Origin of the sequence: Paenibacillus favisporus (assembly GCF_040545415.1) — a bacterium.
Lineage (GTDB): Bacteria > Bacillota > Bacilli > Paenibacillales > Paenibacillaceae > Paenibacillus_AQ > Paenibacillus_AQ favisporus.
The window spans coordinates 54,789-167,738 of record NZ_JBEPLV010000008.1 but is presented as its reverse complement, the minus strand read 5'-3'; the positions used below and the strand labels follow the sequence as shown (position 1 = coordinate 167,738).

Here is a 112,950-nt window from a genome sequence, read left to right as displayed (position 1 = left end):
AGCGGGTCAGCGCATCATAAGCTTCCATCACCGTGTACTGCAGCTCCACATGCAGCCCCGACACGGGATCCTGCATATTCACAAACAGCGTTTCGGCTTCGGACTCGCTCTCCACATATGTCGAAGGAAGTCCCTCCATCCGCGGCTTGCCCTGCTCTACCCGATGCGACACATACTTGAATTCGGTGACGGTTGAGCCGTCTGGCAGCCGGAACTGTACCAGCGGGTGACGGAAATCGCTCGTTCCGTACACCGGAAGCTCCTGCGGCAGCGTGTCCAGGGAGATCGTACGATCCTCCGGCACCGGATTCGGGCTGAAGGAAGCTCGCTCGGTCGTCACGAGCAGCCAGCTCAGGTCAGCGTCGCGCAGCCTTTTCCCGTAATAGAGATGGGCGGCATAGCCGGACGGAAGAATCTGAAATACGTAGCTTGAACTGCGGGTCTGAAGATGAAATAATTGCTGCTTGGTATCGATATGAATCGCCATAATTCCCTCCCTGATATCACAAGCGGATAGACGCAGATGCAGTACTCACCTGCCCGCTCATACGTTGGATACCATTCATTATAGCGGATGCGTAACCCCTTACAATGGACTTATGTGACTTAAAAACAAGTTCAAAAACGAGAAAAAGGCGCCCCTTTAGGGTACGCCTTATCCTTCATAACCATATCATCAACCTTATGGTTCAACGCTTAAAAATCGATCAGGCTGAGACTGATTTGCAGCGAATCATCCACCTTTTTCATCGTTTCTTCATCCAGGTGGGTAATTTTGTCCGTCAGTCTCTGCTTATCAATGGTCCGGATTTGCTCCAGCAAAATGACCGAATCCCTGTCAAAACCATGCGAAACCGCATCGATTTCCACATGGGTCGGCAGCTTTGCCTTTTGAATCTGGGCGGTAATAGCCGCCACGATGACCGTAGGACTAAAACGGTTGCCGATATCGTTCTGAATGATCAGAACCGGCCTGACTCCACCTTGCTCCGAACCGACTACGGGTGAAAGATCCGCAAAAAAAACGTCGCCGCGTTTTACGATCAATGTCTACACCCCGCTCACTAAGCGGCCTAGAGTGCTGTCTGCATCTTCTTCCGCGTGAAAGGCCTCCGATGCCATCGTCAAATTGATCTTGGCCATTTCCATATAGCCGCGCTGCATTGACTCCCGTATATAACGTTTCTTCCGCTCCGTTAAATACAGTTTCATGGCTTGCCTGATGAGTTCACTGCGGTTCGAATTCTCCATCGCAACGATGCCATCCACTTCCTGCAAAAGATGATCCGGCAAGCTGATCATAATTCGTTTGGTATTCTGCATATTAGCCACCTTCTGTTCCACCCCCACAATACCTTCTCACCCTTGTGCCCAGTATAACTTGAATCAAGGAAATTTATACAAAGGAATATATATGCCGAAGATATACCAGGTATGCTGCATACATTATAAACTAGACTCGGCATTTACGTACAGTCATTCCGTCATTACCTTTATTCGGGATGCTTGGTCCGTATTCCTTCATTTCCAGCAAAAAGGCTGAAATTCCGCCTTTCTTCGCACTAGGTGAGCAGTGGGTTGACCCGGTTGTACAGCGCCCCGTGCTTCGTGTAAACACGAGGAACCCGGTGGGAAATCATACAGATGACCTCATAGTGGATGGTACCCAGCTGAGAAGCCAGCTCATCTGCCGTAACACACTGGCCAGACTGCTGACCGATGAGTACAACCTCCTCGCCCGCATGAATTTCTTCTGCCTCTTCGGCAAAAGATTGAAGTGTTACCATACACTGGTCCATACAGATCGTTCCGACAACGGGAACGCGGCGGCCGCGGATCAGGACTTCCGCTTTACCGCTCAGCATCCGCGAGTACCCGTCGGCATAGCCGATCGGCAGCGTTCCAATGACTTCATTTTGATCCGTCACATATTTGGCGCCGTAGCTGACGCCCCAATGCGGCGGAAGGGTTTTGACATATACAAGCTCTGTCTTCAGCGTCAATACCGGGGAAAGTGCGACAGTCTGATGATTCACCTCATCCGATGGATACAATCCGTACAGGCTGATGCCGACGCGGACCATATTGTAGGACAGCTGAGGAGTATCAATCGCTGTGGCGCTGTTGCCCGTATGTATAAGAGGAGGGCTGAATCCTTTCTCCCCGAGCGAGGCCACCACGCTCTCGAAACGCCGGTACTGCTCCAGTGTATAGCTTTTATCTTCTTCGTCCGCTTTGGAAAAATGGGTAAACAAGCCTTCAACCTCAGCCTGCGAAAGAGCATAGAGCGACTCGATAAACGAAATGGCGTCCGGGCCGGGAAGAAGTCCCAGTCTGCCCATTCCGCTGTCGATCTTAATGTGCACCTTCAGCGGTCTGGACTCGGCGTCCGCCGGGAGCTGCCGGATCGCTTCCCGTACCTCCGGGCTGAACACCGTCACTGTTATGTTATTCTCCCACGCCGTTCTTATGCCTTCCGGAGGCGTGTAGCCAAGCACCAAGATGGGCAGCGTCAAGCCGGCATGCCGCAGTTCGATCGCTTCATCCAGGAATGCGACGCTTAAATAGTCCACCCCGATGCTCGCAAGCTCCCGCGCCACCTGCACGGCTCCATGACCGTACGCATCCGCCTTGACGCAGGCTAGAAATTTCATGCCTTCGGGCAGAGCCCGGCGAAACGCCGTTACGTTCGCCTGAAGATGGTCCAGATTGATTTCGGCTCTAGTTGCTCTATATTGTTGCTGCATTCATCGTCACCTTCTCTAAGAATTAACACACTCATTACATACAGTCATTGAAAGGAGAGTTGTCATTTTCGTTCGATCATTCTATGGACATAGATGGATCGGATCGAAAATCAGTTGTTATTTACCTTTCGTTTATCCTATGTAATCGTAATGTTCAGGAAGGTGACTGTCAATGAACCACGCCCCGGCTGAATCCGGCTGGTTTACCGTACCACAGCGGCTTTCGAAGATGGATAGGCGAAAGCCCCTTCGTTTCGCCGGTGGAATCATGCCCCGCCGGCCCGAAGGGTCCGCCTGTCTGCGTATTATTTACCCGATTGTTCCTGTAAAGACGCTGCAATCTGTATCATTTCGTCCACCGGCAGGTTTGCGCTTGTAATGCGGAATTCCACGCCGTCCCCATTCATCCAGGTCAGCGTTTGCTGCTCATCGCCAGCCAGGAGGCCTGCCGTAAATCCAAGATCCACCACTTCACCCGACATCAGGGACACGGCACGGTCCTGCGGACGGGATTCCATGATCGTGAACTGGTATGTACCGTCATACCGAAGCAGCAGCGCATGGTTGTCACTGTTGTCCAACTTGTTGCTGTCCTTGAGCGTAACGCCTTCAGGCAGGTAATCCGGGATAATCATGCCAAAGTCGCCCAGTTCCTTGGTGACTTCCTGCGCCGCTTCCCCGTTATCGCCCTGCGGCTGGTCCTGGGATGCGACCGGATTGCCGTTCTCGTCGACTTCGGCCACCGTGCCGACCGACGGATCGCTTTGCACGGTCATGTTGCGCTTCATGTCAAAAGAGTCCTTATCGAATTTCGCATCGAACTGGAATTGGTCGAACTTGACCTCAACGACGACATGGGCGTCAGAGTCGGAGACTTGTACTTGTTTTGGCGCGTAATTGTCCTTGCTGAGCCAAATTTTCTGGCGGACGAGAGACTGGCTGTGATAGTTGGCCGCAACATCGAACACATAGCTGTCCTTGTCTGCGGCAAACTGCCGGGTGTTATCGCTTAAGATGCCCCGGACGAGCGTTTGGTATAAATAGACTTGCCCCTGGTTGTCCGGCCAGTCGCTTTTAAACCGGAAGCTTTTGTTCAGGCTTGGCGTCAGCACGAATACGCCATCATCGTTGCGGAGAACGATTTGCGTAACGTCCTTCTGGGCGTTCGTCAGGCTGATGCGGTAGTAGTTTGGATTCTGGTACCATACCTCCACCTGGTATTCCTGCGGCTTTTCCCCGGTATACAGCGTCATTTTCCCCGTTCCTTTGTAAGAGCCATCCTTGCTTTGCAGTGTATCGACCACGTTGTTCAAGTCTTTGACAACGGAAGCGGCATCCTTTTTGCCACCACAGCCTGCCAACACAACCGTAACGCACAAGATCATGGCGAGCATCCATGAAATCCGGCGCATGACATCATCCCCCTTAGCACTTGGTTTGAACTGATTGATACATGTCTATGAGGGACTTGGTCACATTATGCAGACTAGCATGACAAGCCTGATACCGAATCCGTGTTACTGAGTATAATGTTATGAATACGCTGTTATATGACGTTGGATAAAGGTGACTCGCGGCGGTACCGCTCCATGAACGCTTGCCTTGTCATGAGCAGCATCTGCGGAACCAGCTTGGGAGCGCTGTGCTTCACGCGCTTTTGCCCGGCGGGATGAAGCATTCGCAGCAGAAACCTTAAATAGATCGTCGTCAGCAGCCGGAACCACCCGGCCTTCAGCTGGTGCTGCTCAAAGCCCAGCCCATGGGTCAGCCCCCGGTGAAGCAGCGTAATTCCGGTCAGCGCTTTGACCTCAGCCAGTTCAGGAACCTGATCCATCGCTTCATGGATCTGTCTGAGCGATTGCTTCAGGAGCCTGGCGGTTTTCAGCGCCGCCCTGTCCGGCCCAAGGCTCCGCGACAGCTCCAGCACCTGCCCGTTATCCAAATGGAGCTCCCCGATCCAGTCGCCGGCATGAAGCCACTGCCCGCTGTCGCTGCGGATGCTTTTCCCGTGAAAAGGCCGAACCACCAGCTTGCAAATTCCGTAACTCAGCACCCGCTTGCTCCGCAGCCGCGTGATCCGGTCGAACAAGCCCTCCCATTTCATCCATGCCGCCTGGACTCCCGTCTTCAAAGCCGTCGTTTTGATCAATTCCATCACATCTCTTCTCTATGAAGTTCGTTCTATTCAGTTTGACGGTTCAAATGAGGGAATCCATGCAAATCATCCAAAAAAAGTTATTTGTCTTACGCGCTGACCATGAAACGTTCCTCGTGGAACAAGACGTGTCCGCGGCGCTGTCTAACATCATGCCCGGATTCCGTTATCAGGGGAAGGCCGTTTATGTCCCAGTCATCGGGCAAAAAGAAACGGCAGGCCGGGGGCTAGGCCGGGATACCGACCCTGCGGTACCGTCTCCGACCCGTTCCTCCTGACCTGCCTGTCTCAATAAAAGTGCTGCTCTATTGATCCGCCAAAATACGGTCGATCGATACCAGCTGCACACATACGCACAAAATATCGATGGCCTGCGCAAGCTCTTCGAGCGATGGATAGGTTGGCGCAATACGGATATTGCGGTCCCGCGGATCACGCCCGTACGGATACGTGGCTCCGGCAGGCGTTAATGTCACCCCAGCCCCGGCTGCACGCTGCACGATTTCCCGTGCGCAGCCGTCCATCGTATCCAGGCTGATAAAATAACCGCCGCTGGGCTTGCTCCATGAAGCGATATCCTTGGAGCCAATCCCGGTTTCCAGCTTGTTCAGCACCAAGTCGAATTTCGGCTTGATGATCGCGGCATGCTTTTCCATGTGGCGGCCCAGGTGCTCCATATCCTTCAGAAAGCGGATGTGCCGCAGCTGATTCACTTTATCCGGGCCGATCGTCTGCACGGACAGCTGTTTTTTCAAATGGCTGAGGTTGTCCCTGCTCGCCGCCAAGGCCGCTACGCCGGAACCCGGAAAAGTCACCTTGGAAGTGGATGCAAAGATGAATACACGGTCGGGATTGCCGGCGTTCAAGCAGGCTTCCAGCATATTTTTCAGCTCGTCATGCCTTGAAGTCAGATGATGGACCGTATAAGCGTCATCCCAGAAAATGCGGAAATCGCCAGCCCTCGTCTTCATCCGGGCCAGCCGTTCCACCGTTTCGTCGGAATACGTGATACCGCCGGGGTTGCTGTACTTCGGCACACACCAAATCCCCTTGATGGAGTCATCTTCGGCGACAAGCCTCTCTACTGCGTCCATATCCGGCCCTTCCGGCGTCATATCTACGGTGATCATTTCGATATTCAGCTGCTCGCAGATCGCAAAATGGCGGTCATACCCAGGGCTTGGACACAGGAATTTGACGGACGGGAGCCTGCTCCACGGCTGCTCACTGCCAAGCACCCCGAACAGCAACGCCCGTGCCAGCGCATCATACATCAAGTTTAGGCTGGAGTTGCCTTGAACAATCACTTCGGAAGACTGAACCCCAAGCATCTCGGCAAAAAAACGCTTCGCCTCCGGGAGCCCGTCAAGGCCTCCGTAATTGCGGCAGTCCGTCCCATCCTCTGCCCGAAGCTCTTCCCCGGACGGCAGAACGTCCAGCATTTCGTTCGAAAGCTGCAGCTGCTCCGGGCACGGCTTGCCCCGGGACATATCCAGCTTCAAATTCAGACGCCGGTATGCTTCGTATTCAGCTTGCAGCCGGGCTTGCTCCCGCCTTAACTCCTCTACCTGCCATCCGGCATAACCCGTAACCATCTTCATCTCTCCTCGCTCAGCTCTTCGTCTAACTTTTACTAAATTACACCATATGACCGAAAGCAGGCGGATGTCAACTACAAAAATCACCACGCCTGGCGTCATGAAAATCCAAAAAAACCGGACTGCTGTAACGCAGCCCGGCTCCGGTGCTTTTTATGTTTAGTTATGTGGGGTTGGAGGCTCCTTCGGGACCAGCTTGAATATCTCTCCGCTCTCAAACGTATCGATGAGCCGGTCCAGCCAGCCGTAATAAGCAACTGCTTCGTGCAGTTTGGCGATATCCTTGCGCAGCAGCTCAGTGAACTCGGGATCATGCTCGTACGCCGTCAGCAAGCGGCCCATTTCGTCGATGGACTTGCTCAGAATCTGGATATTGCTCTCTACCGATTTTCTCCACTTGATATCGAAAAAGTCAGTAAACGTCTGATACCAGTCGTATTCCACTTCATATAAGTCCTTGCGGGAGCCCTTCTCCCATACTTTATTGACCATCTTCAAGTCCAGCAGTGTCCGGACGCCCGTGCTCATGCTGGTCTTGCTCATTTTCATTTCCCGTCCCATTTCATCCAGGGTCATCGGCTTGTCTGCAAAAAAAAGCAGCCCGTATAAATGTCCGGTGGACTGGGAGATTCCATATAAGTCCATGTTTCTTCCGATCGTTTCAATGACGCGCTTGCGTACCTTGTGGATTGCTGCGTCGCGTTCATCTTCGAATTGGTCCAAGCTCATGCTTGCAACCTCCTTATTTGTTCAACCATTCTCCGCAGAATATCCGGCCTATAAGCCTGAACAAGGTCCGGAATCCGCTTGTGTTGCCCGTGATTGTAAGTGAAAAAGTATGGAGAAGACCAAACCTTCATCGTCTATTGTATGTAAACGTATTTTAATTGTAAAGAAACCGATCCGTCAGGAAAACGGCGGATATTAGAGCATTCGGCAGTAAATTTCGTACAGTTTTTTCTGTACGTTCTTTACGTACGGTTAAAACGTTTGATACTATATATATTAATTGTTACACTGTTACCCGTTGGTTATTCACGCAGCATCGTGTTCGCACTTATCAACGATAGAGAAGCAATAAGGGGGTATCACAGTTGTCTATTTTGCAGCTTAAACAAGTCAGCAAATTGTTCGGAGCCCAGGCGGAGCAAAGCGTCGGACTGCTCGAACAAGGCTGGAACAAGGAGAAGCTGGCGAAGGAAAAATCCGTGACCGTCGGGGTGAACCGGGTCAGCCTCAGTATTGAAGCTGGCGAAATTTTCGTCATTATGGGGCTGTCCGGCAGCGGCAAATCCACCCTCGTCCGGATGCTGAACCGGCTGATTGAGCCTACGGCGGGGGAAATCCTCGTTCACGGGCAGGATTTAAGAAAAATGAATAAGGAGCAGCTCCGTAAGGTACGGCGCCAGACGATCAGTATGGTCTTTCAGAAGTTTGCACTGTTTCCGCACCGGACCGTACTGGAAAACGTGGAATACGGGCTTGAGATTCAAAAGGTCAAAAAGCCGGAGCGCACGGAGAAAGCGATGAAGTCGCTCGAGCTGGTCGGCCTCAAGGGCTGGGAAAACAAATCTCCCGACGAGCTGAGCGGCGGCATGCAGCAGCGCGTCGGTCTGGCCCGGGCGCTCGCGAACGACCCGGAGATTCTGCTGATGGACGAAGCCTTCAGCGCGCTTGATCCGCTGATCCGCCGTGACATGCAGGATGAGCTGCTCGAACTGCAGGAGACGATGAAGAAAACGATTATCTTCATCACGCACGATCTGGACGAAGCGCTGCGGATCGGCGACCGGATTGCGCTCATGAAGGATGGCGCCGTCGTGCAAGTGGGCACGCCGGAAGAAATTCTGACGCAGCCGGCCAACGCCTATGTGGAGCGGTTCGTCGAGGACGTCGACCTGTCCAAGGTGCTGACCGCCGCCCATGTCATGCGCCGTCCGGAGACGATCATGCCGGACCGGGGGCCGCGTGTGGCGCTCGAGCTGATGCGCGAGCGCGGCATCTCCAACCTGTTCGTCATCGACCGCGGCAAGCGGCTGCTCGGTGTCATCACGGCGGAGGATGCCTCGGAAGCGATGCGCAGCGGCAAAACGCTTGCGGACATTCTGATAACGGACGGTCCAAGAGTGCATCCGGACGTCCTGATCAACGAGCTGTTTGAAATCACCAGCATGTCCAAGGTGCCGCTGGCCGTCGTCGACGACAACGACCGTCTTGCTGGCGTGATCGTCCGGGGTGCCCTGCTTGGGGCGCTCGCCGGGGAGAACAGTTCGAAGGAGGTGAGCCCAAATGCCGAAAATACCGCTGGATGAGTGGATTGAAGCATTGGTCGGCTGGATGGGGGACCATCTGACGGTCCTGTTCGACTTCATTTCCAGCGTCATCGAAGGCATCGTTAACGGATTTACCTGGCTGTTCATGCTGCCGCATCCGTTTCTGTTTATCGTCATACTCGGTATTCTTGCCTTCCTGGTCGGGCGGATATCTCTGACGCTGTTCTCGGTGATCGGATTTCTGCTGATTTATAACCTGGGGTACTGGCCGCAGACGATGGACACCCTCAGTCTGGTCATCACCTCCGCCTTGATTTCGGTCGTCTTAGGCGTTCCGCTCGGCATCTGGTGTGCTTACAGCAAAGGGGCGTCCCGCATCATTACGCCGATACTCGATTTCATGCAGACGATGCCGGCCTTCGTCTATCTGCTGCCGGCAGTTACCTTCTTCAGCCTGGGTGTCGTGCCGGGGGTCATCGCTTCGGTCATCTTCGCCATTCCGCCGACGATCCGCCTGACCCTGCTCGGCATTCAGCAGGTGTCCGGCGAGCTCACGGAAGCAGCCGATGCCTTCGGGTCCACCGGACCGCAGAAGCTCTTCAAGGTGCAGCTGCCGTTGGCCATGCCGACGCTGATGGCCGGCATCAACCAGACCATCATGCTGTCGCTGTCCATGGTCGTCATCGCTTCAATGATCGGCGCTCAAGGCATCGGAGCCGAGGTATACCGCGCGGTAACCCAGCTCCAGATCGGGAAAGGCTTTGAAGCCGGTCTTGCAGTGGTTATTCTCGCCATCGTGCTCGACCGCTTTACGCAAAACCTATTTAAATCCAAAAAAAGGGGTGCATAACATGAAAAAACAGAAAAAATGGACGATCCTGGCCAGCTTGGGCCTGGCAGGAGCATTGATGCTCTCCGCCTGCGGCCAAAACGGCTCCGGCGGGTCGGCAAGCGGAGAAGGCAGCGCTGATTCCTTCGGTAAACAGGTCAACTACGAAATTATCGGTATCGACCCCGGTGCCGGAATCATGAAGGCGACCAACAAAGCCATCGAAGAATACGGCCTGTCCGACTGGAAGCTGATTGAAGGCTCCGGCGCGGCGATGACTGCGACGCTGGCCAAAGATATTAAGGCCAAAAAGCCGATCGTCATTACCGGATGGACACCGCACTGGATGTTCTCCAAATATGATTTGAAGTACCTGGATGATCCGAAGAAAGTATACGGTGAAGCCGAGGAAATCCATACGATCGCCCGCAAAGGTCTGGAGCAGGATGAGCCGACCGCTTACGCATTCCTGGACCGGTTTGAATGGTCCTCCGATGAAATGGGCGAGATCATGACGGCGATCCAGGATGGCAAGAAGCCGGAAGAGGCCGCCAAGGCATGGGCTGACAGCCACGCCGACCGGGTCAATGAATGGATCAAGGACCTGAAGCCCGTTAACGGCAACCCGCTGAAGCTGAGCTATGTTGCCTGGGATTCGGAAATCGCCAGCACCAACCTGCTGCAGTACATCCTTCAGGAGAAACTGGGCTACAAGGTAACCGCCCTGCAGGTTGAGGCAGGACCGATGTGGACCGGCGTCGCCAACGGGGACGTGGACGCATCGGCCGCAGCCTGGCTGCCGCTGACCCATGCCGATTACCTCGCCAAATTCAAGGATCAGATCGATGATCTGGGCGCTAATATGACCGGCGTCAAAACCGGATTAGTCGTGCCGTCCTACGTTGACGTTAAGTCAATTGAAGACCTTAAGAAATAATTCAATTCATTCTCTATAGGTTCATACAAAAAAAGGGCTGGGCCCCGGTAGATTGTTCTACCTGGGGACCCAGCCCTTTTTTTTTTGGTGGAAGAGGAATCCGGTCCGTCATCCAGACACCGAACCGGTGCAGCCATTCTATAGAATGGCTTTGTTGCGCGCCTCTTCACTCTGACGTTTACTCTTCTTCAGCAGCCCGCTTATTCTCCGAACGGTCGTCGATCGTCACGGTCACTGGCGAATACTCGGCCGTCACGACCTGCCCATGAACGGACACGCTGCCTTCCGGCGAGATGTCCTTCTCGGTCATGATGCCGAGCGCGATCGTAAACTCGTTGAACTTGATCGGGATGTTCTTCTCCCGACGGATTTCCGTGCCGTTCAAATAGAACACAGCTTCGTCGTTTCCGCGGTCATACGTAATTTTGTAGGTGTTGAATTCACGTGGTTTAAAGTTGGTGTCTTCTTTAAAGATGCAGAAGTACCGGGTCTTGTCCGATGGAGGAACCTCTACCCCCGGGAAAGGAAGAACAGCATACACGCTGGCATATTTATCGTTGCCGGCAAAGAAATCCAGCGCCGCTCCGGTCGTGAAATCCAGCAGGTTAAGCGATACGTAGCCGTCGTACAGATCGTTCGGCACGGTATTGACCGAGCGGGCGCGGATCTGCAGTTCGAAGTCGACCACTCCGTGATCCGGTACTTTGACCGTTTCCACTGAATAATACATATGCTTCGCGTTGTCCAAAATTTGAATCTGGTCGTTTTGCCGGCTCAATGGAGCACGGACGTACAGAATGCCGTTGCGGACAATGACTACCGCGTCAGGCTCCCGGTATTCCCAGAACGTACCGTCCGGCAGCGGAAAGCCGCCGATTTTCCAAACCTCGCCCTCCGACAGAATCGTATGAAAATCCCCAAAAACGCGTTGTTGTACCATGTAGCATCGAACTTCCTTTCTCGCTTAAGTCAATATGGCCGTAAGCTCAAATCAAGCCTTGTATCAGCAAACATATAATCATAATGATCCCGCTCCGCTGGGTCGATTTCACCGAAGCTCCCATCAGCGGAATATAGGCATGGCTGTTATTATGAGACTTCAGCTTGCCGTACACCTGGTACAGCGGAATCATGCCCGGCAGTGCCAGCAGTCCGTACACCGGAAGCGCCCCGGCAATGACGCTGACCACGAGCATCAGCGCGGACAGAAACAGCAGAAACCGGGAGAAGCCAAGCGCTCTTTGCTCGCCCCACACGACGACCAGCGTACGTTTGCCGGCCTGGCGGTCCGCCTGCCAGTGTAAAAAGTGATGGTTGAACAGAATCAGCGTAGTTAACAGGCCAATCGGCAGGGACAGGAGCAGCGCCCGCAGATCCAAATGCGAGGTTTGCACATAATAGGCCCCCATGACCGGAAGAACGCCGAACGAGAGCAGGATTGCGACTTCCGAGTAGCCTTTGCCCCGGTATCCGAACTTCAGTGGCGGCGCCACATAGAAGTATGCGATCAAGCCACCGAGTGCGCCGAAAATGAAAGCCCACGGCCCTGAGAATACGGCCAATATAATTCCGCACGCCGCGGCAACGCCAAACAGCGCCCATGTGACCGCCGCAAACTTGCGAATGCTCCATACACCGCCCGTCAAAAAGCCCGAGTTCGTGGAGACCGCATCCACGGCCTCTTTGGCAGCCGTATCGGTCCCGCTCTTGTAATCCCACAGGTCGTTCACCATGTTGGAGAACAGGTGGGCCGCCGCTGCGCCGACGAGCGTAATCAGAAACAGCCAGACGTTAAAAACGCCGTTCCATACAAAAGCCCCCAACGCTCCCAGCGCGACCGGAATCAGCATGACCGGTACAACTCCGAAGCGTGAGGCTTTCATGAACTGTTTGAGCATGCACCATGCTCCCTTCCTTATAATGTACCCATGATAAACGGGTTCGTATAATTTTCGGGCGAAAACGCCGTATTGCCAAACAAATGATATTTTTCACAAACTTTCCCATGATGGATATCGTAAACGACAACATACAGGAAAGCAGGTTTGTATCATCCTTCACAAGGATATCACACATTCGCAGATGTTGTCACCGGAATGTATAAATCAGGAAGATTCCACGCGGTGTCAGGTTCCAGACCAAGCCAAAAAAGCCACGGCCCTCTTTCCCGCTGCCCTTCGAATGAAGAATGGAGCGTTCCGGTTGTGCCATGGCTTGTTTCTGAATGACGAGTATGAACTGGCGGATGGCCTTAGCAGCGTCTGCCTGGATCCACCGTCCGTACCGACCTGCCTAACCTAATTCCTATTGCTCTGTGCTGACCTGCCACGTGATACCGAACTTGTCCCGGACCATGCCGAAGGCCGGGCTCCAGAACGTCTGCTGCAGTTCCATCAGCACCTGTCCCCCATCCGACAATCCGGCGAAGACCGATTGGAGACGCTCGCTGTCATTCGATGTAATGGCGATGCTCAACTGATCCCCAAGCTGATACGGATTTCCCGGAAACGTATCGGAGAAGAGCAGCGTGTTGCCGTCAAATTCAAGTGCGGCGTGCAGTACGCGATCTTTGGCTTCATCCGGCAGCGGATGATCCGGATCCGGCATATCGCTGAAGCGGGACAATCCCAGGTTCTTGGCCTGCAGCACTTTTTCATAAAACGCAACGGCCTCGGCACAATTGCCATTCATTACAATGTAAGGCGATATCTTTACACTCATTCGGGTAGTCCTCCTTTATCATATGGGACATGCACAATCCATTATATCCCACGCCTCAGCGATTGATAATGGACATGCTTAAAAAAGGACGCCGCCTACGAGCAGCCATCCTCTTCAATCACCCGGCGGCCCTTAATATACAGCCGACTCCAATACGGATCCGAGAGCTCCGTGACCACGACGCCGCCCGCTTTGCAGGAATGAAGGAACCGGCCGCCGCCAAGATAAATGCCGACATGGCCGATTCGTTCCAGCCCTTTCTTATGCGTTCGGGAGTGGACGGAAAAGAACAGCAGATCGCCCCGCTGCAGGTTCTTTCTGGCCACGTCATATCCCAGGAGGCTTTGCTGTCTGGACGTACGCGGCAGCAGCAGACCGTTTCTGGCAAAAATAAATTGCATGAACGAGCTGCAATCGAACGCGTCGATGGACCAGGGCACCGCACCGAACCGGTATGGAGTCCGGTAGAATGCCATACCGTCCTGGATGATCTGTTCGATGAGCTCCGCTCTGGAGCATCCGGACGTATCCCGCGACCATGGAGGTGCCGCCGGAATAACCGCAGCTTGCGTATGAGTCAGATAAGCCGCGTATTGGAAGGGCACCCGGATGCTTTTCAAATAGAGTTCGAGGTCACGCTCCGTTCGCATGAACGGCTTGCCCGGCTTATGGTTCACTTCCAGAATATAGAGGGACCGATCCTCGCCTATGGCCAAATCGACGCCCAATTCGGCAAAGCTCCGGTTGTAATATAGCTCCAGCTGCTCCGCTACCCGCCGTGACAGGTCCCTTATTTGTTCGTACAGCCTCTTCGCTTCCTCCTCCCCAAATCTTTTGGCCAAAAAGGGATACCCCTCCAACGTTTGCCCGCCGTGCTCCGGATGCGTCGTCAGACGGCTTGTCTGTCCTACATGGACGACGAGCCCGGTAAAGCTCCAGCTGCCCAGCCCATCTTTCTGAATCAGCGCACGGCAGTCCCAGGGGTTTCGGCTGTTCACGCGCAAATCGAGCGCCGGCTGCATCATATAGCCTTTGGCGGCCAGCTGATCTAAATATCTCCCTGCCGATTCCACCTTGATGCCGCGGCATACGCCCCCGTCTTCCTCAATAATCAGCATGTCCTTGCGAAGACTGATCCGTTTGATCCCGGTACCCGATTCTCCGCTGACCGGTTTCAGCATGAGCGCTTTGTGCTGCTCCAACATGGAAATCCCGTCGGCCGCCCGAATCAGCAGCTCCGTCTCCACCAGATGCTCCGCGATTTCCGGGGACGCCTTCAGTCCCTGATAAACGACCCACTTATTGCCAAGCCAGTCCCCAACAAAGGGCAGCCGGCTGAAAGATTTGATTTCTTCCGCTTGCTGGTAATCGCGGATCGTCCTGTAATGGCCTATATCATAAATGAGGTCCGGAAATCCCTGTACCGTACGCACCCATTTATGCTTTTGATAAGTGTAACCGGTAATTTTTCGCCGGGCCAGGTTTACATCTTCAGGCGCAAAAAGAATCAACCGTTTGAAACCTGCCTCATTCGCTGCCTCAACATATGGGAGAAAATGGGACCTTTCGGCCGTCTTGGCAGACATTAGGCCGAGCGTGGTGTTCATACCCATCCCCTGCCTGAGTTTCCGATGCCAAAAGTACGGGTCGTCACTTCTGTATCATCCTCCTGGGGGTTTTCAATTCAACTCGTTTGTAACCAGCGTATGCCTTGGAGAGGATGGAAGTGCTTATCCCCTCCTTAACGGCAAGAAGGGACGTCCGCTCCGTAAGCGTCGTCCCTTTCTTTCGGGTGATAGCATTATTGTATGAATTGCCGCTCTCTCAGCCAGGTCGCGCACAGGTCCGGCCATGCCTTGACGGCCTCTTCTTCTTCCGCGAGCCCAAGTCCGTGGCGTCCGGCCTCGAACACGTGCAGCGCATAAGGAATCTTCTCGCGGCTTAAAGCAAGGGCGAAGAGCAGGCTGTTCTCCGCAGGAACGGCCCCGTCATCGGCCGTATGCCAAATAAAGGCCGGCGGCGTATCCGGCGTGACCCGCGTCTCGTTGGACAAATACTGGACCAGTTCCGGGTCCGGCTCTTCCCCGAGCAGCGAATACTTGCTGCCTTCGTGGGTATATGGCCCGAAGCTGATGACCGGGTAGCACAGCACCTGCAGGTCGGGACGGCTGCTCTCGCGCTCGACCGGATCTTCCGCATCCGCCTGGCCTGCATCAAAATGGGTGCCAGCGGTGGATGCTAAGTGCCCACCGGCGGAAAAGCCCAAAATGCCTACCCGCGCCGGATCGATGTTCCAATCCCCCGCGAGGCTCCGCACTGTGCGGATCGCCCGCTGAGCGTCTCCCAGTGGAACCGGGTGGCGGTTCGGCGACACGCGGTAGTTCAGGACCACTGCCGACACCCCGATGCTGTTCAGCCACAAGGCGATCGGTTCGCCTTCATGGTCTGCGCGCATGACGTATCCGCCTCCCGGGCACACCACCATCATCGGGAAAGGGCCCTCTCCTTCAAGCAGGTAAGGCGTAATGCTGGGGCAGCCCTCGTTCTCCGGCCCGCTTTGTCCCAGCGGAACATCCTCCCATAGTGGTATGCGCTGCTTGCTGTCAGGCAGCCTGCTTGCTGCTGTGCTCATTCGATCGTCCCCTTGTCATATGGTTTTGTCCACCATTTTACAATGGGAGCACACATAATTAAAGGGCTTACACTCAATTTAGCCGAAAAGTCAGCGCGAAAGCTTCTGATTCTTCAGCAGCTTGATATACTATCCGCCAACGACGCTCCGTGCTGAAAATTCATCTGCCGGTCGGTTCGGTATCGTGCCAGTCGGGCATCTGAACGCGGTCCGGCGACTCGTGATATGCAATGCATAGCGGAGCTGCCAGCTTCGGCTGCGTACATGAAAGGGAAGGGAATTGCTCATAATGTAACGGTACTGCCCTACCTAAAACTAAGGAGAGAATGAAATCGATGGGTATTCTCGACGGAAATCCGAAACACCAACCGATGCATTACGGTGAAGTCTTCAATGTATGGGAAGTTTCCATGATGGCCAAAGGACTCGTTTCCTGCTATCAGGTATATCTGAACCATGCCGGAGACAAAGACCTCAAACAAATTCTTGAGGACCTGATCGACCAAGCCAAGACCGAAATCAAGGAATGCGACAAGCTGCTGACCGACAACGGCGTCGTCCCGGCGCCGATTATGGCCGACAGACCGGCCGTCAATCTGGAAGACATACCGCCCGGGGCCCGCTTTATGGACCAGGAAATCGGCGCCAAGCTGGCAGCCGACTCCGCCGCGGGACTGGCCGCCTGCAGCGCGATTATGGGCATGTCCATCCGCGAGGACATCGGCGCGTTATTCGCCAAATACCATGCGACCAAGACCGCCCTCGGCGTGCGGATTTTGCGCATGAACAAGGAGAAGGGCTGGCTTGTTCCACCACCGCTTCACGTTGAGCGTCCGGTTGAGGAAAAGGCATAACCCAGCCCCTCTGCCGATTACGGCGAACTCCCGTTCACGCAGATCGGAATGTACGGCAAAAAGGCTTTCCCTTCGTCCCCACGGACGGCAGGAAAGCCTTTTTTGTGATAGATCCCGTTTGACGTTCTGACGCAGTTCTTGACCCCGAAAAAAGTCCGGAGACTAGGAGAGCTTCACGAGATGGTATTTTTTCTTGCCTTTGCGGATGATGATAAACCGGCCTTCGATGGCATGGTCGGCGCTTACTTCAAGTTCGGCGTCGGTGACGCGCTCACCGTTCATGGAGATGGCTCCCGAATTCAGATCCTCGCGCGCTTGGCGCTTGGACGGCTCGATGCCGACCTCGACGAGCCAGTCGATGATGTTCTTGGATTCCTTCGAAGCTTCAAACGTCGGCATTTCCTTGAAGCCCTGCTCGATTTCATCCGCGGTGAGCGACTTGATGTCGCCGCTGAAGAGCGCAGCCGTGATCTTTTTAGCTTGGGCCAACATTTCTTCACCATGGACGAACCGGGTCATTTCCTCGGCCAGCGTAATCTGTGCTTCGCGTTTGTGCGGCTCGGTCTGCACCTTTTCCGCCAAAGCTTCGATCGCTTCTTTGTCCAGGAAGGTGAAGTACTTCAGGTACTTGACGACGTCGCGGTCGTCCGTGTTCGCCCAGAACTGGTAAAACTCATACGGCGTCGTTTTCTTCGGATCGAGCCAAATGGCGCCGCCGGCGGTTTTGCCGAATTTCGTGCCGTCCGCCTTCAGCATGAGCGGAATGGTCAGGCCGAATGCTTTCGCTTCCGGGCCTTCCTTTTTCCGGATCAGATCCAGGCCGCTCGTAATGTTGCCCCATTGGTCGGAGCCGCCGATCTGCAGCTGGACGTCCTCTTCCCGGTACAGGTGCAGGAAGTCCATCGACTGCAGAATTTGGTAGGAAAATTCCGTGTACGAAATGCCGGTTTCGAGCCGGTTTGCGACGATATCCTTGGCCAGCATCGTGTTGATGCTGAAGTTTTTCCCGTAATCGCGGAGAAAATCAATGACGTTCAGCTGATGCGTCCAGTCGTAGTTGTTCACCATGCGCAGCTGGTTGTCGCCTTCGGTCAGGAACAGCTTCTTCATTTGTGCGGTCAGGGCGTCCACGTTCGCCTGCACCTGTTCCATCGTCTGCAGCGTGCGTTCGGACTGGCGTCCGCTCGGGTCGCCGATCGTTCCGGTGGCGCCGCCGATCAGAATGACCGGCCGGTGTCCGGCCAGCTGGAACCGTTTCAGCATCATGAACGGGATCAGGTGCCCGATGTGCATGCTGTCCCCGGTCGGGTCGACGCCGCAGTACAGGGAGATCGATTTCTCCTCCGTCAATTGGCGGAGTCCCTCCGCGTCCGTCTGTTGGTTAATGGCCTCGCGCCACTCCAGTTCATCAATAATGTTCATTTTCTTGTCCAGCTCCTTTGCTTGTTCATGATATATGGGACTAAAAATCGGTTATACATGGATCGAGGCAGGCTTCTCCCGGATGCAAGGCTTCCTCATGAAGCCGGGAAACGCAAAAAATCGCCCCCCGGCCTGAAACAGACCTAAGGGACGATTGTACTAACCGTGTTACCACCCACATTGCGCAGGGCCGCCTCATTCAAGGCATGCTGCACCACTCGACGGCGCATATAACGTTGGCCATTCCGCTTGGCATTACCCAAGATACTCCAGAGTGTAATTCGTCAGGACCGTGTGCTGCCGGGTCGCATCGACCCCCGGCTTTCTGAGAACAGGGACTTCCCGCTACTTCGCTCTTTCCGCGTATATTCCGAATATTCAAATGGATAAGCAAAGTATATTGATTTCCTCCGGGGTTGTCAAATGCCAGGGTTTACCGGCTTTTCACCAGCAGCTCCACGGCTTCCTTCACCATTTTTCCGGTGTCCATATTCCCGGCCGCCTGCTCCGCCAAGATGCACTGCTGCAGGTTCTCCGCAACGATCTGGGCGATCGCCTTATCCGAGGCGTTGCGCACGGCGGATAATTGGGAGACGACCTCCTTGCACGATTTTCCTTCATCCATGAGGCGCAGCACGCCCCGGATCTGCCCTTCGATGCGGCGCAGACGTGTTTTCATTTCATCCGTGTAATTGTAATCCATGTCAGGATCCCACCTTTTCTAACGATATACCGGTATGGGTATATTATAGAGCAAAAAAAAACAAAACTACACTGGTACGGATCCTGCTGCCGCACTGAAATTTATTCCACCCGATCTTTCTCACAGCAGGGACGCCCATATTTTTACAGCCGTGAAGGCGATTAACACCACCAGCGCGTACCGCAAAAATGTCACGTTCATCCTGGAGCTGATTCTCGATCCGAGCGGAGCCCCGATCAGACTGCCAAGGACGGTAAAGACGGTCGGCCCGAGCGGAATGCCCCCGCCCGCGATTTTGCCGATGACTCCGCCGACTGCCGAAATCAGCACGATGGCCAGCGAGGAAGCGATCGTCGTCCGGGTGGGAATGCGCAGCACCGTCAGCATGATCGGAATCAGTATAAACGATCCGCCCGCGCCCACGATGCCGGAAACAGCACCGACCAGAAAAGCCGCAATGACGGCTATGGTTTTGTTAAACGTTAGCGGTTCAGACCGGCTCTCCGCCCCCCGGTTCGGAATAAGCATGAGGACGACGGCGAGTACCGCCAAAATGCCGTATATCACGTTGATAGCCGTCCCGTCCATCGATCCGGAAACCAGTCCGCCGAGCAGGCTGCCGGCCAGAATGCCTCCCCCCATATACATGACGAGGCCTTTGTGGACCGCCCCTCCTTTCGGATCGGGCTTCGACCGGTACGCCAGCACGCCGGCCAGTGAAGAGAAGAAAACCTGGAACATGCTGATCGCGGAGACCTCGTGTGCGGAGAACGACGGCAATCCCAGCATAGGCGGAACATACAGCAGCAGGGGGAAATTGATGATCGCCCCGCCGATGCCGAGCAGTCCGGAGAAGAACGATCCGACGAGACCCAGCAGCAGCATGACAGCGTAGAGCATCATATCCGCCATGGCGTCCTCCCTCCTTTCTCCTCCCTAAGCATCCTTAGTGATAACAGGCTGCCCGCGCACTTCGTACGCTGGTTACTTGTCATGAACCGCGCAGCGGTTCGGGCCGATCTCCATCTCGCGCTGTTCTTCTTCGGTTGGATGGATTTTGCCCATATTCGCCTGCCGGATATCCTGGTATGCATGAGGCTGCGGCGGGAGATTTTCCGTAACGGTGCGCCGGAACGATTCCTCGTCCTGTATGTTCAGCCCCGGATTGTGACGGAACAGGTCCGCCAGCCGGGCCATGACCTTCCCGTCCTCTCCAAGCTCGGAGATTTTGCCGAAATGCGCCGGCAGCACGATCAAGTCCTCGGACAGCCCTTTGTACCGGCTGTACAGCGTGCTCCGCAGGTCGTCCACCCAATCCTCCGCTTGGCCCGCCAGGTCTGGACGTCCGATGGATTCGACGAATAAAATATCGCCGGTCAGCAGATACTTCCCATCGATGATCAGCGACGTGCTTCCAATCGTATGCCCCGGAGAATACACCGGCTCAATTGCGATGGTGGTGCTTCCCACGTTAATTTCCCGGCCTTCCTCCAGACGCTCATAGGAAAAGGTAACTTCCTCCGCATCTTTCGGCGGCAGCCAGTAGACCGCTCCGGTGCGTTCGGCTAACGCTTTTCCGCCGGAAATGTGGTCGGCATGCAGGTGCGTGTCGAGCGTATGCTTGATCACCGCCCCCTGTTCGCCTGCAAAGCTTTCCAGGATGCCCGTCATGCGCGGCGTATCGATAACGGCAGCTTCGCCGCCGGAGACCACCATATAAGACAGACAGCCTTTGCCGATCCGCACGAACTGATACAGCGCACCCCCGCCGTCCAATTCGGCGATCTGGACCGGTTCCAAATGCTCGCTCCAGGATTTCATGCCGCCTTCCAGGTAGGACACGCCCGTTCTGCCCGCTTCAGCCAATTGTTCAGCGACGAATTGGGAGGATCCCTCCTTGGCGCACACGACGAGAACCTCTTTGCCTTCAGGCAGCCGGGCAAGGGCGTCATCAACACCGTCCAGCAGATCGAAGTACGGGATGTTGACAATCTCTATCCGCTCCCCTTCGATCTTCCAGTCGTTAAAGTCACTCTCATTGCGCACGTCCAAAATCAACAGTTCTTCCTTGGCCAGAATCCGCCGTGTCAGCTCCTTGGCTGTCATCACGCCCGGATTCGCATTCACTGAAGCTGTCATATCAAAGATTCCTCCTTGTCAGAAAGATAAGGTGACGTTGGCATCCTTGGCAAAGTCGAGAAAGGTCACCGCTCCGCCGACTACAATCCCGTCTATAAAGTCGTCCTTCGTCAAATTCATGACGTCCATCGTCATTTGGCAGCCGATCATCCGGACCCCAAGCTCCTGCGCCATCGCGACCAGTTCCGGAATGCCCGGAACGTTAGCTTTCTGGAACCCTTCGGCGAAATGCTCGCGTCCGGCCGGCAGCGGTAGCTGTTGGTGGGCCTGCTTGTGAATCAGATTCAAACCTTCGAAAGTAAAGAAGATGGCTACCTCCGCCTCGGTGGCTGCGGCCGCCGTGGCAATGTTAAACACTTTATAGGCATCGAACAATCCGCCGTTGCTGGCGATAATCGCTACTTTTGTACTCATGGATCATACCTCCGTAAAATATTGAATTTGGTTTTTGGTTTTGGTTTTATTGATTTTCAATCGGTCCCGTCCATGCGGACATGCCGGGCACGACGTTGCTTACATGCTGAAATCCATGCTCGGCAAGAAGGTGACATGCCAGATCGCTGCGCGATCCTGTGCGGCATACTACATGAATGCTGTCTTCACGGTCCAACTCCGAAAGGCGCGCCTCCAGGTCCCCCAGCGGAATGGATACCGCCCCGGGTATGTGGCCGAACGCATATTCAGCCGGCTCACGTACGTCAAGAATGACTATGTCCTCGCTCGCTGTGAGCTTGCTTTGAAGCTCTTCATTGGAAACGGTATGCGGGTAATTCGCCGCTTCCTTCAGCTCTTCCGGCCGGGATTTACGCAGGTAATGCTTCAGCACTTCCCCTTCCTCAAGGGTTCCCAGGTACTGGTGACCTGTATTTTTAGCCCAGCCCTGCATATCCGCCAAAGACCCCCGGTCTGTGGCCAACACCTCAATGACCTGTCCCGCTTCAAGCTGGTCCATCGCTTTTTTGGTTCGGACGATGGGCATCGGGCAGGACAAACCTTTGCAGTCCAAAGTGACATTTGCCGATATTTCCGCCATGCTTGTAAACCTCCCTTATAAAGTAAAATCCGGATGTGTGTTGCTCATTGATCGAGGTATTATACGTATACCCCTATGGGTATAATTCTAGGATGGAAGCAGCGAATTGTCAAACCGCCAAATCATGGAATATTCAAAAAAGCCTCCTGCAGGACGCGCCTGCTGGAAGCTTGTTTATCTTTTCATTGTTGTCCTTAGACAGCAGCAGATGAATCGCCAAAGGAACTGGAGACTCGGGTATCCGTGTTAAACAGGGAACTTTGGTTCTTCTGGTTCTTCTGGTTCTTCTGGTTCTTCTGGTTCTTCTGGTTCTTCTGGTTCTTTTCGTTTTTCCGCCGCTCGCCCGGCTGAGCCCTCCTCCCGGTACCGTTTTGGCGTCACGCCAGTCATTTTTTTAAACACCCTGTTGAAGTAACTCTGATCGTTAAAGTTCAACCATGAGCAGATGTCCGAAACCTTGTATTTCGTCAGCATCAGCAGCTTTTTCGCCTCGTCGATTCTTTCGCGCTGAATATATTCGCTGATGGAGACACCTACCTTTTTCTTGAACAGGCTGGATAAGTAGTTGGGACTCAAATAGGTCAGCTTCGCCAGCTGCTCGAGTGTAATGTCGTCGTAGAGGTGGTCGGAAATATAGTGCTGGCAGGCCGTAATCGTCGACGAATACTGCTGCTCCTTAACCTTAGACACCCGTTCCGTAAACGCGAAAACCGCCTCGGTCATCACCTTGGATATCGCCTGCAGGCTTTCCTGCTCCTCCAGCTGCTGAATATAGTAATCGCTCAGCGTAAAAGCCGTCTCCTCGTTCAGCCCGCCTTCGATCGCCGCTCGGCAGATCAAGGCCACGCCGGTGATCATCAGGTTTTTCTCGCTGCGGATCCGGCTGCGCTTGGACAGCTTGCCCAGCTCGTCTTCGCCGATCAGCGAATAACGGACGACGTCCTGGACTTTATCGGTGCGTCCCTTGCGGACATAATCCAGCAGCACCCGCTCATGCGAAAGGTTGGTATGGGAAATCAGGTTCATCCGTTCCCGCGAAATCTCCAGATCCGGCGCATGCGGAGGCTGATTCTCCGGTGGCTGCTCACCGCTGGTCTCAACGATCTGTGCCGGGTCCAACCGTTCCTGGTAAAACAGGCTGTAAACCAACAGGCTCATGGAACGAAAACGCTCCGGGCCAATAACCGGCAGGGATTGGTAAAACTCAATCAACACCCGGACATTGGAAAATTCGTGCATCAGCTCCGTGATGTAATCGATTTGCGTTTCGTCCAGCCCGGTGTCGAGACAGGGTCCGACCACGATTTGCCCCATGACTGCATCGTCATGCTGCAGACCGATTCGAAAAAAATGCAGCCTGTTGATGGAAAAAAAGACCGGAGTCTTCTTCTGCCCGCCGTTTACTGCATGTTCCCTGATCTGCTCCTGAAGCGGAACATAATACGGGCTCTGGCGGATGCTCGCAGCGGGACTTTCATATGCAAATTGCCCGCGGGTGTTGACGTAAAATACAGACACGCCATGGGCCTCATGCAGATGGTGGCACACGTATTTAATTTCTTCCAATGCGAACCGCATGAAGCTCCCCCTTTTGCCGGCATAAATGATTACGGTTTCTTTACATTAAAATAATACAATTAAGCGTAGAAAAGTACAATTATTGCCGATCAAACCCTCGTACAATGGTCAATGAACAGATCATGATCAACGATTAGGGGGAATGTACGATGGAATTGGAAAATAAAATCGTGCTGGTCACCGGCGCCGGAAGCGGCATCGGCAGAGCCAGCAGTTTAAAAATGGCCGCCAACGGGGCCAAAGTCGTGCTGGTCGATTTTAACCGCGAAACTGGCGAAGAAACGCTGCGGATGGTCCAGGACCAGGGCGGCGAAGGCATTTTCGTTCAGGCGGACGTATCCAAGAGCGAAGACGTGCAGCGCTACGTCAATGCCGCCGTGGACACCTATGGCCGGATCGACGCCTTTTTCAACAATGCCGGCATTATCCAGAAATTTTCACTGCTGGCCGACGTGGAAGAAGCGGAGTTCGACCGTCTCGTTGCCGTTAACATGAAGGGTGCCTTCCTGGGGCTGAAATATGTACTCAAAGTGATGGAGAAGCAGGGCAGCGGCTCGATTATCAATACGGCGTCGACCGCCGGCATCCGCAGCGAGCACAGCGTGTCCGTGTACTCTGCAACCAAGCATGCGGTGATCGGATTGACAAAGTCGGCAGCCATGGAATACGTGAAAAAGGGCATCCGGGTCAACGCCATCTGCCCTGGCGGCGTGCAGACCTCGCTGACCCAAAGCGTGGAAGAACAGTTCAAAGCGGGCGGCTATATGCCTGAAGAAGTCAGCAACATGCGGATCGGACGCTACGCGCAGCCGGAGGAATTGGCCGAAATGGTCTCCTTCCTTGCCTCCGACCGGTCAAGCTATATGGTTGGCTCCATAGTCCTTGTGGACGGCGGCCTGACACTGTAAGCTGCTTCTGCTTAGCTTACGACAAAAACCCTCTCTGGAATCAGAGAGGGTTTTTGTCATTCTCAAATACTGAACACACCTGCCAGACACAGCAGTCCACCGAAGATCATAAGAATCATGCCGGCAAAACGTAGGTACCATCGCCGATCCTCGCTAAGCTCTGCATCCCAATCCTCGCCAAATCTTCGAAACCACCACGATTCCGGCTTTTTTCTGGCAAACCAGCCAATCGCAGCAAGCACGATTCCCATGATCAGCACCGGCATATGTATCGACTCCTTTATGGATAGAACGGGATCACGCAGCCGCCGCTACGAGATAAGCAAGTCAACTGAGCAATTTGATAAGTAACCGAGGGAGATACAGCAGCACATCCAATAGCCAGGTAGATCTATCCGCATAACGTTCGATTGGATTGTACCTCATATTTTTCATAGGGCCACTCCTTTTAAATCAATGGCTGTCTGCCTACGGAGCAAACGACACATGCCGGATGATGTAACGCACCACAAAGAAACTGATGATAAACAGTGCCGCCAACCCGAGCAGGAAAAAAATCAGGATCTTATCCCCTAAGGAAAAACGCTTCATTGGTTCCACCTCGCAACTTTTCCTTAATTATACAGGAAAGTGGGCTATGTGTTAATTTTTGTTAAAAATAACATAGTTGAATCCTATATAAAGGAAAAGGCCCCCACCTTTGGGAACCTATAATGGATATCAGACGCCAGTTCTATATTATAAGAATGACCCTCGTTTTACCGATGCTGCTCCCGAATCGCTCGTACGATCCGATCCGCCCGTTGATCTTCTTTGTATGAATGAACCACAAGCATCGCATGAATGACGCCCGGAATGTAGCCGATACATGTAAGGATGATGCTTAAGATGAACTGTCCCAATTTACCGCAGCTCAGAACGGCCAGCGGCGGAAGAAAGCATAATAAATAACGCATTGGCGTTAACCTCATTTCTGTTTGAATGATCTATAATACGCCGCCGCGGTATCTTCGTTTCATTTTGTGCCGCACTCATTTTTTGGGTAATAAAAAGAAAACGGAGATGAAGTTAGGAGGACATGACATGTGCGGACGGTATACGTTGGCGGTTGAAGAAGAGGATCTCGTCCAGCCATTTGACATCGATGATGTCCAATATGAAATAACTCCACGGTATAATATAGCCCCGACCCAAACGGTTGCCGGCGTTCGAAGCGATCACGGAAAGCGGATATTGCAGGGGTTTCACTGGGGGCTGCTTCCGTTCTGGGCCAAGACGAAAAAGATGGCCTACCATACGTTTAATGCCCGTGCGGAGTCGATTGACAGCAAGCCGGCATTTCGGTCGGCTTTTCCAGAGAAACGAATGGCCGTGTTGGCAGACGGATTCTACGAGTGGACTCATGAAGGCGAGCATAAGCAGCCCTACCGGTTCCGGGTTAAATCGAGAGACGTGTTTGCTTTTGCCGGCCTGTACGATGATTGGAAAAGCCCGGAGGGCGAGATAATCACGAGCTGCACCATCATAACGACAAAACCGAATTCCCTTACGAAGAAGGTGCACGACCGTATGCCCGTTATTCTTGGTGAGGAAGAGCTGAACATCTGGCTGGATCCCGGCGTGTCCGATAAGGACTTGCTGCAGGGGCTGCTGCGGCCTTACGAGGCAGAGGACATGTACTCCTATCCCGTGTCCAGATCGGTCGGAAATGTACGGAACGAAGGTGAAGAATTGATCGAGAGAATCGCCCTGAATTCCAAATAAAAATGCAAAGAGGACCTCCGGGTCATCCGTTAGTCCTCGTCTGATCAAGAAACAACAAACTGAACGACAACCGGGGTACCGGGGTCCAACACATCGCCTCCAGGAATCGTAAGCGTCGTTGTTGTCACTGACGAAACGTCGGCCGTCTGCATCAAACCATTCAAATAAAGGTTGTAGTAGTTGAACGTCCCAGGAAATGCCGTAGCAGCCACTCCAGCGTCATTGGTGAAGGCCGTTGCGGCTATAGCGAAGGTTGCTCCGGTTCCGGTACCTGCACCAATGGTCGAAGTGAATCTCACGCTGTTCTGATATGGGGTTACGATAGGCATATTCTCTCCTCCCTTCTTGGTTGAGGAACATATAGATTTTCAAACCAAAATCTTTGAAAACCATCGGATCCTCTACCCTATTAAATGCAGGAAGGTTTGAATCGGCGTGGGGGAAAATACGAAAAAGTGCTAGACTGTAATATTCGCCGTTAACTGCACCGTTTCCAAAACAATAGGAGTACCCGCATATATCGTCGTGCTTTGCGGTGGAAAATATAGCTCCGACGGATTGATGCTGTACGAATTCCCCGGCTGGATGATCCCATTGATATAGAGGTTGCTGAAACTATTGGGACCAAGCGTCGAAAAATCGGCAACCGCATCACCTTCATCATTCGTGAATTGGCTCGCCGCAACCGCGGCCGACGCCGTTAAATCCAGATCGGTCTCCGGCTGATAAAAATAACGGGCGGCCGTCGGCAGCACAGTTACTCCGGGTATAACGACGGGTCCAGGCGGGCCCTGCGGACCTTCGGGTCCTTCCGGACCAGCCGGCCCTTGAATGCCCGGTGCGCCTGATGCCCCTTGCATCCCTGATGCTCCTTGAGGGCCAGGGTCACCCGGTTGTCCGGGGAGACCCTGTACGCCTTGCGGCCCCTCCGGCCCGCGGAGGCCTGCCGTCCCGGGAGGGCCCTGCACCCCCTGTAGGCCTTGCGGTCCGGGAATCCCGGGCAGTCCTGCCGTACCATCCGTCCCCCGTTCCCCCTGAGGCCCATGATTGTCCTGCATCCCGGTCAATAGCGCCAGCTCTGCTTTGATTTGCGTCTTGGCTTCCTCGATTGCCGCTTGTAAAGCATACTGATCTATCCTAGTTCGGATCTTCCGTTTTCTTCTAGGGTTCACCTTTTTGCAAACGACGGCCTTTTTGATTCTTTTAGCGCCGATGCATTTTATTTTCTTCTTTACATATGTGCGCTTCGTTTTTCCTCCTTTTCCCATTTGCGGCACCCTTCCCTTAAAAAATTAGGAATATGTGTATATGACATATGTATATGTCCAATGCACATCATGGGAGTGGACTATTCGCTATCTTCGGTGTTACCTCTCTCTCATTCCCTGCCACCTTTTCCCTTGCGGTAAAGATAGGCCAAGCTGGTCCACCGTCCGGACTACGATATGCATGATCAGGTCCTCAATGGCCGCCGGATGGTTATAAAAGGCTGGCACGGGAGGCATAATCGTCGTGCCCATGCGGGACAGTGCCAGCATATGCTCCAGATGGATATCGTTCAGCGGCGTTTCGCGCGTAAGCAGGATCAATTTTTTTCGTTCCTTCAAAATGACGTCGGCCGCCCGGGTGAGCAAGTTGTCGCTTAATCCCATGCGGATGGAGGCGAGCGTCTTCATGCTGCAGGGCGCCACGATCATGCCGTCCATCTGGAACGATCCGCTTGAAATAGCCGCTCCCAAATCTTTGTAACCGTACACTTGATCCGCAAGCCCCTCGACTTCTTTGACCGTGTAGGGGGTTTCATGCTGGATATTTGCAGCCGCCCAAGGAGAGACTACGGCATGCGTTTCGACGCCCGCCTCCTTTAAAGCTTGAAGCAGCCTGATGCCGAATATCGCGCCCGTCGCTCCGGACATGCCCACGATGATTTTCATAAGCCCTCTCTCCTTCGCATCCGTAAATGCAAGTTTCACTCATTTCTTTTGATGAATCATGGTGCTGATGTTCCTTCGGCGGCAGCAAACAAACGAATGGCGAGCTTGCGTATTTCCTCCGGATAACCGGCGAATGAGGCTTGAAGCGGTGCATAGCCATCCGGCCATTCATTCGGAGAAAGGCAATTGTATACGATCTTTGTCGTCGCAGCCTTTCGTTTTTCCTCCTGATCCAGGTAAGCGACAAGCGGCAGTACGGGCTGATCGGCAAAATGCAGGATTCTGTCCGGATGGCAGCGGGTGGCCGCCGCCCAGACGACCTGATCAATCCGACTGGGATCGATATCATCGTTCACGACGATGATTTTCGGAATGTATGAGCCGCCGCGACAGGCGAATACCACTTCTCCGATATGCCGGGCGAGTTCCTTCGAATCGGTGTATGTCCCCAAGGAATCTACCGTCACGACAAGCCAATGGACCGCGGATTCGAACGGGATGAAGCAGCTGCGGACAGGCAAGCGATGGCGCCGCAGTTCATGCTGAATGCTTGCGGCGATAGCAACCCCCCAGTTGGTATGATTCTCCTCGGGCGGCATCCCAGCAGCCACCGCCGGCATGATCGGGTCAAGTCGGTGAGTCATCGCCGTAACGCGGAAACATGGCACTTCTTTCTCGTGCCCTACCCACGTATATCCTGCATACTCTCCCATCGGACCTTCAGGTACGGTCTCATTCAAGGATACAAAGCCTTCAATGACGATTTCGCTGCTTGCCGGTACCTTAAGATCATGGCTTTCGCAGCCGACGACTTGAAGCGGTTTGCCGTACCATCCGCCCAGCAAATCGGCTTCGTTCGCGCCGTCAGGCAGAGGATATCCGGCGATCATGGCGATGCCCGGATCCACGCCGAGACAAAGCGCATACGGCATGTCCTGGCCGATCTCCTTCCACTGCTCGTATATTTTGCCGATATGCTGGGTTGGCACGATAACGCCGGCCATCGTCCTTTTGCCATGCAGCATGACTCGCGTAATCGACCAGTTCACCCAGGATCCGTCAGGCGAGCGTACGATCAAAATGCCGTATGTGTTGATGTAGCGGCCGCCGTCGCCGACATGCAGGTACGGAACTGGAAGGCTCGTCAGATCGATGTCCTCCCCGAACAGTTTCTTCTCCTTGCACGGCCCGTCCGGCACTTCCTGCGGCGGCAGCGGTTTGGCTTCGGGGAGATGGGACCAAGCCTCAACCAGCTCCGCAATTCCCGTCTCGGCGGGGAGCCCCAGCGAAAGCGCGATCCGCAAAAAAGGATGACGTTCATTCGGACTGAGACCGACCGGTGCACCCAGCACGCGAAATCCAGTGGCGCTGTCCTTGATCTTGCAAAACAGCGGCGCCGGGGCCGGCCGTTCATAGGCGTAACGGATCATCGCTCCCATTTCCAGGTTCCAATCCACCTCCTGTTCGATCTTGATCATATCGCCGTATTGCTCCAAGGCCTCGATATATTCCCGAAAATCGATACCGGCTGCTTGAATCGTTTTCATTGTCTGACCTCCCGAGTACTTTAAAATGTCTGCATACAAAGCTTACATCCGAGCTCTTTTATATGTAAAATATATATTAGATTTGTTTACAATATAAAAAATATATGCTGGTGAAGAGGGAGGAGAATATGGATTTAAAAAAATTGGCCTATTTCGTGACAATCGTCGAAGAAGGACAGATCACCCGCGCTGCGCAGCGGCTGCACATCGCCCAGCCTCCATTGAGCCTTCAGCTCAAATCCCTCGAGGAAGAACTGGGTGTGACCCTAATCGAACGCGAAAACAAAAAATTCGAGATTACGCCGGCCGGGTGGACGCTGTATAAACGAGCCAAAGAGGTGCTCCACTCGATTGACGGGATGGTAGCGGAAATTCATGATCAGGAACAAGGTATGCGCGGTACGCTATCCATCGGTACGGTCATGTCCTGCGTACCCTACCTGCCTTCCGTCATCAAACAGTTCCAGCAAACTTATCCCCGGGTGACCTTCCGATTATGGGAGGATGATTCCTATCGAGTCGAAGAGCTGCTTCAGCAAAAAAGAATCGAACTGGGGCTCGTCAGGCTTCCCCTGCAGTCTGATTTAGGCGCCTATACGCCCGAGGTATCGATTGACCGGCTGCATACTGAACCCTTGGTAGCGATCCCGCCGGTCTCCATAGCGCTGGATGGACCGATCCTCGCGGTCGAGGAGTTATGCTGCCATCCACTGCTGATTTTGCGCGGACAGGGGGACTACGGAGTTTACCACCGGTTTATGGACATTTGCAAAATCAGGGGGCTGAAACCAAACATCGTATGCGAGAGCCCCGACGTATCAACGCTCATGCTCCTCGCCGAATCCGGCATCGGGATCGCCGTCGTTCCCCGCTCGGCTCTGCTGCTCCGCCTGGATCAAATAAGACATGCCGAAATCGATCCGCCCATTGAATCCGATACCGCCATCGTCACTCTGAAGGGGCAATATCTCTCGGCAGCAGCCCGGAATTTCAAACAGCTGTTGCTCGGATCGATGGGAAACGGCTGGAGCTAAAAAACCTTCCGCATCCATCATTTGCGAAAGGTCTTATACCTGCTTTTTTGATTTATGGTACAACGATGGCTGCATCATAGAAATGCAAATCGCTTTCCGTTCGGGTACAATAAGACAAAACGACCTATGGAGGCTGCACCGATGAATATGGAAGAAGAACCAAAGCATCAGGCGATTCCTGCCGAAGACGACCAAGGCAATTTCAAGCTGCTCGACACCCAGCGCATCCTTTCGATCACGTCCGAAATCGAAGGCGACGAGGACAGCGCGGCGATTTTCCATTATGACGACGGCAAAAAGTACAAATACGTGCACAGTGAGAAAGCCATGAAACAGTTCGGGGAATGGATTCAAAAAGGGGAAGGTTAAACGCTAAAGTTGGAGATCGAAAGGCTGCCGCTAGGCAGCTTTTTTCATAGGCTTGCAGCTATAAAAGAGATGACCCCAGTATCGTACGGGAGTCATCTTTTTTTAATCGGTGGTGAGAATACTGAATATTTGTGCCCTATCAATGCTGCAGCAAGCGGGCCCACCTGCGCCAAAAGCGTAAATGTCTCGGCTGCCGCCGGTCCATGCCTTGCATCGCCTCTTCGATGAAATGCTTTTGGCTGTCCATCAGGTTGGCTTCATACGGCGAGAACAGCCGTTTGTACTGCCCGTTGCTGGACATTTGCCTTGCCTTATCATTGTCCTGCAGCATGACATCCAGATGATGAAGGATGCGCTGCTTCAGCCCAGGGTCATACACCGGGCAAGCTGGCTCGACACGGCGGGTTGTACTGCGCGTCATTAAATCCCCTGACGAAATGTAGATGGAGCAGTCCTCATCCGCACCGAAGCAAAAGATCCGGGATGCTCGAGAAAACGTCCGACGATGCTGCGAACCGTAATATTTTCCGTTTTTCCCGGGACGCCTGGCAGCAGGCAGCAGATTCCGCGGATGATGAGCTGAACGGGAACCCCGGCTTCCGATGCCTCGAACAGCTTCTGCAAAATTTCCCTGTCCGTCAAGGAATTGGACTTCATCAAAATCCGGCACGGCTCGCCTCGCCCCGCTTTCTCAATCTCCCGGTCCATGCATTCAAGCAGGGGCTGCTTGAAATGATTCGGCGCGACGAACAGATGCCGGTACTGCCCGTCCAGATTCGAGATCGCCATATTTTTGAAGAAGGCGCCCGCGTCGCGTCCGATCTCTTCAGCGATAGGGGTGCACTTCACACATAGCCAGCAGGTTTTTTTGCATCTAAGATCATTAACATATAGAAAAAAAGTTATGACAAAAACAAAAATATTATATCAATTATTTACATAAAAGCCATTTATATATTTGTTATTTTATGGTATATTTTCCTTGGTTGGCCAACCACCCGAAACAATAGTGGAATTTTGGAGGTAATAGTGTATGAAGACTAAATCAAAAATTGTATCTATTGTAGCAGCATTTATGCTTGTGTTTGGTGCAACTTCTGCTTTTGCAGAAACTTCCGATTCAGTTTCTATACAAAATTTAGTGAATTACGAGAGTGAACCAAATGATTCGTATGAAACTGCAGATACTGCAGTGAACTATAATATGGATTGGGGCACAAATCAGGGTTACATTAATAGAGCCGGAGACATTGATTTCTGGCATCTCCTTACTAGTAATGCAGCAAGTTATACTATTGATTTGTTATCACCGCAAAATTTTGATTTTAATTTTGTTGTTCTCGAAAAGATTCCGGGACAAGAGGGCTATACCGAAGTTGCCCGATCTAATTCCCAAAATAGCTCCGCAAGGTTGACTGTGCCCGGTATAAAATCTGACGGGTCAGTGCCAAATTACTATGTTATGGTTTATGGACAGTATGGCTCCTTCAACACAACATCTCCCTATACCCTAGCGATTACTCCAGAGTATTAATATTGATAAAACACACCCTCATTGTAATAAGAGGACATGTGAGAATAGAGCAGAAAAACCCTCATTCTCATAGTTTATTTGGTTTTCCAACAATAAAAAATAATTGGAGGATTACGAGATGAAGAGAAAATTATCAATTATTACTCTTTTTGCTGTTTTAATGTTAGTGTTCGGCTCTTCTTCCGCATTTGCACAATATGGGTATGCTGATACATGGGATGATGCAATCCAAATCTATTATCCTGGTGATACTGGAGGAGAAGCATCTTCTACAATAGATGGAACAAATGATGATGATTATTATTTTATGAATAATTTTAGTGGTGAGGATGTAAATTTCTCATTGGCGCTATATTCTCCTTCTGGAGTTAATTACGATATGCAACTTATCAGAGTCGATCAGGATGGAAATATTTTAAAGGTTACTGATGTATACGATTACGGCGGTGTTGATGCATTCGGGGCTTATCTTCTTTCCGGTCAAGGACTGTACATAAGAGTACACTCCCATGGAGCAAACGACTATGATTCTAGTAATCAATACAGACTAAAGTTGGATATAAATGATAATTAAAGTACACCCTGCCAGCACTTCGCCGGCAGGGTCTCTTTTTACTTAATGCCTTTGGTAAGGAAGCTTTTTCTCAGTCGGTTAATAACAATTGCGAACTCTTCACGGGTTATGTGCGCCTGGTCTAGTACCATCAACATAACCGTTAGCCTTTGCTTCCTCCCAGTCCGTAGCTGCCCATGAGCTTACTTTATTGATTTCTCTGTCGGCCACCTTAATAACCTCCTTATCCGGTTTTCCATTTTCATCATATTTGTACAGATTCCACTATTTCATGATACTAATGAGTTTTTCAGCGTACTTCTGATCAGCCGCTTATCCAGCATCTGATATTGCTCTGGCTGCATCTGCACCGCGTTTACCGGAAAGTAAAAGTATCGATCCTGATTATCATGACGCAAATTTTGTTTTCTGTCGGGAGAATGGTTATCCATTTATCCAGAAAAACATTTTGATTCGGATGGACAGGCTACTCCAAAAACATCGATTAAAAAAAGGCTACCCTCATATCTTCAGAGATACCCATACCATGACAAGAGCCCTACGCCGTGATTTTTGCAAGAAATGTGATTTTTTCGTGATTTTATGAGAAAAGGCCCCCTCTCGGGAGCCTTTCTCTTATTGCTATATCAGGCTTTAGGAGCCTTATATTACATCATGCCGCCCATTCCGCCCATGCCGCCCATGTCTGGAGCAGCAGCCTTTTCAGGCTCTGGCTTGTCGGCGATTACAGCTTCTGTTGTCAGGAACATAGCCGCAACGGAAGCTGCGTTTTGCAGCGCGGAACGTGTTACTTTGGCAGGGTCAACGATACCTGCTTCGAACATGTTCACCCACTCGTCCGTAGCTGCGTTGTAGCCGATGCCCACTTTTTCTTTCTTCAAGCGGTCCACGATAACGGAACCTTCTTGACCAGCGTTGGCAGCGATCGTGCGGATTGGCTCTTCGAGAGCGCGCAGAACGATGTTCACGCCTGTCTTCTCGTCGCCATCCACGTCAACAGCAGCTACTGCATGGTATACGTTCACGAGAGCTGTACCGCCACCGGATACGATACCTTCTTCAACCGCAGCGCGGGTAGCGTTCAGGGCGTCTTCGATGCGCAGTTTGCGCTCTTTCAGTTCGGTTTCGGTTGCAGCACCGACTTTGATAACCGCTACGCCGCCGGCCAGTTTAGCCAGACGCTCTTGCAGTTTCTCTTTGTCGAACTCGGAAGTCGTTTCTTCCAGCTGCGAACGGATTTGGGAGATACGAGCGTTGATGTCGCTCTTCTCGCCGCTTCCGTCAACGATGGTTGTGTTTTCTTTCGTTACGCGCACTTGACGGGCGTTACCCAGTTGCTCGATGGATGTGCTCTTCAGATCCAGGCCGAGCTTCTCGGTGATTACTTGGCCGCCAGTCAGGGCAGCGATATCCTGCAGCATCGCTTCGCGACGGTCACCGAAGCCAGGAGCTTTAACGGCTACCGCGTTGAACGTGCCACGCAGTTTGTTCACGATCAGCATCGCTTGAGCTTCGCCTTCGATGTCTTCAGCGATGATCACAAGCGGTCTGGCTTGTTGAACGATTTTTTCAAGCAGCGGCAGGATTTCCTGCGTGTTGCTGATTTTCTTGTCCGTGATCAGGATGTATGGATTTTCAAGCACAGCTTCCATTTTATCCGTATCGGTGATCATGTATGGGGAAATGTAGCCGCGGTCGAACTGCATACCTTCCACAACTTCAAGCTCTGTAGCGAATCCGCGGGATTCTTCAACGGTGATAACGCCGTCTTTGCCCACTTTTTCCATCGCTTCGGCGATCAGTTGGCCCACTTCTTCGTCAGCTGCGGAAATGGAAGCGACTTGAGCGATTTCTTGTTTCCCTTTAACTTCGTTTGCGATGTTCTTCAGCTCGGCAACTGCCGCTTTAACCGCTTTGTCGATCCCTTTGCGGACAACCATCGGGTTAGCGCCTGCAGTTACGTTCTTCAGACCTTCGCGGATCATGGCTTGAGCCAGAACCGTAGCGGTCGTCGTACCGTCACCGGCTACATCGTTGGTTTTGGTTGCTACTTCTTTAACGAGCTGAGCGCCCATATTTTCAAAAGCGTCTTCCAGTTCGATTTCTTTAGCGATCGTCACACCGTCATTGGTAATGAGCGGGCTGCCGAATTTTTTCTCCAGAACGACGTTGCGGCCTTTAGGTCCGAGCGTCACTTTTACAGCGTTAGCCAAAGCGTCTACACCACGCAGCATGGAGCGGCGTGCGTCTTCACTGAAACGGATATCTTTTGCCATGTTGATAAAAACCTCCCATAAATGATATAGATGTTGCTCATATGTTCAGGCTCTTCGCCGAAAAATTCAATCCTCGCCGGATCAAAAAGTCGCTTAGCCTACGATTGCATGTATGTCGCTTTCTTTCATAATCAAATATTCTTTACCTTCATATTTGATTTCTGTTCCGGCATATTTGGAGAACAACACACGGTCGCCTTCTTTGACTTCCAAAGGAACGCGTGCCCCGTCTTTAACGGCTCCGCTGCCAACAGCGATAATTTTGCCTTCTTGCGGCTTTTCCTTGGCGGAGTCCGGAAGGACAATCCCGAATGAAGTTGTTTCCTCTTGTTGGATTGGTTCTACCAAAACGCGGTCACCCAAAGGTTTGATCATGAAAAATAGCCTCCTTATTTAGTATGTTGTGCTGCGGTTAAAGTCTGGTTGACGATTCTTGTTAGCACTCGACAACGTTCAGTGCTAACAACCACTTTTATGATACTCAACTTGGGAACAGATTTCAAGTCCTCTTTGAAGCATTTTTCTAAGAACTTCACACTTTTCATAGCACCCCCGCCGAACCCGTCCCATCCTGCACCGGACAAGCCTGTCACAGGCCTCCGCAGCGAATAAGATACCCTCCATCATTGTATCCACCGGAATCCGAAATATGCCGTTTTCCGTGATTTCTGAAAAAGAAATGCCGTTTTCGAAGAAAAGAAAAAAGCATCCTTTTTCCGTCCAGAAAAAGAATGCCTGTGTCCTGTTATTGCGGTTCGGCCGGGAACCGGTATCTGGCCTCTACCGCCGCATCCGCGGCCAGCTGCTTGCGGTACACGACGGAGGATAAAAACACGCTGAACTCATACAGCACGAGCAGCGGAATCGTCACGAGAAAATCCGAGATGAAATCCGGCGGCGTAATGACGATCGCGATGAATACGAGGGCGAAATAGGCGACCTTCCGCATTTTCCGCAGCCGCAGCGGATTCAAGATCCGCAGCTTGGTCAGAAACATGACGATGATCGGCAGCTCGAACAGCAGCGCCACCGGTACGACCAGCGTAAACAAAAAGCTGAAGTATTGGGAGATGCCGTACGTCTCCTTCAGTCCCATCGACTCGGTCACCTGGGTCGTAAAGCCCAGCGCCATCGGGAATACAACGTAATAGCCGAAGGCAAGTCCGGCCAGAAACAGCAGAAATACGTAAGGCACATAGCGCAGCGCAGCCTTGCGTTCCACTTCGCGGAGCCCCGGGCTGACGAAGGCCCACAGCTGGTACGCCGTAAACGGAATCGTCGCCACAAGCGATACGATCATGGCGATCTTCATGTACATGCCGATCCCGTCCCAGAAGGAAAATGCGTGCAGCTCGAAATCCTTCGCCGAGTCGACGCTGATCAGGTACTGGTAGATGGGATTGGCGCAGACCAGGCCGACCACTAGCCCGAGCACGAGCACGACCAGGACGTAAATGATCCGTTTGCGCAGCTCGCCCAAATGCTCGACGATCGACATTTCTTCCTGTTTTTCCACGATGAGGTCACCTTCCTTCGCTTTAAGCCTTCCGGACAAAACAAAATCCCTCCCCGCAAGGAAGGGATGGATATAGACTGCCTGGATTTCTCCCCGAAATCACTCCGGCAGGCGCTTATCTTGGGCAGCGCTGCTCTGCACAGGTGCAGGCTGCTGCGTTTCGCTTGCGGCCAGCGGCTTAGGCTCGCTCTTGCGCGGCGCCTGATCGTCTTCGCCGATGATATCGCGGGCACCGTCCTTGAACTCACGGAATGTGCGGCCGACGGCCCGTCCGAGTTCAGGGAGCTTGTTGGGTCCAAACAGCAGCAATGCCAAAATGACCAGCAAAATAATGCCTGGCACACCGATTCCACTCAGCATATGGTATTCTCCTCTCTGTACTTTACTCTTAACCAAAATCCGGATATGTAACACACCGTGTCCGAGTAAAGCAGATCATTGATGGATGTTTGCATTCGATTGGGCTTGTTCACAGCAATGACATAAAATTGCCACATCGCCATCATACCATATCACGGATCATTACAATATCAAATAAGTGTGACAATTTTGAAAAAAGTCAGGTAAATGCTGGATTATTGGCGGTATTGCCCGGTCACCATCAGCAGCGCTTCCGGCAGCTGGTCCATAATGGCCGCCAAGTGCTCGTGCACGCCCTTGGGCGAGCCCGGCAGGTTGACGATCAGCGTCCGTCCGCGGATGCCGACAATGCCGCGGAACAGCATCGCCGCGCGGTTCTTCTGCATGACGGTCGCCCGCATGGCCTCCGCGATGCCCGGCACCTCCCGCTCGATGACCCGGCGGGTAGCCTCCGGCGTTACGTCCCGGATCGCCAGCTCCGTACCTCCGGTCGTGAGCACCAGGTCCGCCTGGAAATAATCGGTTAACTCAATGAGCGACGCGATAATATCATCCTGCTCGTCGGGAACGATGCGGTATTCCACGATCTCCCCGCCCAATTCCTCCTCCACCAGCTCCCGGATGACCTGTGCGCTCGTATCTTCACGTTCACCTCGGGCTCCCTTATCGCTTGCCGTCAGGATCGCTGTTCTCCACACCATAAGATCACCCCTCCTCCTTTAACCCTAAGTTCTTATCTTTGTGAACCGTCTGATCCGAGCAGGTCCTTCTTCGACTATACTCAAGCTTCGCGGCTGTAGTCGCCGCTCTTGCCTCCGGTCTTGGATTCCAGCCGGGTCGGACCGATGACCATATCCTTCTGCAGCGCCTTGCACATGTCGTAGACCGTCAGAGCGGCAGCCGATACGGCGGTCAGCGCCTCCATTTCGACACCGGTCTTGCCCGTAGTCTTCACAGTTCCTTCTATATAAAGTTCATCATTTCCGTTATCGTTGAAATGAATATCAATGCCTGTCAGCGGCAGCGGGTGGCACATCGGAATGATATCCGACGTTTTCTTCGCCGCCATGACGCCGGCAACGGAAGCGACGGCGAGCACGTCTCCTTTGCCGATCCGCCCTTCCTTGATCCGCGCCAGCGTTTCTGGCGCCATCGTGACCGTCGTGCGGGCCACCGCCGTACGCGAGGTGACGTCCTTCTCCGATACGTCTACCATTTTGGCCCGGCCTTGTTCGTTAAAATGCGTCAGATCCATCGTCAGCCCCCTTGTTCATCGTGTATATCCCTTGGTCGGTTATGAGGACCTGAAGACGGGCGTCGTTCTCGTCCATGGGGACGCGGTCCACTACCTGCGGCGCAAAACCGATCCCGGCCCACACAGGCATGGTACCGTCCCCGGCCGGAGCGCTCCATCGTTCGTAAAGCCTGTCGTAGTAACCCGCACCGTACCCGAGTCTCCCACCTTCGAGATCGAAAGCGAGACCGGGCACCAGCACCGCATCCGGCAGCATTCCGTCTTGCTCGGCCTGCACCCGCTCGGGGTCCGGCTCCAGGATGCCGTATGCGCCGGCCTGAAGCTCGTCCCACCGCCGCAGCCGGTGAATCGTCATGGAACGATCCCCGGGATGGCAGCGCGGGACGTACACATCCACGCCCCGAAGCCAGGCCCGCTCGATCAGCGGCCGCGTGTCCAGCTCGCTGCGGAACGGAACGTACACCATCACGCTTCGGTATCCAGCCGCTTCCATCCACGCCGATGCATGACGGCTTGCCTGGTCGGAAGCGCGTCTCCGCTCCTCTTCCGGCAGACCATCCCGCATCTGCCGCATGGCAAAGCGAAGACGCGCCTTCTCTTCTTTCATCCAAGCCGCCCCCTGTGGCATCCAACGACGCTTTCGATTTTCAGTCCTGCATCCGTTGATTTGCTCTTATCTTACCACTGTTGCTTCTCTTTCGCCAAGATTGTCCCGAAGTCCTGCACTGCAAGTCGCGCATTCTCAGTATTTCATGTAAACTGATCTTATTAAGATGATAGATGGAGGTTGCAACGTCACATGCTTCTTCAAGCGAGTGGAATCAAAAAATTATTCGGCATCACTCCCGTGCTGGAAGGCATCAACCTGCAGGTTCAGGAGAGGGAACGTATCGGCCTCGTCGGCGTCAACGGCGCGGGCAAGTCGACCCTTCTGCAAATTTTGGCAGGGGAAATGTCCTATGACGGCGGGCAAATTTATAAATCGAAGGAAACGACAATCGGGTATCTCGCCCAGAACAGCGGGCTGCAATCCGACCGTACCATTTGGGAAGAAATGCTGGATGTGTTCACCCCTTTAATTGAGACGGAAAAAGAGCTCCGGGTGATGGAGCAGCAGATTGCCGATCCGGCGGTCATGGATAATCCGAAGAAATACCAGGATCTGCTGGACCGTTATGCTTCCCGTTCGGATTGGTTCAAAGACCACGGAGGCTACGAAATGGAAACGCGGATCCGCAGCGTGCTGCACGGCATGGGCTTTGGCAGCTTTGCGCCGGATACCCCGATCGCCACACTCAGCGGCGGGCAGAAAACGCGGCTTGCGCTGGCGCGCATCCTGCTACAGGCCCCGGACCTGCTCATGCTCGACGAGCCGACCAACCACCTGGACATTGCGACGCTGACCTGGCTCGAGGACTATTTGCGCGCGTATTCCGGATCGCTGCTGGTCGTATCCCATGACCGGTATTTTCTGGACCGCCTCGTGACGACCATCGTCGAGATCGAGCGGCATCAATCCAAGCGGTATACGGGCAATTACAGCCGGTATATGGAGCTCAAGGCGGCCGAGTACGAATCCCAAATGAAGATGTATGAGAAGCAGCAGGACGAGATCGCCAAGATGGAAGCTTTTATCCAGCGCAACATCGTCCGTGCGTCGACCACCAAGCGGGCCCAGAGCCGGCGCAAGGCACTCGAGAAAATGGACCGGATGGACAAGCCGCTCGGCGATTTGAAGAAGGCCCACTTCTCCTTCGAGGTCGAGTACATGTCCGGCAAGGAAGTGCTGCAGGTGCGGGACTTGTCCGTGTCGTTCCAGCCGCCGAAGGCGCTGTTTAAGGACGTATCCTTCGACCTGCGCCGCGGGGAAACGGTCGCGCTCATCGGGCCGAACGGGATCGGTAAATCGACCCTGCTCAAGTGCCTGATCGGAACCAGCCAGCCGCAGACTGGAGCGATCCACTGGGGGACCAAGGTTAAAATCGGGTATTACGACCAAGAGCAGACCAACCTTAATCCTTCCAATACCGTGCTCGAGGAGCTTTGGAGCGCCTACCCACACATGGAGGAGGCCCGGATTCGTACCGTACTCGGCAACTTCCTGTTCAGCGGCGAGGACGTGCTCAAGAAAATCGCTGCGCTCAGCGGCGGCGAGAAGGCTAGGGTATCACTGGCCAAGCTGATGCTGCTGGAAGCCAATATGCTTATACTGGACGAGCCGACCAACCATCTGGATCTCTTCAGCAAGGAAGTGCTGGAGTCGGCTCTGATCGATTACGAAGGCACCCTGCTGTTTATTTCGCACGACCGGTACTTCCTGAACAAAATGGCCGAACGCATTATTGAGCTTCATCCCGAAGGGACCGAGCATTACCTCGGCAACTATGACGACTATGTAGCGAAAAAACAGGAGCTGGAGGAACTCAGCCAAGAAGCGCTTGAGCAGGCAGGCGGAGCCGGGGCGAAGAACAGCCCCTCCAAACCGGAGGCAGCAAACGATAACAGCGATAAATCCGGCGTATCTTCGTTCGAGGCCGACAAGCAGGCCAAGCGCGAGGAGCGAAACCGGCAGCGCAGGCTTGCCGCGCTCGAGGAGCAGATCCAGAGCCTGGAGGAAGAAATTTCGGAACTTGACGCGGAAATGGCCAAGCCGGAGGTCTACCAGGACTACCTCGCCCTGCAGGAGCATCAGCAGCAGCAGGAAGAAAAGAAAAACCAGCTGGAAACGATTTATGCCGAATGGGAAACATTGGCCGCAGAGTAAGCCGATTTTCAGCAAATGGAGCCGGCGGAAGCACAAATGTTCGAACTTTTGTCAAATTTACAAAAAAAGTTTTGACGTTAAGATTCCACTTATTCACAGCCTTATCCCCAAAAAAAGTGCATAACTTCCAACAAAGGATGGCCTTAAGGGCCATTTTTTGTTGAGCAAATGCGCCTCTTTGTAAAATATCCATCTTTATCCACCAAATTATCCACATTATCCACAGTTCCCACAGGAAACCTGTGAAAAACCTATCCCCTATTTTCACCCCCCTATAAACCAGCGATTTCATTAAGAAACAGGTGGTTGTGCACAATTTCGGTGGAATATGTGGATAACCTTGTCCACATCTTGACAAGGACCAGGTCCTAAGATATAGCCCCAAAATAGGTCCTTAGCCTGCCGATTCGCCGATTCTTCCGACAAGAATGACAGGAACCTTCGACGGCATAAAGGCCTTTTCGCCCCCTATCGTCGGACAACAACCGCCATATCCGTCAAAGATGCAAAACAGCCTGCTGTCTCTTCAACGAGACAACAGGCTGTTCATAATTTACAAGGTCTATGTTTGCTGATTTCCCTCCGGCTCAGGCCGGATCACATGATCGGGAAAACGTACGACCGGCTTTCAAGCGCGGACGGACCATTCCTCCAGCGAAAATTGCGGCATCGCCCGCAGGTCCAAACCGGCGAACTGCTGCTCCTTCCATTTCAAATAAGCAGCGGCTCCGATCATGGCCGCATTATCCGTGCAGTATTTAAACGGCGGGATAATCAGCTCGATGCCTTCCTGCTCGCACTGGCGGGACAGCTCCGCCCGCAGGCCCTTGTTCGCCGCCACGCCTCCGCACAGCAGCAGCTGCTTTGCATGGTAAGACTTCACCGCGCGGATCGACTTCGTGACGAGCACTTCCACGACGGATTCCTGGAAGCCGCGCGCAATCGCGCCTTCCGCGGCCGGCTCCCCGCGCATCTTGCGCTGGTTCACCACGTTCAGCACCGCCGACTTCAAGCCGCTGAAGCTGAAATCGTAGCTGTCCGGCTCAAGCCAGACCCGCGGAAGCGGAATGGCCTCTTCGGATTCCAGCGCCAGACGGTCCACGTGCGGGCCGCCCGGATACGGAAAGCCGAGCGCCCGCGCCACTTTGTCGTATGCCTCGCCGACCGCGTCATCCCGCGTGCGCCCGATGACTTCGAAGTGGCCCTCTTTTTCCAGGTAGACCAGCTCCGTATGCCCGCCGGAAGTCACCAGCGCCATACACGGGTACTTCAGGTCGGCCACCAGGTTGTTGGCGTAAATATGGCCGGCGATATGATGCGTGCCGATGAGCGGCTTCGAGAGCGCAAACGCCAGACTGGTCGCCGCGACGACGCCCACAAGCAAAGCCCCGACGAGGCCGGGGCCTTGGGTGACGGCAATCGCCGACAAGTCCTGCGGGGTGATGCCCGCGGCCTGCACCGCTTCCTGAAGCATCAGCGTAATATTCTCGACATGCTTGCGGGAAGCGACCTCCGGCACGACGCCACCGAACGCCTTGTGGGTTTCGATCTGGCTGGCGATCAGGTTGCTGAGCACCTCTTTGCCGTCTTTGACCACCGCGACGGACGTTTCGTCACAGCTCGTTTCCACCGCCAGAATATAGCATGGTTGTGATTGTATGTTGGCTTGATTCATTTGTGTACTTTCCTTCCTAGCCGCGGGCGTTCTGACTGCGGTCCGGAAACAGCTCGGCCCACATGATCATCGCGTCCTCCTGGTTGTCCGAATAATACCCTTTTCGGAGTCCGGCCGGCTCGAATCCCATTTTCATATATAAATTTTGCGCCACCCGGTTGGAGACCCGGACTTCGAGTGTCATCCGTTTCATTCCAAGCTGCGAGGCTGTCTTCATCAGTTCAAGCAGCAGGCGCTCTCCCCATTTGCGGCCGCGGTAAGGGGACAAAACGGCAATATTCGTCACATGCGCTTCGTCAATGACCGTCCACATCCCCGCATATCCGACAGGTTCCCCTTTCCATTCCATCATCATATAACGCGCAAAATGATTATGCGTCAGCTCGTTCCGGAACGCTTCCTCCGTCCAGGGCAGAGTGAATGCGTCATGCTCGATCACCATCACGGCGGGTATATCCTCTAATGTCATCGGACGGAAGGTTAATCCTTCCGCGTCCTGTTTGATCTCCTGCTCCATGATTGTCAAAAGACTCCCTTCACGGCTTGCGCAGGAGCTTTTCAGCTTCGGCAAGCTGCGTATAGTTTGGCACCAGGGCGTGCAGCTCATCCCGCTCTCCCCGGAGGAGGCGGTCCGCACCAAGCTGCCCTACCGGCTCCCCTTTCATATCACAGGAAGTCAGATGAAGCCGGTCCCCCAGCATCGGATGCAGCCGCTGCGCCGCTTCCTGATGATTGCCGATCTCGCCGACAAAATGGACGGCAGCCGGCCATTCTTCTTCCGGCATGGACAAGAGGAGCTGCTCCAGCTCCTCCACCCACGGCTGCATCAGCCGGATGGCATCGTCCTTCTTCCGCTGCGGGATGACCGCCTGCCCGGCTGCAAACAAGGCCGTATACGCCTGGCCTCTTCTGGCGTCCACGAGCGGAATGACCCAGCTCGTTCCGCCAGGAGCCTGTGAGTCCGGGCCGGCCATCAGTCCGCTCCAGGCCAGCGCATGCAGGCTGGAAATGCTGGCGACCGGCACGTTCCAGGCCCAAGCCAGCGTCTTGGCGGCCGTGACGGCAATCCGGGTTCCGGTATAAGAACCCGGGCCAACGCCCACGGCGACGCCGTCGACTTGGGATGCTTCCACGCCGGCTTCCCGGAGGCCTTTCTGGATCAAAGGCAGCAGATGGACCGAATGATTCCGCTCGCCTGAAGCCTCGATCGTATGGAGCACGCGGTCGTTCTCCATGACTGCCAGCGCCAGGCAGGCCGTCGAGGTATCAAGCGCCAAAAACCGCCGCAGCGGATGTGAATTCTCGTTATTCATGTTGATACGACTCCATTTCTGTTCAAACTGCCGACCCATTCTTCATAAGGCTGCCCATACCCCCGGACCGTAATGCTTCGCTCCGTGAGGCCGGCAGTCTCGATGTAGATATGCATATGCCGGTCCGGCAGCAGTTCTTCGATGATTTGCGACCATTCGACCAGGCTGACGCCGTTTCCGAAGAAGTATTCGTCCAGTCCCAGATCCTCGGCCTCCTCCAGAGACACCCGGTAGACATCCATATGGTAAAAGGGCAGACGCCCTTCGTATTCCTTAATAATGGTGAATGTGGGGCTGTTCACAACATCCTGCACCCCAAAATGCCTGGCGAACGCCTGCGAAAAGGCTGTTTTTCCCGCCCCCAGATCGCCGTCCAGGCCGATCACGGTCCCCGGTTCCGCTACGCCTGCCAGCCACGCGGCCAGCGCCTCCGTATCCTCGGGGCTGCGGGAGGAATAGATGTACGGTTTCCCGTTATGATTGCTTTCCACGATGGGACTCCACCTTCTCCTTCCAAATCCTTGAATGCAACTTGCCCTTAATTATATCGGTCAACCCTGACACCCGCAAGGACTGGGGGCCGTGTGTTCCGGTCAGCCTTATCCCTAATCCTCGAGGATGGTCAGCTGCGGCCACTGCCGCTTCCAGTTTTTCGACCGTACCCGGCTGATATAGTAGGCTCTATCCTCAAACCGGGGACTTCTGCGTACGACGAGGCCGAACAGATCGTCCAGCCCGTAAGGGGCCAAGATCTCCAGCCTGTTCCCGGAATCCAGGCGTGCGCCGACTGCGGTCGCCGTCTCCGGCCACCAGCTGACCGCGTCCTCCGAGGAACAGTAAGGAGGATTGCCGTTGCGGATATGCATGCGCGCCTGATTTTTAACAGACCATTTATCATTGCCGGTTTGTTCGATCAGATTCTGCTCCAGCTGCCATTCGCGCTCCTCTGACAGATCTCCCGGATCATAGAAAATAACGTCAATATCGGTATGGGCCGCCTGGTTCGCAAATCCGTGCAGCCGGTCCCACACCGTCCCCCTGACGTACCCGGCCGCGATGTAGCACTGCGGAAGCCCAAGCTCCCGAACCCGTTCCAGATCCTTCATTAAAAGATCATTTTCCAGGATATATTGCCGTAGACGTTCTTCGTAGGACATACGCATCCTCCAATTCCTTTGGCGGCTCATCCGCCGTGTTCCTTCATTATATCACGGAATCACAGAAGTACCGTTCGGGGAGAAAAGCGACCAGCGGACTCCCGCGGCTTCCTGCCAATGAGCAAAGCCCCTGTGCCGGAAGGGACAGGGGTTATATTTCGAGCGTAAAGCGTGAATGATCGTATCGAAAACTATTTTCGTTTCTTTTTCCATGGCTTGATGACCGAAATGATGAATATAACCAGCGTCAGAACGATCTGGATGAAGACGAACGCATTTCTGAGACCATGGTTGCGGAGAAATCCAGGGTCTTCAAGCGCCGCCGGCCCCAACGTCTCCAGCAGATAGAGATTGGCAAGCATCAGTTTATCCACGACGAAAATGCCGATGAACGTCTGCAGCAGAAACAAAATCCATTTCACGGTCAGCCAGCGGTGCCTGAAGAAGCCCCATGGCGTAAAAAAGCCGTACACGAAGGCGACCGCCAGCGTCCCCACGGCCCCCGTCCGGATCACACCGTCGCTGATGAGCACGATGACTTTATAAGATTTCAGCGTATCTTCATAGCTGTCTAACCCCAGTGCAAAGTTGACGGTCACCGAGCTCAGAATGCCGCCAAAAAACAAGGACACCAATACGATATGCACGATCTTCAGCCATTTCATGGCGGGTGCGCTCATTTTCTTCACATTTGTCCTCCTCCCTTCCCCCAAGCCCGCAACTTTCGGAGTCAGGCCATAATTCCTATCCTACCGGCCGGAGATTGCAAACCTGTGACAACGATGTACGCAATCCGTGAAATTTGGCGGCAAGCCCCAGCAGCCGCGGAATATAGCGAATCAGGGGAGCCGCAGAATCGACAATCATTTTAGGAAAACGGCCATTCGACAAATCTCCACTGACCGGAGTTGTCAGTGAAGTGTGGGTATGATGGGGTTAAAGGGCAAACAGCCCGCAAATTTGCCAATGCGCTGACAGCATCGTCTGCCGGCTTTACATTAAAAAATGAACATGGAGGAGATTCAAATGGAAAAAGCTCTCAAGGATCGCAAACCAATCGGATATGTATTCATTCCCGGGGCGGGACTGGACGCCCAAATATGGGACAGGGTGGCAGGGGAGCTGCCGGCGCCTTGTCTGACGGTGGACTATCCGGGCAGAGGAACGAATAACGGAGGAACAAGCAAGCTGTCCTTAAAGGATTATTGTGCACATGTAAAGGAGCAGATCTCCAGCTGGGATGTGGAAAAATTCATTCTGGTCACTCATTCTCTCGGCGGTGTACTCGGTCTGAGCATCGCCGCCGAAATGGCGGACCGGGTCGCCGGTTTTGCCGCCATCGGAGCGGTGATCCCGGCAAGCGGGGGATCGTTCACGTCCGCCTTCCCTTCAGGGCAGCGGCTCCTGCTGCCCCTGATGATGCGCTTGTTCGGGACCAAGCCTCCGGAACAAGCCATCCGCCGCGGTCTCTGCAGCGATCTCACCGAGGAGCAGGCCGACGAAATCGTCCGCCGGTTTACCCCCGAATCGATCCGGGTCTACACGGACCGGGTAGAGGCTGCTTCCCGGCTTCAGGTCCCTTCCCTGTACATCAAGCTTGGTCAGGATCAGGAGCTGAAGCCAGGCCTGCAGGACAAGATGGCCGAAAATCTGGGCGCGCGCGTCGAACGACTTGAGTCCGGCCATCTGCCCATGCTGAGCCACCCGGATGAGCTGCGTCAGCTGCTCCAAAAGTTTGGTACCTCGGTGTCCGCGGCAGGGTAACGAGCAGCCGGCGGCCGGGCACACCTGTCTGCATGATTGGAGGAGCGCCCTCTTCCTCTTTTACTTGTTACCCGGAGACCTTGTGATGACCAACTGAATATCAAAATAAAAAAGTGCGTAATCACCTTACGCACTTTTTTCTATCTCTTTTCCCGGGTCTATGGACTGCCTATCAACCCGCTCAAGATTCGGACAAAACCGCCGTCTCTTCCCCGGCCAGCACCGGTCCGCTCTCCCATACCCGACTCGGAATTTCGCGCCTGAGTAACGGCAGCACTTCCTCCGCGAACCGCTGCAGCTGCTCTTGCTGCTCCGACTCGGTCAGCCCATCCACGCCGATGCTCAGCACCGTATGGCCAAACGCCTCATGGTAATTCAATATTTTCTCGATGACCTTTTCAGGGCTGCCGATCAGCGCCGGGCCGTTCTCGATCTGATCCTCCAGGCTGTGAAAAGGCGATTGGTTATGCTTTGCCGATTCCGTTGCGCTGAAGGCCGTATAATAAGGCCGATACCGCCGGATCGCTTCCTCGGTCGTATTTCCCAAGTACAGGCTCCCGGAGCCCGCGCCGACGACCGCTTTGGCGGGATCATGGCCGTAATAGGCAAGACGCTCGCGGTAATGATCGATCAGCGCTTTATACTTGGCCTGCGGATGGAAGGCGTTGGAGGAAAAAATCGGCTCCCCGAACTTGGCCGCCAGCTCGGTCGAGCGCGTACTCGAGGCGCTGCCGTGCCAAACCGGAATGGAGGCCTGGTACGGACGAGGGAACGTCGTCACCTCCTGAAGCGGCGGCCGGTACTTTCCTTCCCAGGTGACGTTTTCCTCAGTCCACAACCGTTTCAACAGCCTGTACCGCTCTTCCATCGAATCCCACTGCTCTTCCTCCGTAATGCCGAACAGCGGATAATGCCGGGGGTCGTTTCCTTTGCCGATGATCATCTCCAGCCGGCCGCCGGACAAATGGTCCAGTGTGGCATAATCCTCAGCCACCCGCACCGGATCCAGCACGCTCAGCACAGTCACGGTGGTGAGCAGGCGGATGCGGGTCGTGCGGGATGCGATGGCGGTCAGCACGACGGGCGGCGCCGAGGACAGGAAGGGAGCTCCGTGCCGTTCTCCCACACCGTAAGCGTCGAAGCCGAGCTTCTCGGCGAGGACCGCCTGCGAGATGACGTTGCGGAACTTTTGCTGCGCGGTCAAGGACTCCCCTGTTACTGCATTGGGAAGATTCATCATAAGGCTAAATACAGCCACTTTCATATGGCATCTGGCCTCCTATCCATTCAAAAATCAGTTGAGTTCGGTCGGCTGCTCCAGGCGTGGTCCGGTACCTGCCGCTTCCTTCCGTTTCCGCAGAAGGAGCGCCAGCGGAATGGCCAGCGCCACCAGCGCGCTCGCGAACAAAAACGCATCGTCGATGCTCCGCGTGTAGGCCTCGCGGCGTATCCATTCCGTGCCCTGCGCAGCATAGTTAGCGTGCAGACGGGACTCGTGCACGCTCATCCGCGCATAAAACACCGATGTGAACATGCCGAGCGCTCCCGCGCTGAATAGCTGCCGCAGCCAGTTGATCAGGGCCGACGCATGGCCCGATTCGGACTGCGGAACCGCCGCCATCGCCGCGCTGGTCGCTGGGGTCAGCGACAGCCCCGTGCCGACGTTGCGGATCGCCAGCCAGATCATGACGGAGACGAGCGTCGTTTCCGTGCCGAGCCGGCTGAAGCGAAAAGTCGTCACCAGCAGGATCAGGCTGCCCAGGGCAATCAGCGCTGCCGGCCCAAAGGTGCGGTAACCTTTCCCCGACAGGAACGTGGCCAGGGTCAGACACGCGGCCGCAGGGAGAAAGAGCAGCCCGACCTGAAAAGACGACAGCCCTTGAACTTCTTCCAGGAACAGCGGAACAAAGTATACGCCGGAGTAGAGGGCAAAGGACAGGATCAGCGATACACCGAGGCTCGCGGCAAACGTGAAATTGCCGAACAGCCTGAGGTTCAGCAGCGGCTCCTTCGCGCGCAGCTCGACCCGGATGAAGAGAACAGTGCATGCGCCGCCGATCAGGAGGCAGCCCCACGTCCAAACCGACTGCATGCCCCAGGCGTGCAGGTTGCCGAACAGCAGCAGAATGGCAAGGCTGCCCGCGGTGGCCAGCAGGAGTCCGGCGGCATCCAGACGCTTTTGCGGACCCCGGATATCCTTCGGTAACAGGATGCGGCCCGCCAACCAGGCCAGAATGCCGGCCGGCAGCGTCACGAGAAAAATCAGGTGCCAGTCGTGCTGTTGAAGCCACCCGCTAACCGAGGGGCCCACCGCCGTGCCAAGCACCGTCGAAAACGACCAGACGCTGACCGCTAGAGGCTGTCTTCCTCGCGGCAGCGTCTGATAAATCATGGCCAGGGACACGGGCTGAATCAGTCCGCACCATAAGCCCTGCAAGATGCGGAAGAAAATCAGCGCATGAATATTCCAGGACAGGGAACACATCACGGAACTGACGGTGATTCCGGCCAGCGACAGCAGAAACATCCGCCTGCCGCCGAAACGGCTGGAGAGATAGCCGCTGACGGGAGCAATCATGCCGAAGGCCAGCGTAAAGCCCGTAATGATCCACTGCACGGTCCCGAGGCCGGTGTGAAAGATGCCGATAAAGCCGGGCAGCGAAACGTTTAAGGAAACCATCGGATACATGCCGACAAAGGAACCGCAGAACAGGGTGAGCAGAACCGGCCAAAACGGCAGACTGCCCTGCCCCTCTTCGGCCTTTGCCGCGGCAGCATTCATCGTGACTGACAATTCATAACCTCCCGTTCAGGTGGCGGCCATCCCGTCACAGCGCATAATGGCAGGCCGCATGGTGACCGCTGTCCAATTGGCGCAGCGCCGGCTCCTCCTGCCGGCAGCGGTCTGTGGCAAACGGACACCGGGTATGGAACCGGCAGCCCGAGGGCGGATTGGCCGGCGAGGGAATCTCCCCTTCCAGGCTTCCGGCCGGCTGGCCTTGGCGGGGCGTGGTCTGCGGTATGGCCTCAATCAGAGCCTGGGTATACGGGTGGGCAGGTGCGAGAAACAGCGACTCGCTCGGTGCGATCTCCACGAGCTTCCCGAGGTACATCACCCCGATCCGGTCTGACAGATGCCGGACAACCTGCAGGCCATGGGCGATGAACAGGTAGGTCAGCCCCAGCTTTTGCTGCAGGTCTTGCAGCAAATTGATGATCTGGGCCTGAACCGATACGTCCAGCGCGGATACGGCTTCGTCGGCGAGAATGAACCGCGGGTTCAGGGCGATCGCGCGGGCGATGCCGATCCGCTGCCGCTGCCCGCCGGAGAACTCGTGCGGATACCGCTGCGCCCATGACGGATCTAGCCCAACCAGCTCCAGCAGCTCGCTGACGCGCCGGCTGATGTCGGCGGGGGAGCGCTGCCCCTGACCGTGCACCTTAAGCGGCTCGGCGATGCTGTCGCCGATCTTCCAGCGCGGATCCAGCGATCCGTACGGATCCTGGAAGATCGTCTGCATATGCTGGCGGGCGGCGCGCAGTTCACGTCCTCCCAGGTTCGTCAGGTCCTTGCCGTCAAAAAGAACCGTCCCTGCCGTGGCACGCTCCATCTGGAGCAGCACCCGGCCCAGCGTCGACTTTCCGCTGCCGGACTCGCCGACCAGACCGAAGGTTTCGCGCTTGCGGATCGTAAAGCTGACGTCGTCCACGGCGCGGATCAGCTTCTTCGCTTTGCCGATGCCTCCGCCATGCACCGGGTAATACTTTTTCAGGTGATCCACGGTAAACAAAGCGTCCGCCGCTTCTTCCGCTGCCCTGGTTGAGCCGGCTTCGCCGTGTCCTTCAATGTTCTCTTCTGCGCCGCCTTCCCGTGTAACGCGTAAAGCAGCCGTCTCGCTGGAAGCCGCCGGGTCGCCAGAACCTGCAGCTGCACCCGAAACAGCCATCGCATTGGATGTTGCCACCGCACCGAAACCTTCAGCTGTACCGGAACCCTCAGCTGCACCGGAGCCCGCCGGCCCGGCAGGGGCCATCCAGCCCTCCGACTGAACCAGCTCCTCCGCATGCCAGCAGGCGCTCCGGCGCTCGCCGGATTCGGTTAAGACCGGCGATTCCTGCGTGCAGCGCTCCGTGGCAAAGGGGCACCGCGGGTGAAAGCGGCAGCCCTGCGGAAGTGCGGCAAGGCTCGGGATCGAACCTTCGATGGAATGCAGCTTCGTGCCGCGGACCGTGTCGAGCGTCGCGACTGAACGGAGCAGGCCCCGCGTATACGGGTGGCGCGGAAGGCGGAACAGCTCGGAAGCTGGCGCCTCCTCGACGATTTCGCCGGCATACATGACGACCACCCGGTCGGCAATTTCGGCGGCGATCCCGAGATCATGGGTGATCAGCAGGATCGACATGCCGAGCTCGGCCTGCAGTTCTTTCAGCAGGCGCAAAATTTGCGCCTGGATCGTGACGTCCAGCGCGGTGGTCGGCTCATCCGCAATAAGCAGGTCCGGCCCGCAGGACAGCGCCATGGCGATCATGGCCCGCTGCAGCATTCCTCCGGACAGCTCGCCCGGATACTGCTTCAGCCGCAGCTCCGGCTCCGGAATGCCGACCCGCTTCAGCAGCCGGACGGCGCGCTCCCTGGCCTCCCGCTTGGAAACCTTCTCATGCTGCAAGATGGTCTCCTGAATTTGCTGCCCGATCGTAAAGACCGGGTCGAAGGCCGCCATCGGCTCCTGGAACACCATCGCCATCCGTTTGCCGCGAATCCGGCGCAGTTCGGCCTCCGGCAGGCCTGCCAGGTCCGTCCCGTCCAGAAGAAGGCTTCCTCCGCTGATGCGCCCGTTCTCATGGTCGATCAGACGCATGATCGCTTTGGAGGCCACCGTCTTGCCGCTGCCCGACTCCCCGACGAGGCAGACGGTTTCTCCGGCTTCGATCGACAGCGTCACGTCCCGGATCGCCTGCAGCGTCCCTTTTCGGGTCGTAAAATCGACGGACAGCTCCCGGATATCAAGCAATGTGCTCATTGATGCTCCCCTCCTTTAGCGCTGGGTGACTTTCTTCGGATCGAAATGGTCCCGGAGCCGATCGCCAATAATGTTGACAGACAACACGAAGGCGGTGATGGCCAATCCCGGGAAGGTGCAGATCCACCAGGCCGCGGTCAGATAGCCTCTGCCTTGGGAGAGCAGCGTCCCCCAGTCCGGAACCTCTCGCAGAACCCCGAGGCCCAGAAAGCTCAGGCCCGATCCCGTCAGAATGGACGTACCGATACCGATAGCTGCCATGACCAGCAGCGGAGACAGGCTGTTCGGCAGCACATGCTTCCAGAACACGCGCAGCGGCGAAGCGCCGATGGATACCGATGCTTTGACGAACGTCCGGCTCTTGATGCTCAGCACCTGCGCCCGCATCACCCGGGCATAACCCGGCACAGAGGATACGGCTACCGCCAGCACGATGTTAAACAGGCTCGGACCGAGCGCGCCGGCGATGGCCAGTGCCAGCAGGATGCCCGGGATCGTCATCAGCACGTCATTGAGACGCATGATCGCCGTGTCGATCCAGCCGCCCGCATAACCGGACAGCGCCCCGATCGTTCCCCCAAGCAGGCCGCCGACGAGAACGGAAGCAAAGCCGATAAAGAGCGAGTCCCGGCTCCCGTACACGACCACGCTGAAAATATCCCGGCCGAAATAATCGGTGCCGAACAGATGCGCACCGCTTGGCGCCTGCATGATGCTGTCGGTCCGCATCTCCGTCGGGGCGTAGGGCGCAATCCACTGCGGAACGATGGCACAGGCCGCCACAAACAGAATGATTAATCCGGCCGCCACCAGGAACAGGTCGCTTGCCGTGAACTTACGGAATTTCGGTGCGGCCGCGGCCGCAAGCTTCCGCTCGCGCCAGACCGTCTTGGCGGATACCGCCTCCCTCATAACTGCTCCCTCCTAAGGTTTATGTTGAACGTCTCACGCGCGGATCGATCAGCGTATAGGACAGATCCACCAGCAGGTTAACCAGCGTATAGATGATCGCTGAGAACAAAATGACGCCCTGGACAACCGGGAGATCCTTGGCCATGATCGCGTCCGAAATGATCCGGCCGATGCCCTGGCGGGAAAACACCGTCTCGACGACAACCGTGCCGGCCAGCATGTCACCGATCAGCATGCCCGTCATGGTGACGGCCGGTATCAGCGCATTGCGCAGCGCGTGACGGTACATGACCGCCCGCTCCGCCAAGCCCTTGGAACGAAGCGTCACGATGAACTGCTCGCTGATGACCTCCAGCATGCTGTTGCGGACCATCCGGATAATAAAGCCGCTCCCGACCGTGCCGAGTGCCAACGCGGGCAGAACCAGCGTCCGCCACCCGTCCGATCCCATCGCCGGAAACCAGCCCAGCGTAATGGAGAAAATCAGGATGAGCAGGATGCCCGACCAGAAGGTCGGCATGGAGATGCCGAACAGCCCGATGACGCGGGCGATGATGTCAATCGCCCCGTTCCGGTGAATGGCCGACAGGACACCCAGCAGCAGACCCACGGTCACGGACACCAGTACGCTGGCTCCGGTCAGGGCCAGGGTGGCTGGGAAGCTCTCGGCGATTTTGGGCAGCACCGGATCGGAATTCAGCAGGGATTTGCCGAAATCCCCCTGCAGGATGCTTCCGAAATAATGGAGCAGCTGGATGTGAAACGGCTGGTCCACACCCAGCTGATGCCTTAAGTTCGCAATGACCTCCGGCGTCGCCATCGAGGGATCGACCATGTTGTCGGTCGGATCCCCGGGAAGAACGTAGAGGATCGTGAACACCAAAACGAGCGAGCCGATAATGACGAGGAGCGACGTTAAAAGGCGCCGGGTTACCATCCACAGCATGCCGCCTCAAGCCTCCTTTCTATTTTTGCAAAGATACGTCGTTGAACAGCGGGTAACCGAGGGAATCAAAGGTAAGTCCCTGTACCGATTTGGAAGCGGCCACCGTATACGGGAAGACGTAAATCGGCAGAATGACCGCATTGTCGATGATATAATGCTGAATTTTTTGGTACAGCTCTTCGCGCTTGGCATCGTCCTTCTCGACCCGTCCCTCTTCCAGCCACTTGTCGACTTCCGGACTGGCGAGTCTCGGCAGTGTCGGCCGGCTCTTTGGATCATAGGAATGGTAGAAGGAGTACAGCGCGTTCGGATCGGAGTTGACCTGGCTGTTGCCGTACAAATCATAGTTTCCGTTGGTGTAGACCACAGTGCGGACATCCTTCGTGATCTCAACTTCAACGTCCACGCCGATTTGCTTCAACTGCTGCTGCACCATGACCGCGATGTCATTGCGTTTCTCCCGGTTTGGCGTGCCGTCGACGTAGTGCAGGGTCAGTTTCTTCCCGTCCTTGGTCCGGACGCCGTCCGCTCCCTTAACCCATCCCAACTCGTCAAGCAGCTGATTGGCTTTGGCGATATCCGGTTTGACCGAGTTTTCCAGCGACGGGTCATAACCGAAGGTGCCCGGAGTCAGCGGGGACCAGGCCCGCTCGTACGTGCCCAGGTACAGCGTTTTGACGATGGCGTCCACGTCCACGGCCAGCTGCACCGCCTGCCTTGCCTTCAGCTCGTTCCACGGCGCGCGCTCCTGGTTGAAGAACAGCGTGTACGGCAGGCCAAGCGTATTTGCCTGCAGCAGCTGGAAATTCGGATCCTTTTTCAAGGTCAGGATGTTCTGAGGCGGCACCGTCTCGGCGGCCAGCACCTGCTTGCTCTGCACGCTGCCGATCCGGGTGGCCTCTTCGGGTACGATTTTAAAATCGATGCCGTCCAGGTAAGGCGCCCCCGTATTGGTCACGATCTCCGGCGCCCAGGCGTAGTCCGGATTGCGCTCGACCTTGATGTCGGCATTCTCATCCCACTTGACGAATTTGAACGGCCCCGTGCCGACCGGATGCTGCCCCAGCTGATCCCCGTATTGCTTGGCTGCAGTCGGTGACACAATGCCAAGCAGCGCCTGGCTCAGGTTGCCAAGAAAAGCCCGTGAGGGCGTCGACAAATTCAGCTTGATCGTGTACTCGTCGATGACCTCGGAGGACTTGTAGGGCTGAAGTAGGGCGGCCGCATTCGCCGCCTTGGTGGCGGGGTCCAGAATCCGGTCGAAGTTGAACTTGACCGCCTCGGCGTTAAACGGCGTTCCATCCTGGAACTTGACGTCCTTCCGCAGCTTAAACGTGTAGCTCAGCCCATCGTCTGAAATGGTCCATTCCGTCGCCAGCCACGGCTTGATCGTATTGTCCGGCAGCTGAACGACCAGGCTGTCGTAGATGGTGCGGATGACGCGGACCGCGACGGCCAGGCCGCTGCGGTGCGGGTCCAGCGTATCCGGCGACGTCGCCAGAGCGTAGGTGAGCTCCCCGCCCTTGGCGGATGCTCCCTGTACGGCCGGTGCCGCCCCGCTCTCCGTCTGCCCTTGGGAGGCCGTCTGCTTGCCTCCGCAAGCGGACAGCAGCATAACGATGACCAGCAGAGCGGCTGCTGCCGATTTACGCCTGTTTTTCGAATAAAACTTCATCTCTCTCAGACTCCCTTCAGATCCAAATATCGTTTGCATGCAGGGTGCAGGGACTCCGCAGATTGGCAGAGCCCCCGTCCCGTTTAGGACAGCGCTTTTTGCTTCGTATAGCGGTTCTCCGGCACCGGCAGACCCAGATTTCCCCGCAGCGTATCTCCCTCGTATTCCGTGCGGAACAACCCCCGCTCACGCAGAATCGGCACCACCAGCTCGACGAAATCGTCCAATCCGCCCGGCACGCCCGATCCGATAATAAAGCCGTCGGCGGCCTCTTCCTCAAACCACTGCTGCACCAAATCCGCCACCTTCTCCGGCGTCCCGATAAACACCGTCCGCGGCGTCGCTTCCTGCAGCGCTATTTCGCGCAGCGTCAAGTTCTCCTCTTTGGCGCGTCTCTTGATACGGTCGGTCGTGCTGCGGAAGCTGTTCGAGCCAAAGTCACCTAGGTCGGGAAACGGCTCATCCAGCGGGTATTGGGAAAAGTCGTGGTGCTCGAAGTAGCGTCCAAGGTATTCCAAAGCCTTCTCAATCGTCACCAGCCCGGCGATTTCCTGGTATTTGCGCTCGGCTTCCTCTTCCGTGCGGCCCACGATCGGCCCGATGCCCGGAAAAATCAGAATTTCCTCCGGAGCGCGCCCGAGTGCGGCTGCCCGCTGCTTCACGTCCCGGTAAAAAGCCTTGGCCTCCTCGATCGTCTCCGGGCCGGTGAACACGGCGTCCGCCGTTTTCGCCGCCAGGCTGCGGCCGCTGTCCGAGGAGCCCGCCTGGAACACAACTGGCTGCCCCTGCCGGGAGCGCGCAATGTTCAGCGGCCCCTGCACAGAGAAGAACTCCCCTTCATGGTTCAACTGGTGCAATTTGTCCGGATCGAAGAACACCCCGCTCTCCTTATCCCGCACAAAGGCATCGTCTTCCCAAGAGTCCCACAGCCCTTTGACCACCTCGAGATACTCTTCCGCGATCCGGTACCGCTCGGAATGGGCCGGATGCGGCCGGCCGCCGAAATTCAGCGCGGTCCCCTCCAGTGGTGAAGTCACGACGTTCCATCCCGCGCGCCCGCCGCTGATATGGTCGATGGAGGCGAACTGCCTGGCGACCGTAAACGGCTCACTGTAAGAGGTCGACAGCGTGCCGACAAGCCCGATCCGGGAAGTGGCTGCGCCGAGCGCGGACAAGATCGTAATCGGCTCAAACCGGTTCAAAAAGTGCGGGATCGACTTTTCGTTGATATACAGGCCGTCGGCAATGAAAACAAAATCGAACTTGCCCTCTTCCGCCTTCTGTGCCTGCTGTGTATAGAACGAAATGTTTACGCTCGCATCCGAAGGAATTTGCGGATGTCTCCAGGCGGTGTGGCTGCTGCCCACGCCGTGTATGGTGGCCCCCAGTCGAAGCTGTCTGTTTTTGCCCATAGTTCACTCACTCCATCTTTTTTTAAATTTGGGTTGATGCTTGAAATGACTCCAAAGATGACCCTCGACGGTTTCAATATTATTTTTCCAATGAGTATAGTCGGGATTATTGCTGATACTGTACCATCTATGCCTTTCGGGCTACAATACCGTATTAAAAACTTCTATTCAGGCTTTTCCATTCTCTATAAGGCTTTACACTGCGGGCTTTTCCGGGTATGTGAAAAACCCCGATCCGTGCTTTGGCGGATCGCGGTTCTCAGGGTTGTTTCGGGCAGTTCTGTATTATATGTGGAGTACAGGGGGTATGAAATAGAGGTCAGACTGCCTGCTCTTCAGCCGGCGTTAATACGGCGTAACGGGTAAGCTCGCTGCGAAGTTCGGTTAAAGCGGATTCCAGGCGATCTCTCAGCTCTTCCTTGATCTCGAAACCGCCGTTCTCCAGGCGCGTGATCCATCCGTCTACGGCGAATACACCGCCAAGAATATGCGTGCCTCCCAGTGCGGCTACCACCGGCTTCAGGGCATAATCCACGGCCAGAAGATGGGCGATCGTGCCCCCGATAAACAGCGGCAGCACCAGTTTGCCCTGCAGGCCTTTCTGCGGGATGACGTCCAGAATCGTCTTCAGCGCCCCCGAGTAGGAAGCTTTAAATACCGGGCTTGCGATAATGACTGCGTCCGCTTCTTCCACGGCCGCAATCACCTGCCGGATCACCGGACTGTTGAAATCTGCGCGGAGCAAGTCCTCTGCCGGCAAATCCGCCGCCGAGATGAAATCGATCCCGTATCCGGCCAGCGCCAGCCGATCCTCGAAAAACTGTGTCAAAGCGAACAGGCGGGACCCATGCGTCGGGCTCCCCACAATAAATGCTATTTTCGTCATCATCATTCCTCCTCATGGGATGGGGTTGAGACTGCCAACTTCACAAATATCCGGACCCCGTGCACCAGGACGTCCTCGTCGAGGTCAAACCGGGGCTGGTGGATCGCATGCACGATTCCCGCTTCCTTGTTCCCACAGCCGATAAAGGCGAAAGCGCCGGGAACGCGGTCCAGGTACCAGCCGAAATCTTCGCCGGCCAGGCTGGGCGGATCGAGGCAGCTCACCCGCTCCTCGCCGAGCACCTGCCGCGCCGCAGCCATAATCCGCCGGACGGCGGCCTCATCATTCACGACGGCGATGCCCTCGCGCAGCTCCATGGCGTAACTTCCGCCGGCCGCTTCCGCGATGGTGGCGGCCAGACGCCGAAGCCCTTCCGTGATCGCCGCGACGGTTTCCTTCCGGAAGGCCCGGAAGGTCCCTCTCAGCTCGCTGTCGGCTGCAATGACGTTCACGGCCGACCCGGCATGCAGCGTGCCAAAGGCGAGAACGGCCGCTTCCGCGGGATTGACCCGGTTCGCCATCAGGCCGTTCACCTCGCTAACGAACCGCGCCGCCATCTGCAGCGCGTCCACCGCCTGGTGCGGGGCGCTGTGATGCCCGGACGCGCCCTGAAACCGGACGGTAAAATGGCTGGAAGCCGCCATTGCTTCGCGCGGATGCACGCCCAGCGTGCCGACGGGCAGCTCCGGCATGACATGCAGCGCGAAGCATTGGTCGACGCCGTCCAGCACACCGTCCTCGATCATGTCGCGGCCGCCCGACAGCAGCCGCCTGTCCAGCGGGCTTCGCAGCGCGCCTTCCTCCGCCGGCTGAAACACGAACCGGATCGTGCCCCGGATCCGGTGACGGTGCGCCGCCAGCGTCCGTGCCGCGCCGAGCAGCATCGCCGTGTGGGCGTCATGGCCGCAGGCATGCATGACGCCTTCATGGATCGAGCGGTACTCGGCGTCGTTCTCCTCTTGGATCGGAAGGGCGTCCATGTCGGCGCGAAGCAGCAGGGTCGGGCCGCTGCCGCCGGTACCGTGCAGCGTTCCGACGACCCCCATGCCAAAGTGCTTGCCGACGCCGCGTCTGACCTCGATCCCCCAGGATTCCAGCAGGCCGGCTACGATCCCCGAGGTGCGGACCACATCGTACAGAAGCTCAGGATGGCGGTGCAGGTCCCGGCGAATCCGGACGAGCTCCTCGCGGAGCCCTCCGGCAAATTCCATCAGTTCATCCGCCTGTGTCAGCCCGATCATCGTCCGCTCCTTTAAGAACGTCCGGCCGCGGCCTTGGCTCGGGCATACCGGTTCTCCGGCACCGCAAGCCCGAGATTGCCGCGCAGTGTGTCGCTCTCGTATTCGGTCCGGTAAATACCGCGTTCCTGCAGAATCGGTACCACCTGGTCCACGAATTCCTCCAGCCCTTTCGGCACGGCAGCCGTAATCATGAAGCCGTCGGCCCCTCCTTCCTCGTACCACTCCTGAATTCGGTCCGCAACCTGCTCCGCGGTTCCGATAAAATTGCCGCGTGGTGTGGCCGACTGCAGCGCCACCTGCCGGAGCGTCAGGCCTTTTTCCTTGGCATCCTTTTTGATTTTGTCCGTGCCGCTTTGGAAGCTGTTCTTGCCGAGATCACCGAGATCCGGGAACGGCTCGTCAAGCGGATACTGGGAAAAGTCGTGATGCTCGAAAAACCGGCCGAGGTAGTTCAGCGCATTTTCGATCGTCACCAGGCTGGCAACCTCCTGATATTTCCGCTCGGCTTCCTCCGGCGTGCTGCCGATAATCGGGCTGATGCCCGGGAAGATCAGCACGTCATCCGGATTGCGGCCGAAGGAGGCGGCGCGGGTTTTGACATCCTGATAAAAGACTTTTGCATCCGCCAGCGTTTCATGCCCCGTAAAGACGGCGTCCGCTTCCTTGGAAGCGTAGTTTTTGCCGACCTCGGACGAGCCCGCCTGAAAGATAACCGGCTGCCCCTGCTTGGAGCGGGCGATGTTCAGCGGTCCTTTGACCGAGAAAAACTCGCCTTCATGGTTCAAGGTGTGCATTTTTTCCGGATCGAAGAATACCCCGGTTTCCTTGTTCCGCACAAATGCGTCGTCCTCCCACGAATCCCACAGCCCCCGGGCCACTTCCAGAAATTCGGTCGCGATCCGGTAGCGCTTATCGTGTTCGGGATGCTCCTTCTTGCTGTAGTTCAGTGCCGACCCTTCCAGCGGGGACGTCACGATGTTCCAGCCGGCGCGCCCGCCGCTGATCATATCGAGCGAAGCGAACTGGCGGGATACGGTAAAGGGCTCGCTGTAGGAGGTGGATAACGTGCCGACAAGCCCGATGTTCTTGCTGACGGACGCGAGCGCGCTCAGAATCGTGATCGGCTCAAAACGGTTCAGAAAATGCGGGATCGATTTTTCGTTAATATACAAGCCGTCCGCGATAAAGATGAGGTCCATCTTCCCTTCCTCGGCTTTTTGGACCCATCGTTTGTAAATCTCAAAATTGACGCTGGCGTCGGGCTGGGCATCCGGATGGCGCCACATGGAGGTTCCCCCTCCGACACCGTGCAGCAGCGCGCCGAGTTTCAACTGTCTTTTTTTGGCCATCTCTTCCATCCTCCTTATTTAAAAAGCGATTCTATTATGGATAAAAATTCACGTAACCCGTGCCAATTAATATCATCCAAGCGTTGCCAAGCGCCGCAGCAGGTATGCTATTCCTCTTGCGGCTTCAAAGTTTTTAAGCTTCAATTGTGACTGCTATGGCTTCAAACGGTTGGCTTTTCGACTTTAGTTCTGCGGCTTCAAATAGCCTGTGCTCCGGCCTCTTTTGCGTCACAAGTCTCTGCAGTAACGTGCCTGGAAAGGGCTTAGACCAATGCTGCCGCCTGCTTAATGCGCTCGATTTGCCCCAGGTGGTTCTCCACGTGCCGGATAAATCCGTTGACCAGATCGGCGACGCTGACGGTTTGACCTCTAGGATTCACGCCGGTTTTCGCCAAGTCTTCGGGCGTAAGCCGCTGGAGCAGCAGGGTGTTATACGTGAGCAGCGCGTGGAAAGCATCGAGGATGTCCGGCGTGCCGCCTTGATTGGCATGCTGGCCGCTGACCCAGGCGTCCTGTTCGAACGCTGGCAGCTGTGCCGTCGTGCCCGCAAGAATGTCGCGGATGCGAAACGAGGTCACAATGCTGTGATCGGTCAGGTGCGAGAGGACCTCCTGCACGCTCCATACTTCCGGCGCCCGTTTCCAGGTCAGCTGCTCCTCGCTCAGACCTTCGATGGCTGCGAGCAGTTGACGGTGTGTGCCGCTGAATTTGTCAATTTGAACCTCGCTCATATGAACGCTCCTTCCAACTGATTAGGATACGGGTGATGTTGACGTGTCGGCGGGCGATGGATGAAACCGGGACAAGGAGAACGGCGCGATATTGTGCGGACTGCGGCCGTCCAAGATCAGATCCGCCAGCAGGCTGCCGACCACGCTCGAAAATTTAAAGCCATGCCCCGAAAATCCGCCCGCTGCCCACACTTGCGGGTGCTCTGGATGCCGGTCAATGATAAAGCCCTCGTCGGGCGAAATTTCGTATTTACATACCACTCCCCGCTTCAACCGGCCCGAAGCTCCCGGCATGTAGGCATTCAAGGCGCGCCTCAAGTCGCCTTCGTCCTCGGGGAGCGAGCCAAAGGGTGCCAGCTCCTCGCCCGGCTGCCAGGCATGCCCGGTGTCGTGCCGGCCGATTTTGAGTCCGGCCCCGCCGATGCTCGGAAAGCCGTAATAAGAGCCCTCCGGCGCATTCAGCGTAAACCCGGGGAACCGTCCGTTATCGAAAGCAGGGGTGTTCGTCTCGAACCAGCCCACCGTTTTGCGGACGGCTCGAACCGGAAGGTTCACGAACGGGGACAGCGTGCCGAACCAGGCGCCGGCGCTCAGAACCGCGAACGAGGCATGGTAAGTGCCTTCCTTTGTCGACACAGTGACCCCGTCCTGATGCGTTTCGATGCCCCGGACCTTCGCGTAAGTCAGCAGCTCAGCCCCTTTGGAGAGGGCCAGCTTGCGGTAAGCTCCGACGCAGCGCTCGCTGTGCAGATATCCGGCGGCCGGCTCATACATCGCCTCGAATGAATCCGGCACGCGCAGCTCAGGCCAGCGTCTGCGGATCTCCGCCGCATCCAGCCATTCGGGATGCAGCCCGTGCCGCTTGGCCAGCTCGATCCGCTCCCTGTAGGAATACAGGCCGCTGTCGGCGAGGTTCAGCACGCCGGACTGGACGAGCAGCTTCGTCTCGGTCAGGTCCTCGACTTCGTTCCAGAGTCGGTGGGCGCGGATCGCCATCTCCGTATAAACCGGATCGCCGCTGTAAGCGTGCCGGATCAGGCGCGGTTCCCCGTGGTGGCTCCCCTCCTGATGCGGCGGGTCAAACGCATCAATCAGCAGCGTCTTCACTCCGCGGCGGGCCAGGTAATACCCGGCGCTCATGCCGACCGAGCCCGCCCCTACGACAATGACGTCATACCATTTTCCCATGGCTATTTCGACGCACCCCCGCGGCCGAAATGCGCCAGGGCGTCTTCGGCTAACTGCGTAAAAAAGGCGACGCTGACCGGGAGCGCATTCTCATCCAGGTCAAAGGCGGGGTGATGCCATTCCTGCTTGCCGTTCGTCCCCATGAAGACGAACAACCCGGGAACGGCTTGCTGGTAGACGGCAAAATCTTCCCCGGCGGGCGAAGGAACCGGCACGATCGCCCGATATCCTGCCGCCTCGGCTGCGGCTGTCCCAAGCTCGGCCAGAGCAGGGTCGTTGTCCACCGGCGGCGGCCCTTCGATCCAGCGGACCGCGGCCGTGGTGCCGAAGGCTTCTGCCACGCCCCGGACGACATGCTCGAACCGCGCCAGCACCTGCTCGCGCACCTGCTGATCAAACGTGCGGATCGTGCCTTCCAGGAGCGCCTGCTCCGGAATGACGTTCCACGCCGTTCCGCTGTGCAGCTTCGTGACGCTGATCACCGCGCTGCTCAGGGAGCTGATGTTTCGGCTCACCACCGACTGCAGCGCCGTAATGATATGCGAAGCCGTCACGATCGGGTCCAGCCCGGCCTCCGGAACGGCCGCATGCGAGCCCTTCCCGGCGACTTCGACAACGAAGCCGTCGGCCGCCGCCATCAGCGGCCCTTCCTTGATGCCGATCGTCCCAACGGGAAGATCGGGCTTGTTGTGCATGCCGAAGATGGCCTGCACTCCTTCCAGCGCGCCGCTGCCGATGACCTGCTTCGCGCCCTTCGCCTTCTCTTCGGCCGGCTGGAAGATCAGCCGGATGGTGCCGCGAAGCCTGTCTTCACGGGCTTTCAGCGCGTACGCCGTCCCGATCAGGGCGGCGGTATGAAAATCATGCCCGCAGGCATGCATTCTGCCTTCAATCTCGGACGCGAACGGGAGTCCCGTCTCTTCCTGAACCGGAAGCGCGTCGATGTCCGCGCGCAGCGCGATGACCGGCCCGGGCTGCAGGCCGCCGACCTCGGCCACCACGCCGGTGGCCAGCGGAAGGTCCAGGATCCGGATGCCTGCTTCGCTCAGCCAGCCCCGGATCCGGCGCGTCGTTTCATGCTCCTCGCCGGACAGCTCCGGGAAGCGGTGCAGCTCCCGACGGATTTCGATCAAGCGGTCCACCCCCGCGGCGGAGGGGATCCGTACAGCATCGCTTGGCATGTCGCCATCCTCCTTTTACTTGTGTCTATGGGTACTTAGGCGGATTCAACCCGCACCCTTCCCGCTCAGGGCCTCAAGCCTCCGCCGGCACCTCGGCCAGCGCTTCCGCCAACAGTTCAAATGAACGGAGCCGCTTGTCGAAAGGCTGGATGTTGGTCGTGACGACGAACTCATCGATCCCCGACGCCTGATGAAGCTCAAGCAGCTTCTCGCGGACGGTTTCCTTCGTGCCCTTCAGCACCGAAGGCTCCTGCTCCTCGACCGTATACGGCTCATTTGCCTGGCGGCCGAATTCCTCGGCCTGCTCCAGCGTACCGACTGTCAGCGTACGGCCGCTGGCGAGGTGAATCTTCACCAGCTTGTGGGATCCGGCCAGCTCGGCAGCTTCTTCCACGCTGTCCGCCACGACGACGGACAGCGCTACGATGACCTGCGGCCGGGTTCCGTGCGAATCGTCAAATGCGTCCCGGTAGGCGCGGATGGCCGCCAGCGCGGTTGCTTCATCCCCGTTGATGAACAGGGAAAATACATAAGGCAGCCCCAAGCCGGCTGCAATCTCTGCGCTGCCTACGCTGGCGCCCAGCACGTACAGCTCGGGAGCCGTCTCCGGCAGCGGCGTGGCGCGCAGCCCGTGCAGCGGATGGTCCGCTTCCAGCCGGTTGTGGATGTACTTGCCCAGCTCCACGATTTTATCCGTCAGGGAAGCGGAATCCCCGGCTCCGCGCTGCAGCGCCTGTGTGCTCCGCGGCAGCCCTCCGGGCGCGCGGCCGATGCCGAGATCGACCCGGCCCGGCGCCAGGGACGCCAGCACGTTGAAGTTCTCCGCCACCTTATACGGGCTGTAATGCTGCAGCATCACGCCGCCCGATCCGATGCGGATCGTTTCGGTTTTGGCCAGCAGGTAAGAAATCAGCACCTCCGGCGAAGAGCCGGCCACATGATCGGAGTCGTGATGCTCCGACACCCAGAACCGCCGGAACCCGAGCGCCTCGGATTTCCGGGCCAGCCGTATCGTATGCTCGAATGCCTCCGCTGAAGTCTCTCCGGGGTAAATCGGGCTTTGATCCAGAACGCTAATCGTAATGCTCATATGGCTCTCCTCCTAAATGCTGTAGTTCAGTTCCGGCGTAATCCGCTTCAGAAACTGCTTAGTCCGTTCCTCGCGGGGATGGTTGAACAGCTGGGCCGGCGGCCCTTCCTCCACGATGACTCCCCCGTCCATGAACACGACGTGGTTCGCCACATCGCGGGCGAAGCCCATTTCATGCGTCACGACGATCATGGTAATGCCTTCCTTGGCGATTTTGCGGATGACCTCCAGCACTTCGCCGACGAGCTCGGGATCCAGCGCCGATGTCGGCTCGTCGAACAGGATGACCTCCGGTTCCAACGCCAGCGCCCGGGCGATGCCGACGCGCTGCTGCTGCCCGCCCGACAGCTGGCTCGGATAGGCGTCCAGCTTGCCCGCCAGCCCGACCTTCTCCAGGAGTGCCGCGCTGCGTTTGCGCGCTTCGTCCTTCGGTATTTTTTTGACGATGACGAGTCCTTCCATCACGTTCTCGATCGCCGTCTTATGCTTGAACAGATTGTACTGCTGGAATACCATCGCCGTTTTTTGCCGGAGCGCGTGAATGTCCTTCTTTGCCGCATGCTCCGCGTTCATCCGGAAGTCGCCGATGGCGATCTCTCCGCCGCTCGGCTTCTCCAGGTAGTTCACGCACCGCAGCAGCGTCGTTTTGCCGGAGCCGCTCGGCCCCAGAATGACGACGACTTCCCCTTTGTTCACGGTCAAATCAATCGATTTCAGCACCGGGTTCCGGCCAAAAGACTTGGATATATTCGTGAGCTTGATCATGCCACTCCCCCCCGATTGTACAGATTGATGCGTTTCTCCAGCAGCGCCGTCAGCCTTTCGATCAGAAGCGTCAGCCCCCAGAAAATAGCCGCAGCCGCCAGGTACGCCTCAAAGAACTTCCAGTTGGTCGACGCCACAATTTGCGCTTTGGCGTTAATGTCCACGACGGATACGGTAAAAGCGAGCGTCGAGCCATGCAGCATTCCGATCACTGAGTTCGACAGGTTCGGCAGGCTGACGGCCAGCGCTTGAGGCAGCACGATGCGGCGCAGCGCCTGCGGCGTCGTCATGCCGATGGAATAGGCGGCCTCCAGCTGGCCGCGGTTCACGGCGAGCAGGCCGGAGCGAATCACCTCGGACATATAGGCCCCCGACGTGATGGAGAAAGAGATGAAGGCAAAGCCGATCATCGGAATGGATGAGGATTTGAAGCCTAGGCCAAGAGCGGCGGATACTGCGTCAACGATGACCGGCAGCCCGAAATAGATGAGCAGCAGGTGCGTGAGCATCGGCGTACCGCGGATGAAGGTGACATAAGCCGTGGCGATCTGGCTGAGCACCGGGACTTTGTAGATGCGCACCACGGCTCCGATCAGCCCGATGATAAAACCGGCCGTCACAGAGACGGCGGTAATGAGAAGGGTGGTTGGTATGGCGGACAGCAGGTGAACAAAGGCGGTCCAAATAAACGTAACGTCGATTTTCACAGTTCAGCGCCTCCTTTTTCCGTTCCGATCCCTGCGACTACGCGCCGGTAGGACCCTTTCTTGTGGATCCGGAAGCCGGTGCGTGCCGGTGTATCCGGAAGCTCATGCCGCATGAGGCGGACCTCCGCGGCTTTGAGCACCTTTTCCAGCGTAAAGCTCACAACCAGGTAGATGAGCGCCAAAGCGATGTAGGACTCGATAAAATGCTGGGTGACCGAACCGAGTGTCTGCGCTTTTCCCGTCATCTCCATCACGCCGAGCGTAAAGGCCAGCGACGTATCTTTCAGCAGGGCGATCACCAGGTTCGAGAATACCGGGACGGCGATCGCCAGCGCCTGGGGCAGAACGATCCGGGTAAACGCCTGACGGCCTGTCATCCCCACGGCATAAGCCGCCTCAAGCTGCCCTCGGTCCACCGCCATGACCGACGCCCGGATCATTTCCGACATGAAGGCCCCGGTGTGAAGACCGTACGTCAGGATGACAAACACGAGCACAGGCGCTTTGGACATGTCGATTCCGATGAGCTTCAGGATCTCCGGCAGTCCGTAGTAGAACAGGAACAGCTGGATCAGAATCGGCGTACCCCGAAAGAACGAGACATACACCTGGGAGAACGTGCGCAGCGCCGGTATCCGGTACAGCCGGGGAAGGGCGATCAGAAAACCGACCAGCATCCCCACCACCAGCGAGCCTGCGACGATCAGCAAGGTGATGCCCAGCGTCGATGCCAGCTTCGGAAAAAAGCTGAACACAAATGAGAAATCGAACGGTGCACCCATATTACAACCTGCCCCCTTCCTGGTTTAATCCGGACTATTTATCCGCCGTAAAGTCGCTGCCGAGCCATTCCTTGCTCAGCTTGCCAAGCGTTCCGTCCTGCTTCAGCTCCTTGATCGCCCCGTCAACCGCATCGGCCAGCTTCTGCTCTTCCGGATCGTCCTTGCGGAAGACGAACAGAATGTCATGCTCGGACAGATCGTCGCCAGTGACTTTGAGCTTGCCTTGCGGGTCGATCAGCGGCAGCGAGAAGTCCGCTCCGATCGTCGCGTCCACCCGTCCGGTCGTAATTTGATTCACGGTATCGTTGGCGGCGCCGTTTTGATAAACAATTTGGATTGCATTATCATGTTCCTTGTTGTAGTTCTCAAGAATTTGGGCTTCCGCGCTTGTAGCGCCGGTTAAAACCTTTTTGCCCTTCAGGTCGTCCAGCGAATGGATCGAATCGTTGTCCTTGGCGACGATGATCTTGTTTCTCCAGTGGGCATACGGCTCTTTGTTAAAAAGGTACTTTTCCGTCCGCTCCGGGTTTTTCTCCATTTCATGCGCCACAAAATCGATTTTCTTCGTCTCCAGGCTGAGCAGCAGATTGGAAAATTCCTGCGTCTGGATATCGAACTCGTAGTCCGGCAGGCGCTTGTCAATCTCGCGCACCAGCTCTACGTCGAAGCCGGTCAGCTTTCCGTTCTCATCGATAAAGCAAATTTTCGGAAAGGCCGTGCCTGTGCCTACGACGATTTTTTTGACGGCTCCTCCTGCGGCGTTCGCCGCCGTATCCGCGGACGTTTCCCCGCCCTTCGATCCGGATCCGCACCCGGCAATCACCCCTGCCAGCATGATCCCTGCAACGACTGCTAATGTTTTTCTCACGACCTCATCCCCTTTCATATGGCTCCCGTTTTTTCTTGATTGATAATTCCTATAGATTTAGTAAGGATTATGTTGTCACTAACTTTACCGCGATTTGCACAACGCGTCTAATAGAGTTTTTCTATCCGATCATGTAATTCATTAATGGGACGGACGACTGCTTCAAATCCAGCAGAAATTCAAGGATATCCGTGTTCTCGCCGGTGAGCGAAATCAGGTTGGTCTGCAGGGAGACGCCAGCCGTTTCGGTGATGTCCACGGGAACAAGGCTGCCCATCTCCTCCTCCTGCCTTGCGCAGAGGCCGGGAAGAAAGCAGATGCCAGCCCGCTCCAGGACGAGCTTCTTCGCCGTCTCGGAGTTGTCGACCTGATAGACGATGTTCGGCGGCTGATCCAGGCTTTCGAACACCCGGTGAATCCGCAGCCAGTCCAGGGAACCGCACTCGAAAAACACCAGCGTTTCGTGACGGATTTCCCGGATCGACGCCCGGCCGGCCGAGGCGAGACGGTGATCGGGGTAGACATACAGGCGAATGGGGTCTTCGTAAAAAGGATAGGACTGGAACGCCGGATTCATCATTTTGCGAACGAAGGCCAGGTCGAGCTCCCCCGCAGACAGCTTGGCGGCTAGCTCGTCGGTCGGGGCCGTGGTCAGCTTGAATTTGATTTCGGGAAAACGCCGGGTCAGTCCCATCAGCAGATGGGGCATCAAATAATTGGATACAGAGACGGTGCTGCCGATCCGCAGTTCGTTGGGCATGGCCCGTTTGGATTGGAGGTGATGCTTGCCCTTCTGGTAGGTCTGGAGAATTTGCTGGGCATAGGGGAGAAACTGCTTGCCTTTTTCCGTCAGATGGATCTGTTTGCCCAGACGGTCGAACAGCCGGCAATCGAGCTCGCGTTCGAGTGATTGAATGCGCGCGGTGACTGTGGGCTGCGACAGGAACAGGACATCCGCCGCCTTGTTGAAGCTGCCGTAATGGTTGATGTACACAAAAGCCTCAATGTTTTCGATGTTCACGGTAACACCCCCGAAGTTTTATCACTCACTATTCCAATGAATTTAGGTGGTTTTAAACCTGAAACAGGGTATAAATTATCCTTATCTTAGGCAGTTGGCAAATTATTGTCAATCGTTTATTTTCGTAACAGGCTGTTCCTCTAGGCTTAAAAAAGGCCGAAGTGACGCCTACTTTCGGGCACAAAGGGATGTACTCGGTCTGCCTTAGCCGCCATGGTGAAGCCTGAAAGCTTATAGATTTTTTTGATATCTGAATTAATTATTTTATTTTCCGATGCGAATAGTAGGTATTACCTGCTATACTTAGCTCACACCAAATACCTGAATCCCTTCCAAAAGGAGTGAATGCGATGAATCCAGAAGAATTGATCCTCCGGGACGCCAAGGATTCCGAACGCGAATTGATTGCCGAAGTGATGCTGGAATCCTATCAGCAGTATGCCTTTGATATGCCCCAGGAACGGTGGGAGCAGTACCGGGATTCCATCCGGAATTCCGTGTATGGGAATGCTCCCTATGCCCGAATCGTTGCCGAAATCGACGGGCGGATCGTCGGAAGCGTCCAGATGTTCCTCTCCTCGGAAGCCGCTTACGGCAATCCGGAGATGGGGATTCACTCGCCGATCATCCGCCTCCTGGCCGTTCATCCTTCCGCGAGAGGACGCGGGGTGGCCACCGCGCTCATCCGGGAAGCGGCACGCCGTGCGCTGGAGCTTGGAGCCACGACGCTGAACCTCCACACTTCCGACATGATGGCCTCAGCCGTGAAGTTGTATGAGAAGCTCGGGTTCCAGCGGCATTACGAGACCGATACGACCAATGGGGAGACGCTGGTCAAAGGATACCGGATCGACGTTCCCGGTTCCCTGCTGCTTCAGAACGCGGTGTAGCCCTCATCACTTCCATACTTCCATAGAAAATACGAAAAGGCGGTCCGGCTGAAGCCGGAACCGCCCTTGCTGCTATATGCCGTCCCTAGTCCTAACAGATCATACCGCAGATCCGTCCAATGCCTCGCGCACCAAAGCGAGCAGATTGGCCTTCTCGGCTTCGGGAATCCATTCCGTCAGCCGGGCCGCCGCTACCGGCAGCCGCCAGGCATCCACATCCGTTTGGCTGAGGCTCCCGCTTCCGATGTACTGCCGCGTATCTCCTTGACGAGCTCCTCCCTCATCCGGTCGAACTTCTTCACAGCCTCATCCGGCGTGCCGTCGGGCATGGTGCCCATTTGGAGCAGCACCAAAGTTCGGGCGACATCTCCGGCGGGATTGCCACGCATGCCCGTCATCCAGTCAATGACCCATTCCTTCTCTCCGAGAATGATGTTGTCCGGATGAAAATCCCCATGACAGAGCTTTGATCCTTCCGGAAGCTGCATCAAATAGTCAACAATCCGTTCCTTCTCCTCTTCCGCCAAGGAAGGCGCATGCTGAATACGGTTTTTCAGAACCGTCTTCTGCTCCGGCAGACCGTGAATGTCCCGGGCATGCAGCTCCAGATGAAGCCTGGCCATCCGGGCAGCTTCTTCGTGCAGGATGGCCGGATTAACGGAAATGGCCTGGAGCATGGTGATGCCGGATGCCAGCTCGTAGACCACCCCGAAGCGGGCGCCTTGCTCCGTAAGCCGAACCGGCCGGGGTGTCGTCACTCCCGTGTTATACACCTTCAAGCTGATTTGATATTCCTCTTCCGCCATGCCGCGCGGCATGCCTTCCCGGTACAGCTTCAGCACCTGGCCCGACTGATAGGACAGAACCTCCGCCGTTCTGCCGGCAGCGACCACCGGACTTCCCCCCATATGTACACAGCTCCTCTCTGCCGCCCTGCTCCCTTTCCCCAAACCGATGAACATGGGCTGCTTGCAGGTCCATTGTACCTTATCCCCTGCAGAGATGGATACGGGGATTTTGCGCAGCGCCGTATTCGTGCTCCCGTCAGCGCAGACGTAAGAAAAACGTCTATCGACGTACTTTCAAAGAAGACAGACCGCGTATAGAGGAAGTTTCTCTTGCGAGATCAGGAAGCAGAAGCTCCGAAACTTATACTTTCTGATCTCTTCAAAAAAACCGCCTGGGCGGCAGTATGCTCTCCGCAGCCCGAGCGGCTTCCTTACATCCATCTCCTCCTTCATCCCGTGAGGATGACGGGGAATCAGGTCGGGTTTATCCTTCCTGTAGACGTTCCACATTCACCGTTTGGGTGTCGGTAGGCCGGGTGCCGACCTGAACCGTGGCCACCCCGTTGTCTACATCCACTTTTTCGATCCATACCGGTACCCCTTCCAGGTTTACGGGAATGGTGTCCTTTGCCTGATAAATATCCAGCGCGCGCTGAGCATCCATGTTGGTTTAATCCTCCTGAGTAATAGAATCATAAGCTATCATTGTGCGCAGAACCTAGCATTTTTTGCTAGAGACCTGCCGCTCTTCTGCATCTTTTACTTTGAAAGTCTTAATTGCTTGTACATTTCAGCATGGCCATCAGCCTTCCTCGGGATCTCCCTCTTGCGCGGGACCGATCATGCCCGGCTCAACGACGATCGTGTCGGTCGTGCTCGCTCCGATGTAGCCGTTGTCGGCCGTAATGTTGCCGCCGCCCAGTCCCTCGTTGACCATCCGGTCGATATCGAGCATATGGGTATCCAGCGATATATCCTCATCCGGAGAGGTTACGTTATGCCAGTTGACGTTGTCCGCATCGATATAATCCGAAGATTCGATCGCGTCTCTGGCCGCCTCGTAATTTTCGAGCGCTTCCAGCGTCAGCTCCTTATCGTCGTCCGGGTCCTGTCTTCTGTCCTTCAACCTTGCTCCCTCCTCGCTACAGCATGCATGTGGTCATGGGTTCAATATGCCCTGCAGGCAGCTAAACCATTCATTTTTTCCCTGGCCAAATCGGCGGCGGGCCTTATAGAAACGGGATATTTTCCCCATACTAGTAGGAAAAAGCGTTAAAGGAGCGATAACTATGCATACCGTCTGGAAGGGAGCGATCAGCTTCGGCCTGGTCCACGTCCCGGTGAAAATGTTCTCCGCCACGGAGGACAAGGATATTTCCATGAGGTACGTCCATAAAGAGTGCGGCAGCCCCCTCTCCTACGTCCGCAAATGTCCGGTCTGTGACGAGGAAGTGGGCTGGGAGGAAATCGCAAAGGGCTATGAATACGAGAAGGGAAAGTTCGTTTTGTTTGAAAAAGAGGAGCTCGAGCAGATTACCGAGCAGGCCAACAAGGCGATTGCCATCCTCGACTTTGTCGATCTGTCCGAAATCGATCCGATCTACTTCCAGAAGACGTATTACCTCGCTCCGGATCAGGCCGGGGGCAACGCTTACCAGCTGCTGAAAGAGGCGATGCAACAGAGCGGCAAGATCGGGATCGCCAAAATCTCCATCCGCTCCAAGAGCAGCCTCGCGGCGATCCGCGTGCTGGATGAGTGCCTTGCGATCGAAACGATGTTCTACCCGGATGAAATCCGCCCGGTCTCCCAGGTGCCGAACCTTCCGGAAAATATCCAGGTCAACGATAAGGAGCTCGGCATGGCGCAAATGCTGATCGAGCAGCTCTCCACGCCGTTTGAGCCGAAAAAATACGGGGACGATTACCGCGAACGGCTGCTCGATCTGATCGAGCACAAGGTGGCCGGCGAAGAGATCAAGATCGCTCCGGCGAAGCAGGAGACGAATGTGATCGACTTGATGGCCGCCCTGCAGGCCAGCATCGAAGCGGCCAAGCCTGTGGCGACCGACCCGGGTCCGGCCAAGAAGACCGCTAAGGGCAAAGCCAAGGCCAAGCCTGCGGAACCTGCCGCCGCTGCCGGCGAAGGGCCCAAACCGAAACGCCGCAAGACGGCCAAGAAAAACGAAACCGTCTCGTAACGGTTAGATCGGAGGATCATCGATGCCGCTTACCCCGATCGTCCCTTTCGAACCCGTCATGACGGACGCCCTCCCATCCGGAGAACAGTGGATCGCCCAGATCAAATGGGACGGTGTCCGGATGATCACCTATTACGACGGCGGGGAGGTCCAGCTCGTGAACCGCAAGGGGAACAACCGGACGCGCCAGTATCCAGAGCTGCTGGATATCGCTTCTTACTGCCGTGCCGATTCGGTCATTCTGGACGGTGAAATCATTGCTCTGGTCGACGGGGTGCCTTCCTTTCATCAGGTCATGAAACGGGACAGCCTCCGCGTAGAGCAGCAAATCAAAGCCCGCGTCCAGCAGGTGCCGATCGTCTATATGATCTTCGACATCCTGTATTATAACGGCGAATGGGTAACCGGACGGCCGCTGCGCGAGCGGCAGCAGCTCCTGACGGAAACCGTGATCCCGAGCGGGCACGTCCAGCTTGTGCCGAGCTATACGGACATCCCGCTGCTGCATGACGTGTCGGTCCAGCACCGGCTTGAAGGCATCGTCGTCAAAGACGTTAACAGCGTCTATGCCCTGGGCGGCAAGGACAAGCGGTGGCAGAAGCGGAAGAACATCCAGGACGTGAACGCCGTGGTCGGCGGGGTGACGTTCCGGGACGGCATCGTGAATGCGCTGCTGCTCGGCCTGTACGCAGACGACGGGAGCCTGATCTATATCGGCCATGCCGGAACGGGCAAGCTGAAGGTGGCCGACTGGCGCAGCATCACCGAGCGGGTCGCGGACATGGCGGTGAAGGACCGTCCCTTCGTCAACCAGCCGGAGCGGCAGAAAGGGGCGGTCTGGATCCGTCCCGAGTGGGTGGTCAAGGTGAATTTCCTGGAATGGACGCCCGGCGGCACCCTGCGCCAGCCCAGTATTCAGGCGTTTGTCGATGTTCCCCCCGCGGACTGCCGGCTGGATCCGTAGCTTCCAAAGGATCACGGCGAGGACCTATGCCCGTGACTTTCCATTATGCAGCTCAGAAATGGCATCCCGCCTAAAATGATTGGAGGTATCCGTATGCCGCGAACCGTGAAAGGCACGATTTCGATCGAGGGACAAGACATTCCCATTACCAATCCCGATAAGCCGCTGTGGCCGGAAATGGGTATTACCAAGGCGATTTATTTGCAAAAGCTCGCGGCGCTCGCTCCTTATTTGCTGAAATATTGCCGGAACCGGCTGCTCACGACGATCCGTTATCCGCATGGGGTGCCTGGCGAATTTTTTTATCAAAAAAATGCGCCGGAACCGCTCCCTCCCTATGTCCAGACGGCCGAGAAGGACGGGATCAATTACATCCTGCTGAACGGCCTGCCCGAGCTGCTGTGGCTGGGCAACCTGGCCGCGCTGGAGTTTCACCCGTCCCTCCATTACGCAGGGAGCACGCTGCCCTGTGAATGGATGATTGACCTCGACCCGTCGCGGGAGGTCGAACCGCGGATCATGGAAGCCGCGTCCATCGTCGGCAAGGTGCTGCGCTCGCTCGGACTGCAGTCGGTGCCGAAGACCTCCGGGGCGACGGGTATTCAGATCATCGTGCCGATCAATGAAGGGATCACGTTCGACGAGCTGCGCACCGTCGGGCATTTCGTCGGCATGTTCGTGACGGAGAAGCACCCGGAGCTGTTCACCCTGGAGCGGCTCAAGAAAAACCGCGGCGATAAAATCTACTTCGATTACCTCCAGCACTATCAGGGAAAAACACTCGCCGCTCCTTACACCCCTCGGGCACGTCCAGGCGCGACGGTGTCCACCCCGCTGCACTGGGAGGAAGTGGACAGCAACGTTGCCCCGACCGATTTTCACCTGCTTAACATCGAGGAGCGGCTTGCCCGCCACGGAGACCTGATCGCCGCGCTCGCCCCGCAGCCGATCGAGCAGGTGATCCGCCATTTAAGCGCAGCAAAGCCCGGAAGGTAACCTTCCGGGCTTTGCTGCATTTCACGGGTCAGTCCAGCTTCGCTGCCCCGCTAATGGATATCTTTTTTCTTGAAACGGCCGCCCTTAACGTCATGGATATTACCAACCGCAAGGAAGGCATCCGGATCCCAATCGCCGACGATGGTCTTCAGCTTAGCCTCTTCCAGACGGGTGATGACCACGAAGATCACTTTCTTGCTGTCTCCGGAGTAGGCTCCTTCCCCTTCCAAATACGTGACGCCGCGTCCCAAGCGCTGGGTGAGGGCATCGCCGATGTCCTTGTATTTCTCACTGATGATCCATACCGATTTGGACTGGTCGATCCCTTCGTTGGTGATATCAATCACTTTAAAGGCGATAAAGTAGGCGATCAGCGAATACATCGCGTTATTCCAACCGAATACGAAGCCGGCGCTCGTCAGGATAAAGAAGTTGATGAACATGATGATCTCCCCGACGGAGAACGGCGTCTTTTTGTTGATGAGAATCGCGACGATTTCACTGCCGTCCGTGGAACCCCCTGCCCGGATGACCAGGCCGACGCCCGCACCGAGGATTACGCCTCCGAAGATGGCTGCCAGCAGCGGATCGAACGTAATGGGTTTAACGGGTTCCAGCAGCGCGGTGCCAATCGACATCACCAGAACGGCTGCCAGCGTGGAGAAGGCAAACGTCTTGCCGATTTGCTTGTAACCCAGAAACAAGAAAGGAATATTGAGAACCGTAAGAAAAATACCGAGCGGCAGATGAAAAAGGTGGGACAGCATAATGGAAATGCCGGTAATCCCGCCGTCAATGATGTTATTGTTTACGAGGAATACTTCCAGTGCAACAGAGACCAATCCGGCTCCGATCAGCATGACCAGGATGCGCATGAACACTCTGGCTTTCGAGGTCGGCGCCTTGAGCGGCTGCAAATCCTGCGGCAGGTTTGGCCTATCCGTGGATTGCGGGTTTGAAGGTACAGCCATCGAATCCCCCCGATTCTATAGATTGTTGTAGCATAAAGGGACATGAAACGCCCGGTAGCATTGTGTACAGCCTAAGAAATCTGGACTTCCGTGATTATTCCCTTACTTTATTATATCATAGTTTTTAGCTGTATATTATCAGGATGGGAGTTTTTCTGTCATGAAATCCTTATTATTATTTATTGCGGCCGGGCTGGCCGAGATCGGCGGCGGTTACCTGGTATGGCTGTGGATCAAGGACGCGAAGCCCTGGTGGTTCGGCGCTGCGGGCAGCCTGCTCCTGATCCTGTACGGGATCATTCCAACCCTGCAGAATTATCCTTCCTTCGGCCGGGTTTATGCCGCATACGGGGGCATCTTTATCGTCCTGGCCCTGCTGTGGGGCTGGTGGATCGACAAAAACACGCCCGACGTCTACGACTGGATCGGAGCGGCTCTGTGCATGGCCGGCGTATCCGTTATTCTATGGGCTCCACGGCACTAGGCTTGGCAGCAGCAGATTCAGGACCACTCCGTCATAGCAGCGGGGACAGCATCCGGCACAGCACTTCCGCCAGCTTATGCCGAAATGGCCGGGCCTGAAACTCCTCGGTTACTATTTGATGGCTCTGGCTCATATCTTCCTTGAAATCTTTCACCAGCCGGTCGATCGAGGACTGCTCGAACAGCGCTGCCGTCAGCTCGAAATTACAGAAAAAGCTCCGCATGTCCATATTAGCGGTACCTACCGAGGCCATCAGGTCGTCGACGATCATGACCTTGGCATGAATGAAGCCTTTCTGATATTCATAGAACTTCACTCCGGCCAGCAGCAGGTCTTCAATATAGGAGAGCGAAGCGAGATGCACCAACCTGGAATCGGCTTTCAACGGAATGATGATCCGCACGTCCACTCCGCTGACCGCAGCGGTTTTGAGTCCTTCATAGATGCCCTGATCGGGAATAAAGTAGGGCGAGGTGATCCAGATCCTTTTTTTCGCGACCGTAATCGCGCCAAAGCACATCTCCTGGATGGCATTCCAATCCTGATCGGGTCCGCTGCTGACGATTTGAACCTGTTCATCGGCTTCGCATTGATGTTTGGGAAACAGTGCAGGGTCCGACAACCGCTCGCCTGAAGCGAGCTTCCAGTCGCTCAAAAACACATTTTGCAAAAAATAAACGGCATCTCCCTCGATCTCCAGGTGCGTGTCGCGCCAATATCCCATTTTCTGATATTTCCCCAAATAGTCATCGCCGACATTCAGCCCGCCGACAAAGCCTTTGGTTCCATCGACGACAATAATTTTGCGGTGGTTGCGGTAGTTGATCCTGCGGTCGATCATGGCCAGAAGCGGCGGCAGGAAGAAGTGGAACTCCACGCCTGCTTCCTTCAGCTCCTGGATGAACCCGCGCCTGCGGCCAAGTCTGTAGCTTCCGAAGCCGTCGCAGAGCAGCCTCACCTTGACCCCGGCTTTCGCCTTCCGGACCATGATGTCCTTGAACCGGTTCCCAATATCGTCGTCCCGGAAAATATAAAATTGAATATGTAAGTGATCTTCTGCTTTGTCCATGGCCGCGAGCATCGCGCCAAAGGTATCCTCCCCGTCGGTCAGCACCCTGCTCTTGTTGCAGCCGGTAATCGGGCTCTCGGACAGATGGGACAGCAAATTAAACAAGCGCTCCTGATGCTGAAAATCCTTGCTGTGCATATCCCCGGCACGCTTTACCAAGGACGCCTGACTCCATATCAAGGGACGGATCTCTTGAAACAGGCGCGAACCCTGCGTACGGACCTTCTTCCTCGCTTTATAGTCCTGAGCCACAAAATAATAGACCACAAAGCCGATCAACGGGCAGCAAAACAATATAAACAGCCAGGCGACCGTCTTGTAAGGATTGCGGAATTCCAGAAGCAGAATCGTTGCCGTTTGAAAAATAAAAACGAGTAGTGCGATAAGCAGCCACAGCATACGTCAGCCTCCTTGCGGGTCAAAAGCAATCTGTATGTTCAGGATTGACCACTTTCAACCTGCTTTATTCAGTATTTACCCGGATCGGCCTGATGCAGACGCAGCGGCGGCAAAGATCACATTTTTGACATGTTTTAAGAGATCAGAGAATACATAGAAGATAAGACAAGTACAATCAAGCCGAGGAAAGGAGCCGCCATGAAAAATGCCAAAGGCAATGGGCGGGTGACGCTCCTGGTCATGCGGGACGCCCAGCATTCCGTCAAACAGCTGCATCTCTCCAAGCCCTTGATGATGGCCGTCCCCGCCGTGGCCGTTCTGTCGCTGTCCGGACTCGTTCTTGCGCTGCAGGCCCACTCGTCCCAGGTGATCTCCCAGCTGGAGCAGAAGGTCACCGCCGAAAGCCTGAAGAACGTCCAGATGCAGCGGACGGTGAACAGCCGGGAGCAGTCCATCGAGCGCCTGCAGAACGAAATCGTCAACCTGTCGAGCCAAGCCAAAGATATGAAGCAGAAGATGGACCGCGTGGATGAACTGGAGAACCAGCTGCAGCAGTTCATTGACAAGCACGGGACCACCAGTATGGCCGAGCCTGCTTCCGGGGCCAAAGCGTCTTCCCTGTCCTGGGATGCCTCGCAGCATGTCGGTGGCGAATATATCGCTGTGCATGAGAACGATATGCTGGACCTGGCCCAGGAGACGAAAGATGACTTTCAGGAGATGCAGACGCTGCTGCGGTCCATGGAGAACCAAATCCCTTCGACCTTGAAAAAAGCGGAGGAAACGCAGGATCGGATCTCCGGGCAGCCTGACCTGTGGCCGACCGAGTCCCGTGTGACGACCTCAAGCTTCGGCTACCGGACGGACCCTTTTACCGGAAGGGCGTCCTTCCATGCGGGGATCGATATTGCCGGGGATAACGGAAGCCCCGTATATGCGGCGGGAGCGGGTACGATCGTGACGGCTGAGAACAGCGGCGGTGCGCGGGGACGGTATATCGTCATTGAGCATCCGAACGGCCTGCAAACCTGGTATATGCACCTCAGCAAAATCCAGGCCAATGTCGGCCAAACCGTCGACAAGGGCGAACAGATCGCCGAGCTCGGCTCGACCGGGCGCAGCACCGGCCCCCATCTTCATTTTCAGGTCGTGAAGAAGGATAAGCCCGTTAACCCGCTGCCCTATATTCAGTAGTAGGGTTTGATCGTAAGAAAAACGTCTATCGACGTACCTTCAAAGAAGACAGACCGCGTTTAGCTGAAGTTTTTCTTGCGATTATAGAATGGTTCAGCTTCGCTGAATTTTAAATTCTATAATCTTAAAAAGGAGGGATTTCAAACATGAGCAGATCCAAAGCGAGCCGGCACCAGAGCGCAACGGACACTTTGATCGGCAAAGGGACAGAAATCGAAGGGACGCTGGCCTGTGAGGCCAACCTGCGCATCGAAGGCAAATTTAACGGCGTCATTGAGAGCAAAGGCAGCGTCATTGTCGGGGAGCATGCGGTGGCCAGATCGCACATTCATGCCAAAGAGGTCATCATTGCCGGAAAAGTGTACGGCGATGTGACGACGCTCGGCCGGCTGACCATCACAGCGACCGGACAGATGTTCGGTGACGTGCTGGGGGCAACGTCGCTGGTCATTACCGAGGGCGGCATCCTCCACGGATCCAGCAAAATGGAGCTGAAGGACGCCCCGGAGGAAATGGCGCAGGAGACCGCCCCCACCCCGCGGTATTTGGAATCGGAAGCCGGCTGATGCGGCCCGAAGCTTCTGCTTTCTTATCTCTGCAAAAAACGCAGTCGCAAGTGAACGGATCACGTCCACATGCACTGCGTTTTTTTGGCTTTTATCATCGTGACAGGTCAGGCTGCGACGTCCCGTTTACCGAACACGGTCCAGGCGATAACCAGAAACAAGACGTAGTAGATGGCCAGAATCAAGATCGAGAACCCAAGCGTCACACCCCCAGGCCCCACCGAAGAGGCCAGATACTGCGACAGGTCCATGTGCATAAACGGCAAAAACTTTGCCCAGCTGTAGCGCTCAGGGTTGAACAGCATATTAAAGATGCCCTTCGCGAACATGATGAACAGCGACAGCCCGATGGCGAGCCCGCTTGCCCGGAACACGGCCGAGAGCATAAAAGCCAGCGCCACGGTCATGAACAGGTCTACATAATCGCAAAGCATAATCAGAAAGTAATGACGCGGCCCGATGCGCTCGCCCATAAGGGACCCGCCCGCTCCTCCCGAGAAGAAAATCGCGGAGACCCCGTATGACACGACGATCAGCAGCACCGTGCACAGCAGGCTGAACAGCACTACGGCAATATATTTGGAGAGCAGAATCTTCGATCGGCTCCATGGGCGGATCAGCAGCAGCTTGATAGTCCCCCAGGAAAATTCGCCTGCAACGGAATCCGAGGCGACCACAACCGAAAATATGGTGCACAGAAAAAACGTAAACGCCCCGGTCTGAAGCACGCTTTCCCACAAGCTGATATTGCCCCCGCCATCCGCCAAGTGAAACAGGAGCGGCATCAGAATGTTGACGATGGCCAGGATCGACAGCATGATCCACGTCCGGGCTCTCCGGTATATCTTCATATTCTCGTTCTGCACGAGATGGATAAAGCTACCCAATCTGATCACTTCCCGTCATTTCCAAGAATTGGTCCTCCAGCGACCGGGTTATCTTCTGAATCCCGTACACCTTGAATCCGCTCTGGACAAGCCGGGCATTCGTGTCGGCAATGCCATTTCGGTCGAGCCGGACGATCAGCAGTCCATCGCGTACCGTACCGCCCCCAAGCAGCTCTTGCGCCTGCTCCGGCCGGTCCAGCGCAAATGCCGTTTCCACGGTCGTCTCCTGCGCTCCCTCAACACCGGCCAGCGTGCGTACGTCAATCAACCGTCCGTTCTGGATGATCGCCACGGCGTCGCACATCAGCTCCATCTCGGACAGCAGATGGCTGGAGACGAATACCGTCGTCCCCTCTTCCCTGCACAGCCGGCGCAGGTAGTCCCTCAGCTCGCGGATTCCCTGCGGGTCCAGCCCGTTGGTGGGCTCGTCCAGGATCAGCAGCTTCGGACGGTGCAAAATCGCCTGAGCTACGCCCAGGCGCTGCCGCATGCCCAGCGAATACGTCCGCACCGGGTCCTGAATCCGGTTGCTCAGCCCAACGAGCTGAACCACTTCCTGAATGCGCTCCTCGGTAATCCCTGACATCATCCGGGCAAAATGCCGGAGGTTTTCATACCCCGTCAAAAACTTATACATCTCCGGGTTTTCCACGATCGCCCCCACGTGGACGATCGCCTGCTCAAAATGATCCTTGATGCTGTAACCGCAAATTTTAATATCTCCCTTGGTGATCCTGGTCAGCCCGACCATCATGCGGATAGTCGTCGTTTTTCCGGCCCCGTTCGGACCGAGAAAACCAAAGACCTGCCCGGGAGGGATGTCCAGCGTAACATCCTCAACCAATGTTTTGGATGAGACTTTCTTCGTGACACCTTCCAGCCGAACCACCGGTTCCTGCTGCATTTCTATCACCCCTTCTGCCCAAGTCTGGCCCCATTGTAGCATATTCGCCTTGCAGATGCCCATCATATGGGAAATCTGCCTCTGATTGTGTCTGCGAATAACATAGGGTACAGCAGCCCAGGGGAATCACTGTGCGGTAAAATCCCGTCCGGAACACAAGTGCCGTGTCCGACATAGGGATGACCTGCTCACATCGCAAGCAGAATACGGATAGCTGACTGTTCAAGAGAATCGACTTCCCTTCCATGAAGTGTGTCTTTGCGTTTAAAATTATGACCAACGACTTATTATAGATACATTCTGTAACATGCACACCAAGAAATCTACATGAATCTGCATCTTTTGTCAAGGAAACTGACAGTTTTCGTCGAAAAATAACCCCACAACGTGGGGCTTATGAATCAATTCGGGTTCCGAGATGCTGCAAAGGACGCCGGAAATGAAAAAGCAAGCGTGACATCTAGCCACGCCTGCCTCTTATTGTAAATGCTCTTTAATGACATTATGGATACGCTGCCGCTCTTCATCGCTGACCATGTAATACCAAATTCCGTTGATCTTCTTGCCCTGGCCCTTGATCTCCACCTGCTCGATTGTCTTCAGATCGGACCGGTAATCGGTCACGAAGGTCTTCATATTGTCGAAAGTGATGTCTGTTCTGACACTGTCCCCTACCTGGTTCAGTAGGGATTCGATTTTTACGACATTCGATATTTTGAGCGCATTATTGATCACCTGCTCCAAAATTTCCCGCTGCCGTGCATTACGCCCCAAATCTCCACGCGGATCGTCATACCGCATCCGGGAGAAGGCCAGCGCCTCGGAGCCGTCCAGCTTCAAGTCGCCCTGTTTGAAATCGTATCCTTCATATTGGAAGGCAAACGGATTATTCACTTCCACCCCGCCGAGCAAATCAATGATTTTGGCGAAGCCCTCCATATTGACCTTGATGTAATAGTTGACCGGATAACCGAGGAAGTGCTCTACCGTCGCGACCGACATGTTTACGCCGCCAAAGGCGTAAGCATGGTTGATCTTGTCCGTCGTCCCGTGGCCGACGATTTCGGTTCTCGTGTCACGCGGGATGTTGAACATCAGGATACTCTGCTTGGCCGGATTTACCGTCAGCAGGATCATCGAGTCCGAGCGGCCCGGGTCGTCCTCGCGCTGATCCACGCCCATGACCAGAACGGTAAACGGCTCCCTTTCATTCAAATGAACCGCCGACGGGTTTTCGGCGCTCTTGGACGTATCCGCCTGGCCGCCCGTCTTGCCATCCGAGCTGACGGTTACCGGTACAACGGACGGTTCCCGCTTTTCATATATTTCGTTAGCCGTCGCTTTGACCGAATTGTAAATATACAATCCGTATCCCGCGACACCGACCACCAGCACCGATACGACGGCGATGGTCGAAACGACCCATTTTTTCATGATGCCTCTGCCACCTTCCTAATGGACACATCTGCGCCCTGCGCACTTGGACACGCAGCGATTAGTACGCATTATCCGCGCCGAACAGCACCTTGACCGTTTTACAAATGATGATCATATCCATCCAAATCGACTGTTCGTTTATGTATTTGAGGTCCAGCTCGACCATTTCCTGAAATCCCACATGGTTCCTTCCGCTGACCTGCCACAAACCTGTACACCCCGGAACAACGAGCAGCCTCTGCATATCGTAGGAAGTATAGTCGCTTACCTCCCGCGGCAAAGGCGGTCTTGGCCCGACCAGGCTCATATTTCCTTTCAGCACATTCACAAGCTGGGGCAGCTCATCAATGCTCGTTTTGCGGATGAACCGGCCGACCGGGGTGACCCGCGGATCGTTTTTCATCTTGAACATCGCTCCGGTCACATCGCTTTGCTGGATCAAATTGCCGAGCATCAGCTCGGCTCCGCTGACCATCGACCGGAATTTGTACATTTTAAATGGTGTGCCCCCACGGCCGACGCGGACCTGGGAGAAAAACACCGAGCCTTTTGGATCCTCCAGCTTGATAAGCAAGGCAACGGCTAGGAATACCGGACATAAAAAAATTAGCCCTATAAGCGATAAGCTAATATCCAGGGTTCGCTTTGCCCAAAGGTACAACATCCTATCTTTCCGGGGAGTGATCGGAAGGGGCTTGCCGACGTCCACCGTTTTGTTCAGCGGATTCATGCTGCTCATAAATGAACATCCTCGTCCCTTTGAAGCATCTGCATCAGGAAATCCAAAGTCAACGTACGTCCCATGACTGATCCATCCCCCGCTCTCAATATAAGTCCAACCGGACGATCACATGACAGGCTTATACTTCAGCCTTTTTAAAGCAAAGCACTATGCAGCCCTTTGATAAATAGTGTAAAATGTCTGTATCCCATTACGAAAAAACGTAAGATTTTTATGCTTTGATATCAAAATGGTGTCCTGGGCCGGGGTAAGAATCGTGGTCACAGGGACTTTCATACGGTGTGGAGGCCGCTCGGCCGCCTCTTTGCGGGCGGTTGTGGTGTTTTGTCATGCGCTCCGGCTCCTGCTGCGGGGATTCAATACGAATGCCGTATTGGTGGGCCTTAAAGGAGAGGCTGCTTTCTTTCCAAGCCACGGTGCCGTACACCTGACGGGCAGGGGCATTTGGAACGTGGATAATGAACCCCAGCCTGAGCTCGGGCACGACGGGGAGATCCAAGTCGCTGATGATTACCATTCGGCTTGCCTCGTATTCCCATAAGATGACAGGACGGGTCCGATGCAGAAAAACCGTCTGGTTCCCGACCTGATGGATATACATATACGTTTGAAGATGTATGCCATGTGCTGTTAACATATTCATCGGATTATTCCTGCCTCATGGTATGAAAATCGGGATAACGCCTTATACTGGCTATGGGATACGATCCGTCTCAACACTTGATACAAATGGTATCATTTCCAATTTTCACTTTACGATACATTTTGTAACTAGTCAATACTTATTTCCTATATGAATCTATTTTTGCGACAATTTGTTTCTAATTTTATGTATTTTTTCAGGTATTCGGAGGAGGTTAATTCATGAATCATGGTAATCGCATCGCAGAATTGCGGGACCAACGCGGCTGGACCCAGGAGGAATTGGCCCAATCCATAGGCATTACGCGAGCCGCACTATCCCACTATGAAAAGAACCGCCGTAAACCTGATTTTGAGATTCTGACCAAACTGGCTGACAAATTTGACGTTTCCATCGATTATCTGATCGGCCGTACGAATCAGCCGAAGATTGTCATGGATCCGGAGGTCCGGGATTTTGTCGATCAACTCGAGCTTTCGGACGAGGACTTGCTGGAAAAGTTCAATTTGACGATTGACGGCCGCCGCTTGTCTGAGGAAGAGGCCAAACGTTTTATCGCTTTTGTGCGGATGGAACGGTCCATGAAATAATGAAAAACCTCAGCTTTCCTTGAACTTAGGAGGGCTGAGGTTTTTATAGGTTCGGTTACCGTAATTCGACGGGGTCCCCTTTTGGAGCATATGGAAGACAACTGCTGCAGGGCGGCCTCCCTGTCTAAAATCGGAATGATAAAACGTTTTCTGTCCCTCCTTGTCGTTTTATGCGAACCCCCGGACACGATCTGCGAAATTTCCGCTAATCCGTCCCCTTCTCCATTTTCTGAACAAAGCGCTTCCAGTTGTCAGGATGAATCCCGCATTGCTCCAACACTTTCATGATGTCCAATTGGGTTTGCTCCGGAAGTTCTTGGTTGGACCGGGCCTCGGCACCGAACTTTCTCTCATCTCTCATCGAAGATACCCTCGCTCCACTCAACATATTATCCAAAATGATTTCCACGGCTACTCTTTTGTTGACAAATACAACGTCTGTTCCAAGTATGAATGTCAAGAATCAGCCAAGTGACTAGGTCTTTTTTATTATATCCCAAGCCTCTTCTGGATGTTGTCGTCTAATGGGACAATTGCTTTTTGAAGCAGGTTCTATTTTTGTCGAAAAAAATGGGCATACGATTTATGTCTCCAATTGAAAACATTTCGTATGCCCTTTCCAGCAATTATTGCGCAAATATGAAAACTTCAACCTTGTTGATAGGAATTCTTTCTTAATAACATCCGGTTTGGAAGAATTAGTTGTTTCCCGCTCTCGCGAGCTCGCGCATGTTGGCTTCGAAGGCGGCCAACAGGGCAGCTTCGCCGCTCAGTCCATTCTCCTGAACCTTGCGAATTTGCTGTGTCATCCGTTTGTAATCCTTCGGAATAACGCGGACAAACTGGCCGAGGCTGTTCTCCCAGTCTTCCAGCACACGCTCGCCGACAGCACTCTCCGTGTAGTTGACATGCTTCTCGATCATGCTCTTCAGTTCTTGAACTTCCTCTGCATCCTCAACGCGCTCCAGAAGAATCATCTCCAGGTTGCAGCGGTCGATAAACGTACCCTGCGGATCATAGACGTAGGCGATACCGCCCGACATGCCAGCGCCAAAGTTACGTCCCGTTTCCCCAAGGATGACGACGCGGCCGCCTGTCATATATTCGCATCCGTGATCGCCAACGCCTTCAACGACGACATTCACGCCGGAGTTGCGGACCGCAAAGCGTTCGCCGGCGATGCCGCGGATGTACGCCTCGCCGCTTGTCGCGCCATAGAAAGCCGTGTTGCCGATAATGATGTTCTCTTCGGCCTTGAACGTCGATTTCGGCGACGGCTTCACGATCAGCTTCCCGCCGGACAACCCTTTGCCGGTGTAGTCATTCGCGTCGCCAACCACGGTCAGCGTGATGCCCTTCGGAACGAAGGCGCCCAAGCTCTGGCCGGCTGTTCCCGTAAAGGTCAGCGAAATCGTATCTTCCGGCAGGCCGGCTGCCCCGTACTTCCGCGTGACTTCGCTGCCGAGAATCGTGCCTACGGCGCGGTCTACGTTCGTAATCGAAAGCTCGCCGGTAACCGGCGTTCCGTCTTCCAGCGCAGGTGCCGCCAGCTTCAACAGCTCACGCATATCCAGCGTCTCTTCGAGACCGTGGTTCTGGGTCTTCGTGCGGTAGCGCGTGCTTCCTTCCGGAAGCTCCGGTGTGTGCAGCAGAACGGACAGATCGATGCCTTGCTTCTTCCAATGTCCGTTCGCCTCTTCGGCATCCAGGCAGTCCGTGCGTCCGATCATCTCTTGGATCGTACGGAAGCCGAGCTCCGCCATAATTTCACGCATATCTTCAGCCACGAATCTCATGAAGTTAACGACATGCGCCGGATCGCCCATGAAGTTCTTGCGCAGTTCCGGATTCTGGGTAGCTACCCCCACCGGACAGGTATCCATCTGGCAGACACGCATCATGATACAGCCAAGTGCCACGAGCGGAGCCGTAGAGAAGCCATACTCTTCGGCACCCAGCAGCGCTGCGACGGCCAGATCGCGTCCGTTCAGCATTTTGCCGTCCGTTTCCAGGACGACGCGGTCACGCAGGTTATTCAGGATGAGCGTCTGGTGCGTTTCCGCGACGCCCAGTTCCCAAGGAAGACCCGCATGGCGGATGGATCCCTGCGGCGATGCACCGGTACCACCGTCATATCCGCTGACGAGGATAATATCGGCACGGCCTTTGGCCACCCCGGCCGCGATTGTTCCGACGCCAACCTCGGACACGAGCTTCACGTTGATGTTCGCGCGCGGATTGGAGTTCTTCAGATCATAAATCAGCTCCGCCAAATCCTCGATGGAGTAAATGTCATGATGCGGCGGCGGAGAAATCAAACCTACGCCCGGCGTAGAACCACGCACTTCGGCAACCCAAGGATATACTTTACGGCCCGGAAGCTGTCCGCCTTCACCCGGCTTCGCTCCCTGCGCCATCTTGATTTGAATTTCGTCCGCGTTCACCAGGTAGTTCGACGTCACGCCGAACCGGCCGGACGCCACCTGCTTGATAGCGCTGCGGCGGGAATCGCCGTTCGCATCCGGAATATAGCGCGCCGGATCCTCGCCGCCCTCACCGGTGTTGCTCTTGCCGCCGATGCGGTTCATCGCAATCGCGAGGCTTTCATGCGCTTCCTTACTGATGGAGCCGAAGGACATGGCACCGGTCTTGAAGCGTCTCATAATAGACTCGATCGGCTCGACTTCCTCGATCGGAACCGGAGCTCCTGCCGGTTTCAGCTTCAGCAGCGAGCGGATCGTCAGATGCTTCTCGTTTTCGCCCTGAACAAGCTTGGCGTACTTTTTGTACACCTGGTAATCCCCGGTGCGTACGGCCTGCTGAAGCAGGTGGATCGTCTGCGGGTTGAACAGATGCTCCTCCCCGTCCTTGCGCCATTGATAGTCGCCGCCGGAATCGAGCACCTTGTCGCTTCCGTCCTTGTCCGTAAAGGCACGGTTGTGGTGGGCCAGCGCTTCGGCCGCCACTTCTTCCAGGCCGATGCCGCCGATGCGGGACGGCGTACGGGTAAAGTACTTCTCGACAAAATCCTCTTTCAGGCCGACGGCTTCAAAGATTTGCGCGCCGCGGTAGGATTGGATTGTCGAAATGCCCATTTTGGACAAAATTTTCACCACGCTCTTCGTCGCGGCTTTGATATAGTTTTTAACGGCTTTCTCGTGCGTCACGCCGCGCAGCAGTCCCTGCTGGATCATGTCGTCCAGCGTTTCGAACGCCAGGTAAGGGTTGACGGCACTCACGCCGTAACCGAGCAGCAGCGCGTAATGATGCACTTCACGAGGTTCGCCGGATTCGAGCAGAATGCTGACTTTGGTCCGCGTTCCTTGGCGGATCAAATGATGATGCAGGCAGGATACGGCAAGAAGCGCCGGAATCGCCGCATTTTCTTTGTCCACGCCGCGGTCGGACAGGATCAGGATGTTGTGGCCTTTCTTGATCACGCGGTCGGCCGCTTCACACAATCCGTCAAGCGCCTTACGCAGGCCTTCCGCCCCCTCCTCTGCCGGGAAGAAGATCGGAATCGTCATCGACTTGAAGCCGGGACGGTGCACGTGGCGGATCTTCGCGAAGTCTTCGTTCGAGAGAACCGGCGTGTCCAGACGGATCTGGCGGCAGCTCTCAGGCTCCGGATGCAGCAGGTTGCGCTCCGGTCCAATCGTCGTTCCGGTCGCAGTGATAATCTCTTCGCGGATCGCGTCAATCGGCGGGTTGGTCACCTGCGCGAACATTTGTTTAAAGTAGTTGTACAGGCGCTGCGGCTTGTCGGACAGCACCGCCAGCGGCGCGTCGTAGCCCATCGAGGCTACCGCTTCCTGGCCGGTCGAAGCCATCGGCTCCAGCACCTTGCGCAGATCTTCGAACGTATAGCCGAAGGAGAGCTGCAGCTGCTGCACGTTGTCATGCTTCGGATTCGGCAGCTCCGGCGCGTCCGGAAGCTCATCCAGATTGACCAGATGCTCGTCGAGCCACTCGCGGTACGGCTGCTCGGCAGCGATCTGGGCCTTCACTTCCTCGTCGGAAATGATCCGTCCTTCCTTCGTATCGACGAGCAGCATTCTGCCCGGACGGAGACGGTCCTTGTACAGGACATCCTCAGCTGGAATGTCGAGCACGCCGGCTTCCGAAGAAAGAATAATCAGGTCGTCCTTCGTCACGTAGTAACGCGACGGGCGGAGTCCGTTCCGGTCAAGGATGGCACCGATCTGAACGCCGTCGGTGAACGCCATAGCCGCTGGTCCGTCCCACGGTTCCATCAGCGTGCTGTGGTATTCGTAGAACGCTTTTTTCGTTTCGTCCATGCTTTCATGGTTGTTCCAAGGCTCCGGCACCATCATCATGGCGACGTGTGGCAGGGAACGTCCACTCAGGTACAGGAACTCAAACGTGTTATCGAACATGGCGGTATCCGAACCGTCCGGATTAATGACCGGCTTGACCTTCTCCAGGTCATCCCCAAAAATATCGCTCTTAAACAGCGACTGGCGCGCATGCATCCAGTTCACGTTGCCGCGGAGCGTGTTGATCTCCCCGTTGTGAATCATGAAGCGGTACGGGTGCGCCCGTTCCCAGCTCGGGAAGGTGTTCGTGCTGAAACGCGAGTGAACGAGGGCGATCGCCGTCTCCACCAGTTCGTTTCTCAGGTCCAGATAGAACTGCCCCACCTGATTGGTAGTCAGCATCCCTTTGTATACGATTTTCCGGCACGAAAGGCTGGAAATATAGAAGGAGTCCGCCTGCGGAGCGTCGCCATAACGGATGGCCAGCTCGGCGCGTCTGCGGATGATGTACAGCTTGCGCTCGAAGTCCATTTCGTCCTTCACATCGATGCTGCGTCCAATGAAAATCTGCCGTACGTACGGCTTGGCTTCCTTCGCGGATTTGCCCAGCATCTCGTCATAGGTCGGAACGTCGCGGAAGCCCAGGAACTGCTGCCCTTCTTCCCGGATGATTTCGACGAGCCGGCTCTCATGAGCCTCCCGAACGGCTTCGTCGTGGGAAAGGAACAGCATGCCTACACCGTATTGCCCCGGTTCAGGCAGCTCAAAGCCGATCCGGGCCGCTTCTTCCGCAAAGAAGCGGTGAGGAATTTGCAGCATGATCCCGGCGCCGTCACCGGAATTGGGCTCGCTGCCCTGTCCGCCGCGGTGCTCCATATTCTCGAGCATCGTCAGAGCCTGGCCTACGATCTCATGGGAGGCCCGGCCTTTGATATGAGCAACGAAGCCCATGCCGCAGGCGTCTTTTTCAAACTGCGGATCATAAAGTCCCTGCTTAGGGGGAAGTACCGTATGTCTCATGGAAAGCAACCTTTCTATCTTCAGAATAAATAAATGCAAGTAAATCCAGATACATCAAAATAAACCAGTACGAAGACGACATTGGCTACAAGAATAATACTTCATGCTCACTAGGGGAATGGGGTATGCGACAACGGCGGAAATCCTCGTTGCATGGGGGAATGGTTTTCTTTTTGTTATAAAACGTCGATAATTATTCAAAATGAATTGGTTATATTATTTTAACACCCACTAAACCTCTGCGCAATTTAAACTTTTTATGAATGTGATAAGAAATGTTTTGCAGTGAAGCATTAAAGCGGCATGTTGTAATTAACCTGAAAAGCGTATGATTATTCATTTCAACTCGGTTTTTTCCAATATACAGAAAAACAGCCTCCCCCAACTCAAGAGGGAAGCTGTTTGTCGGCGATGCCAATGGTGCCCTTGTGCTTCATGTCGCCGTTTTCGTGGAAATAGTTGCTGTACAAAAACTGCAGCCGGCTGACCCAGCGCATTTCGCTGTTCATCGCGCGCAGCATCAGCTTCTGGATCTTCGGGTCCGTCGCCGTCAGCATCAGGTCCGAATAATTCCACGCGGCTTCGAGTGCGTCATCGACGGTCGCTTTCAGTCCGGTTACATACGCCCTGGGCGTTTCAACCTTGCTGAAGACCGGATAGCAGCCGGTATGCTCATAAAAGAGACGGGTCAGCTCGGCAAGACGGCCCTGCCGCTCCTCTTCGACCACGCGGCTGAAATAAATCCGGTGGTCCGGGGGAGCCAGCTCCTGAAGCCTTCGTCCTTTACGGATCGCTTCGTACTCGCCCTGTACGGCTTTCTGCAGCTCGCCGGCCGGCAAATACCCGTTATGTTCACTAGTTCGGTAAAACAATCAACCCCCGCCTTTCCGATAGGCTAATGTTACGATACTGTATGCCCGGATACGGCGGGAGGTGCCATTTGTCAATGCCACCGCTTCATCAGCGGTCAGATCTCAATGCTCTCTCCCGGCTTGAGCGCGTGTCCTTCAATGCCTTCCTGATGAAGACGGTCGCAGAAGAGCGTGCTGTTCTGGTTAATGGCAGGGAAAGTGTTGTAATGCACCGGAATGACGCGGTCCGCCCGGAGCCATTTAGCTGCCAGCAGCGCATCGTCCGGTCCCATCGTCAGCACGTCGCCGATTGGCAGCGCGGCAGCATCGATCTGATTCATTTCACCGATAAGCCGCATGTCGCCGAACAGCGCCGTATCTCCCGCATGGAAGAACGTTTTGCCGCCCATGGTCAGCAGGATGCCCGCCGGTTCTCCGGCATAGATCAGCGCGTCGCCGTCCTGTACCGCAGAGCTGTGGAAAGCCAGCGTATATTTGACCTTGAATCCGTCAAACTGCTGCTGCCCCCCGATGTTCATAGCAAAGGTTTTTGCGCCCTTCTTGCGGCAGAACTCCGCCAGCTCGAACACGGCGACAATCGGACAATCATTCGCTTTGGCAATCTCCAGCGCATCGCCAAAGTGGTCGGAGTGCCCATGGGTGAGCAGCACCGCATCCACACGGATAGCCGCAGGCGCAATACCCGATGCCGGATTGCCCGAGAGAAACGGATCGATGATCACGCTCCGGCCGCCTTCCTCCACCACCACACAGGAATGACCATAATACGTAATTTTCATATAAACGCCACCTCCTCATTATCCTTTACCCATAAACATTTTAAACTTACGGGATTTATTTGTAAAAGGAGTGGTTGCCGATCGTCTTGGCCAAGGTCCGCGTATGGTGAACCGTCAGGTCGTCGGCCAGCTTCAGCGACAGAAAATAATACGTATCATCCGAGACTTCCTTGCGTCCGTTAAGCGCCTCATTGACGGCATGAATCGAATCCTCGTTCGGCTTCACACGGTCAAAACGGCCGTTCGCCACAGGACTGAACTGATATCTCTGGTATATGACTTTTCTAATCGTATCGGGAAAATTGGCTGACCGCAGCCGGTTCAAGACAACATTGGCCACAGCCACTTTGCCTTGGTACGGTTCGCCTTCGGCTTCTGCCATCACGATTCTACGGAGCAGAAGCACGTCCTCAGCGGTTACCTTGTACTGTTTGGTCGCTTCCGACTTCTGGGAAGGACTGAGCAGTTTGGTCCGGCTGAAGAATAACGTGGTGGGGGGATTCAGTTTTGGATCCAGCTTCGGCTTGGCTGCAACAGCTACAGCTTTCTTCGCCTTAGGCTTCGCTTGCACAGCTTGGGCCTTTTTGGCGGCAGCCGGTGTTTGTGCTGAAATCCCTTCAACAAAAAGGGGATGATGCTTAACGTTCCATTTTTTCAATAAATTTACATTCAAAAGCTGCACGGAGTTTTCCGCGGTTAACGGGTGTTTTGCCCCCTGTATGGATAAATGCTGCGGGCTTGCGCCTGCTTCATCGTTCTTGCTGTATGTTACGGCCCCCAGTTGATTCGTGCTGTCGTTATACTGCATTTTGTGCATCTGCTCGTTTTGCAGCAGCATGCAAATTGCAGAGAAACACACCAGAAGCACACCGATCAGCAGTGCCATCCAGCGGTTTTGACGTAATGTGTACATGTTTCTCCTCCTATATTTCCGGCACATTCCCTCTTTAAGTAACCAAAAATACAGGTTTTGAATAACCTTTGGAAACATTTTCAGTCAATTGCTGTATCCGAGATCGTACAATAACTGACAAACAGGACAGTCTTTACAACACATGTTGCTTAGGAACGGCACAAATTTACTTCACAGGATACGGCAACAAAGGGAATTCGATATTCGATCATGTGCGGAAAAATATATTCGATTTCTATTGCTATTTATTTCCAATCTACGAATCTTTCATTTGAACGGCCTCTAGTATCTCATACATTGGCTTTTCGTGCAAATGCGTGGAAAAAAGTACAAATTCATCGACCTCCCAAATCAGAGGCTGATTTTTCCCTTCAGAACCGGATTTTTCCACGGTCAAAGACGGTAAATTGAAGCCTGTAAAAGGCGATTTTCCCGCGTATTTACGGGCTATCGTGACATGGGGACGGTATGGCCTCGCTTCTTTTGCGAACCCCAGTTCCCCCATCTCGGAAGTGACCGCTTCATAGAGCTTGTCCAGGCCGCCGGATTGGTCAATTACTCCAGCCCATAACACCCGGGGAGACTCCGCTGACCCGAAGGTGCCGAACGCTCCAAATTCCAGTTGAAATGGGTTGATTTTCAAGGAAGCCCTTTTTAAGGCAGCCGCGATTTCCGGCACTCTTCCAGCATCAGCGTCTCCCAGAAACTGGACGGTAATATGGTAATCCTCCCGGTGCGTCCATTTTTTAAAAGCAAGCTCCTTCTCGTTCCGGTGCCTCCATTCTTCCAGTAAAGATCGGATCGGTTCCGGTATCCGGACCGCGACGAATAGCCTTAAAGGCTTATCTTGAACTTGTTTTTCTTTCATTTCCATGCAAGTAATTCCCCTTTCTTCCCCTTTGCGCCGCATAAAATGATCCTGTAAAAATTGGTACCGAAGGTATAATTCGCATGAATTCCTTCATTAATATAGTTTCACCTTTCGGGCCCATTGTCATGCAGCAGAGTTACGCAAAAGCATACGCTTAGGAGGGCGTTTACTTGACCGCTGCTCCCTTTCATTCACTTGGCCTCGGGGGACCCTGTTGTATATCGTTTCAAATCTGTTATCCTGAATATATTCATACTATATAGATTGAACTAAAGTTGCACAAACGCCACATCAAGGGTACATACATGAAGGAGGCTGAAACGGTATGAAGCAAATTGTTTGTCTGCATTCCCTAACTCCGGAGCAGACCCGCTTGATTGAACAAGCCGCTCCTGGATATAAGCTGACCGTCGTCAAAAGCACCGATGCGGATCCCGCACTCGTGAACGAAGCGGAAATATTGGTTGGCTGGTCCAGGCAAATTGCCGACCAGGTGCTGAATCAAGACAGCCGGCTGAAATGGCTGCAGACCTGGTCGGCCGGCGTGGACACGCTTCCGCTGGACAAGCTCGAACAGAAAGGCGTGCTGCTGACGAATTCCAGCGGCGTCCATGCGATTCCGATCTCGGAGACGATCCTTGGCATGATGCTCTCCTTCTCGCGTCAGCTGCACGTCTCGGTCCGCAATCAGCTCAAGCACAGCTGGGAGACGAAACTGGCCGCGCCGGGACGGGACACCTTGTCCGAGCTGCACGGCCGAACGGCCGTCATCGTCGGCGTCGGCGAGATCGGCAGCGAGGCAGCTCGCCTGGCCAAGGCGTTCGGGATGCGCACCGTCGGCGTCCGCCGTTCCGGCAAAGCCGATCCTCACGTGGACGAGATGTTCACCATGGACGGGCTCCACAAGGCGCTGAGCCAAGGCGATTACATTATCAGCGTGCTGCCGCTTACCGATGAGACGCATCACCTGCTGAATGCCGATGCCTGGGCGGCGGCCAAGCCGGGCGCCTGCTTCATCAATGCGGGCCGCGGGCCGACGGTGGATACGGCATCACTGCTCGAAGCGCTCCGCAGCGGGCAGATCAGCTGCGCCGGGCTCGACGTGTTTGAGAAGGAGCCGCTCCCTGAGGACCACCCGTTGTGGGACATGGAGCAGGTCATCATTACACCGCATGTTTCCGGAAGCACCGACCGGTATACCGAACGGGTCATCGATATTTTTGTCGAAAACCTGAAGGCCTACGTGCAGGGAAAAGAGCTTCCTCGTAATCTCGTCAATTATGAGCGCGCTTATTAATACGGACATCTCCCAGCAGCTGTCCCCCGCAAGGTGGAGTTTTGCCTCCGAAATTTTCCGCATGCTATGCGAGCGTCCGGATATATTCGGAGCATGAAAAAAGGCTGTCCCGCGTTACCGGTCGATTCAGACCGGATCGTGAGACAGCCTTTTTTGGCTTGATACTCGTGATGAGCACTGAGATGTTTGACTTGACTTCAATTCATAATGGTAATCTTCTTCTATTCTAATGAGAAATTTCTACTGCTAATAGGATGAGAAACTTTCTTCTATTATATAGTAGAAAGTCATCGCATGCCGGATGGCTTATCCGCCTCCGTCACCCGCAAAGCCAGACGTTCCGGACAAAGCTGCCCTTCCATACCCGGGCGCTGTCCAGAATGGCAAAGCCCGCCTGCTGAATCGATTCCGCCGCTTCCTCCGTCGATACAATAACAGCCCGTTTCGCCATACGGCGCAGGCTCTGCAGCATAACGAGCCGCTGATCCGTGCTGAGCACCGAGCACAGGTTGTACGGCATGTCCAAGACGGCCGCATCGAAGCGTTCCGTCACTTGCGTCATATCTCCGAGCGCAACCACCTCCGGATAGCCGAAATGCTTCAGGTTGGCCCGGGCCCCCCGGATGGCCAGCGGATTGATGTCCCAGCCCCGGATGTCGATGCCCATCGACAGGGCTTCGATCAGCACATTCCCCATGCCGCAGCAGGGATCGGCGGCCCGGACGCCCGCGGGCTCCGGCACAAGGATGTTCACAAGCGAACGGGCGGTCGTGATGCTGAGCCCGGTGGAATAATTGTGCGGCTTGTCCTTGTGCAGCCGCCAAGCGCGTTCGGGATGCCGGCACCATCCGAGCATCCACTGTCCCTCGGCGGACAGAAGGCCGAACTGCACGTCCGGATGCTTCATCTCCGCCTTCCCCCGGATGCTGCTGCCGACGCGGCGCTCTAGCATCCGCTGGTCCTCGTAGGAGCAGGGATCTCCGGATTTTACGTACGTTACTTTGAATGTGGCGTCCCCAAGCTCTAACGCCGAAGCCTGCCGGGCAATCTCTTCTACCGAGTCGCCCTGCACCAGCACGTCCAGGCGCATCGACACATACGGACTGCGGTCCGGGTCAAGCAACCGGGAGCTGCGCAGCATGAGGCCTCTCCCTTTCAAGGGTTTCGCCTGCCCGAGCAGAGCATTCAGCTCCATCCGGCACAGCTCCGTTTCCGACTCGTGGCTGGCGTACATATAAATAAACTCCGATGGTTCGGATGTCAATTCCATAGTTCCTCCGTTCGTTCTTCCTATCTTCGGGCTCCATTGCGGTCTAACCGTTCAGCACCGCCCTTACTCTACATTCCCAAATTCCCATTCCCAATCAAGAACTGCTTGTGCAGAATGGCAGGCGAGCTAGTCTGGCTCCCTTTTATAAGCACACCGACGCCAGCAGCCGGTAGGATTCCAGCCGCTCGGCATAACTCATCACCGGCGTGGTAACCAGGAACTCGTCGCACCCGAAGGAATCGGCCAGCTCCAGCAGCTTCGACTTCACCTGCTTCGGCGACCCGGTGATCAGCCGAGTCGCCTGAGGCTGCGGCTCGCTGGCCTCAGCTCCCGGCCGCTCGACTTCCGGCAGGGCTGACCGGCGGGACAGCGCCAGTGCCTCCTGCTCGGTCGCAGCGCAAATGACGCCGATGGCAGCGATGCTTCTCGGCCGCTCCAGCAGCGCCGACGGCTTGAAGCCCTCCCGGTAGGCCGCCAGCACCTCAGCGCCGTCGCGGTCGCTCATGAACTGGCCGAACACGTAGCCCGTGCCGTTCTCCGCCGCGAAGCCGGCGCTTTTGTTGTTCGTCCCGAGCATCCACAGCTCCGGCTGGATCCGCGGGACGGGCTTGGCCGCGACCGGCACGTCCTCGTACGCATAGCGGTCCTCCAGCAGCTCGATCAGCGCGCGGACGCGGGCCGGCATCTCGGCCACATGCTGCAAATAATTGCCGCTCAGCGCCATCGAGGCATGCGCCGAGCCGCCAGGCGCCCGGCCGATGCCAAGATCGACCCGGCCGGGGTAAAGCGCAGCCAGCATGCGGAAGTTCTCCGCGACCTTCAGCGGGCTGTAATGCGGCAGCAGGACTGCCCCCGACCCGATGCGGATCCGCTCGGTCCGGGCTCCGATATGCGCCAGCAGCACTTCCGGCGCGGCGCAGGACAGGTTCACCAGGTCGTGGTGCTCCGCCGCCCAATACCTGGTGTAACCCCACTGTTCTGCATGGCGGGCCAGGCTGGCCGCTTCCTGCAGTGCTTCCTCAAAGGACGCCTCTCCTATTTTTGGAACAAGATCCAGCACGCTAAGTTTAAGAGCGCCCATCCGGTCTTTCCTTCCCTTCTATGGCTGCCTAATCCAGGTCGTAAATGGAACCTACCTTCAATCCGTACAGCTCATTGTAGATTTTTTCAGCAAACGCATCCGTCATGCCCGCAATATAGTCGATCACCATGTGCTCCCATGTCCAGATCGGATTCGGTCCGGCCTGATCCTTCTCGAACCGCTGCAGCCAGTCGGAGGGGATAATCGATTTGGAGGCGACCGGATCGAGAAAAGCGTCCCACAGCCGCTGGATCATCCACTCGCTGCGCTTCTGCAGCCGCTGCACCCGCAGGTCGCGGATCATCGTGACCCAGGCGAAGCTTTTCAGCACGCTGACGGTGCGGAGCATATCCTGATCCTCCTGCCCTTCCTTGACGAAGGTCACCTTCTTCCAGTCCCCGTCGTCAATGACGCCGAGGCTGCTGACGAACAGGCTTACCCAGTAAGCCTTGACCTCGCGGCGGGTACGGGAGTAGTCAAACTCGCAGTACGGAAGCTTCTCATTCCACACTTTTAAAAAGGACGTCAGCACTTCCTCCACCTTGTAGCGGATATGCTCTTCCGGGCAGTTATCCCAGAATGCATCCTCCAGCGTCATGACTTTCTCGACAATCAGGCGCAAAATGTGCGGATCCTTCAGAAAATGCTCGTGCACTTCGATTTTCCCGGCCTTGATGCCGTCTTCGAGGTCATGGGCCGAATAGGCGATATCGTCGCATAAGTCCATCAGCTGGGCTTCGAGCGTCTTTTTGCCTGCGGGAATGCCCCAGTCCTGGCGGATTTGCGAAATATAGCCCCATTCGTGCTGGTACAACCCCTTTTTGAGCAGGGTGCCGGGGTATGGATATTTATTGATGCCGAGCAGGATCGCGTCGGACAGGTTCAGACCGTCCACATTTTCCCGCTTCTCCAAAAACATGATCAGCCGGAAGTTGTGCGCGTTGCCTTCGAAATGCTCGTATTTTTTCCGCAGCCTGGCGCGGACGTCGTTCACTTCATCCGGGGACAGATGCAGCCCCTTCACGGCTTCTTTCGTCCGGTCCCGGATCAGCTGATCCAGAATGCCGTCCAGCACCTCTTCCCCTTTATGTCCAAAAGGAGGATGGCCGAAGTCATGCGCGATCGCCGCGCACTCCACCACCTCCGGATCGATCACGAGCCCCGGATTGTCCGCCTGCTCGTCGCTGACTTCGGGATGCGCGCGCAGCAGGCTGCGTGCTGCTTCCCGGGCGATTTGCGCCACCTCAAGCGAGTGGGTCAGCCGCGTCCGGTAATAGTCCCCCGTACCCGCGCCGAACACTTGGGATTTGCCCTGCAGCCTCCGGAACGTCGGCGAATGGATCAGCCGCGAATAATCCCGCTCATATGGCGCGCGGGACGCGTCGGATTTCACTTGTTCGGGGTACTGCCGATGCTCTCTTTTTTCTTTAATGTTCATGTACAGCACTCCTCTCACGACAGTATGGTTTTTTTATTATAAGCGATTTTACCGGAGGTGTACTAACATGGGACGCGGGCGAGTGCCTATTTTCCATAAAAATGCAAAGTTTATCGCAAATATCCGAACAGTTAGTGTCAACATCACTGACAGTGGATTGACAGGAAAAGCATCGTTTTCTCATTGATTCCCTGTCACCGCTGAGACTGGACGCCTGCGGGTTTGTGGGTATCATCCCAAGCCAAAAAGGAACCCTTCATCCTGGGGATGAAGGGTTCCTGATGGAATGCTGCATTCGACTGCCTAATTTCCGCTCAATCGGATTCCGCCGGCTCCACGGCCTCCTGCAGCGCACGGTCGAGATCGGCCGCGTACGCTTCCTTCGCCGCCGGGCTCCAGTTCAGCACGCTGCCCATATATTCGATGACCGGTGCCTTCCATATGCGCACGAGCTGAATATCGAACAGCGTCGCGCCGAGCCGGCGGGTGAAAAAGTCCACCGGCGTCGCCGCCATCTCCGCTTCCAGCGCATAGGCCAGCTGGCCGAACAGCATCAGCGGCAGCCCGTGCGCTTCCGCCTCCGCCCGGTGGCTCTGGATCAGCCGGAAGACGCCGGATGCATTCGTGCCGTATTTGCCGGCGATCGCGAGGGCTTCATCCGGGGCCAGCCCCGCCTCGATTCCGGTCTGGGCGGTCTTCCGCACGAAAGGCTCATACTGTGCCGAGCCGCCGAAGTCCCCGCCCGAAATCGGCAGATGCTTCGTCTGGCATGCTTTAAACGGGCGCCCTGTTTGTTCAGTCAGCTCCCGGGACAGCACGTCCACAATCGTCTCGGCCATCTTCCGGTAACCCGTCAGCTTGCCCCCGGCGATCGTCAGCAGTCCCGAGCCGGACTCCCAGATCTCGTCCTTGCGGGATATTTCCGACGGATCCTTGCCCTGTTCAAGAATGAGCGGTCGGACCCCGGCCCAGCTGGACTCCACATCCTCCGCCGTAATTTGCAGCTCGGGAAACATATAATTGATCGCGTTAATAATATAGTCCCGGTCTTGGTACGTCATCCGGGGATGCGCCGTATCCCGGTCGAAGAAAGTATCCGTCGTCCCCACATACGCCTTGCCGTCGCGTGGAATGGCGAACACCATTCTTTTATCCGGCGTGTCGAAGTACACCGCCTGCTCCAGCGGAAACCGGGATTGGTCGATGACCAGGTGGACGCCTTTGGTGAGGCGCAGCGTTTTGCCCTCCTTTGACGCATCCTTCTCGCGGATGCGGTCGACCCACGGCCCTGCGGCGTTAATGACCTTGGCGGCGTGGACTTCATAGGTGTCCCCGGTCAGCTGGTCGTGGACCACCGCACCGCGCACGTTATTCCGGGCGTCGTACAGCAGCTCCTCGACCTTGCTGTAATTGAGCGCCGCAGCCCCGTGCGCCACGGCCGCTTTCATCACTTCGATCGTCAGGCGGGCGTCGTCGGTGCGGTATTCCACGTAGTACCCGCCGCCCTTCAGCCCCTCCTTCTTGATGAGCGGCTCCTTCGCCAGCGTCTGCTGCGGGGAGAGCATCATGCGGCGCTCTGCTTTTTTTACGCCGGCCAAATAGTCGTACACCCGCAGTCCGAAGGACGTGCTGAATTTGCCGAACGTGCCGCCCTTGTGGATCGGCAGCAGCATCCACTCCGGCGTGGTGACATGCGGACCGTTCTCGTACACGACCGCCCGCTCCTTGCCGACCTCGGCGACCATTTTGACCTCAAACTGCTTCAGATAGCGGAGCCCGCCGTGCACCAGCTTCGTCGAGCGGCTGGATGTGCCTGCGGCAAAATCCTGCATTTCCACCAGCGCCGTCTTCATCCCGCGGGTCGTCGCGTCCAGCGCGATGCCTGCCCCGGTGATACCGCCGCCGATGATCAGGACGTCAAACTTTTCCTGCTTCAAGCTCTCCTTGATTTGTTCGCGATTCGTATTGGACCATATCATCTGTGCTTATCTCCCTCCAGATCGAAAAAGAGACCCCCCAAGATATGTTTCTGTGTTTATTTAAAAGCCATGGCTGCATGTACGGCCTTCTTCCAGCCTTCGTACAGCCCGGTTCGCTCCTTCTCTTCCATCACCGGCTGGAACTCGCGCTCGATTGCCCACTGGCCGGAGATGTCGTCCTGGCTCTTCCAGTAACCGATGGCGAGTCCTGCCAAATACGCAGCGCCCAGCGCCGTCGTCTCGTTAATGACCGGCCGTTCGACCGAGACGCCGAGCACGTCGCTCTGGAACTGCATCAGAAAATCGTTGTGCACGGCACCGCCGTCGACTCGCAGTGTGGTCAGCTCGATACCTGAGTCGGCCTCCATCGCGGACAGCACATCCTTCGTCTGGTAGGCCAGCGATTCCAGCGTCGCCCGGATAAAATGCTCCTTGGACGTGCCGCGCGTCAGGCCGAATACCGCTCCGCGCACATCGCTGTCCCAGTACGGGGTGCCGAGCCCGACGAACGCCGGGACGACGTACACACCGTCGGTCGAAGCCACGCGCGCTGCGTAAGTCTCGCTCTCCTTCGACTCCTTCAGCATCCGCAGTCCGTCACGCAGCCACTGGATGGCCGAGCCCGCCACGAAAATGCTGCCTTCCAGCGCATATTCCACTTTGCCGTTGATGCCCCATGCGAGCGTCGTCAGCAGGCCGTGCTCCGAGCGGACCGCCGTTTCGCCGGTATTCATCAGCATAAAACAGCCGGTGCCGTAGGTGTTCTTGGCCATGCCCTTGCTGTAGCACGCCTGCCCGAACAGGGCCGCCTGCTGGTCGCCCGCAACGCCTGCGATCGGCACCTCTGTGCCGAAGAAATGGTACGGCACCGTCAGGCCATACACCTCGGAGGACGGGCGCACCTGCGGCAGCATGGAGGCCGGAACCCCCAAAATCTCCAGCAGCTCGTCGTCCCATTTTAACTCGTAAATGTTATACATCAGCGTGCGCGATGCGTTCGAATAATCGGTCACATGCGCGCGGCCTCCGGTAAATTTCCAAATGAGCCACGTATCGATCGTGCCGAACAGCAGCTTGCCCTGTTCCGCCTTTTCCCGGGCGCCTTCGACTTCGTCCAGAATCCACTTGACCTTCGTACCGGAAAAGTACGGATCGATCAGAAGCCCTGTTTTGGCGCGGATGGTGTCGTCGAGCCCTTGTGCCTTGAGTTCTTCGCAAATGCCGCTCGTCTGCCGCGACTGCCACACAATCGCATGGTACACAGGATCGCCCGTTTCCTTATCCCACACCACCGCGGTCTCCCGCTGGTTCGTGATGCCGATCGCCGCAATCTGCTCAGGCTTCACGCCCGATTCCGACAGCACGGACGCGATCACCGACAGGACCGAACCCCAAATCTCATTGGCGTTATGCTCCACCCAGCCTGGATGGGGAAAATGCTGCGTTATCTCCCGCTGGGCCGTATGTACGGCTTCTCCTTTTTCATTAAATAAGATAGCCCGGGAACTCGTCGTCCCCTGGTCCAGTGATAAAATGTATTTTTCCATAGAACCCTCCCTGCTCCGTCAGCGAACGATGCGCTCGTTGTGGTTGTGCACATTCGGGATGTTGCTGGATGTATATCCGTTAAGAAAAACGTCTATCGACGTACCTTCAAAGGAGACAGACCGCGTTTAGCGGAAGTTTTTCTTGCGAGATCAGGAAGCGGGGGCTCCGAAACTTATACTTTCTGATCTCTTAAGAAAGACAAACCATGTCGCTTGGTGACGTTTACATGGCTTTCCTTAGTGACATCATACTATATTTGGAGCGGGTTCGGGTTAACAAAATCGAAGATTGGCGAAGGAAATGGAGCAAAGCAGATGATGGGACTGATGAGGTGCTTGGGGAGAATTGAAGGGCGCGAAAGGGAGCGGTAAAAGAGGAATTTAGACAGGGTTAGGGCGTGGTAGCGACCTAGTGAGGATGCTGAGAAGACATTGTGTGGACTTGACGATGACGAAGTGAGACATTGTGGGGACGTGACGAGGACTTGACGATGACGAAGTGGAGACATTGTGGGGACGTGGCGAGGACTTGGCGATGACAAGTAGAGACATTGTGGGGACGTGGCGAGGACTTGACGATGACGAAGTGGAGACATTGTGGGGACGTGGCGAGGACTTGACGATGACGAAGTGGAGACATTGTGGGATATGACAATGACGTAGTAAGGACATTGCGAGGACCAATTTTAGGAGGAGTGAGAGCTATGTCAAACGGATAAAATTAATATGTTGTAATGCGTATCGATACACTATATAATAAACAACAAATATCCAAGGAGGGTCTTTTGCATGAACTATTCGATTAACCTGTTCGGCTATCACGTGGACTGCAAGCTGAACGTTGAAGAAGACCGGCTGCAGCTGGACATCGCCGAGGAAGACCAGAAGTCGCTGAAGCAGTATTTGATCCGGGTGCTGCCAAAATACGGCCGCGAAGCATCTCAGACTTCGACGTTGGACGAGCTGGTGAAGCTCGCGATCGATGCAGAAAAAACGATGGAAGGCCACATGTCCGAACCGAAGCTCAAGCTGCCTTACGAATTCCAGCCGGAAATCAAAGAGAAGCTGATCGAAGCGGCGGCGCTGCAGGACATGTCCGCAACCCAGCTGCTGATCCGGATTATCGAGCGTAAATACCAGGAAGTTATGGGGTAAAGGGGGTTTGGGTTATGCCATACGGTAACAAAGTTAAATTTCATTACGACGTGCCTGCCTACATTAAAAAGCAGCTTGCCGAAGCGGCCAAGAAGCTGAACATGACCGCCACGGAGCTGCTGTCCAAAACGATCGAGGAAGAATACGAGCGGGTCAAACGCGAGCAAGCTTCCGCTAACTCCGGAAAATAACGGGGATCTGGGCTGCGAACCTTTCCACGGAACGAGCCTGTTCCACGGAAAGACTCAGGTATTCATAGTCCTGACCGATCCGGTCGCATGACAGCAGATGGCACTCTGTATAGTCGTCAACCGGATCGTGTTCTACCAAATTCCGTCTACAACGTCTTGATCAATAGGGTTATTCGCACCTTATTGGAGAAGCCCTACCTTGATGAGATATGGCCCCGATATAGTTCCTGAGGCATAAAAATAACTAAGCAACCAGTAATGCAATTAGTACCATTTACACTCTCTAATAAATTTCACTTTTTTTATAATAATTAAAGTCAAATGCTAACTGACTGGGTAATAAACATAATGTGATGTAAACTAAACAAGGGAGAGATGGTACATATGAAAAAATTGATTATTGGACTTACTGTGGGGATGCTCATTGGTTCATCTACTGTTGCCATGGCAGCCACGTCCACTACTGTAAAAGCAACGATTGCCAAATACCGCGTGCTTATAAACGGGGTTAATAAACCAGTTGCTTCAAACCAACTTTTATACAACGGTAATACATATGTCCAATTGCGGGATGCCGGATCCATTTTCGGGTATGATGTTAGCTACAAAGCTTCTGATAAATCCATTAACTTTACTGTCAAAAACAGTCCTGATTCAAATTGGATCACCCTTACTGATTTTGCGACAGCTAACGGCTATACCATTAAAGTAGATAACGCCTCCACAGACACATATAATATTCAGGCTAACAACTCAACGGTATTGGCAGTGAACATCAGCAATCTGAAAGAAAATGAAGAAAGAGCTTTAACATCAACGAATGGCAAGGTTGTGACGGTTAAAAGGTACCTAGGCTCTTATCTTTTGAATAAAACTGACCTTATCAGAGGCGGATTCATGAACTAAGGTAATTACTTAGGTAGTCGGGAATATTCCGACTGCCTCTTTTTTTTATTTAAGGTAATGCCACACGAAATCCATTGCTCTTTTCAATACGAGTAAACTGGATCTGAATCTCAATGCCCCATTTGGCGACTCGAAATCTATGAACCATTATACAGGACTGATCCGGGTGCTTCCAAAATACGGCCGCGAAGCGTCTCAGGTTTCGACGTTGGACGAGCTGGTGAAGCTCGCGATCGATGCGGAAAAAACGATGGAAGGCCACATGTCCGAGCCGAAGCTCAAGCTGCCTTACGAGTTCCAGCCGGAAATCAAAGAGAAGCTGATCGAAGCGGCGGCCCTGCAGGACATGTCCGCAACCCAACTGCTGATCCGGATTATCGAGCGCAAATACCAGGAAGTTATGGGGTAAAGGGGGTTTTGGTTATGCCATACGGCAACAAAGTTAAATTTCATTACGACGTTCCTGCCTACATCAAAAAGCAGCTTGCCGAAGCGGCCAAGAAGCTGAACATGACCGCCACGGAGCTGCTGTCCAAAACGATCGAGGAAGAATACGAGCGGGTCAAACGCGAGCAAGCTTCCGCTAACTCCGGGAAATAACGGGGATCTGGGCTGCGAACCTTTCCACGGAACGGGCCTGTTCCACGGAAAGACTCAGGTATTCATAGTCCTGACCGATCCGGTCGCATGACAGCAGATGGCACTCTGTATAGTCGTCTACCGGATCGTGTTCCAGGAGATACACGCGTATGCTCGGGTTCAGGTCCTCGATTTTGCAAAAAAACACCGCTTCCGGGGCAGCGTCCATAATCGCCTTGATGCGTTCCCGCACGCAGCCCGGCAGCAGCGGCTCCAGCAGCGAAAACGTCTGGATGGTCGGTTGGTATTCATAAATCAGCATAAGCGGATGCCTCCCTTTTAGTATGAAAAAAATTATGATTTCCCTCCTGCCTGACTTGTCTCTATCTATGGTAGGTACTCGCGTTTTCGTTAGAGCACCTTTAGCCGCTGTAAAATCGTCAGCACCCTGTACAGATCGTAGCTTCCGTTCACCGGGGTGCTAATGATCTTCGCCTCAACCGCCGCGTTTACCGCGGATTCCGCCCAGGCCGGAACCTTCATCTGCTGCCGCGTCTCCAGCGAAGTAATTCGCTGCTCCACCTTTTGCAGAAGGATCTCAAGTTGGGTCAGGCGTTCCGCTTTTTTCTTCAAATCTTCCAGCTGTTGTGCCAGCTCAGTGATGTTAACACTCATTTCGTTGTGGTCTCCTTTCCATGTGTCATATTGAGGCAGTCCATACTGCTCCATAATCGCTATCAGCTTGGACGGGTATTTCGGATCGGTCGCGTAGCCGCCTTTCCAAACTGCCTCGGCCGCTTGCCGGTAATCTGAGCGCAGCACGCCGTGGTACCGCGTCGGCTTGTCCTTCGTGCCGTTCAGCAAAAGCTTGGAATGGTCGGCAATGGACTCCGTCCAGGAGTGATATTTGCGAAAAGATGCCACCACCTTCACCGCCTTGCCGTTGACATACTCTGTGGTGGGCATTTCTACGCTTCCCGCTGTGCCCTTGCCTTTGATGCCGAACAGGTTGTTTGCCTGCCGGGCAAGACCGCTTGTCCCCCAGTTGGATTCCAGAATCGCCTGGGCGATGGTTAAGGAAGCTGGGACGCCGGTGGCCTGCATGTCAGCGATGGCGCAGGGGGCGAGGGTGGCGATGAATTCATTTGGGTTCATGGGTAGCGGATTCCTCCTCTTCCGATTTACTTTCCAATATTTCAATGGCACGCTGAAACACCTTGGGGATCGGAAGGCCCATACGGCCTACGTTCTCCAAAATGCTGAGCAATTCGTTAGCCAGATAGAAGAAGATCACTGCGTTCTGAAAATACTTCAAGTTTCCCAATACGACATCAATAAAGTGGGCAACGGTAACCATCATGAACACGGCGATCTTGCGGGCAATGCCGTAAAATCCCTTCCGGCTCATCAGCTGTCCGTTCACCCACGCTACGCCAAATCCGGTAAGCCAATCGACCACAACGAGAATGAGCAGCAGGTTGATCAGGACGTTCCAGCCTCCGAACAAATACCCGGCAATCGCGCCAAATGCCGTTGACAGCGTCTTGACCGTCAGGGTGATGCGCTCTTCCATGGGGATGACCTCCTTTGGATGATGGAATAAGAAAGCCCTCGGCTGTTGGCCGAGGGCATAAAAAATACGCCTTAAGGCGCTACCGATTATTCCTTGTACTCTTCTCCTGTGATCTGTTGGTACTTTTCCGGTGTGAGCATATTTGCAGCAACAAACACTTTAATCCCTTCCTTTGTGTAAAGCGGATGCTTATTTTCATAAAAAAGTTTAATCGTTGCGAACCAATCAATGACCATGGTTATTGACCTCCTTTCAAGGAAGCTACGCCGATAAGGAGATTGCCGACCATGCTTTCAAGTGAAGCAATTTTTTGCTTGTCGGCTGCACTTTCAATAAGTAATGCCGCAATATTGTTGTGTACCTCCGCTTGGGGTTCCTTCTTGAGGTATTTGTCTGCTACGTTCGTGTGTCCTTCGGGAAAAACATCGTCCAACTTAAGCTCGAGTTTTTCATCAGTAACGAAGAAGTCGGCCATCTTGAGGTTAACTCCAAAAACACTACGGTCGCCGTGCATATTGTCGTCATCAATCTCTCTGATATTCGGGACGATATCAACAATTCTTGCCCCCTGCTTGGCTACCACATAACCAGTCGCCATCTATATCTCTCCTTATGACCATTTTGGTCCGGCTTTGTCGACAACTAGAGCCGAACTGACGCTATATTTAACAGTCGCACTTGGGACAGTACTGCTTGAAACGAATGCGATTCCACCATCCATGGCATAGATGAATCGGTAGTTGTTCGTTCCAGTGACGAAGCCAATATTGATATGTGATGAATTAAACACCTGAATGACTGAATTCTGACAGTTGGAGCATTCCACGTTGGATACACCACCGATACAGTTGCCCCCAAACCACAACCAATCACCTTGCTGATTGGCAACTACTTTTCTGCAGTTCGTCATCCAGATATAACACGGGCTCTGGCAGTTCACACTCGTGTTAGTGCCAATGAAGTCAATGTTCCGAAAGGAGAATTGACACGTGCAATCATCAATATTGATGCCATATCCGGTCAGTTTCGCGTAGTTGCTCACGTTGCTATCCACGCCGACCAGTTCGACCGAACCACCGTGAAAGAATTTGAAATCAGCGTCGTAATTGCCACTTACATTACTGGTCCAGCCAGCGTCCAAATAAATGATACGGTTCCGTACGGAGATCCTTGGCATGGCATCAATCGCAGCTTGGATAGTTGGATATTGGGACGGCACTCGAAAGAGCAATGCGCCCGAATTACTGCCGTTATAATTTTCAATCTTCACACTATCCAAAGCTAATTTCACTGCATACTCGGTAGCCGCTACATTTTGCCGGGTTCCGTTTATGGCATTTGATAACATCGTCTTACCTGCGACAGTCAAGGAAGCGTCTGGGACACTACTTAGTGACTTATCCAATGCCAACTTTACAGCTTTTTCAGTGGCTGCTACATTCTCTCGCGTACCGGTAATGGAATTGGATAGCATTGTCTTACCTGCAACAGTTAAGGATGCATCCGGGATTGTTATGTTTCCTAGTTCATCACTCATCTGACCAACTTTATCATCAATCTTATCCCAGTTATCATTCAGCATCGTTTGGATATTAAATGTCTCATTTCCATCTGTCATGGGATCCTTTTTCAACAGTCCCAAATTCGGCGTGTTGCTCGACATGCTTAGGCACCCCCTGCAAATTTATTAAGTAATACTTGTTCTAGATCATGAATTTTCATAACCTGGTCCACTTCACGGATCAGTAAATATTTAAATTCAAATCTGACCGCCAAATGAGCCGGCTTGATCTCCTCAATCACTGCCTTCAGATCCGCCAAATTCGGTGGAATGCCAAGCGTATCCTTGAACTGTACGGTAAAAGCCCATTCAGCTGGCTGAAAACTAACCTCCACCGTCCCGCCGTCGTAAGCCTCAGCAACGCTTTTAACCAATCGCCCGGTAAACGTCCCGGCACCGCGCAGCTTCGACTCAATCACGGCCCGACGCTGGTCAAGCGGCTTGGTGCGGTCTGTCGGTATACCCAGCTCAACCTCCCAACGATCTAAACCCCATGTGGCAGTTCGCACATAAAATTGATCAGCGGCCTCGTTCAAAGCTTGGTATAAAGCATCAAGCTCACTTCCCTTGGCATCCATGTCCGTCTGCATAATGCGTGAGGATTCATAATACGTCGGCAGATAAGAGAACAGTTCGCGCCCTCGCGTGCTGACGATTTCTGCACTATTCACTTACGCTCACCGTCCCCAATACGGCCACTTGTCCGGCGCTGATTTCGATATTTTGCTGATTGCTATTGCCGTTGATTGTGAGATCGGAGTAATCAATAATGATGGGGATATCCAGCAGCACTGCAGCAATTCGTGTATATCGAACCAGCGGGTCATTACGATTAAAAGCGATCTGTTCCAAATAGGAGCGCACGCCGTCCTCGATCATATGCTGAATTTCCTCTATTGTTGAAGGTGTTTCCTGTGTCCGCTGGACTTTAACCGTAATGTTGATCTTTACCTCTTCAGCTGGCATCACGGTAATCACAGGCCCTGCCGGAGCTAATCCTTCCCCCTGCCCATCTTGCGTAGGATCGATATGATGCTGTACCGCTTCTACAATTTCAGAGCTTGCTGCACGTTTGTCAGTATCAAGCAGATACAGACCAACGGTTCCGGGGCCACGCCATAAAGGCACCACCTCAACGCCTCCAACACCGGCAATCTCATTCGCCCACTGCATATACTGGGTTTTGTTGCCGCTCGTCCCCTGGTTACGGACCTTAGTATAAAATCTATCCAGTAACGATTGGTCTGTCTCCACATCCGCTCCACTTTTGGTTGGCTCCGGATTCGTAACTGATGTCACACCGCTAATTGATGTGGACATCACTTGGATTACCCTGGCGGGGACATTCCCATTTTTACCAGGGTTGACAGCACGAATCTGGACGGTACCCGTTCCGGCATCGCTTAACGTAATATCTGCTGTAGTGAAATACTCTAAGGAGGATTCTCCGGATACCTCATCGGCAGGTGTTGCTACAAACGTCCCTTTCGGAATCTTCGTTCCCGGCTTGCCAGTAAAAACGACCGTCCCGGTAGATGCGACTGCCTCCCGCCGCGTAATTCCATGCTCCGCCGTTCGAAGGTCAAGCTCTGCAGAACGGATTTCCGGGTTATCGCTGGCGGCAGTACTCGCGAACCCCCGCCTCAACACCTCCTGCGCCCACAGCGCCGCCTCGGAGAGCATGAACGCCACCGGCGCCTGTGCGTCCCAAATAAAAGAGCCCTCGGACTTGTCGAAATCCGAAGGCACCCTGGCCAGCATGCGGCTCATAATGTTTTCTTCCGTCTGATCCTGCAAAAAAAGCGGTAATTCCGCCATCAGATCACCACGCTTTCTATGATTTCAACCTCGTCCCGGACGCTCTGGATGCGGCAGCTGAAGCGGCAGGCCTCGCCTTCCCACGCAAACGCGAACTGATCCACGCTTTCGGTCCGAGCATCCGCCAGGAGCGCCTCGGAAACCATGCGCCGGACTTCGCTCTCGAGCAGAGCGTGATCGTAGCCGCTGCCGACCAGATCCTCCAGCTCGCTGCCGTAGTCCCTGGAATAGATGAGATGGCGGTAGCGCGGGGTACGGATGGCTTTTTCGCACCAGGTTACCCAGGCTTCCCTTTCATCCGCGACGGCGATTTTACGGGTGGGGGATATGACGAATTCCCCGGCGTCAAAATCGAACCGCCAGCTCCTTCCAAACACCGCCCCGCTTCCCTCCAATAGTTCCGTCTCCGCATCCTCGCTCCAGACCATGTCTTCCGTCTCCGGAAACAAATTAGCCACGGCCGCTCACCACCCTGCAGACGACGACCACGTCATCCCCGCCGTTTACGCGGACGGCCAGCACCCGGTCTCCGGGCTTAAGCCCGGCACCCAGCTTCAGCGCAGCATCCGGAACTTCGGTCTCGTCAAAATAAAATGACGTATCCATCGCCACGCTCCCCCAGTTCGGGGAATCTGTCCGTACCCCAGATGCTCCGACCGCCATATAACGCGGCAGCGCAAGCAGCCCGGGCAGCTCGGCCACCATGTAGTCCTGCATTTCATGCTTGAAATCGTCCAGCTTCAGCCCCGTCGACGTAATGGTCCCCAGCACCGCCCCGACGCCACCGAGCGCCTGGCGCGTGTGCTTTCCGACCGAAGCGTACAAAGAGGATGCAAGCTGTCCATACGGGTCTTTATTCAAGGTAAAACCTCCTTTTGACGTCGTCGTAGGTTCCGAGCTCCAGCGACATGCTGCCCGGGTTGCCCAGCTCGCGGCTGACCGAGATGACGAGCAACTGCACTTGGCCCAGCTTAACCGCATCCCCCGCCCGAATCGTATTGATATCCGGAGCGTTCACGGTGATCGTCTCCTGGATGCCGCGCAGCTTGCTGCGGGCGAGCTCGCGGGCGGCTGCTCCGTTTTTCACCTCGTCGTCCTGGATTATCGCCTGGAGCTGGCCGTACTTGGCGACGTCCTTTTCTTCAATGGCGAGGACTTTGGACGGAACCTCTTTGCCTGTCTCGCTCGCCGCGGTCGCCAGCACCTTCACCTTCGTCGCCGCCCCTTCCAGCGTGCGCGTCTGCATCGTATCCGTTACTGCCTCTAGGACGTACACGTCCGGGTTGGTACCAAGCTCATAAAGTTCAAGGCCGGAGGCGATCATCCGCGGATGATACAGCTTGCCGCCAGCTTTGGCGGTAGCCCGCAGGTCTGCAAACATGCTTGCATACAGCGACTGTGTCCGGTACACGGCCCGGCCCAGCTCCTTGCCGGTATCCGGCAGCTTGGCGATTTTCAAATTCCAGTCGGCGGCATATTTTTTAAAACGCTGCGTCGCCGTCTGCTTCGCCGGGAACAAATACTCGTCCTCCGATTTGTCCAAATAAACGGTCCGGTCGTACAGTGTTATAGTCATCCGCTTCATGCCGTTATTCGCTGTCTCGACCTCCCACACCACCGCAGGATGCAGCAGGGTGACGTAATCCTTTTTCCCGTAAGGAATGCCGCTGATGCGGATCGCCATGCCTGGCGAGATCGGGGGTAAATCCGGCGTCACCACCAAGTTGACCGTGCCCTGGTAAGCGATCTGCTCCAGCGAATCGCGCAGGTTGATCGCCTCCACCAATGGGGTCAAATCGTATTTGTCCTGCAAAATCACCTTGTAACTCATGACAGCACCAGCTTCTGCCCCGGCTTAATGGCGTTCGGATCCTTGCCGATCACCTTCTGGTTCAGCTTATAGATCTGGTTCCATTTTGAGCTGTCGCCGAGCTCCAGTTTGGCGATTTTGGAAAGGGAGTCTCCCGCCTTGACCGTGTAGGTTTTGTTTTTCTCCTTCATGTCGGTGCGCTGCTTTTTGTTGACTGCCGTCCCGCCGCTGGTGCTGCTGCCAGCCGTTTTCGCCACCTTAAGCTCTCTCCACGTGCGGAGCGTGATGTCGAAATACACGTCCCCCGGCTCCCCGCCCCGGAATGTCGTTTGATGGGAGGCCACGAACACGGGCACATTGATCCCGGCTTCGCTGATGACAAACCGGAGCGGGGTTTTCATCACCAAAAAATCGTTCAGTTTGTTCATCGCCACCTGCGGATCAGGCAGCTCGCTCTTTCCCCCTTTGCAGAAGGATTCGTCGTACACTTTCGGAAAAAAGGAGGAAAACGATATTTCCTTAATCCGGTCCCCCTGCGGAAAATCGAACTCCCCGGACGAGAGAATGTTGGCGGTATCGTAGCCCTTTTGCCTGGAAATGATCACTTCCTCCGGATTGACCGGAAACGTGAATCGTTCACCCTTCCCGGTCATTAACACCAAATCCAAAGCGGTTCCTCCTCTCTGGAAACGTCGTCGTTACACATATGCTTTCGCCCCCGGTTTGCGGTTCTGCGCAGCTTTGGCAAACTCCGAACGCAGGCGCTGCCCGATCTGGAGGATCAGGCCCTCCACATCTATGGGCGTCTCTTCATGCACAGTCACCTGCACCGCACCCGCCGGAAGATTGTAGTTGGTTTCCGTTTTAAAATCCTTCAGAAACCCCGACAGCGCCGACATCTGCTCCGGACTGATCTGCACGAGCTGCGGCGTCGTTTTGCCGCCTCCGTTGCCCCCGATTCCCGGCTTAACGCCTCCGGTTGCGGCCTGCAGCCGTGGGCCTGTTCCCATCGGAGCAGCCGGGCCTTGGGCTCCGGGCAGGTAGGGACCGTAGGCTTTCCTGGTTAGTGGGAGGGGGGAGAGTGGGGGATAGGGAGCCCCCGTAACCACGGTTTGGGAAGACCAAGCTGCTGCACTGTATTGCATGGACAC

The 112,950-nt window shown here is 55.2% G+C and carries 120 protein-coding genes and 1 pseudogene (2 of these 121 running past the window's edge); 27 read left to right on the top strand and 94 right to left on the bottom strand.

Annotated features, from left to right (window positions below; genetic code table 11):
• The 6 genes from ABID47_RS29420 to ABID47_RS29395 all read right to left on the bottom strand — a co-directional run.
• On the bottom strand, positions 1–487 hold the 5' end (the start) of the coding sequence (locus ABID47_RS29420; protein WP_212982454.1) for an alpha-galactosidase. It extends 1,703 nt beyond the left edge of the window; 487 of the gene's 2,190 nt are visible here — the first part of the coding sequence; its start codon is at positions 485–487; its stop codon lies off the left edge, out of view.
• 209 nt (positions 488–696) lie between these two features.
• The gene (locus ABID47_RS29415; protein ID WP_076174838.1) at positions 697–1,047 is read right to left on the bottom strand and encodes a type II toxin-antitoxin system PemK/MazF family toxin; all 351 of its coding nucleotides are present in this window, start codon (positions 1,045–1,047) and stop codon (positions 697–699) included.
• Positions 1,048–1,050: 3 nt separating this feature from the next.
• The gene (locus ABID47_RS29410) at positions 1,051–1,332 is read right to left on the bottom strand and encodes a CopG family ribbon-helix-helix protein (RefSeq protein WP_036648438.1); all 282 of its coding nucleotides are present in this window, start codon (positions 1,330–1,332) and stop codon (positions 1,051–1,053) included.
• Positions 1,333–1,562: 230 nt separating this feature from the next.
• On the bottom strand, positions 1,563–2,747 hold the full coding sequence (gene alr, locus ABID47_RS29405) for an alanine racemase (RefSeq protein WP_354502287.1): 1,185 nt from the start codon (positions 2,745–2,747) through the stop codon (positions 1,563–1,565).
• 305 nt (positions 2,748–3,052) lie between these two features.
• Entirely contained in the window at positions 3,053–4,159 is a 1,107-nt protein-coding gene (locus ABID47_RS29400; RefSeq protein ID WP_076174843.1) for an outer membrane lipoprotein-sorting protein, read from the bottom strand.
• A 134-nt stretch (positions 4,160–4,293) separates the two neighbouring features.
• Positions 4,294–4,902: a YkoP family protein gene (locus ABID47_RS29395; RefSeq protein WP_354502283.1), complete on the bottom strand. Its 609-nt coding sequence runs from the start codon at positions 4,900–4,902 to the stop codon at positions 4,294–4,296.
• A gap of 59 nt (positions 4,903–4,961) precedes the next feature.
• Between ABID47_RS29395 and ABID47_RS29390 the strand changes: the two genes are divergently transcribed.
• Complete coding sequence (locus ABID47_RS29390; RefSeq protein WP_354502280.1) at positions 4,962–5,180, top strand: hypothetical protein; 219 nt, start codon at positions 4,962–4,964, stop codon at positions 5,178–5,180.
• Positions 5,181–5,207: 27 nt separating this feature from the next.
• Here the strand turns inward: ABID47_RS29390 and ABID47_RS29385 are convergent, their stop codons facing one another.
• Both ABID47_RS29385 and ABID47_RS29380 read right to left on the bottom strand, forming a co-directional pair.
• Positions 5,208–6,503 carry an aminotransferase class I/II-fold pyridoxal phosphate-dependent enzyme gene (locus tag ABID47_RS29385; RefSeq protein ID WP_435530684.1) on the bottom strand — a complete coding sequence of 432 codons (1,296 nt, stop codon included), beginning with the start codon at positions 6,501–6,503 and terminating at the stop codon, positions 5,208–5,210.
• Between the two features lie 156 nt (positions 6,504–6,659).
• On the bottom strand, positions 6,660–7,229 hold the full coding sequence (locus ABID47_RS29380; RefSeq protein WP_354502274.1) for a GbsR/MarR family transcriptional regulator: 570 nt from the start codon (positions 7,227–7,229) through the stop codon (positions 6,660–6,662).
• Positions 7,230–7,594: 365 nt separating this feature from the next.
• Between ABID47_RS29380 and ABID47_RS29375 the strand changes: the two genes are divergently transcribed.
• Genes ABID47_RS29375 through ABID47_RS29365 form a run of 3 tightly spaced genes read left to right on the top strand, consistent with a single transcriptional unit; the run spans position 7,595 to position 10,539 of the window.
• Positions 7,595–8,812 (top strand): quaternary amine ABC transporter ATP-binding protein, encoded by a 1,218-nt coding sequence (locus ABID47_RS29375; RefSeq protein WP_354502271.1) that lies wholly within the window; start codon positions 7,595–7,597, stop codon positions 8,810–8,812.
• Entirely contained in the window at positions 8,790–9,623 is an 834-nt protein-coding gene (locus ABID47_RS29370) for an ABC transporter permease (RefSeq protein WP_354502268.1), read from the top strand. The genes ABID47_RS29375 and ABID47_RS29370 overlap by 23 nt, the downstream gene beginning before the upstream one ends.
• A gap of 1 nt (position 9,624) precedes the next feature.
• Entirely contained in the window at positions 9,625–10,539 is a 915-nt protein-coding gene (locus ABID47_RS29365; RefSeq protein ID WP_089549968.1) for a glycine betaine ABC transporter substrate-binding protein, read from the top strand.
• A 178-nt stretch (positions 10,540–10,717) separates the two neighbouring features.
• Here ABID47_RS29365 and ABID47_RS29360 read toward each other — a convergent pair whose 3' ends face one another.
• From ABID47_RS29360 to ABID47_RS29340, 5 genes are all read right to left on the bottom strand, one after another.
• Complete coding sequence (locus tag ABID47_RS29360; RefSeq protein WP_105442101.1) at positions 10,718–11,479, bottom strand: DUF6081 family protein; 762 nt, start codon at positions 11,477–11,479, stop codon at positions 10,718–10,720.
• 46 nt (positions 11,480–11,525) lie between these two features.
• A complete protein-coding gene (locus ABID47_RS29355; RefSeq protein WP_116231907.1) occupies positions 11,526–12,437 on the bottom strand; it encodes a prenyltransferase in 912 nt (303 codons plus the stop codon).
• Positions 12,438–12,843: 406 nt separating this feature from the next.
• Positions 12,844–13,260: a VOC family protein gene (locus tag ABID47_RS29350; RefSeq protein ID WP_354502264.1), complete on the bottom strand. Its 417-nt coding sequence runs from the start codon at positions 13,258–13,260 to the stop codon at positions 12,844–12,846.
• 95 nt (positions 13,261–13,355) lie between these two features.
• Entirely contained in the window at positions 13,356–14,867 is a 1,512-nt protein-coding gene (locus tag ABID47_RS29345; RefSeq protein WP_354502261.1) for a YheC/YheD family protein, read from the bottom strand.
• 194 nt (positions 14,868–15,061) lie between these two features.
• Positions 15,062–15,892 (bottom strand): alpha/beta hydrolase, encoded by an 831-nt coding sequence (locus tag ABID47_RS29340; protein ID WP_354502258.1) that lies wholly within the window; start codon positions 15,890–15,892, stop codon positions 15,062–15,064.
• A gap of 335 nt (positions 15,893–16,227) precedes the next feature.
• Between ABID47_RS29340 and ABID47_RS29335 the strand changes: the two genes are divergently transcribed.
• Positions 16,228–16,746, top strand: a complete 519-nt coding sequence (locus ABID47_RS29335; RefSeq protein ID WP_354502747.1) for a DUF3231 family protein — start codon at positions 16,228–16,230, stop codon at positions 16,744–16,746.
• Between the two features lie 162 nt (positions 16,747–16,908).
• Here ABID47_RS29335 and tyrS read toward each other — a convergent pair whose 3' ends face one another.
• The 7 genes from tyrS to ABID47_RS29300 all read right to left on the bottom strand — a co-directional run bounded on the left by tyrS (position 16,909) and on the right by ABID47_RS29300 (position 23,621).
• The gene (gene tyrS, locus ABID47_RS29330; protein ID WP_354502255.1) at positions 16,909–18,168 is read right to left on the bottom strand and encodes a tyrosine--tRNA ligase; all 1,260 of its coding nucleotides are present in this window, start codon (positions 18,166–18,168) and stop codon (positions 16,909–16,911) included.
• 433 nt (positions 18,169–18,601) lie between these two features.
• Complete coding sequence (locus tag ABID47_RS29325) at positions 18,602–18,871, bottom strand: metal-sensitive transcriptional regulator (protein ID WP_076174880.1); 270 nt, start codon at positions 18,869–18,871, stop codon at positions 18,602–18,604.
• A gap of 120 nt (positions 18,872–18,991) precedes the next feature.
• Positions 18,992–19,783, bottom strand: a complete 792-nt coding sequence (locus ABID47_RS29320; RefSeq protein WP_354502252.1) for a sulfite exporter TauE/SafE family protein — start codon at positions 19,781–19,783, stop codon at positions 18,992–18,994.
• 72 nt (positions 19,784–19,855) lie between these two features.
• Complete coding sequence (locus tag ABID47_RS29315; protein WP_354502249.1) at positions 19,856–21,010, bottom strand: MBL fold metallo-hydrolase; 1,155 nt, start codon at positions 21,008–21,010, stop codon at positions 19,856–19,858.
• An 18-nt stretch (positions 21,011–21,028) separates the two neighbouring features.
• Positions 21,029–21,424 (bottom strand): DsrE/DsrF/DrsH-like family protein, encoded by a 396-nt coding sequence (locus ABID47_RS29310; protein WP_354502246.1) that lies wholly within the window; start codon positions 21,422–21,424, stop codon positions 21,029–21,031.
• A 46-nt stretch (positions 21,425–21,470) separates the two neighbouring features.
• Positions 21,471–22,043, bottom strand: a complete 573-nt coding sequence (locus ABID47_RS29305; protein ID WP_354502243.1) for a sulfurtransferase TusA family protein — start codon at positions 22,041–22,043, stop codon at positions 21,471–21,473.
• A 246-nt stretch (positions 22,044–22,289) separates the two neighbouring features.
• Complete coding sequence (locus tag ABID47_RS29300) at positions 22,290–23,621, bottom strand: helix-turn-helix domain-containing protein (protein WP_354502240.1); 1,332 nt, start codon at positions 23,619–23,621, stop codon at positions 22,290–22,292.
• Positions 23,622–23,770: 149 nt separating this feature from the next.
• On the opposite strand from ABID47_RS29300, the gene ABID47_RS29295 reads away from it, so the two are divergent.
• Entirely contained in the window at positions 23,771–24,529 is a 759-nt protein-coding gene (locus ABID47_RS29295) for an SDR family NAD(P)-dependent oxidoreductase (protein WP_145160783.1), read from the top strand.
• Between the two features lie 62 nt (positions 24,530–24,591).
• On the opposite strand, the gene ABID47_RS29290 is transcribed toward ABID47_RS29295, so the two are convergent.
• The 3 genes from ABID47_RS29290 to ABID47_RS29280 form a co-directional block, all read right to left on the bottom strand.
• Positions 24,592–24,795, bottom strand: a complete 204-nt coding sequence (locus ABID47_RS29290) for a hypothetical protein (RefSeq protein ID WP_105442089.1) — start codon at positions 24,793–24,795, stop codon at positions 24,592–24,594.
• A 202-nt stretch (positions 24,796–24,997) separates the two neighbouring features.
• On the bottom strand, positions 24,998–25,120 hold the full coding sequence (locus ABID47_RS29285) for a hypothetical protein (protein WP_260869427.1): 123 nt from the start codon (positions 25,118–25,120) through the stop codon (positions 24,998–25,000).
• A 167-nt stretch (positions 25,121–25,287) separates the two neighbouring features.
• Positions 25,288–25,485 (bottom strand): YqaE/Pmp3 family membrane protein, encoded by a 198-nt coding sequence (locus ABID47_RS29280; protein ID WP_076174899.1) that lies wholly within the window; start codon positions 25,483–25,485, stop codon positions 25,288–25,290.
• 127 nt (positions 25,486–25,612) lie between these two features.
• Between ABID47_RS29280 and ABID47_RS29275 the strand changes: the two genes are divergently transcribed.
• Positions 25,613–26,293: an SOS response-associated peptidase gene (locus ABID47_RS29275; RefSeq protein WP_354502235.1), complete on the top strand. Its 681-nt coding sequence runs from the start codon at positions 25,613–25,615 to the stop codon at positions 26,291–26,293.
• A gap of 44 nt (positions 26,294–26,337) precedes the next feature.
• On the opposite strand, the gene ABID47_RS29270 is transcribed toward ABID47_RS29275, so the two are convergent.
• The 4 genes from ABID47_RS29270 to ABID47_RS29255 form a co-directional block, all read right to left on the bottom strand.
• A complete protein-coding gene (locus tag ABID47_RS29270; protein WP_076174904.1) occupies positions 26,338–26,622 on the bottom strand; it encodes a DUF4183 domain-containing protein in 285 nt (94 codons plus the stop codon).
• A gap of 129 nt (positions 26,623–26,751) precedes the next feature.
• Positions 26,752–27,561, bottom strand: a complete 810-nt coding sequence (locus tag ABID47_RS29265) for a DUF4183 domain-containing protein (RefSeq protein ID WP_354502230.1) — start codon at positions 27,559–27,561, stop codon at positions 26,752–26,754.
• A 99-nt stretch (positions 27,562–27,660) separates the two neighbouring features.
• A complete protein-coding gene (locus ABID47_RS29260; RefSeq protein ID WP_354502227.1) occupies positions 27,661–28,227 on the bottom strand; it encodes a UbiX family flavin prenyltransferase in 567 nt (188 codons plus the stop codon).
• Positions 28,228–28,283: 56 nt separating this feature from the next.
• Positions 28,284–29,774 (bottom strand): UbiD family decarboxylase, encoded by a 1,491-nt coding sequence (locus ABID47_RS29255; protein ID WP_354502224.1) that lies wholly within the window; start codon positions 29,772–29,774, stop codon positions 28,284–28,286.
• Positions 29,775–29,902: 128 nt separating this feature from the next.
• On the opposite strand from ABID47_RS29255, the gene ABID47_RS29250 reads away from it, so the two are divergent.
• Together ABID47_RS29250 and ABID47_RS29245 are read left to right on the top strand one after the other, a co-directional pair.
• Positions 29,903–30,808 (top strand): LysR family transcriptional regulator, encoded by a 906-nt coding sequence (locus ABID47_RS29250; protein WP_354502221.1) that lies wholly within the window; start codon positions 29,903–29,905, stop codon positions 30,806–30,808.
• Positions 30,809–30,949: 141 nt separating this feature from the next.
• Positions 30,950–31,177, top strand: coding sequence for a hypothetical protein (locus ABID47_RS29245; protein ID WP_354502218.1), 228 nt, complete (start codon positions 30,950–30,952; stop codon positions 31,175–31,177).
• 139 nt (positions 31,178–31,316) lie between these two features.
• On the opposite strand, the pseudogene ABID47_RS29240 reads toward ABID47_RS29245, so the two are convergent.
• A pseudogene (locus tag ABID47_RS29240) lies at positions 31,317–31,885 on the bottom strand (phospholipase D-like domain-containing protein).
• A gap of 325 nt (positions 31,886–32,210) precedes the next feature.
• Here ABID47_RS29240 and ABID47_RS29235 point away from each other — a divergent pair.
• A complete protein-coding gene (locus ABID47_RS29235) occupies positions 32,211–32,711 on the top strand; it encodes a hypothetical protein (RefSeq protein ID WP_354502215.1) in 501 nt (166 codons plus the stop codon).
• A 118-nt stretch (positions 32,712–32,829) separates the two neighbouring features.
• Entirely contained in the window at positions 32,830–33,285 is a 456-nt protein-coding gene (locus ABID47_RS29230) for a hypothetical protein (RefSeq protein WP_354502212.1), read from the top strand.
• Positions 33,286–33,932: 647 nt separating this feature from the next.
• Here ABID47_RS29230 and groL read toward each other — a convergent pair.
• From groL to ABID47_RS29195, 7 genes are all read right to left on the bottom strand, one after another.
• Positions 33,933–35,561 (bottom strand): chaperonin GroEL, encoded by a 1,629-nt coding sequence (gene groL / locus ABID47_RS29225; RefSeq protein ID WP_116231893.1) that lies wholly within the window; start codon positions 35,559–35,561, stop codon positions 33,933–33,935.
• Positions 35,562–35,654: 93 nt separating this feature from the next.
• Positions 35,655–35,936: a co-chaperone GroES gene (gene groES / locus ABID47_RS29220; RefSeq protein WP_076174926.1), complete on the bottom strand. Its 282-nt coding sequence runs from the start codon at positions 35,934–35,936 to the stop codon at positions 35,655–35,657.
• Between the two features lie 370 nt (positions 35,937–36,306).
• The gene (tatC, locus tag ABID47_RS29215; RefSeq protein WP_089550500.1) at positions 36,307–37,080 is read right to left on the bottom strand and encodes a twin-arginine translocase subunit TatC; all 774 of its coding nucleotides are present in this window, start codon (positions 37,078–37,080) and stop codon (positions 36,307–36,309) included.
• Between the two features lie 96 nt (positions 37,081–37,176).
• Entirely contained in the window at positions 37,177–37,434 is a 258-nt protein-coding gene (locus tag ABID47_RS29210; protein WP_076175208.1) for a twin-arginine translocase TatA/TatE family subunit, read from the bottom strand.
• Between the two features lie 218 nt (positions 37,435–37,652).
• Entirely contained in the window at positions 37,653–38,138 is a 486-nt protein-coding gene (locus ABID47_RS29205; RefSeq protein ID WP_076174928.1) for a MogA/MoaB family molybdenum cofactor biosynthesis protein, read from the bottom strand.
• A gap of 80 nt (positions 38,139–38,218) precedes the next feature.
• Positions 38,219–38,692, bottom strand: a complete 474-nt coding sequence (gene moaC / locus ABID47_RS29200; RefSeq protein ID WP_251672867.1) for a cyclic pyranopterin monophosphate synthase MoaC — start codon at positions 38,690–38,692, stop codon at positions 38,219–38,221.
• Positions 38,673–39,299, bottom strand: a complete 627-nt coding sequence (locus ABID47_RS29195; RefSeq protein ID WP_251672865.1) for a 5-formyltetrahydrofolate cyclo-ligase — start codon at positions 39,297–39,299, stop codon at positions 38,673–38,675. Before ABID47_RS29195 ends, moaC begins: the two co-directional genes overlap by 20 nt.
• A 192-nt stretch (positions 39,300–39,491) precedes the next feature.
• On the opposite strand from ABID47_RS29195, the gene ABID47_RS29190 reads away from it, so the two are divergent.
• A complete protein-coding gene (locus ABID47_RS29190) occupies positions 39,492–41,456 on the top strand; it encodes an ABC-F family ATP-binding cassette domain-containing protein (RefSeq protein WP_354502206.1) in 1,965 nt (654 codons plus the stop codon).
• A 628-nt stretch (positions 41,457–42,084) separates the two neighbouring features.
• Here ABID47_RS29190 and tsaD read toward each other — a convergent pair.
• The 6 genes from tsaD to ABID47_RS29160 form a co-directional block, all read right to left on the bottom strand.
• Positions 42,085–43,131 carry a tRNA (adenosine(37)-N6)-threonylcarbamoyltransferase complex transferase subunit TsaD gene (tsaD, locus tag ABID47_RS29185; RefSeq protein WP_354502203.1) on the bottom strand — a complete coding sequence of 349 codons (1,047 nt, stop codon included), beginning with the start codon at positions 43,129–43,131 and terminating at the stop codon, positions 42,085–42,087.
• 16 nt (positions 43,132–43,147) lie between these two features.
• Positions 43,148–43,648 (bottom strand): ribosomal protein S18-alanine N-acetyltransferase, encoded by a 501-nt coding sequence (gene rimI / locus ABID47_RS29180; RefSeq protein ID WP_354502200.1) that lies wholly within the window; start codon positions 43,646–43,648, stop codon positions 43,148–43,150.
• Positions 43,649–43,667: 19 nt separating this feature from the next.
• On the bottom strand, positions 43,668–44,444 hold the full coding sequence (tsaB, locus tag ABID47_RS29175) for a tRNA (adenosine(37)-N6)-threonylcarbamoyltransferase complex dimerization subunit type 1 TsaB (protein WP_354502197.1): 777 nt from the start codon (positions 44,442–44,444) through the stop codon (positions 43,668–43,670).
• Complete coding sequence (tsaE, locus tag ABID47_RS29170) at positions 44,441–44,935, bottom strand: tRNA (adenosine(37)-N6)-threonylcarbamoyltransferase complex ATPase subunit type 1 TsaE (RefSeq protein WP_435530683.1); 495 nt, start codon at positions 44,933–44,935, stop codon at positions 44,441–44,443. The genes tsaB and tsaE overlap by 4 nt, the downstream gene beginning before the upstream one ends.
• A gap of 114 nt (positions 44,936–45,049) precedes the next feature.
• Complete coding sequence (locus ABID47_RS29165) at positions 45,050–45,601, bottom strand: nucleotidyltransferase family protein (RefSeq protein ID WP_354502195.1); 552 nt, start codon at positions 45,599–45,601, stop codon at positions 45,050–45,052.
• Positions 45,602–45,792: 191 nt separating this feature from the next.
• Positions 45,793–46,281 (bottom strand): DUF2269 domain-containing protein, encoded by a 489-nt coding sequence (locus ABID47_RS29160; protein WP_354502742.1) that lies wholly within the window; start codon positions 46,279–46,281, stop codon positions 45,793–45,795.
• A 346-nt stretch (positions 46,282–46,627) separates the two neighbouring features.
• On the opposite strand from ABID47_RS29160, the gene ABID47_RS29155 reads away from it, so the two are divergent.
• Complete coding sequence (locus ABID47_RS29155; protein ID WP_354502192.1) at positions 46,628–47,365, top strand: alpha/beta fold hydrolase; 738 nt, start codon at positions 46,628–46,630, stop codon at positions 47,363–47,365.
• 181 nt (positions 47,366–47,546) lie between these two features.
• Here the strand turns inward: ABID47_RS29155 and ABID47_RS29150 are convergent, their stop codons facing one another.
• From ABID47_RS29150 to ABID47_RS29060, 19 genes are all read right to left on the bottom strand, one after another.
• Entirely contained in the window at positions 47,547–48,629 is a 1,083-nt protein-coding gene (locus ABID47_RS29150) for an LLM class flavin-dependent oxidoreductase (RefSeq protein WP_354502189.1), read from the bottom strand.
• Positions 48,630–48,659: 30 nt separating this feature from the next.
• Entirely contained in the window at positions 48,660–50,159 is a 1,500-nt protein-coding gene (locus ABID47_RS29145) for a DHA2 family efflux MFS transporter permease subunit (RefSeq protein WP_354502186.1), read from the bottom strand.
• 34 nt (positions 50,160–50,193) lie between these two features.
• Positions 50,194–52,386: an ABC transporter ATP-binding protein gene (locus tag ABID47_RS29140; protein WP_354502183.1), complete on the bottom strand. Its 2,193-nt coding sequence runs from the start codon at positions 52,384–52,386 to the stop codon at positions 50,194–50,196.
• A 15-nt stretch (positions 52,387–52,401) separates the two neighbouring features.
• The gene (locus ABID47_RS29135) at positions 52,402–53,298 is read right to left on the bottom strand and encodes an ABC transporter permease (RefSeq protein WP_116231883.1); all 897 of its coding nucleotides are present in this window, start codon (positions 53,296–53,298) and stop codon (positions 52,402–52,404) included.
• Positions 53,299–53,317: 19 nt separating this feature from the next.
• Entirely contained in the window at positions 53,318–54,244 is a 927-nt protein-coding gene (locus tag ABID47_RS29130) for an ABC transporter permease (RefSeq protein ID WP_076174964.1), read from the bottom strand.
• Between the two features lie 19 nt (positions 54,245–54,263).
• Entirely contained in the window at positions 54,264–55,919 is a 1,656-nt protein-coding gene (locus ABID47_RS29125; protein ID WP_354502178.1) for an ABC transporter substrate-binding protein, read from the bottom strand.
• 83 nt (positions 55,920–56,002) lie between these two features.
• Entirely contained in the window at positions 56,003–57,331 is a 1,329-nt protein-coding gene (locus tag ABID47_RS29120; RefSeq protein WP_354502175.1) for an LLM class flavin-dependent oxidoreductase, read from the bottom strand.
• Positions 57,332–57,650: 319 nt separating this feature from the next.
• Complete coding sequence (gene ssuE / locus ABID47_RS29115; RefSeq protein ID WP_354502172.1) at positions 57,651–58,217, bottom strand: NADPH-dependent FMN reductase; 567 nt, start codon at positions 58,215–58,217, stop codon at positions 57,651–57,653.
• Positions 58,218–58,219: 2 nt separating this feature from the next.
• Complete coding sequence (locus ABID47_RS29110) at positions 58,220–59,458, bottom strand: M20 metallopeptidase family protein (RefSeq protein ID WP_354502169.1); 1,239 nt, start codon at positions 59,456–59,458, stop codon at positions 58,220–58,222.
• An 11-nt stretch (positions 59,459–59,469) separates the two neighbouring features.
• Positions 59,470–60,807, bottom strand: a complete 1,338-nt coding sequence (locus tag ABID47_RS29105; RefSeq protein WP_116231878.1) for an LLM class flavin-dependent oxidoreductase — start codon at positions 60,805–60,807, stop codon at positions 59,470–59,472.
• Between the two features lie 263 nt (positions 60,808–61,070).
• Complete coding sequence (locus ABID47_RS29100) at positions 61,071–61,538, bottom strand: DinB family protein (RefSeq protein WP_089549933.1); 468 nt, start codon at positions 61,536–61,538, stop codon at positions 61,071–61,073.
• 21 nt (positions 61,539–61,559) lie between these two features.
• Positions 61,560–62,726 (bottom strand): N-methyl-L-tryptophan oxidase, encoded by a 1,167-nt coding sequence (gene solA / locus ABID47_RS29095; RefSeq protein WP_354502165.1) that lies wholly within the window; start codon positions 62,724–62,726, stop codon positions 61,560–61,562.
• A 2-nt stretch (positions 62,727–62,728) separates the two neighbouring features.
• Positions 62,729–63,907, bottom strand: a complete 1,179-nt coding sequence (locus tag ABID47_RS29090) for a M20 peptidase aminoacylase family protein (RefSeq protein ID WP_354502162.1) — start codon at positions 63,905–63,907, stop codon at positions 62,729–62,731.
• A gap of 73 nt (positions 63,908–63,980) precedes the next feature.
• The gene (locus tag ABID47_RS29085; RefSeq protein ID WP_354502159.1) at positions 63,981–64,997 is read right to left on the bottom strand and encodes an LLM class flavin-dependent oxidoreductase; all 1,017 of its coding nucleotides are present in this window, start codon (positions 64,995–64,997) and stop codon (positions 63,981–63,983) included.
• Between the two features lie 12 nt (positions 64,998–65,009).
• Complete coding sequence (locus tag ABID47_RS29080; protein ID WP_116231873.1) at positions 65,010–65,762, bottom strand: amino acid ABC transporter ATP-binding protein; 753 nt, start codon at positions 65,760–65,762, stop codon at positions 65,010–65,012.
• Entirely contained in the window at positions 65,759–66,469 is a 711-nt protein-coding gene (locus tag ABID47_RS29075) for an amino acid ABC transporter permease (RefSeq protein ID WP_354502156.1), read from the bottom strand. Before ABID47_RS29075 ends, ABID47_RS29080 begins: the two co-directional genes overlap by 4 nt.
• Complete coding sequence (locus ABID47_RS29070) at positions 66,466–67,251, bottom strand: amino acid ABC transporter permease (RefSeq protein WP_354502153.1); 786 nt, start codon at positions 67,249–67,251, stop codon at positions 66,466–66,468. Before ABID47_RS29070 ends, ABID47_RS29075 begins: the two co-directional genes overlap by 4 nt.
• Positions 67,252–67,285: 34 nt before the next feature.
• On the bottom strand, positions 67,286–68,137 hold the full coding sequence (locus ABID47_RS29065) for a transporter substrate-binding domain-containing protein (RefSeq protein WP_076174995.1): 852 nt from the start codon (positions 68,135–68,137) through the stop codon (positions 67,286–67,288).
• Positions 68,138–68,240: 103 nt separating this feature from the next.
• Positions 68,241–69,140, bottom strand: a complete 900-nt coding sequence (locus ABID47_RS29060; protein ID WP_076174998.1) for a LysR family transcriptional regulator — start codon at positions 69,138–69,140, stop codon at positions 68,241–68,243.
• Positions 69,141–69,490: 350 nt separating this feature from the next.
• Here ABID47_RS29060 and ABID47_RS29055 point away from each other — a divergent pair, with 350 nt between their 5' ends.
• Entirely contained in the window at positions 69,491–70,030 is a 540-nt protein-coding gene (locus ABID47_RS29055) for a GNAT family N-acetyltransferase (protein WP_105442066.1), read from the top strand.
• Between the two features lie 191 nt (positions 70,031–70,221).
• Here the strand turns inward: ABID47_RS29055 and ABID47_RS29050 are convergent, their stop codons facing one another.
• The 3 genes from ABID47_RS29050 to ABID47_RS29040 form a co-directional block, all read right to left on the bottom strand.
• Positions 70,222–70,938: a phosphotransferase family protein gene (locus ABID47_RS29050; protein WP_354502147.1), complete on the bottom strand. Its 717-nt coding sequence runs from the start codon at positions 70,936–70,938 to the stop codon at positions 70,222–70,224.
• Between the two features lie 364 nt (positions 70,939–71,302).
• Positions 71,303–71,482, bottom strand: coding sequence for an H-type small acid-soluble spore protein (locus ABID47_RS29045; RefSeq protein ID WP_076175007.1), 180 nt, complete (start codon positions 71,480–71,482; stop codon positions 71,303–71,305).
• Positions 71,483–71,620: 138 nt separating this feature from the next.
• Positions 71,621–71,944: a hypothetical protein gene (locus ABID47_RS29040; RefSeq protein WP_105442064.1), complete on the bottom strand. Its 324-nt coding sequence runs from the start codon at positions 71,942–71,944 to the stop codon at positions 71,621–71,623.
• A 163-nt stretch (positions 71,945–72,107) separates the two neighbouring features.
• Between ABID47_RS29040 and ku the strand changes: the two genes are divergently transcribed.
• From ku to ligD, 3 genes are all read left to right on the top strand, one after another.
• A complete protein-coding gene (ku, locus tag ABID47_RS29035) occupies positions 72,108–73,016 on the top strand; it encodes a non-homologous end joining protein Ku (RefSeq protein ID WP_076175011.1) in 909 nt (302 codons plus the stop codon).
• Between the two features lie 22 nt (positions 73,017–73,038).
• A complete protein-coding gene (locus ABID47_RS29030) occupies positions 73,039–73,980 on the top strand; it encodes an ATP-dependent DNA ligase (RefSeq protein WP_354502142.1) in 942 nt (313 codons plus the stop codon).
• 93 nt (positions 73,981–74,073) lie between these two features.
• Positions 74,074–74,976, top strand: a complete 903-nt coding sequence (gene ligD / locus ABID47_RS29025; protein WP_089549926.1) for a non-homologous end-joining DNA ligase — start codon at positions 74,074–74,076, stop codon at positions 74,974–74,976.
• 50 nt (positions 74,977–75,026) lie between these two features.
• Here ligD and ABID47_RS29020 read toward each other — a convergent pair whose 3' ends face one another.
• Positions 75,027–75,851 (bottom strand): YitT family protein, encoded by an 825-nt coding sequence (locus ABID47_RS29020; RefSeq protein ID WP_234489791.1) that lies wholly within the window; start codon positions 75,849–75,851, stop codon positions 75,027–75,029.
• Positions 75,852–76,107: 256 nt separating this feature from the next.
• Here ABID47_RS29020 and ABID47_RS29015 point away from each other — a divergent pair, with 256 nt between their 5' ends.
• Positions 76,108–76,431 (top strand): YnfA family protein, encoded by a 324-nt coding sequence (locus ABID47_RS29015; protein ID WP_076175017.1) that lies wholly within the window; start codon positions 76,108–76,110, stop codon positions 76,429–76,431.
• A gap of 31 nt (positions 76,432–76,462) precedes the next feature.
• Here the strand turns inward: ABID47_RS29015 and cls are convergent, their stop codons facing one another.
• A complete protein-coding gene (cls, locus tag ABID47_RS29010; RefSeq protein WP_145160845.1) occupies positions 76,463–77,899 on the bottom strand; it encodes a cardiolipin synthase in 1,437 nt (478 codons plus the stop codon).
• A 198-nt stretch (positions 77,900–78,097) separates the two neighbouring features.
• Between cls and ABID47_RS29005 the strand changes: the two genes are divergently transcribed.
• Both ABID47_RS29005 and ABID47_RS29000 read left to right on the top strand, forming a co-directional pair.
• Positions 78,098–79,093: a M23 family metallopeptidase gene (locus ABID47_RS29005; protein WP_116231864.1), complete on the top strand. Its 996-nt coding sequence runs from the start codon at positions 78,098–78,100 to the stop codon at positions 79,091–79,093.
• 146 nt (positions 79,094–79,239) lie between these two features.
• Complete coding sequence (locus ABID47_RS29000; protein WP_354502137.1) at positions 79,240–79,659, top strand: bactofilin family protein; 420 nt, start codon at positions 79,240–79,242, stop codon at positions 79,657–79,659.
• A gap of 107 nt (positions 79,660–79,766) precedes the next feature.
• Here the strand turns inward: ABID47_RS29000 and ABID47_RS28995 are convergent, their stop codons facing one another.
• The 5 genes from ABID47_RS28995 to ABID47_RS28975 all read right to left on the bottom strand — a co-directional run bounded on the left by ABID47_RS28995 (position 79,767) and on the right by ABID47_RS28975 (position 84,272).
• Positions 79,767–80,546, bottom strand: a complete 780-nt coding sequence (locus ABID47_RS28995; RefSeq protein WP_116231862.1) for an ABC transporter permease — start codon at positions 80,544–80,546, stop codon at positions 79,767–79,769.
• Positions 80,539–81,450 (bottom strand): ABC transporter ATP-binding protein, encoded by a 912-nt coding sequence (locus ABID47_RS28990; RefSeq protein WP_145026119.1) that lies wholly within the window; start codon positions 81,448–81,450, stop codon positions 80,539–80,541. The genes ABID47_RS28995 and ABID47_RS28990 overlap by 8 nt, the downstream gene beginning before the upstream one ends.
• Before the next feature lie 477 nt (positions 81,451–81,927).
• Entirely contained in the window at positions 81,928–82,884 is a 957-nt protein-coding gene (locus ABID47_RS28985) for an LCP family glycopolymer transferase (protein ID WP_354502134.1), read from the bottom strand.
• Positions 82,885–82,945: 61 nt separating this feature from the next.
• Positions 82,946–83,617: a sugar transferase gene (locus tag ABID47_RS28980; RefSeq protein ID WP_354502740.1), complete on the bottom strand. Its 672-nt coding sequence runs from the start codon at positions 83,615–83,617 to the stop codon at positions 82,946–82,948.
• 223 nt (positions 83,618–83,840) lie between these two features.
• Complete coding sequence (locus tag ABID47_RS28975; protein WP_354502131.1) at positions 83,841–84,272, bottom strand: hypothetical protein; 432 nt, start codon at positions 84,270–84,272, stop codon at positions 83,841–83,843.
• A gap of 221 nt (positions 84,273–84,493) precedes the next feature.
• Between ABID47_RS28975 and ABID47_RS28970 the strand changes: the two genes are divergently transcribed.
• Positions 84,494–84,862 carry a helix-turn-helix domain-containing protein gene (locus ABID47_RS28970; protein WP_076175034.1) on the top strand — a complete coding sequence of 123 codons (369 nt, stop codon included), beginning with the start codon at positions 84,494–84,496 and terminating at the stop codon, positions 84,860–84,862.
• A 205-nt stretch (positions 84,863–85,067) separates the two neighbouring features.
• Here ABID47_RS28970 and ABID47_RS28965 read toward each other — a convergent pair whose 3' ends face one another.
• The 6 genes from ABID47_RS28965 to thpR all read right to left on the bottom strand — a co-directional run bounded on the left by ABID47_RS28965 (position 85,068) and on the right by thpR (position 93,597).
• Complete coding sequence (locus tag ABID47_RS28965) at positions 85,068–85,223, bottom strand: hypothetical protein (protein WP_163882458.1); 156 nt, start codon at positions 85,221–85,223, stop codon at positions 85,068–85,070.
• A gap of 337 nt (positions 85,224–85,560) precedes the next feature.
• Complete coding sequence (gene gltB, locus ABID47_RS28960) at positions 85,561–90,159, bottom strand: glutamate synthase large subunit (RefSeq protein WP_251672816.1); 4,599 nt, start codon at positions 90,157–90,159, stop codon at positions 85,561–85,563.
• Between the two features lie 386 nt (positions 90,160–90,545).
• Positions 90,546–91,031, bottom strand: a complete 486-nt coding sequence (locus ABID47_RS28955) for a ferritin-like domain-containing protein (RefSeq protein WP_354502126.1) — start codon at positions 91,029–91,031, stop codon at positions 90,546–90,548.
• 95 nt (positions 91,032–91,126) lie between these two features.
• Positions 91,127–91,810 (bottom strand): metal-dependent hydrolase, encoded by a 684-nt coding sequence (locus ABID47_RS28950; protein WP_354502123.1) that lies wholly within the window; start codon positions 91,808–91,810, stop codon positions 91,127–91,129.
• 55 nt (positions 91,811–91,865) lie between these two features.
• Entirely contained in the window at positions 91,866–92,723 is an 858-nt protein-coding gene (locus tag ABID47_RS28945) for a cell wall hydrolase (protein ID WP_354502121.1), read from the bottom strand.
• A gap of 256 nt (positions 92,724–92,979) precedes the next feature.
• Positions 92,980–93,597, bottom strand: a complete 618-nt coding sequence (gene thpR / locus ABID47_RS28940; RefSeq protein ID WP_354502118.1) for an RNA 2',3'-cyclic phosphodiesterase — start codon at positions 93,595–93,597, stop codon at positions 92,980–92,982.
• A gap of 322 nt (positions 93,598–93,919) precedes the next feature.
• Between thpR and ABID47_RS28935 the strand changes: the two genes are divergently transcribed.
• The gene (locus tag ABID47_RS28935) at positions 93,920–94,891 is read left to right on the top strand and encodes a D-2-hydroxyacid dehydrogenase (RefSeq protein WP_354502116.1); all 972 of its coding nucleotides are present in this window, start codon (positions 93,920–93,922) and stop codon (positions 94,889–94,891) included.
• A gap of 319 nt (positions 94,892–95,210) precedes the next feature.
• Here the strand turns inward: ABID47_RS28935 and ABID47_RS28930 are convergent, their stop codons facing one another.
• From ABID47_RS28930 to glpK, 5 genes are all read right to left on the bottom strand, one after another.
• Positions 95,211–96,161 (bottom strand): TRM11 family SAM-dependent methyltransferase, encoded by a 951-nt coding sequence (locus tag ABID47_RS28930; RefSeq protein ID WP_354502113.1) that lies wholly within the window; start codon positions 96,159–96,161, stop codon positions 95,211–95,213.
• A gap of 142 nt (positions 96,162–96,303) precedes the next feature.
• Positions 96,304–97,242, bottom strand: a complete 939-nt coding sequence (locus ABID47_RS28925) for an LLM class flavin-dependent oxidoreductase (RefSeq protein WP_354502110.1) — start codon at positions 97,240–97,242, stop codon at positions 96,304–96,306.
• Positions 97,243–97,270: 28 nt separating this feature from the next.
• Positions 97,271–98,680 (bottom strand): deoxyguanosinetriphosphate triphosphohydrolase family protein, encoded by a 1,410-nt coding sequence (locus ABID47_RS28920; RefSeq protein ID WP_089549916.1) that lies wholly within the window; start codon positions 98,678–98,680, stop codon positions 97,271–97,273.
• Positions 98,681–98,994: 314 nt separating this feature from the next.
• Positions 98,995–100,659: a glycerol-3-phosphate dehydrogenase/oxidase gene (locus ABID47_RS28915; protein WP_354502107.1), complete on the bottom strand. Its 1,665-nt coding sequence runs from the start codon at positions 100,657–100,659 to the stop codon at positions 98,995–98,997.
• 56 nt (positions 100,660–100,715) lie between these two features.
• Positions 100,716–102,206: a glycerol kinase GlpK gene (glpK, locus tag ABID47_RS28910; RefSeq protein WP_354502104.1), complete on the bottom strand. Its 1,491-nt coding sequence runs from the start codon at positions 102,204–102,206 to the stop codon at positions 100,716–100,718.
• 789 nt (positions 102,207–102,995) lie between these two features.
• On the opposite strand from glpK, the gene ABID47_RS28905 reads away from it, so the two are divergent.
• The 5 genes from ABID47_RS28905 (at position 102,996) to ABID47_RS28885 (ending at position 105,058) form a co-directional block, all read left to right on the top strand.
• Positions 102,996–103,361, top strand: a complete 366-nt coding sequence (locus tag ABID47_RS28905) for a hypothetical protein (RefSeq protein ID WP_076175060.1) — start codon at positions 102,996–102,998, stop codon at positions 103,359–103,361.
• A gap of 14 nt (positions 103,362–103,375) precedes the next feature.
• Complete coding sequence (locus tag ABID47_RS28900) at positions 103,376–103,552, top strand: hypothetical protein (RefSeq protein ID WP_163882478.1); 177 nt, start codon at positions 103,376–103,378, stop codon at positions 103,550–103,552.
• Between the two features lie 384 nt (positions 103,553–103,936).
• Positions 103,937–104,458: a stalk domain-containing protein gene (locus tag ABID47_RS28895; RefSeq protein WP_186326053.1), complete on the top strand. Its 522-nt coding sequence runs from the start codon at positions 103,937–103,939 to the stop codon at positions 104,456–104,458.
• Between the two features lie 139 nt (positions 104,459–104,597).
• Positions 104,598–104,867, top strand: a complete 270-nt coding sequence (locus ABID47_RS28890; RefSeq protein ID WP_354502100.1) for a hypothetical protein — start codon at positions 104,598–104,600, stop codon at positions 104,865–104,867.
• Positions 104,868–104,881: 14 nt separating this feature from the next.
• The gene (locus ABID47_RS28885) at positions 104,882–105,058 is read left to right on the top strand and encodes a hypothetical protein (protein ID WP_163882478.1); all 177 of its coding nucleotides are present in this window, start codon (positions 104,882–104,884) and stop codon (positions 105,056–105,058) included.
• On the opposite strand, the gene ABID47_RS28880 is transcribed toward ABID47_RS28885, so the two are convergent.
• The 13 genes from ABID47_RS28880 to ABID47_RS28820 form a co-directional block, all read right to left on the bottom strand.
• Positions 105,042–105,359 carry a hypothetical protein gene (locus tag ABID47_RS28880; RefSeq protein WP_354502097.1) on the bottom strand — a complete coding sequence of 106 codons (318 nt, stop codon included), beginning with the start codon at positions 105,357–105,359 and terminating at the stop codon, positions 105,042–105,044. The genes ABID47_RS28885 and ABID47_RS28880 overlap by 17 nt on opposite strands.
• Positions 105,360–105,448: 89 nt before the next feature.
• Complete coding sequence (locus tag ABID47_RS28875; protein WP_354502094.1) at positions 105,449–106,192, bottom strand: glycoside hydrolase family 73 protein; 744 nt, start codon at positions 106,190–106,192, stop codon at positions 105,449–105,451.
• Positions 106,179–106,610 carry a phage holin family protein gene (locus ABID47_RS28870; protein WP_354502091.1) on the bottom strand — a complete coding sequence of 144 codons (432 nt, stop codon included), beginning with the start codon at positions 106,608–106,610 and terminating at the stop codon, positions 106,179–106,181. The genes ABID47_RS28875 and ABID47_RS28870 overlap by 14 nt, the downstream gene beginning before the upstream one ends.
• 86 nt (positions 106,611–106,696) lie before the next feature.
• Complete coding sequence (locus ABID47_RS28865) at positions 106,697–106,846, bottom strand: XkdX family protein (RefSeq protein ID WP_354502088.1); 150 nt, start codon at positions 106,844–106,846, stop codon at positions 106,697–106,699.
• Positions 106,847–106,848: 2 nt separating this feature from the next.
• Positions 106,849–107,208, bottom strand: coding sequence for a hypothetical protein (locus ABID47_RS28860; RefSeq protein ID WP_354502085.1), 360 nt, complete (start codon positions 107,206–107,208; stop codon positions 106,849–106,851).
• A 12-nt stretch (positions 107,209–107,220) separates the two neighbouring features.
• Positions 107,221–108,273 (bottom strand): tail fiber protein, encoded by a 1,053-nt coding sequence (locus ABID47_RS28855; RefSeq protein WP_354502082.1) that lies wholly within the window; start codon positions 108,271–108,273, stop codon positions 107,221–107,223.
• A gap of 2 nt (positions 108,274–108,275) precedes the next feature.
• Complete coding sequence (locus ABID47_RS28850) at positions 108,276–108,842, bottom strand: YmfQ family protein (protein WP_354502079.1); 567 nt, start codon at positions 108,840–108,842, stop codon at positions 108,276–108,278.
• The gene (locus ABID47_RS28845; RefSeq protein ID WP_354502076.1) at positions 108,835–109,989 is read right to left on the bottom strand and encodes a baseplate J/gp47 family protein; all 1,155 of its coding nucleotides are present in this window, start codon (positions 109,987–109,989) and stop codon (positions 108,835–108,837) included. The genes ABID47_RS28850 and ABID47_RS28845 overlap by 8 nt, the downstream gene beginning before the upstream one ends.
• Positions 109,989–110,447, bottom strand: a complete 459-nt coding sequence (locus tag ABID47_RS28840; RefSeq protein ID WP_354502073.1) for a DUF2634 domain-containing protein — start codon at positions 110,445–110,447, stop codon at positions 109,989–109,991. Before ABID47_RS28840 ends, ABID47_RS28845 begins: the two co-directional genes overlap by 1 nt.
• Positions 110,440–110,850, bottom strand: coding sequence for a hypothetical protein (locus ABID47_RS28835; protein ID WP_105442040.1), 411 nt, complete (start codon positions 110,848–110,850; stop codon positions 110,440–110,442). The genes ABID47_RS28840 and ABID47_RS28835 overlap by 8 nt, the downstream gene beginning before the upstream one ends.
• Complete coding sequence (locus ABID47_RS28830; RefSeq protein WP_354502070.1) at positions 110,843–111,820, bottom strand: XkdQ/YqbQ family protein; 978 nt, start codon at positions 111,818–111,820, stop codon at positions 110,843–110,845. The genes ABID47_RS28835 and ABID47_RS28830 overlap by 8 nt, the downstream gene beginning before the upstream one ends.
• Complete coding sequence (locus ABID47_RS28825) at positions 111,817–112,452, bottom strand: LysM peptidoglycan-binding domain-containing protein (RefSeq protein ID WP_354502738.1); 636 nt, start codon at positions 112,450–112,452, stop codon at positions 111,817–111,819. Before ABID47_RS28825 ends, ABID47_RS28830 begins: the two co-directional genes overlap by 4 nt.
• A 45-nt stretch (positions 112,453–112,497) precedes the next feature.
• Positions 112,498–112,950: the end of a hypothetical protein gene (locus ABID47_RS28820; protein ID WP_354502067.1), read on the bottom strand. The gene runs 1,182 nt beyond the window's last position; the window shows 453 of its 1,635 coding nt (coding positions 1,183–1,635); its start codon lies beyond the right edge, outside the window; its stop codon occupies positions 112,498–112,500.

Bases quoted from the DNA above. Each gene is read 5' to 3' on its own strand.
- alr (WP_354502287.1), bottom strand. From the start codon at position 2,747: ATGCAGCAACAATATAGAGCAACTAGAGCCGAAATCAATCTGGACCAT.
- ABID47_RS29400 (WP_076174843.1), bottom strand. From the start codon at position 4,159: ATGCGCCGGATTTCATGGATGCTCGCCATGATCTTGTGCGTTACGGTT.
- ABID47_RS29395 (WP_354502283.1), bottom strand. From the start codon at position 4,902: ATGGAATTGATCAAAACGACGGCTTTGAAGACGGGAGTCCAGGCGGCA.
- ABID47_RS29390 (WP_354502280.1), top strand. From the start codon at position 4,962: ATGCAAATCATCCAAAAAAAGTTATTTGTCTTACGCGCTGACCATGAA.
- ABID47_RS29385 (WP_435530684.1), bottom strand. From the start codon at position 6,503: ATGAAGATGGTTACGGGTTATGCCGGATGGCAGGTAGAGGAGTTAAGG.
- ABID47_RS29380 (WP_354502274.1), bottom strand. From the start codon at position 7,229: ATGAGCTTGGACCAATTCGAAGATGAACGCGACGCAGCAATCCACAAG.
- ABID47_RS29370 (WP_354502268.1), top strand. From the start codon at position 8,790: ATGCCGAAAATACCGCTGGATGAGTGGATTGAAGCATTGGTCGGCTGG.
- ABID47_RS29365 (WP_089549968.1), top strand. From the start codon at position 9,625: ATGAAAAAACAGAAAAAATGGACGATCCTGGCCAGCTTGGGCCTGGCA.
- ABID47_RS29360 (WP_105442101.1), bottom strand. From the start codon at position 11,479: ATGGTACAACAACGCGTTTTTGGGGATTTTCATACGATTCTGTCGGAG.
- ABID47_RS29355 (WP_116231907.1), bottom strand. From the start codon at position 12,437: ATGCTCAAACAGTTCATGAAAGCCTCACGCTTCGGAGTTGTACCGGTC.
- ABID47_RS29350 (WP_354502264.1), bottom strand. From the start codon at position 13,260: ATGAGTGTAAAGATATCGCCTTACATTGTAATGAATGGCAATTGTGCC.
- ABID47_RS29345 (WP_354502261.1), bottom strand. From the start codon at position 14,867: ATGAACACCACGCTCGGCCTAATGTCTGCCAAGACGGCCGAAAGGTCC.
- ABID47_RS29340 (WP_354502258.1), bottom strand. From the start codon at position 15,892: ATGAGCACAGCAGCAAGCAGGCTGCCTGACAGCAAGCAGCGCATACCA.
- ABID47_RS29335 (WP_354502747.1), top strand. From the start codon at position 16,228: ATGGGTATTCTCGACGGAAATCCGAAACACCAACCGATGCATTACGGT.
- tyrS (WP_354502255.1), bottom strand. From the start codon at position 18,168: ATGAACATTATTGATGAACTGGAGTGGCGCGAGGCCATTAACCAACAG.
- ABID47_RS29325 (WP_076174880.1), bottom strand. From the start codon at position 18,871: ATGGATTACAATTACACGGATGAAATGAAAACACGTCTGCGCCGCATC.
- ABID47_RS29320 (WP_354502252.1), bottom strand. From the start codon at position 19,783: ATGGCGGATATGATGCTCTACGCTGTCATGCTGCTGCTGGGTCTCGTC.
- ABID47_RS29315 (WP_354502249.1), bottom strand. From the start codon at position 21,010: ATGACAGCTTCAGTGAATGCGAATCCGGGCGTGATGACAGCCAAGGAG.
- ABID47_RS29310 (WP_354502246.1), bottom strand. From the start codon at position 21,424: ATGAGTACAAAAGTAGCGATTATCGCCAGCAACGGCGGATTGTTCGAT.
- ABID47_RS29305 (WP_354502243.1), bottom strand. From the start codon at position 22,043: ATGGCGGAAATATCGGCAAATGTCACTTTGGACTGCAAAGGTTTGTCC.
- ABID47_RS29300 (WP_354502240.1), bottom strand. From the start codon at position 23,621: ATGCGGTTCGCATTGGAAGAAATTAAATACGTGTGCCACCATCTGCAT.
- ABID47_RS29295 (WP_145160783.1), top strand. From the start codon at position 23,771: ATGGAATTGGAAAATAAAATCGTGCTGGTCACCGGCGCCGGAAGCGGC.
- ABID47_RS29290 (WP_105442089.1), bottom strand. From the start codon at position 24,795: ATGCCGGTGCTGATCATGGGAATCGTGCTTGCTGCGATTGGCTGGTTT.
- ABID47_RS29285 (WP_260869427.1), bottom strand. From the start codon at position 25,120: ATGAAGCGTTTTTCCTTAGGGGATAAGATCCTGATTTTTTTCCTGCTC.
- ABID47_RS29280 (WP_076174899.1), bottom strand. From the start codon at position 25,485: ATGCGTTATTTATTATGCTTTCTTCCGCCGCTGGCCGTTCTGAGCTGC.
- ABID47_RS29275 (WP_354502235.1), top strand. From the start codon at position 25,613: ATGTGCGGACGGTATACGTTGGCGGTTGAAGAAGAGGATCTCGTCCAG.
- ABID47_RS29270 (WP_076174904.1), bottom strand. From the start codon at position 26,622: ATGCCTATCGTAACCCCATATCAGAACAGCGTGAGATTCACTTCGACC.
- ABID47_RS29265 (WP_354502230.1), bottom strand. From the start codon at position 27,561: ATGGGAAAAGGAGGAAAAACGAAGCGCACATATGTAAAGAAGAAAATA.
- ABID47_RS29260 (WP_354502227.1), bottom strand. From the start codon at position 28,227: ATGAAAATCATCGTGGGCATGTCCGGAGCGACGGGCGCGATATTCGGC.
- ABID47_RS29255 (WP_354502224.1), bottom strand. From the start codon at position 29,774: ATGAAAACGATTCAAGCAGCCGGTATCGATTTTCGGGAATATATCGAG.
- ABID47_RS29250 (WP_354502221.1), top strand. From the start codon at position 29,903: ATGGATTTAAAAAAATTGGCCTATTTCGTGACAATCGTCGAAGAAGGA.
- ABID47_RS29245 (WP_354502218.1), top strand. From the start codon at position 30,950: ATGAATATGGAAGAAGAACCAAAGCATCAGGCGATTCCTGCCGAAGAC.
- ABID47_RS29235 (WP_354502215.1), top strand. From the start codon at position 32,211: ATGAAGACTAAATCAAAAATTGTATCTATTGTAGCAGCATTTATGCTT.
- ABID47_RS29230 (WP_354502212.1), top strand. From the start codon at position 32,830: ATGAAGAGAAAATTATCAATTATTACTCTTTTTGCTGTTTTAATGTTA.
- groL (WP_116231893.1), bottom strand. From the start codon at position 35,561: ATGGCAAAAGATATCCGTTTCAGTGAAGACGCACGCCGCTCCATGCTG.
- groES (WP_076174926.1), bottom strand. From the start codon at position 35,936: ATGATCAAACCTTTGGGTGACCGCGTTTTGGTAGAACCAATCCAACAA.
- ABID47_RS29205 (WP_076174928.1), bottom strand. From the start codon at position 38,138: ATGGTGTGGAGAACAGCGATCCTGACGGCAAGCGATAAGGGAGCCCGA.
- moaC (WP_251672867.1), bottom strand. From the start codon at position 38,692: ATGGATCTGACGCATTTTAACGAACAAGGCCGGGCCAAAATGGTAGAC.
- ABID47_RS29195 (WP_251672865.1), bottom strand. From the start codon at position 39,299: ATGAAAGAAGAGAAGGCGCGTCTTCGCTTTGCCATGCGGCAGATGCGG.
- ABID47_RS29190 (WP_354502206.1), top strand. From the start codon at position 39,492: ATGCTTCTTCAAGCGAGTGGAATCAAAAAATTATTCGGCATCACTCCC.
- tsaD (WP_354502203.1), bottom strand. From the start codon at position 43,131: ATGAATCAAGCCAACATACAATCACAACCATGCTATATTCTGGCGGTG.
- rimI (WP_354502200.1), bottom strand. From the start codon at position 43,648: ATGGAGCAGGAGATCAAACAGGACGCGGAAGGATTAACCTTCCGTCCG.
- tsaB (WP_354502197.1), bottom strand. From the start codon at position 44,444: ATGAATAACGAGAATTCACATCCGCTGCGGCGGTTTTTGGCGCTTGAT.
- ABID47_RS29165 (WP_354502195.1), bottom strand. From the start codon at position 45,601: ATGTCCTACGAAGAACGTCTACGGCAATATATCCTGGAAAATGATCTT.
- ABID47_RS29160 (WP_354502742.1), bottom strand. From the start codon at position 46,281: ATGAGCGCACCCGCCATGAAATGGCTGAAGATCGTGCATATCGTATTG.
- ABID47_RS29155 (WP_354502192.1), top strand. From the start codon at position 46,628: ATGGAAAAAGCTCTCAAGGATCGCAAACCAATCGGATATGTATTCATT.
- ABID47_RS29150 (WP_354502189.1), bottom strand. From the start codon at position 48,629: ATGAAAGTGGCTGTATTTAGCCTTATGATGAATCTTCCCAATGCAGTA.
- ABID47_RS29140 (WP_354502183.1), bottom strand. From the start codon at position 52,386: ATGAGCACATTGCTTGATATCCGGGAGCTGTCCGTCGATTTTACGACC.
- ABID47_RS29135 (WP_116231883.1), bottom strand. From the start codon at position 53,298: ATGAGGGAGGCGGTATCCGCCAAGACGGTCTGGCGCGAGCGGAAGCTT.
- ABID47_RS29130 (WP_076174964.1), bottom strand. From the start codon at position 54,244: ATGCTGTGGATGGTAACCCGGCGCCTTTTAACGTCGCTCCTCGTCATT.
- ABID47_RS29125 (WP_354502178.1), bottom strand. From the start codon at position 55,919: ATGAAGTTTTATTCGAAAAACAGGCGTAAATCGGCAGCAGCCGCTCTG.
- ABID47_RS29120 (WP_354502175.1), bottom strand. From the start codon at position 57,331: ATGGGCAAAAACAGACAGCTTCGACTGGGGGCCACCATACACGGCGTG.
- ssuE (WP_354502172.1), bottom strand. From the start codon at position 58,217: ATGACGAAAATAGCATTTATTGTGGGGAGCCCGACGCATGGGTCCCGC.
- ABID47_RS29110 (WP_354502169.1), bottom strand. From the start codon at position 59,458: ATGATCGGGCTGACACAGGCGGATGAACTGATGGAATTTGCCGGAGGG.
- ABID47_RS29105 (WP_116231878.1), bottom strand. From the start codon at position 60,807: ATGGCCAAAAAAAGACAGTTGAAACTCGGCGCGCTGCTGCACGGTGTC.
- ABID47_RS29100 (WP_089549933.1), bottom strand. From the start codon at position 61,538: ATGAGCGAGGTTCAAATTGACAAATTCAGCGGCACACACCGTCAACTG.
- solA (WP_354502165.1), bottom strand. From the start codon at position 62,726: ATGGGAAAATGGTATGACGTCATTGTCGTAGGGGCGGGCTCGGTCGGC.
- ABID47_RS29090 (WP_354502162.1), bottom strand. From the start codon at position 63,907: ATGCCAAGCGATGCTGTACGGATCCCCTCCGCCGCGGGGGTGGACCGC.
- ABID47_RS29085 (WP_354502159.1), bottom strand. From the start codon at position 64,997: ATGAGCATTACGATTAGCGTTCTGGATCAAAGCCCGATTTACCCCGGA.
- ABID47_RS29080 (WP_116231873.1), bottom strand. From the start codon at position 65,762: ATGATCAAGCTCACGAATATATCCAAGTCTTTTGGCCGGAACCCGGTG.
- ABID47_RS29070 (WP_354502153.1), bottom strand. From the start codon at position 67,251: ATGGGTGCACCGTTCGATTTCTCATTTGTGTTCAGCTTTTTTCCGAAG.
- ABID47_RS29065 (WP_076174995.1), bottom strand. From the start codon at position 68,137: ATGAAAGGGGATGAGGTCGTGAGAAAAACATTAGCAGTCGTTGCAGGG.
- ABID47_RS29055 (WP_105442066.1), top strand. From the start codon at position 69,491: ATGAATCCAGAAGAATTGATCCTCCGGGACGCCAAGGATTCCGAACGC.
- ABID47_RS29050 (WP_354502147.1), bottom strand. From the start codon at position 70,938: ATGGGGGGAAGTCCGGTGGTCGCTGCCGGCAGAACGGCGGAGGTTCTG.
- ABID47_RS29045 (WP_076175007.1), bottom strand. From the start codon at position 71,482: ATGGATGCTCAGCGCGCGCTGGATATTTATCAGGCAAAGGACACCATT.
- ku (WP_076175011.1), top strand. From the start codon at position 72,108: ATGCATACCGTCTGGAAGGGAGCGATCAGCTTCGGCCTGGTCCACGTC.
- ABID47_RS29030 (WP_354502142.1), top strand. From the start codon at position 73,039: ATGCCGCTTACCCCGATCGTCCCTTTCGAACCCGTCATGACGGACGCC.
- ligD (WP_089549926.1), top strand. From the start codon at position 74,074: ATGCCGCGAACCGTGAAAGGCACGATTTCGATCGAGGGACAAGACATT.
- ABID47_RS29020 (WP_234489791.1), bottom strand. From the start codon at position 75,851: ATGCGCATCCTGGTCATGCTGATCGGAGCCGGATTGGTCTCTGTTGCA.
- ABID47_RS29015 (WP_076175017.1), top strand. From the start codon at position 76,108: ATGAAATCCTTATTATTATTTATTGCGGCCGGGCTGGCCGAGATCGGC.
- cls (WP_145160845.1), bottom strand. From the start codon at position 77,899: ATGCTGTGGCTGCTTATCGCACTACTCGTTTTTATTTTTCAAACGGCA.
- ABID47_RS29005 (WP_116231864.1), top strand. From the start codon at position 78,098: ATGAAAAATGCCAAAGGCAATGGGCGGGTGACGCTCCTGGTCATGCGG.
- ABID47_RS29000 (WP_354502137.1), top strand. From the start codon at position 79,240: ATGAGCAGATCCAAAGCGAGCCGGCACCAGAGCGCAACGGACACTTTG.
- ABID47_RS28990 (WP_145026119.1), bottom strand. From the start codon at position 81,450: ATGCAGCAGGAACCGGTGGTTCGGCTGGAAGGTGTCACGAAGAAAGTC.
- ABID47_RS28985 (WP_354502134.1), bottom strand. From the start codon at position 82,884: ATGAAAAAATGGGTCGTTTCGACCATCGCCGTCGTATCGGTGCTGGTG.
- ABID47_RS28980 (WP_354502740.1), bottom strand. From the start codon at position 83,617: ATGAATCCGCTGAACAAAACGGTGGACGTCGGCAAGCCCCTTCCGATC.
- ABID47_RS28975 (WP_354502131.1), bottom strand. From the start codon at position 84,272: ATGAATATGTTAACAGCACATGGCATACATCTTCAAACGTATATGTAT.
- ABID47_RS28970 (WP_076175034.1), top strand. From the start codon at position 84,494: ATGAATCATGGTAATCGCATCGCAGAATTGCGGGACCAACGCGGCTGG.
- ABID47_RS28965 (WP_163882458.1), bottom strand. From the start codon at position 85,223: ATGAGAGATGAGAGAAAGTTCGGTGCCGAGGCCCGGTCCAACCAAGAA.
- gltB (WP_251672816.1), bottom strand. From the start codon at position 90,159: ATGAGACATACGGTACTTCCCCCTAAGCAGGGACTTTATGATCCGCAG.
- ABID47_RS28950 (WP_354502123.1), bottom strand. From the start codon at position 91,810: ATGAAAATTACGTATTATGGTCATTCCTGTGTGGTGGTGGAGGAAGGC.
- ABID47_RS28945 (WP_354502121.1), bottom strand. From the start codon at position 92,723: ATGTACACATTACGTCAAAACCGCTGGATGGCACTGCTGATCGGTGTG.
- thpR (WP_354502118.1), bottom strand. From the start codon at position 93,597: ATGGAAATGAAAGAAAAACAAGTTCAAGATAAGCCTTTAAGGCTATTC.
- ABID47_RS28935 (WP_354502116.1), top strand. From the start codon at position 93,920: ATGAAGCAAATTGTTTGTCTGCATTCCCTAACTCCGGAGCAGACCCGC.
- ABID47_RS28930 (WP_354502113.1), bottom strand. From the start codon at position 96,161: ATGGAATTGACATCCGAACCATCGGAGTTTATTTATATGTACGCCAGC.
- ABID47_RS28925 (WP_354502110.1), bottom strand. From the start codon at position 97,242: ATGGGCGCTCTTAAACTTAGCGTGCTGGATCTTGTTCCAAAAATAGGA.
- ABID47_RS28920 (WP_089549916.1), bottom strand. From the start codon at position 98,680: ATGAACATTAAAGAAAAAAGAGAGCATCGGCAGTACCCCGAACAAGTG.
- ABID47_RS28915 (WP_354502107.1), bottom strand. From the start codon at position 100,659: ATGATATGGTCCAATACGAATCGCGAACAAATCAAGGAGAGCTTGAAG.
- glpK (WP_354502104.1), bottom strand. From the start codon at position 102,206: ATGGAAAAATACATTTTATCACTGGACCAGGGGACGACGAGTTCCCGG.
- ABID47_RS28905 (WP_076175060.1), top strand. From the start codon at position 102,996: ATGAACTATTCGATTAACCTGTTCGGCTATCACGTGGACTGCAAGCTG.
- ABID47_RS28900 (WP_163882478.1), top strand. From the start codon at position 103,376: ATGCCATACGGTAACAAAGTTAAATTTCATTACGACGTGCCTGCCTAC.
- ABID47_RS28895 (WP_186326053.1), top strand. From the start codon at position 103,937: ATGAAAAAATTGATTATTGGACTTACTGTGGGGATGCTCATTGGTTCA.
- ABID47_RS28890 (WP_354502100.1), top strand. From the start codon at position 104,598: ATGAACCATTATACAGGACTGATCCGGGTGCTTCCAAAATACGGCCGC.
- ABID47_RS28885 (WP_163882478.1), top strand. From the start codon at position 104,882: ATGCCATACGGCAACAAAGTTAAATTTCATTACGACGTTCCTGCCTAC.
- ABID47_RS28880 (WP_354502097.1), bottom strand. From the start codon at position 105,359: ATGCTGATTTATGAATACCAACCGACCATCCAGACGTTTTCGCTGCTG.
- ABID47_RS28875 (WP_354502094.1), bottom strand. From the start codon at position 106,192: ATGAACCCAAATGAATTCATCGCCACCCTCGCCCCCTGCGCCATCGCT.
- ABID47_RS28870 (WP_354502091.1), bottom strand. From the start codon at position 106,610: ATGGAAGAGCGCATCACCCTGACGGTCAAGACGCTGTCAACGGCATTT.
- ABID47_RS28865 (WP_354502088.1), bottom strand. From the start codon at position 106,846: ATGGTCATTGATTGGTTCGCAACGATTAAACTTTTTTATGAAAATAAG.
- ABID47_RS28860 (WP_354502085.1), bottom strand. From the start codon at position 107,208: ATGGCGACTGGTTATGTGGTAGCCAAGCAGGGGGCAAGAATTGTTGAT.
- ABID47_RS28855 (WP_354502082.1), bottom strand. From the start codon at position 108,273: ATGTCGAGCAACACGCCGAATTTGGGACTGTTGAAAAAGGATCCCATG.
- ABID47_RS28845 (WP_354502076.1), bottom strand. From the start codon at position 109,989: ATGGCGGAATTACCGCTTTTTTTGCAGGATCAGACGGAAGAAAACATT.
- ABID47_RS28830 (WP_354502070.1), bottom strand. From the start codon at position 111,820: ATGAGTTACAAGGTGATTTTGCAGGACAAATACGATTTGACCCCATTG.
- ABID47_RS28825 (WP_354502738.1), bottom strand. From the start codon at position 112,452: ATGACCGGGAAGGGTGAACGATTCACGTTTCCGGTCAATCCGGAGGAA.